General features: G+C 71.4%; 111 protein-coding genes and 2 pseudogenes (1 of these 113 cut by a window edge). 43 read left to right on the top strand and 70 right to left on the bottom strand.

What is annotated here, in order from left to right:
• A protein-coding gene (locus QSK31_RS09640) for a glutamine synthetase family protein (protein ID WP_285682910.1) crosses the window boundary here: on the bottom strand, positions 1 to 536 show its beginning. The gene continues 811 nt to the left of window position 1, outside the view; the window shows 536 of its 1,347 coding nt (coding positions 1-536); it begins with the start codon at positions 534 to 536; its stop codon lies off the left edge, out of view.
• Positions 537 to 546: 10 nt separating this feature from the next.
• Positions 547 to 2,082, bottom strand: coding sequence for an amino acid permease (locus tag QSK31_RS09635; protein WP_285682909.1), 1,536 nt, complete (start codon positions 2,080 to 2,082; stop codon positions 547 to 549).
• A gap of 623 nt (positions 2,083 to 2,705) precedes the next feature.
• Between QSK31_RS09635 and QSK31_RS09630 the strand changes: the two genes are divergently transcribed.
• The 6 genes from QSK31_RS09630 to QSK31_RS09605 all read left to right on the top strand — a co-directional run bounded on the left by QSK31_RS09630 (position 2,706) and on the right by QSK31_RS09605 (position 8,260).
• Entirely contained in the window at positions 2,706 to 3,077 is a 372-nt protein-coding gene (locus QSK31_RS09630) for a helix-turn-helix domain-containing protein (protein WP_285682908.1), read from the top strand.
• Positions 3,078 to 3,087: 10 nt separating this feature from the next.
• Positions 3,088 to 4,380, top strand: coding sequence for a sensor histidine kinase (locus QSK31_RS09625; RefSeq protein WP_285682906.1), 1,293 nt, complete (start codon positions 3,088 to 3,090; stop codon positions 4,378 to 4,380).
• A complete protein-coding gene (locus QSK31_RS09620) occupies positions 4,329 to 5,060 on the top strand; it encodes a response regulator transcription factor (protein WP_502872933.1) in 732 nt (243 codons plus the stop codon). Before QSK31_RS09625 ends, QSK31_RS09620 begins: the two co-directional genes overlap by 52 nt.
• A gap of 60 nt (positions 5,061 to 5,120) precedes the next feature.
• Positions 5,121 to 6,017, top strand: coding sequence for an ABC transporter ATP-binding protein (locus tag QSK31_RS09615; protein ID WP_285682902.1), 897 nt, complete (start codon positions 5,121 to 5,123; stop codon positions 6,015 to 6,017).
• Positions 6,014 to 7,087: an ABC transporter permease gene (locus QSK31_RS09610; RefSeq protein ID WP_285682901.1), complete on the top strand. Its 1,074-nt coding sequence runs from the start codon at positions 6,014 to 6,016 to the stop codon at positions 7,085 to 7,087. The genes QSK31_RS09615 and QSK31_RS09610 overlap by 4 nt, the downstream gene beginning before the upstream one ends.
• A 405-nt stretch (positions 7,088 to 7,492) precedes the next feature.
• The gene (locus tag QSK31_RS09605; protein WP_285682900.1) at positions 7,493 to 8,260 is read left to right on the top strand and encodes a phosphotransferase; all 768 of its coding nucleotides are present in this window, start codon (positions 7,493 to 7,495) and stop codon (positions 8,258 to 8,260) included.
• Between the two features lie 304 nt (positions 8,261 to 8,564).
• Here the strand turns inward: QSK31_RS09605 and QSK31_RS09600 are convergent, their stop codons facing one another.
• The 3 genes from QSK31_RS09600 to QSK31_RS09590 form a co-directional block, all read right to left on the bottom strand.
• Positions 8,565 to 9,092 carry a TetR/AcrR family transcriptional regulator gene (locus QSK31_RS09600; protein ID WP_285682898.1) on the bottom strand — a complete coding sequence of 176 codons (528 nt, stop codon included), beginning with the start codon at positions 9,090 to 9,092 and terminating at the stop codon, positions 8,565 to 8,567.
• A 73-nt stretch (positions 9,093 to 9,165) separates the two neighbouring features.
• Positions 9,166 to 11,304: a YhgE/Pip domain-containing protein gene (locus tag QSK31_RS09595; protein WP_285682896.1), complete on the bottom strand. Its 2,139-nt coding sequence runs from the start codon at positions 11,302 to 11,304 to the stop codon at positions 9,166 to 9,168.
• Positions 11,301 to 11,879, bottom strand: a complete 579-nt coding sequence (locus QSK31_RS09590) for an ATP-binding cassette domain-containing protein (RefSeq protein WP_285682894.1) — start codon at positions 11,877 to 11,879, stop codon at positions 11,301 to 11,303. Before QSK31_RS09590 ends, QSK31_RS09595 begins: the two co-directional genes overlap by 4 nt.
• Positions 11,880 to 11,984: 105 nt before the next feature.
• Between QSK31_RS09590 and QSK31_RS09585 the strand changes: the two genes are divergently transcribed.
• Together QSK31_RS09585 and QSK31_RS09580 are read left to right on the top strand one after the other, a co-directional pair.
• Positions 11,985 to 12,968, top strand: coding sequence for an LLM class F420-dependent oxidoreductase (locus QSK31_RS09585; RefSeq protein WP_285682892.1), 984 nt, complete (start codon positions 11,985 to 11,987; stop codon positions 12,966 to 12,968).
• 78 nt (positions 12,969 to 13,046) lie between these two features.
• Positions 13,047 to 13,955, top strand: a complete 909-nt coding sequence (locus QSK31_RS09580) for an NAD(P)-dependent oxidoreductase (RefSeq protein WP_285682891.1) — start codon at positions 13,047 to 13,049, stop codon at positions 13,953 to 13,955.
• Between the two features lie 106 nt (positions 13,956 to 14,061).
• Here QSK31_RS09580 and QSK31_RS09575 read toward each other — a convergent pair whose 3' ends face one another.
• From QSK31_RS09575 to QSK31_RS09565, 3 genes are all read right to left on the bottom strand, one after another.
• The gene (locus tag QSK31_RS09575; protein WP_285682889.1) at positions 14,062 to 14,580 is read right to left on the bottom strand and encodes an ArsR/SmtB family transcription factor; all 519 of its coding nucleotides are present in this window, start codon (positions 14,578 to 14,580) and stop codon (positions 14,062 to 14,064) included.
• Between the two features lie 18 nt (positions 14,581 to 14,598).
• A complete protein-coding gene (locus QSK31_RS09570; protein WP_285682888.1) occupies positions 14,599 to 15,180 on the bottom strand; it encodes a DUF998 domain-containing protein in 582 nt (193 codons plus the stop codon).
• Between the two features lie 217 nt (positions 15,181 to 15,397).
• Positions 15,398 to 15,982 (bottom strand): PadR family transcriptional regulator, encoded by a 585-nt coding sequence (locus tag QSK31_RS09565; protein WP_502872922.1) that lies wholly within the window; start codon positions 15,980 to 15,982, stop codon positions 15,398 to 15,400.
• Positions 15,983 to 16,106: 124 nt separating this feature from the next.
• On the opposite strand from QSK31_RS09565, the gene QSK31_RS09560 reads away from it, so the two are divergent.
• Positions 16,107 to 16,949, top strand: coding sequence for a GNAT family N-acetyltransferase (locus QSK31_RS09560; protein ID WP_285682885.1), 843 nt, complete (start codon positions 16,107 to 16,109; stop codon positions 16,947 to 16,949).
• 22 nt (positions 16,950 to 16,971) lie between these two features.
• On the opposite strand, the gene ispG is transcribed toward QSK31_RS09560, so the two are convergent.
• From ispG to dxr, 3 genes are read right to left on the bottom strand one after another with little or no spacing between them, the layout of a single operon-like run.
• Positions 16,972 to 18,144, bottom strand: a complete 1,173-nt coding sequence (gene ispG / locus QSK31_RS09555; RefSeq protein ID WP_285682884.1) for a flavodoxin-dependent (E)-4-hydroxy-3-methylbut-2-enyl-diphosphate synthase — start codon at positions 18,142 to 18,144, stop codon at positions 16,972 to 16,974.
• Between the two features lie 7 nt (positions 18,145 to 18,151).
• Complete coding sequence (locus QSK31_RS09550) at positions 18,152 to 19,408, bottom strand: M50 family metallopeptidase (protein ID WP_285682882.1); 1,257 nt, start codon at positions 19,406 to 19,408, stop codon at positions 18,152 to 18,154.
• Positions 19,408 to 20,616, bottom strand: coding sequence for a 1-deoxy-D-xylulose-5-phosphate reductoisomerase (gene dxr, locus QSK31_RS09545; protein ID WP_285682880.1), 1,209 nt, complete (start codon positions 20,614 to 20,616; stop codon positions 19,408 to 19,410). The genes QSK31_RS09550 and dxr overlap by 1 nt, the downstream gene beginning before the upstream one ends.
• Between dxr and QSK31_RS09540 the strand changes: the two genes are divergently transcribed.
• Positions 20,606 to 21,571 (top strand): YhjD/YihY/BrkB family envelope integrity protein, encoded by a 966-nt coding sequence (locus QSK31_RS09540; RefSeq protein ID WP_285682878.1) that lies wholly within the window; start codon positions 20,606 to 20,608, stop codon positions 21,569 to 21,571. The two genes, dxr and QSK31_RS09540, sit on opposite strands and share 11 nt — an antisense overlap.
• A gap of 9 nt (positions 21,572 to 21,580) precedes the next feature.
• Here the strand turns inward: QSK31_RS09540 and QSK31_RS09535 are convergent.
• Positions 21,581 to 23,548, bottom strand: a pseudogene (locus QSK31_RS09535) (MMPL family transporter); the annotation flags it as partial.
• Positions 23,549 to 23,620: 72 nt separating this feature from the next.
• On the opposite strand from QSK31_RS09535, the gene QSK31_RS09530 reads away from it, so the two are divergent.
• Positions 23,621 to 25,213, top strand: coding sequence for a phytoene desaturase family protein (locus QSK31_RS09530; RefSeq protein WP_285682877.1), 1,593 nt, complete (start codon positions 23,621 to 23,623; stop codon positions 25,211 to 25,213).
• 7 nt (positions 25,214 to 25,220) lie between these two features.
• Here QSK31_RS09530 and QSK31_RS09525 read toward each other — a convergent pair whose 3' ends face one another.
• Positions 25,221 to 26,774, bottom strand: coding sequence for a Rieske 2Fe-2S domain-containing protein (locus tag QSK31_RS09525; protein WP_285682875.1), 1,554 nt, complete (start codon positions 26,772 to 26,774; stop codon positions 25,221 to 25,223).
• A gap of 130 nt (positions 26,775 to 26,904) precedes the next feature.
• Here QSK31_RS09525 and QSK31_RS09520 point away from each other — a divergent pair, with 130 nt between their 5' ends.
• Positions 26,905 to 27,132, top strand: coding sequence for a DUF2631 domain-containing protein (locus QSK31_RS09520; protein WP_285682874.1), 228 nt, complete (start codon positions 26,905 to 26,907; stop codon positions 27,130 to 27,132).
• Positions 27,133 to 27,198: 66 nt separating this feature from the next.
• Here the strand turns inward: QSK31_RS09520 and QSK31_RS09515 are convergent, their stop codons facing one another.
• From QSK31_RS09515 to QSK31_RS09480, 8 genes are all read right to left on the bottom strand, one after another.
• Positions 27,199 to 28,212, bottom strand: a complete 1,014-nt coding sequence (locus QSK31_RS09515) for a DivIVA domain-containing protein (protein ID WP_285682872.1) — start codon at positions 28,210 to 28,212, stop codon at positions 27,199 to 27,201.
• A 37-nt stretch (positions 28,213 to 28,249) separates the two neighbouring features.
• The gene (gene rlmN / locus QSK31_RS09510; protein WP_285682871.1) at positions 28,250 to 29,428 is read right to left on the bottom strand and encodes a dual-specificity RNA methyltransferase RlmN; all 1,179 of its coding nucleotides are present in this window, start codon (positions 29,426 to 29,428) and stop codon (positions 28,250 to 28,252) included.
• A gap of 44 nt (positions 29,429 to 29,472) precedes the next feature.
• On the bottom strand, positions 29,473 to 30,534 hold the full coding sequence (locus tag QSK31_RS09505; RefSeq protein WP_285682870.1) for a phosphatidate cytidylyltransferase: 1,062 nt from the start codon (positions 30,532 to 30,534) through the stop codon (positions 29,473 to 29,475).
• A complete protein-coding gene (frr, locus tag QSK31_RS09500) occupies positions 30,534 to 31,091 on the bottom strand; it encodes a ribosome recycling factor (protein ID WP_285682869.1) in 558 nt (185 codons plus the stop codon). The genes QSK31_RS09505 and frr overlap by 1 nt, the downstream gene beginning before the upstream one ends.
• A gap of 36 nt (positions 31,092 to 31,127) precedes the next feature.
• Positions 31,128 to 31,895: a UMP kinase gene (gene pyrH / locus QSK31_RS09495; protein WP_285683311.1), complete on the bottom strand. Its 768-nt coding sequence runs from the start codon at positions 31,893 to 31,895 to the stop codon at positions 31,128 to 31,130.
• 114 nt (positions 31,896 to 32,009) lie between these two features.
• Complete coding sequence (gene tsf / locus QSK31_RS09490; protein ID WP_285682867.1) at positions 32,010 to 32,840, bottom strand: translation elongation factor Ts; 831 nt, start codon at positions 32,838 to 32,840, stop codon at positions 32,010 to 32,012.
• Positions 32,841 to 32,870: 30 nt separating this feature from the next.
• Positions 32,871 to 33,839, bottom strand: a complete 969-nt coding sequence (gene rpsB, locus QSK31_RS09485) for a 30S ribosomal protein S2 (RefSeq protein ID WP_285682866.1) — start codon at positions 33,837 to 33,839, stop codon at positions 32,871 to 32,873.
• 224 nt (positions 33,840 to 34,063) lie between these two features.
• Entirely contained in the window at positions 34,064 to 34,759 is a 696-nt protein-coding gene (locus QSK31_RS09480; protein ID WP_285682865.1) for a hypothetical protein, read from the bottom strand.
• Between the two features lie 144 nt (positions 34,760 to 34,903).
• Between QSK31_RS09480 and QSK31_RS09475 the strand changes: the two genes are divergently transcribed.
• From QSK31_RS09475 to dprA, 3 genes are read left to right on the top strand one after another with little or no spacing between them, the layout of a single operon-like run.
• A complete protein-coding gene (locus QSK31_RS09475; protein ID WP_285682864.1) occupies positions 34,904 to 35,263 on the top strand; it encodes a YraN family protein in 360 nt (119 codons plus the stop codon).
• Between the two features lies 1 nt (position 35,264).
• Complete coding sequence (locus QSK31_RS09470; protein ID WP_285682863.1) at positions 35,265 to 36,845, top strand: YifB family Mg chelatase-like AAA ATPase; 1,581 nt, start codon at positions 35,265 to 35,267, stop codon at positions 36,843 to 36,845.
• A 2-nt stretch (positions 36,846 to 36,847) separates the two neighbouring features.
• On the top strand, positions 36,848 to 38,110 hold the full coding sequence (gene dprA, locus QSK31_RS09465; protein ID WP_502872932.1) for a DNA-processing protein DprA: 1,263 nt from the start codon (positions 36,848 to 36,850) through the stop codon (positions 38,108 to 38,110).
• A gap of 16 nt (positions 38,111 to 38,126) precedes the next feature.
• Here dprA and QSK31_RS09460 read toward each other — a convergent pair whose 3' ends face one another.
• Complete coding sequence (locus tag QSK31_RS09460) at positions 38,127 to 38,312, bottom strand: AlpA family phage regulatory protein (protein WP_285683309.1); 186 nt, start codon at positions 38,310 to 38,312, stop codon at positions 38,127 to 38,129.
• A gap of 1,360 nt (positions 38,313 to 39,672) precedes the next feature.
• Between QSK31_RS09460 and QSK31_RS09455 the strand changes: the two genes are divergently transcribed.
• A complete protein-coding gene (locus QSK31_RS09455; RefSeq protein WP_285682861.1) occupies positions 39,673 to 40,077 on the top strand; it encodes a winged helix-turn-helix domain-containing protein in 405 nt (134 codons plus the stop codon).
• Positions 40,078 to 40,317: 240 nt separating this feature from the next.
• On the opposite strand, the gene QSK31_RS09450 is transcribed toward QSK31_RS09455, so the two are convergent.
• Positions 40,318 to 40,755 carry a DUF6636 domain-containing protein gene (locus QSK31_RS09450; RefSeq protein WP_285682860.1) on the bottom strand — a complete coding sequence of 146 codons (438 nt, stop codon included), beginning with the start codon at positions 40,753 to 40,755 and terminating at the stop codon, positions 40,318 to 40,320.
• 54 nt (positions 40,756 to 40,809) lie between these two features.
• Here QSK31_RS09450 and QSK31_RS09445 point away from each other — a divergent pair, with 54 nt between their 5' ends.
• The gene (locus QSK31_RS09445; protein WP_285682859.1) at positions 40,810 to 41,739 is read left to right on the top strand and encodes a tyrosine recombinase XerC; all 930 of its coding nucleotides are present in this window, start codon (positions 40,810 to 40,812) and stop codon (positions 41,737 to 41,739) included.
• Positions 41,740 to 41,760: 21 nt separating this feature from the next.
• Positions 41,761 to 42,942 carry an aminotransferase class V-fold PLP-dependent enzyme gene (locus QSK31_RS09440; RefSeq protein ID WP_285682858.1) on the top strand — a complete coding sequence of 394 codons (1,182 nt, stop codon included), beginning with the start codon at positions 41,761 to 41,763 and terminating at the stop codon, positions 42,940 to 42,942.
• A gap of 224 nt (positions 42,943 to 43,166) precedes the next feature.
• Here QSK31_RS09440 and QSK31_RS09435 read toward each other — a convergent pair whose 3' ends face one another.
• From QSK31_RS09435 to QSK31_RS09370, 14 genes and pseudogenes are all read right to left on the bottom strand, one after another.
• Positions 43,167 to 43,607 carry a M23 family metallopeptidase gene (locus QSK31_RS09435; RefSeq protein ID WP_502872921.1) on the bottom strand — a complete coding sequence of 147 codons (441 nt, stop codon included), beginning with the start codon at positions 43,605 to 43,607 and terminating at the stop codon, positions 43,167 to 43,169.
• Between the two features lie 161 nt (positions 43,608 to 43,768).
• A complete protein-coding gene (locus tag QSK31_RS09430; RefSeq protein WP_285682857.1) occupies positions 43,769 to 44,092 on the bottom strand; it encodes a DUF2469 domain-containing protein in 324 nt (107 codons plus the stop codon).
• On the bottom strand, positions 44,089 to 44,904 hold the full coding sequence (locus QSK31_RS09425) for a ribonuclease HII (protein WP_285682856.1): 816 nt from the start codon (positions 44,902 to 44,904) through the stop codon (positions 44,089 to 44,091). Before QSK31_RS09425 ends, QSK31_RS09430 begins: the two co-directional genes overlap by 4 nt.
• The gene (locus tag QSK31_RS09420; protein ID WP_285682855.1) at positions 44,904 to 45,362 is read right to left on the bottom strand and encodes an NUDIX hydrolase; all 459 of its coding nucleotides are present in this window, start codon (positions 45,360 to 45,362) and stop codon (positions 44,904 to 44,906) included. The genes QSK31_RS09425 and QSK31_RS09420 overlap by 1 nt, the downstream gene beginning before the upstream one ends.
• A 45-nt stretch (positions 45,363 to 45,407) precedes the next feature.
• Positions 45,408 to 46,055: a signal peptidase I gene (gene lepB, locus QSK31_RS09415; protein ID WP_285682854.1), complete on the bottom strand. Its 648-nt coding sequence runs from the start codon at positions 46,053 to 46,055 to the stop codon at positions 45,408 to 45,410.
• The gene (lepB, locus tag QSK31_RS09410; RefSeq protein WP_502872920.1) at positions 46,052 to 46,954 is read right to left on the bottom strand and encodes a signal peptidase I; all 903 of its coding nucleotides are present in this window, start codon (positions 46,952 to 46,954) and stop codon (positions 46,052 to 46,054) included. Before lepB (QSK31_RS09410) ends, lepB (QSK31_RS09415) begins: the two co-directional genes overlap by 4 nt.
• Before the next feature lie 172 nt (positions 46,955 to 47,126).
• Positions 47,127 to 47,486, bottom strand: a complete 360-nt coding sequence (gene rplS / locus QSK31_RS09405; RefSeq protein WP_285682853.1) for a 50S ribosomal protein L19 — start codon at positions 47,484 to 47,486, stop codon at positions 47,127 to 47,129.
• 121 nt (positions 47,487 to 47,607) lie between these two features.
• On the bottom strand, positions 47,608 to 48,366 hold the full coding sequence (gene trmD / locus QSK31_RS09400) for a tRNA (guanosine(37)-N1)-methyltransferase TrmD (protein ID WP_285682852.1): 759 nt from the start codon (positions 48,364 to 48,366) through the stop codon (positions 47,608 to 47,610).
• Positions 48,366 to 48,863, bottom strand: coding sequence for a ribosome maturation factor RimM (rimM, locus tag QSK31_RS09395; RefSeq protein WP_285683307.1), 498 nt, complete (start codon positions 48,861 to 48,863; stop codon positions 48,366 to 48,368). The genes trmD and rimM overlap by 1 nt, the downstream gene beginning before the upstream one ends.
• A 17-nt stretch (positions 48,864 to 48,880) precedes the next feature.
• Entirely contained in the window at positions 48,881 to 49,138 is a 258-nt protein-coding gene (locus QSK31_RS09390) for an RNA-binding protein (RefSeq protein WP_014447131.1), read from the bottom strand.
• Positions 49,139 to 49,259: 121 nt separating this feature from the next.
• Positions 49,260 to 49,715, bottom strand: a pseudogene (gene rpsP, locus QSK31_RS09385) (30S ribosomal protein S16); the annotation flags it as partial.
• 182 nt (positions 49,716 to 49,897) lie between these two features.
• Positions 49,898 to 50,542, bottom strand: a complete 645-nt coding sequence (locus QSK31_RS09380; protein ID WP_285682851.1) for a ribonuclease FAU-1 family protein — start codon at positions 50,540 to 50,542, stop codon at positions 49,898 to 49,900.
• Entirely contained in the window at positions 50,542 to 51,948 is a 1,407-nt protein-coding gene (gene proS, locus QSK31_RS09375; RefSeq protein ID WP_285682850.1) for a proline--tRNA ligase, read from the bottom strand. Before proS ends, QSK31_RS09380 begins: the two co-directional genes overlap by 1 nt.
• 21 nt (positions 51,949 to 51,969) lie before the next feature.
• A complete protein-coding gene (locus QSK31_RS09370; protein WP_285682849.1) occupies positions 51,970 to 53,046 on the bottom strand; it encodes an amidohydrolase family protein in 1,077 nt (358 codons plus the stop codon).
• A gap of 122 nt (positions 53,047 to 53,168) precedes the next feature.
• Here QSK31_RS09370 and QSK31_RS09365 point away from each other — a divergent pair, with 122 nt between their 5' ends.
• The gene (locus tag QSK31_RS09365; protein WP_285682848.1) at positions 53,169 to 53,579 is read left to right on the top strand and encodes a BP74-related protein; all 411 of its coding nucleotides are present in this window, start codon (positions 53,169 to 53,171) and stop codon (positions 53,577 to 53,579) included.
• Between the two features lie 29 nt (positions 53,580 to 53,608).
• Here QSK31_RS09365 and QSK31_RS09360 read toward each other — a convergent pair whose 3' ends face one another.
• The 3 genes from QSK31_RS09360 to QSK31_RS09350 all read right to left on the bottom strand — a co-directional run bounded on the left by QSK31_RS09360 (position 53,609) and on the right by QSK31_RS09350 (position 56,099).
• Positions 53,609 to 54,199 (bottom strand): Uma2 family endonuclease, encoded by a 591-nt coding sequence (locus tag QSK31_RS09360; RefSeq protein WP_285682847.1) that lies wholly within the window; start codon positions 54,197 to 54,199, stop codon positions 53,609 to 53,611.
• Between the two features lie 61 nt (positions 54,200 to 54,260).
• On the bottom strand, positions 54,261 to 55,829 hold the full coding sequence (ffh, locus tag QSK31_RS09355; RefSeq protein ID WP_285682846.1) for a signal recognition particle protein: 1,569 nt from the start codon (positions 55,827 to 55,829) through the stop codon (positions 54,261 to 54,263).
• A gap of 30 nt (positions 55,830 to 55,859) precedes the next feature.
• Entirely contained in the window at positions 55,860 to 56,099 is a 240-nt protein-coding gene (locus QSK31_RS09350) for a hypothetical protein (protein WP_285682845.1), read from the bottom strand.
• A 206-nt stretch (positions 56,100 to 56,305) separates the two neighbouring features.
• Here QSK31_RS09350 and QSK31_RS09345 point away from each other — a divergent pair, with 206 nt between their 5' ends.
• Both QSK31_RS09345 and QSK31_RS09340 read left to right on the top strand, forming a co-directional pair.
• Positions 56,306 to 58,027, top strand: a complete 1,722-nt coding sequence (locus QSK31_RS09345) for a stealth family protein (RefSeq protein WP_285682844.1) — start codon at positions 56,306 to 56,308, stop codon at positions 58,025 to 58,027.
• Positions 58,024 to 60,084, top strand: coding sequence for an acyltransferase family protein (locus QSK31_RS09340; protein ID WP_285682843.1), 2,061 nt, complete (start codon positions 58,024 to 58,026; stop codon positions 60,082 to 60,084). Before QSK31_RS09345 ends, QSK31_RS09340 begins: the two co-directional genes overlap by 4 nt.
• A gap of 1,213 nt (positions 60,085 to 61,297) precedes the next feature.
• Here the strand turns inward: QSK31_RS09340 and QSK31_RS09335 are convergent.
• From QSK31_RS09335 to QSK31_RS09320, 4 genes are read right to left on the bottom strand one after another with little or no spacing between them, the layout of a single operon-like run.
• A complete protein-coding gene (locus tag QSK31_RS09335) occupies positions 61,298 to 62,395 on the bottom strand; it encodes a glycosyltransferase family 2 protein (protein WP_285682842.1) in 1,098 nt (365 codons plus the stop codon).
• A complete protein-coding gene (locus QSK31_RS09330; protein WP_285682841.1) occupies positions 62,392 to 63,861 on the bottom strand; it encodes a hypothetical protein in 1,470 nt (489 codons plus the stop codon). The genes QSK31_RS09335 and QSK31_RS09330 overlap by 4 nt, the downstream gene beginning before the upstream one ends.
• 18 nt (positions 63,862 to 63,879) lie before the next feature.
• On the bottom strand, positions 63,880 to 64,266 hold the full coding sequence (locus tag QSK31_RS09325) for a hypothetical protein (protein ID WP_285682840.1): 387 nt from the start codon (positions 64,264 to 64,266) through the stop codon (positions 63,880 to 63,882).
• Positions 64,263 to 65,150 (bottom strand): glycosyltransferase, encoded by an 888-nt coding sequence (locus tag QSK31_RS09320; protein WP_285682839.1) that lies wholly within the window; start codon positions 65,148 to 65,150, stop codon positions 64,263 to 64,265. Before QSK31_RS09320 ends, QSK31_RS09325 begins: the two co-directional genes overlap by 4 nt.
• 71 nt (positions 65,151 to 65,221) lie before the next feature.
• Between QSK31_RS09320 and QSK31_RS09315 the strand changes: the two genes are divergently transcribed.
• The 4 genes from QSK31_RS09315 to QSK31_RS09300 all read left to right on the top strand — a co-directional run bounded on the left by QSK31_RS09315 (position 65,222) and on the right by QSK31_RS09300 (position 69,188).
• Positions 65,222 to 66,910, top strand: a complete 1,689-nt coding sequence (locus tag QSK31_RS09315; protein WP_285682838.1) for a glycosyltransferase family A protein — start codon at positions 65,222 to 65,224, stop codon at positions 66,908 to 66,910.
• 189 nt (positions 66,911 to 67,099) lie between these two features.
• Positions 67,100 to 67,585 (top strand): CAP domain-containing protein, encoded by a 486-nt coding sequence (locus QSK31_RS09310; RefSeq protein WP_285682837.1) that lies wholly within the window; start codon positions 67,100 to 67,102, stop codon positions 67,583 to 67,585.
• Positions 67,586 to 67,744: 159 nt separating this feature from the next.
• Entirely contained in the window at positions 67,745 to 68,674 is a 930-nt protein-coding gene (locus tag QSK31_RS09305; protein ID WP_285682836.1) for a phosphotransferase family protein, read from the top strand.
• A gap of 46 nt (positions 68,675 to 68,720) precedes the next feature.
• Positions 68,721 to 69,188, top strand: coding sequence for a hypothetical protein (locus QSK31_RS09300; RefSeq protein WP_285682835.1), 468 nt, complete (start codon positions 68,721 to 68,723; stop codon positions 69,186 to 69,188).
• Here the strand turns inward: QSK31_RS09300 and QSK31_RS09295 are convergent.
• From QSK31_RS09295 to QSK31_RS09260, 8 genes are all read right to left on the bottom strand, one after another.
• The gene (locus QSK31_RS09295; protein WP_285682834.1) at positions 69,185 to 70,132 is read right to left on the bottom strand and encodes a class I SAM-dependent methyltransferase; all 948 of its coding nucleotides are present in this window, start codon (positions 70,130 to 70,132) and stop codon (positions 69,185 to 69,187) included. The genes QSK31_RS09300 and QSK31_RS09295 overlap by 4 nt on opposite strands.
• Entirely contained in the window at positions 70,129 to 72,519 is a 2,391-nt protein-coding gene (locus QSK31_RS09290) for a glycosyltransferase (protein WP_285682832.1), read from the bottom strand. The genes QSK31_RS09295 and QSK31_RS09290 overlap by 4 nt, the downstream gene beginning before the upstream one ends.
• Before the next feature lie 29 nt (positions 72,520 to 72,548).
• Positions 72,549 to 74,759 carry a [protein-PII] uridylyltransferase gene (locus tag QSK31_RS09285; RefSeq protein ID WP_352244402.1) on the bottom strand — a complete coding sequence of 737 codons (2,211 nt, stop codon included), beginning with the start codon at positions 74,757 to 74,759 and terminating at the stop codon, positions 72,549 to 72,551.
• Positions 74,756 to 75,094 (bottom strand): P-II family nitrogen regulator, encoded by a 339-nt coding sequence (locus QSK31_RS09280; protein ID WP_285682829.1) that lies wholly within the window; start codon positions 75,092 to 75,094, stop codon positions 74,756 to 74,758. The genes QSK31_RS09285 and QSK31_RS09280 overlap by 4 nt, the downstream gene beginning before the upstream one ends.
• A 29-nt stretch (positions 75,095 to 75,123) precedes the next feature.
• Positions 75,124 to 76,491, bottom strand: a complete 1,368-nt coding sequence (locus QSK31_RS09275) for an ammonium transporter (RefSeq protein ID WP_285682827.1) — start codon at positions 76,489 to 76,491, stop codon at positions 75,124 to 75,126.
• A 211-nt stretch (positions 76,492 to 76,702) separates the two neighbouring features.
• Positions 76,703 to 77,500 (bottom strand): phosphotransferase, encoded by a 798-nt coding sequence (locus QSK31_RS09270; RefSeq protein WP_285682825.1) that lies wholly within the window; start codon positions 77,498 to 77,500, stop codon positions 76,703 to 76,705.
• Between the two features lie 46 nt (positions 77,501 to 77,546).
• Positions 77,547 to 78,695: a signal recognition particle-docking protein FtsY gene (ftsY, locus tag QSK31_RS09265; protein ID WP_285682823.1), complete on the bottom strand. Its 1,149-nt coding sequence runs from the start codon at positions 78,693 to 78,695 to the stop codon at positions 77,547 to 77,549.
• 73 nt (positions 78,696 to 78,768) lie between these two features.
• A complete protein-coding gene (locus QSK31_RS09260; protein ID WP_285682821.1) occupies positions 78,769 to 78,978 on the bottom strand; it encodes a hypothetical protein in 210 nt (69 codons plus the stop codon).
• A gap of 494 nt (positions 78,979 to 79,472) precedes the next feature.
• Between QSK31_RS09260 and QSK31_RS09255 the strand changes: the two genes are divergently transcribed.
• Positions 79,473 to 80,669 (top strand): helix-turn-helix transcriptional regulator, encoded by a 1,197-nt coding sequence (locus tag QSK31_RS09255; protein WP_285682818.1) that lies wholly within the window; start codon positions 79,473 to 79,475, stop codon positions 80,667 to 80,669.
• Positions 80,656 to 81,369, top strand: coding sequence for a 5-formyltetrahydrofolate cyclo-ligase (locus QSK31_RS09250; RefSeq protein WP_285682817.1), 714 nt, complete (start codon positions 80,656 to 80,658; stop codon positions 81,367 to 81,369). Before QSK31_RS09255 ends, QSK31_RS09250 begins: the two co-directional genes overlap by 14 nt.
• On the opposite strand, the gene QSK31_RS09245 is transcribed toward QSK31_RS09250, so the two are convergent.
• Positions 81,366 to 82,574, bottom strand: a complete 1,209-nt coding sequence (locus QSK31_RS09245; RefSeq protein WP_285682815.1) for an FAD-dependent monooxygenase — start codon at positions 82,572 to 82,574, stop codon at positions 81,366 to 81,368. The two genes, QSK31_RS09250 and QSK31_RS09245, sit on opposite strands and share 4 nt — an antisense overlap.
• 64 nt (positions 82,575 to 82,638) lie before the next feature.
• Here QSK31_RS09245 and QSK31_RS09240 point away from each other — a divergent pair, with 64 nt between their 5' ends.
• Genes QSK31_RS09240 through QSK31_RS09225 form a run of 4 tightly spaced genes read left to right on the top strand, consistent with a single transcriptional unit; the run spans position 82,639 to position 85,914 of the window.
• Positions 82,639 to 83,106 carry a MarR family winged helix-turn-helix transcriptional regulator gene (locus tag QSK31_RS09240; RefSeq protein WP_285682813.1) on the top strand — a complete coding sequence of 156 codons (468 nt, stop codon included), beginning with the start codon at positions 82,639 to 82,641 and terminating at the stop codon, positions 83,104 to 83,106.
• 13 nt (positions 83,107 to 83,119) lie between these two features.
• On the top strand, positions 83,120 to 84,808 hold the full coding sequence (locus QSK31_RS09235; protein ID WP_502872919.1) for an alkaline phosphatase D family protein: 1,689 nt from the start codon (positions 83,120 to 83,122) through the stop codon (positions 84,806 to 84,808).
• A 44-nt stretch (positions 84,809 to 84,852) separates the two neighbouring features.
• Entirely contained in the window at positions 84,853 to 85,374 is a 522-nt protein-coding gene (locus tag QSK31_RS09230; RefSeq protein WP_285682809.1) for a DinB family protein, read from the top strand.
• 21 nt (positions 85,375 to 85,395) lie between these two features.
• Positions 85,396 to 85,914, top strand: a complete 519-nt coding sequence (locus tag QSK31_RS09225) for a DinB family protein (protein ID WP_285682808.1) — start codon at positions 85,396 to 85,398, stop codon at positions 85,912 to 85,914.
• A 187-nt stretch (positions 85,915 to 86,101) separates the two neighbouring features.
• Here QSK31_RS09225 and QSK31_RS09220 read toward each other — a convergent pair whose 3' ends face one another.
• The 3 genes from QSK31_RS09220 to QSK31_RS09210 form a co-directional block, all read right to left on the bottom strand.
• Positions 86,102 to 86,713 carry an HAD family hydrolase gene (locus QSK31_RS09220; RefSeq protein ID WP_285682806.1) on the bottom strand — a complete coding sequence of 204 codons (612 nt, stop codon included), beginning with the start codon at positions 86,711 to 86,713 and terminating at the stop codon, positions 86,102 to 86,104.
• Between the two features lie 5 nt (positions 86,714 to 86,718).
• Positions 86,719 to 90,300, bottom strand: coding sequence for a chromosome segregation protein SMC (smc, locus tag QSK31_RS09215; RefSeq protein ID WP_285682805.1), 3,582 nt, complete (start codon positions 90,298 to 90,300; stop codon positions 86,719 to 86,721).
• 199 nt (positions 90,301 to 90,499) lie between these two features.
• Positions 90,500 to 90,694: a hypothetical protein gene (locus QSK31_RS09210; protein ID WP_285682804.1), complete on the bottom strand. Its 195-nt coding sequence runs from the start codon at positions 90,692 to 90,694 to the stop codon at positions 90,500 to 90,502.
• A gap of 421 nt (positions 90,695 to 91,115) precedes the next feature.
• On the opposite strand from QSK31_RS09210, the gene QSK31_RS09205 reads away from it, so the two are divergent.
• From QSK31_RS09205 to QSK31_RS09190, 4 genes are all read left to right on the top strand, one after another.
• Positions 91,116 to 91,901, top strand: coding sequence for a CAP domain-containing protein (locus QSK31_RS09205; RefSeq protein ID WP_285682803.1), 786 nt, complete (start codon positions 91,116 to 91,118; stop codon positions 91,899 to 91,901).
• A 127-nt stretch (positions 91,902 to 92,028) separates the two neighbouring features.
• Positions 92,029 to 93,534: a DUF3492 domain-containing protein gene (locus QSK31_RS09200; protein WP_285682802.1), complete on the top strand. Its 1,506-nt coding sequence runs from the start codon at positions 92,029 to 92,031 to the stop codon at positions 93,532 to 93,534.
• Positions 93,531 to 95,507 (top strand): hypothetical protein, encoded by a 1,977-nt coding sequence (locus QSK31_RS09195; RefSeq protein WP_285682800.1) that lies wholly within the window; start codon positions 93,531 to 93,533, stop codon positions 95,505 to 95,507. Before QSK31_RS09200 ends, QSK31_RS09195 begins: the two co-directional genes overlap by 4 nt.
• On the top strand, positions 95,504 to 96,046 hold the full coding sequence (locus tag QSK31_RS09190) for a putative glycoside hydrolase (protein ID WP_285682796.1): 543 nt from the start codon (positions 95,504 to 95,506) through the stop codon (positions 96,044 to 96,046). Before QSK31_RS09195 ends, QSK31_RS09190 begins: the two co-directional genes overlap by 4 nt.
• Here the strand turns inward: QSK31_RS09190 and QSK31_RS09185 are convergent.
• Positions 96,034 to 96,654 carry a TetR/AcrR family transcriptional regulator gene (locus QSK31_RS09185; RefSeq protein WP_285682794.1) on the bottom strand — a complete coding sequence of 207 codons (621 nt, stop codon included), beginning with the start codon at positions 96,652 to 96,654 and terminating at the stop codon, positions 96,034 to 96,036. The two genes, QSK31_RS09190 and QSK31_RS09185, sit on opposite strands and share 13 nt — an antisense overlap.
• A gap of 46 nt (positions 96,655 to 96,700) precedes the next feature.
• On the opposite strand from QSK31_RS09185, the gene QSK31_RS09180 reads away from it, so the two are divergent.
• Both QSK31_RS09180 and QSK31_RS09175 read left to right on the top strand, forming a co-directional pair.
• Complete coding sequence (locus QSK31_RS09180; protein ID WP_285682792.1) at positions 96,701 to 97,927, top strand: FAD-dependent monooxygenase; 1,227 nt, start codon at positions 96,701 to 96,703, stop codon at positions 97,925 to 97,927.
• A gap of 10 nt (positions 97,928 to 97,937) precedes the next feature.
• Complete coding sequence (locus tag QSK31_RS09175) at positions 97,938 to 98,096, top strand: type II toxin-antitoxin system YoeB family toxin (protein WP_285683306.1); 159 nt, start codon at positions 97,938 to 97,940, stop codon at positions 98,094 to 98,096.
• A gap of 7 nt (positions 98,097 to 98,103) precedes the next feature.
• On the opposite strand, the gene mutM is transcribed toward QSK31_RS09175, so the two are convergent.
• The 9 genes from mutM to rsmD form a co-directional block, all read right to left on the bottom strand.
• A complete protein-coding gene (mutM, locus tag QSK31_RS09170; protein WP_285682790.1) occupies positions 98,104 to 98,958 on the bottom strand; it encodes a bifunctional DNA-formamidopyrimidine glycosylase/DNA-(apurinic or apyrimidinic site) lyase in 855 nt (284 codons plus the stop codon).
• 28 nt (positions 98,959 to 98,986) lie between these two features.
• Positions 98,987 to 100,144, bottom strand: a complete 1,158-nt coding sequence (locus QSK31_RS09165; RefSeq protein WP_285682788.1) for a mannosyltransferase family protein — start codon at positions 100,142 to 100,144, stop codon at positions 98,987 to 98,989.
• The gene (gene rnc, locus QSK31_RS09160; protein WP_285682786.1) at positions 100,141 to 100,902 is read right to left on the bottom strand and encodes a ribonuclease III; all 762 of its coding nucleotides are present in this window, start codon (positions 100,900 to 100,902) and stop codon (positions 100,141 to 100,143) included. The genes QSK31_RS09165 and rnc overlap by 4 nt, the downstream gene beginning before the upstream one ends.
• Positions 100,892 to 101,998 (bottom strand): phosphate acyltransferase PlsX, encoded by a 1,107-nt coding sequence (locus QSK31_RS09155; protein ID WP_502872931.1) that lies wholly within the window; start codon positions 101,996 to 101,998, stop codon positions 100,892 to 100,894. The genes rnc and QSK31_RS09155 overlap by 11 nt, the downstream gene beginning before the upstream one ends.
• 24 nt (positions 101,999 to 102,022) lie before the next feature.
• A complete protein-coding gene (gene rpmF / locus QSK31_RS09150; RefSeq protein ID WP_285682784.1) occupies positions 102,023 to 102,196 on the bottom strand; it encodes a 50S ribosomal protein L32 in 174 nt (57 codons plus the stop codon).
• A 5-nt stretch (positions 102,197 to 102,201) separates the two neighbouring features.
• Positions 102,202 to 102,765, bottom strand: coding sequence for a YceD family protein (locus QSK31_RS09145; protein ID WP_285682782.1), 564 nt, complete (start codon positions 102,763 to 102,765; stop codon positions 102,202 to 102,204).
• 71 nt (positions 102,766 to 102,836) lie between these two features.
• The gene (locus tag QSK31_RS09140) at positions 102,837 to 103,331 is read right to left on the bottom strand and encodes an ATP synthase subunit B family protein (protein ID WP_285682780.1); all 495 of its coding nucleotides are present in this window, start codon (positions 103,329 to 103,331) and stop codon (positions 102,837 to 102,839) included.
• A 107-nt stretch (positions 103,332 to 103,438) separates the two neighbouring features.
• Complete coding sequence (gene coaD, locus QSK31_RS09135) at positions 103,439 to 103,918, bottom strand: pantetheine-phosphate adenylyltransferase (RefSeq protein ID WP_285682778.1); 480 nt, start codon at positions 103,916 to 103,918, stop codon at positions 103,439 to 103,441.
• Positions 103,915 to 104,490, bottom strand: coding sequence for a 16S rRNA (guanine(966)-N(2))-methyltransferase RsmD (gene rsmD / locus QSK31_RS09130; RefSeq protein ID WP_285682777.1), 576 nt, complete (start codon positions 104,488 to 104,490; stop codon positions 103,915 to 103,917). The genes coaD and rsmD overlap by 4 nt, the downstream gene beginning before the upstream one ends.
• 340 nt (positions 104,491 to 104,830) lie before the next feature.
• On the opposite strand from rsmD, the gene QSK31_RS09125 reads away from it, so the two are divergent.
• Positions 104,831 to 105,736: an LPXTG cell wall anchor domain-containing protein gene (locus QSK31_RS09125; protein ID WP_285682776.1), complete on the top strand. Its 906-nt coding sequence runs from the start codon at positions 104,831 to 104,833 to the stop codon at positions 105,734 to 105,736.
• Between the two features lie 64 nt (positions 105,737 to 105,800).
• Here the strand turns inward: QSK31_RS09125 and QSK31_RS09120 are convergent, their stop codons facing one another.
• A complete protein-coding gene (locus QSK31_RS09120; RefSeq protein ID WP_285682775.1) occupies positions 105,801 to 106,040 on the bottom strand; it encodes a hypothetical protein in 240 nt (79 codons plus the stop codon).
• Between the two features lie 62 nt (positions 106,041 to 106,102).
• On the opposite strand from QSK31_RS09120, the gene QSK31_RS09115 reads away from it, so the two are divergent.
• On the top strand, positions 106,103 to 106,471 hold the full coding sequence (locus QSK31_RS09115) for a hypothetical protein (RefSeq protein WP_285682773.1): 369 nt from the start codon (positions 106,103 to 106,105) through the stop codon (positions 106,469 to 106,471).
• 125 nt (positions 106,472 to 106,596) lie between these two features.
• On the top strand, positions 106,597 to 107,691 hold the full coding sequence (locus tag QSK31_RS09110; protein ID WP_285682771.1) for a D-alanine--D-alanine ligase family protein: 1,095 nt from the start codon (positions 106,597 to 106,599) through the stop codon (positions 107,689 to 107,691).
• A 45-nt stretch (positions 107,692 to 107,736) separates the two neighbouring features.
• On the opposite strand, the gene QSK31_RS09105 is transcribed toward QSK31_RS09110, so the two are convergent.
• Positions 107,737 to 108,366 (bottom strand): DUF3515 family protein, encoded by a 630-nt coding sequence (locus QSK31_RS09105; protein WP_285682769.1) that lies wholly within the window; start codon positions 108,364 to 108,366, stop codon positions 107,737 to 107,739.
• 2 nt (positions 108,367 to 108,368) lie between these two features.
• Positions 108,369 to 108,602, bottom strand: a complete 234-nt coding sequence (locus QSK31_RS09100) for an Lrp/AsnC ligand binding domain-containing protein (RefSeq protein ID WP_285682767.1) — start codon at positions 108,600 to 108,602, stop codon at positions 108,369 to 108,371.
• Between the two features lie 110 nt (positions 108,603 to 108,712).
• On the opposite strand from QSK31_RS09100, the gene QSK31_RS09095 reads away from it, so the two are divergent.
• Entirely contained in the window at positions 108,713 to 109,648 is a 936-nt protein-coding gene (locus tag QSK31_RS09095) for a thiamine-phosphate kinase (RefSeq protein WP_285682765.1), read from the top strand.
• Positions 109,649 to 109,713: 65 nt separating this feature from the next.
• Positions 109,714 to 110,172 carry a GNAT family N-acetyltransferase gene (locus QSK31_RS09090; protein ID WP_285682763.1) on the top strand — a complete coding sequence of 153 codons (459 nt, stop codon included), beginning with the start codon at positions 109,714 to 109,716 and terminating at the stop codon, positions 110,170 to 110,172.
• A 190-nt stretch (positions 110,173 to 110,362) separates the two neighbouring features.
• On the opposite strand, the gene rpmB is transcribed toward QSK31_RS09090, so the two are convergent.
• A complete protein-coding gene (rpmB, locus tag QSK31_RS09085) occupies positions 110,363 to 110,554 on the bottom strand; it encodes a 50S ribosomal protein L28 (protein ID WP_030436140.1) in 192 nt (63 codons plus the stop codon).
• 166 nt (positions 110,555 to 110,720) lie between these two features.
• Here rpmB and QSK31_RS09080 point away from each other — a divergent pair.
• A partial coding sequence (locus QSK31_RS09080; protein WP_502872930.1) for a DAK2 domain-containing protein occupies positions 110,721 to 112,162 on the top strand: 1,442 nt, incomplete at its 3' end.

Here is a 112,162-nt window from a genome sequence, read left to right as displayed (position 1 = left end):
TCCACCCGGGCGGTCCCGAGCAGCGAATAGTCGACGTTGTACTGGTTCGCCGGGATCAGGTCCCGGTAGTTCTTGTCGGACGCCTGCTCGTACGAGTCCTTGTAGAGCACGAACTCCAGCTCGGTGCCCGCGTACGCGGTGAGGCCGTGCGCCGCCAGCCGGTCGAGCTGGCGGCGCAGGATCTGCCGCGGCGAGGCGTAGACCGCCTCGCCGCCGGTGGTCTCCAGATCGGCGAGGACCATCGCGGTGCCGGGCTGCCACGGGACCGGACGCAAGGTGCTGAAGTCCGGCTTCATCACGAAGTCGCCGTATCCGCTGTTCCACGACGACATCGCGTACCCGTCGACGGTGTTCATGTCGACGTCCACCGCGAGCAGGTAGTTGCAGCCCTCACTGCCGCCCTGCACCACCTCGTCCATGAAGTAGCGGCCGTGCAGGCGCTTGCCCTGCAGCCGGCCCTGCATGTCGGTGAGGGCGAGCAGCACCGTGTCGACGCTGCCGTTGTCGACGGCGACGTCCAGGTCCTCGAGGTTCATGAGCGGCCTTTCAGGCAGTGGGGTCGGTCGGCATGGTCTGTTCCCCGTGCGCGGCCTTCTCGATCACGTTCTGCTTCGGGCCGGTGAACCACTTGCGGGCGCTCGCGAACCACCAGATCGTGGCGAAGGCCAGCACCACCACCACCGCGAAGATCGTGTAGTTGAAGTTACTCGCGGTGATCGGCCCGGCCACCGGCAGGACGAAGAGAACGCAGATGATCCCCACCCACACGATGGCGATCCAGCCGATCGGCGCGCTCCACTTCCCGAGGTTCCAGGGCCCGACCCGGAACTCGGCGCCGAGCATGCGGCGCAGGAACACCGGTCCCACGTACGCGACGTAGAGGCCGATCACCGCGATCGAGGTGGCCGCCGCGTACGCCGTGGTGTTCACCAGCGACGGCACCACCAGGAGCGTCGACAGCGTGACACACAGCCAGATCGAGTTGGTCGGCGTGCCGGTGCGCGGGTTGACCTGCTTCCACAGCCGCGAGCCGGGCAGCGCGCCGTCGCGGGCGAACGCGTACGACATCCGCGAGTTCGCCGTCACCGAGGCCATGCCGCAGAACCACTGCGCCACCATGCAGATGAAGAGCAGGAACGTCCCGAGGTTGTGACCGGCGGCGTCGATGAAGATCTGCGCGGGCGGCAGGGCGAGCTCGGTGGTCCGCTCCGCGTCGTAGTCCTGGATGGCCCAGGTGATCGCGGTGAGCAGGAAGAAGCCGGCGATCACCGAGACCACCACGGACATCACGATGCCGCGCGGCGCCGCCCGGGCCGCGTCGTGGGTCTCCTCGGCCACGTGGGCCGAGGCGTCGTAGCCGGTGTACGTGTACTGCGCCATCAGCAGACCGACCAGCACCGCATAGAACGCGGCGCCGCCGAAGGTGAACCCTGTTTCGTTCCTGACCTCGAAGAACACCTCGGAGATCGGCTTGTGCTGGTCCGGCACCACGGCCAGCACGATGACGATGATCGCCACGCCGACCAGGTGCCACCAGGCGCTGACGTCGGACAGCAGCCGCACCAGGTTGACGCCGAACGTGTTCAGCAGCCCGTGCACGATGATGATGACCAGGAAGATCAGGAAGGTCCGGAGCTTGGTGACCTCCATGTCGAAGGTCAGGCTCAGGAACGCCGACGTGGTGATCGCGGCGCCGAAGTCGATGGCCGCGGTGACCGCCACCTCGCCGAGGAAGTTGAACCAGCCGACGAACCAGGCCCAGGCGGCCTTGTTCTTCTTGGCCAGCGCGGCCGCCCACCAGTAGAGCGCGCCGGCGGTCGGGTAGGCGGAGCAGACCTCGGCCATGGCCAGGGCCACGAAGGTCACCATGATGCCGACGAAGAGCCAGCCGAGCGTGATCGCGAGCGGACCGCCGGCGTTCATGGCGATGCCGTACGACGTGATCGCGCCGGCCAGGATCGAGATGATCGAGAAGGAGACGGCGAAGTTGGAGAAGCCGGACAGCCGCCGATGAAGTTCCTGCTGGTAGCCGAGCTGGGCCAGCCGTTCCTCATCGGTGCTGGGGACTTGGGATGTGCTCATGTTGCTCCCTCAGCCAGGGGGTCGGCTGTGACGCAGGCCACCGCCGTGACGTGATGATCTCGCTGAGGTGTTACACGCGTCAATGAGCCACGTAAATTGCGTTGCCGGGCCGCTCAGCGGACGGCAGACTTCGAGTCATGTCAGGGCTTATGGACGACGCGATCCTTACGCGCGCGGCCCTGCCGGTGTTCTGACGCCGACTTCGGCGCGGGCCCTCGGCAGGCCTGCGAACACCTTCCCGCGGCGGCGCGGGAGCGCGGTCACCTCTCTCTCGACGGCATCGCCGTTATCGGTCACGCCCGCTCTCGCGCCGCTATAAAAAATCTGTCGTGGCGGTACTAGAAATCTGTCTGTGACCGGCCTAACATTCAGGGGGCAAGGAGCTGTCGCTGGTAGAGGAGGACGAGATACCGCAGCAACGCGCAAGCGAAGTCGCAACGTCCCCGAACCGACAAGAGGTGATCGCAGCCGATGCCCTTCACTCCGGCCGACCGCTAGCGGCACGCACGCGGTGATACGGCCACAGAATTGAACAGCCAGGGCCCCGGTTACCCGCCGGGGCCCTGACACGTGCCCGCATACCTTCACACCCCCCGACAGCACTTACTTAACAGAAGGGTTTCATGAGCACGTCCTTCGACGACGCGGACTATCCCGCGTACACGATGGGCCGCGCGGCGGAGATGATCGGAGTGACCCCCGCCTTCCTGCGCAGCCTCGGTGCGGCCGGGCTGATCGAGCCCGAACGCTCGGACGGCGGCCACCGCCGCTACTCCCGGCACCAGCTGCAGCTGGCCGCACGCGTACGGCAACTTCTCGACCAGGGCATGCTGCTGACCGCGGCCTGCCGCATCGTCACCCTCGAGGACCGGCTCGCCGCCGCGCACCGGCGGATCATCGAGCTCGGTGGCACCCTCACGGCCGACGACGACGCCGACGTGCCCACGCACACCCACCAGCCCGACCCGCCCCACGAGTACGACAAGGCCGGGTAGTTTCTCGGCCATGCCCGAGGAATGGCAGCGCCCCGGCCCCACCCCGCGGCAGCGCCGCATCGACCTGTGGATCGCGCTGGGCGTCACCGCCACCGCGGTCCTCAACGTGGTCATGACCCGCAGCACGGGCCAGTTCATCTGGCACTTCCGGCCCAGCGCCGCCGAGCACTACGCCTGGGCGGTGGCCATCTCGATCCCGCTGATCTGGCGGCGATCGCACCCGGCGACCGTGTTCGTCGTGGTGTCCGCGCTCTTCCTCGCCGGCCAGATCCGCGGCACACAGGAGGTCCAGTTCGCCGGCGGCGTCCTGTTCGCGACGATGTACGCGCTCGGCGCCTGGGGCCGCGACCGTGCGCGGGCCAAGTGGGTCCGGACCGCGGTCATCATCGTGATGCTCCTCTGGATCCTCGTCTCCTGGCTGCTCTCGCTGGACGAGCTCGGCAAGATCTCGGACGGCCGCGGCCCGTTCTCTCCGGCGCTCGCCGCGCTGGTCAGCACCCTGCTGGTGAACGTCGGGATCTTCGCCGGCGCGTACCTGGCCGGGGAGGGCACCTGGCTGGCCGCGCGACGGCAGCACCAGCTCGAGGCGCAGGCCGAGGAACTGCGCGCGGCCCAGGTGCAGGCCGAGGACCGGGCGGTCGTCGGCGAGCGGGTGCGGATCGCGCGGGAGTTGCACGACGTCGTCGCGCATCACGTGTCGGTGATGGGCATTCAGGCGTCCGCCGCGCGCAAGGCTCTCGACCGGGACGCCGGGAAGACGCGGGCGGCGCTGTCGGCGGTGGAGGAGAGCGCCCGGACCGCGGTCACCGAGCTGCGGCGGATGCTCGGCGCGCTGCGCGCGTCCGACGATGCCCGGTCGTCGGAGACGCCGTTCGTCGCCGCCGGGCTGGACCGGGTCGAGGAGCTCCTGGTCCGGGTACGCGAGGCGGGACTGGCCGCCGAGCTGACCACGTACGGTGATCCGGTGCCGTTGCCCGATTCGGTGTCGCAGGCGGCGTACCGGATCGTGCAGGAGGCCCTGACCAACGTGCTCAAGCACGCCCATGCGTCCACGGTGGACGTCCGGATCCGCTACCTCGCACGGGAGCTGGAGGTCGACGTGGCCGACGACGGGCGGGGCGCGCCGGTGCCGTCCGCCGGTGGGGTGGGCCTGATCGGCATGCGCGAACGGGTCGCCGTGCACGACGGGTCGATCGAGACCGGCCCTCGGGCGGACGGCGGCTTCCGGGTTCGCGTACGCCTGCCTTGGGAATTGCCCGAGATCCCGGCGCAGCGTCCCGCCGAGCCGGCGGCCCACGCGTGATCCGGGTCCTCCTCGCGGACGACCACCAGATGGTCCGCACCGGGTTCCGCGTGATCCTCGAACTGGAGGACGACATCGAGGTGGTCGGCGAGGCCGCCGACGGCGCCCGGGCGATCGACCTGGCCGGCACGCTGCTGCCCGACGTGGTGCTGATGGACGTCGAGATGCCCGGCACCGACGGGCTGACCGCCACCCGCCGGATCACCGCGCAGGACGGGCCGCGCGTGCTGATCCTGACCACCTTCAGCCGGGACGAATACCTCTTCGAGGCGCTGCAGGCCGGCGCGTCCGGCTTCCTGCTCAAGAACGGCACACCCGAGGCGCTGATCGAGGCGGTGCGGGTGGTGGCCCGCGGCGACGCGCTGCTCGCCCCCGAGATCACCCGCCGGGTCATCGCCGCGTTCGCCCGGCCCGCCGGTCCGGCCGGCGCCGGAGGTCCGGCCGGACCCGCACCCGGCCGGCGCCTCGCCGATCTGACGCCGCGCGAGCACGAGGTGCTGGTGCTGCTGGCCGGCGGTGCGACCAACGCGGAGATCGCCACCGCCCTGCATCTCGGCGAGACCACGGTGAAGACGCACGTCAGCCGGGTGCTGATGAAGCTCGGCGCGCGGGACCGGACGCAGGCGGTGGTGTTCGCGTACGAGCTGGGCGTCGTCCATCCGGGTCCTTCGCGAGGATGACCCGGCCCGTCGTCCCCGCGCCTGACGACGGGGCGGCGTCACTTCTCTAGCGTTCGAGGTATGACCGATGTTCTGACCGTCGACGCCGTGAGCCGCAACTTCGGCGATCGTCAGGTGCTCAAGGACGTCACTTTCGGGGTGACCGCGGGCCGGCTGACCGGTTTCGTCGGCGCCAACGGGGCCGGCAAGACCACCACGATGCGCATCATCCTGGGTGTGCTCGCCGCCGACCAGGGCGTCGTCTCGTGGCGCGGCGCACCACTGGACCGGCCCACCCGGCGCCGATTCGGCTACATGCCCGAGGAACGCGGCCTCTACCCGAAGATGACCGTCACCGACCAGATCGTCTACCTCGGACGGTTGCACGGCCTCGGCCGCGACGACGCCCGCCGGCGCACCGCGGCGCTGCTCGAGCGGCTCCAGCTCACCGAACGCGCCGGCGACCACGTGGAGAAGCTGTCACTGGGCAACCAGCAGCGGGTGCAGATCGCCGCCGCGCTCATCCACGACCCCGAGGTGCTGGTGCTCGACGAGCCGTTCAGCGGCCTCGACCCGATCGCGGTGGAGACCGTCGTCGGCGTCCTGCGCGAGCGGGCCGCCCGAGGCGTGCCGGTGCTCTTCTCCAGTCACCAGCTGGAACTGGTCGAGCGCCTCTGCGACGACCTGGTGATCATCGCCGACGGCACGATCCGGGCCGCCGGCGGCCGCGCCGAACTGCGCGCCTCGTACGCCCTCCCCCGCTACGCCATCGAGGTCGCCGCCGACGCCGGCTGGCTGCGCGACCAGCCCGGCGTGACCCTGGTCAGCCTGGACGGCCCGCGCGCCGTGCTCGACCTGGACGCCGGCCACGACGACCAGGAGGTGCTGCGGTCCGCGCTGGCCCGCGGCCCGGTCCGGTCGTTCGGCCCGGTGCAGCCCTCGCTGGCCGAGATCTTCCGAGAGGTGGTGTCCGCATGACGACGTTCGACGCAGCGCGCCTGGTGGCCGCGCGTGAGATCAAGGTCAAACTCCGGGACAAGACCTTCCTCTTCAGTACGGTGTTCTTCCTGCTGATCGCGGTGGCGTCCACCGTGCTGCCGGCGTGGCTCAACGGCGGCCCCGACACCGTGGCGGTCTCTCCCGCGGCGGCCGCCTCCGCCGACGCCCTGCGCCAGTCCGGCGTGACCGTGCGGACGGTGGCGTCGGACGCCGAGGCCGAGAAGCTGGTCCGCGACGGCGACGCCGACGCGGCCGTGGTCGGCGGCCCCCGGGTGCTCGCCCTGGAGGAGGCACCCGGTGACGTGGTCGACGCGCTCAGCCGGCAGCCCGAGGTCCGGCTGCTGGAACCCAACGAGCGCGACTCCTACCTCCAGTTCATCGTGCCCTTCGCGCTGGCCTTCATCTTCTTCACCACCTCGTTCACGTTCGGCCTGCAGATCTCGCAGAGCGTGACCGAGGAGAAGGCGACCCGCATCGTCGAGATCCTGGTGGCCAGCATCCCCGTCCGGGCCATGCTGGCCGGCAAGGTGGCGGCGATGACCCTGCTGGCGTTCGCCCAGATCGCGGTGATAACCCTGGTCACCTTCGCCGGCATGCGGATCGGCGGCGTGGACACCGGCGTCATCACCCTGATCGCCCCCGCGATCGGCTGGTTCCTGCCGTTCTTCATCGTCGGCTTCATCATGCTGGCCACCCTCTGGGCGGGCGCGGGAGCGCTGGCCGCCCGCCAGGAGGACCTCGGCGCCGTCTCGGCACCCGTCCAGATGGCGGTGATGATCCCGTTCCTGCTGACCCTGATCCTGGTGGAGAACCCGACGGCGATGACGATCCTGTCGTACATCCCGTTGAGCGCCCCCCTGGCGATGCCGGTCCGGGCCTTTACCGGCGAGCTCGCACCGTGGGAACCGTTCCTGTCGCTGGCCGTCCTGGCCGCGACGGCGGCCGGGCTGCTCGCGCTGGGCGCCCGGGTCTACGAGGGCTCCCTGCTCCGCACCAACGGCAGAACCTCCTTCCGTACGGCCTTGCGCAGCCGTTCCCTGATCAGCTGACGCGAGGCCGCACCGCTCCACGGGTGCGGCGTCACGCCCGGGGAGCAGCGCGGCCTCGCGCCCGGGGAGCAGCGCGGCCTCGCGCCCGGGGAGCAGCGCGGCGTCACGCCCCGCCCGTCCCCTGTGCGGCGTGGCGCCCCGCCCGTCCCCGGCCGGGCGCCACGCTGCCTGTCGCCGGCGTTGCCCTCGCTCATACTCGGCAGGTGAGTGAGACTCCTCTCCCCGCGGGACGGATGACTCGGGGCATCGTCCGTCGTGGCGCTCAGCTCCTGAGACCGATGGGCTCGTGGTCCGGCGCCGTCCACGAATACCTACGACACCTGGAGTCCGCCGGATTCACCGGCGCGCCGCGTTACCTCGGCACCGACGGGGAGGCGCGAGATCCTCACCTTCATCGACGGCGAGGTGCCGGCAGATCCACAGTGGCAGCCCGGGCGAGGACACCGCCTGCCACCCGAAGCCCGTTCCGAGGAGGCCCTGGTCGCCGCCGCCGAGCTACTGCGGCAACTCCACGAGGCCGCGCGCACCTACCGCCCCACCAACACCGAATACCGATTCCACCCGCATCCGCCGCGCAAGGGCGAGGTCGTCTCGCACGGCGATCTAGGCCCGTGGAACACCGCCTATCGAGATGGCAGGCCGGTGGCCTTCATCGACTGGGATGCGGCCGGCCCGATCGACCCGCTGGTAGACCTGGCAGCAGCAGCATGGGAATTCGTGCCGCTCGGTCCACCCGAACAACTACGCCAGGCAGGTTTCGACCCGCTGCCAGACATCGCCGACCGGCTCCGGCTGTTCGTGGACGCCTACGGTCTCAGCGATCGCCTCGCGGACACCCACGACCCCGGTGGTCAACCCGCGAACACCCACCACCCGAGCCGCCAACCCGCAGACACCCACCACCCGAGCCGCCAACCCGCAGACACCCACCACCCGAGCCGCCAACCCGCAGACACCCACGACCACAGCTGCCAACCGGCGGCCACTCATACCCTCAGTAGCCGACGGGCCGTCCTGCCGGCCCTGCAGCGTTGCCGCCTGCTTGCGGCCGAACGCGTGAAGTTCGCACCGGTATCCGCGGCGGAAGCCGCCGAAGCACTCGAACATCACGCGCGCGAGCTGCGATGGCTGCAGTCCGTCCTCCCGGATCTCGCCCGCGCATTGCCTTCCTGAACGCCCTCGCCCAGCGACCGCCACGATTGCCAGCTCAGCATCACCCGAGAGCAGGTGGCGAGTGATGGCGCACCAGCCAGCGAGCGGCCGAGCGAGCAGCTCCGTGCGGCCGAGCGGCCGAGCGAGCGAACGGCTCCGTGCGGGCCGGCCGAGCGAGCGGCTCCGTGCGGGCCGGCCCACAGCCCCGGATCCAGATTTGATCTTGGATCCCTCGCCGCACCGCCACCTCCCCCACCCCGGCACTGGGTGGGTCTGAAGGTAGGGCGGGGGTACGACAATTTTGAGGCGCTGTCCACAGGGGCGGTCAGCCGACGCGGCGGACGATGGCCAGCAGGGACGCCTCCACGTCCTCGATGGGGCGTTCGGGGGAGAAGACCAGCCAGTCGACGGCCACGACCAGGCCCACGCCGAACAGGGCCGAGGACGCCACGCGGACGTCCAGGTCGGCGGGCAGGTCGCCGGAGTCGACGCCGGCCTGGACGGTTTCGGCGATCACGCCGATCGCCTGTTCGCGGAGCAGGATCAGGGTCTGCTGCCACTCACGGTTGGTGCGCCACATCTCGGAGAGCAGCAGCTGGGCGAAGGCCCGGTAGCGGCGGATGTACTCCAGCTGCGCCCGGACCAGCGCGGCCACCGCCTCGCGGGGCGGGAGTCCGGCCACGGCGGTGCGGAACTCGGTGGTGAGCAGTTCGACGCCGTGGCGCAGCAGTTCCTCGAAGAGGGCTGTCTTGGAGGCGAAGTTGTAGTAGACCGTGCCCTTGGCGACCTTGGCCCGCAGCGCGATGTCGTCCACCGTGGTGGCCGAGAAGCCCCGCTCGGCGATCAGCTCCACGGCCGCCTCGTAGAGCTTCTGCCGGGTGTCGGTGCGTCTGCGGGTGCGCCCGTCGGTCGTCAGGGGGAATCCCTCAAATCACGAGTGAAGGGTGCAGCGCGGACGGGGTCAGCCGCCGGCTGCGATGAGCCACCAGCACGGTCAGGAGCAGGGCGCCCGCGCCGTAGCCCAGCAACGCCAGCGCGCCCGTCATCACGGTACCGGTCGCGCCGCCGTCGACAGCGTGGCGCAGGGCGCTCACCGCGTACGTCATGGGAAGCAGCGGGTGGATCGCCTGGAAGAACCACGGCGTGGTCTGCACCGGATAGGTGCCGCCGGAGGACGTGAGCTGCAGCATCAGCAGCACCAGGGCGGCGATCCGACCGGCCGGGCCGAGCGCGGCGCCGAGCAGCTGCATGATCGCGGCGAACGCCGTGGCGGCCAGCGCGAGCAGCGCCCACATGGCGAACGGGTGTACCGGGGCCAGGCCCAGCCCGAGGCACACCACCGCGAACAGCAGCGTCGCCTGGGCCAGCCCGACCGCCGCCGCGGGCAGCAGGCCGGCCAGCACAACACGCGGGGTGGGCGCGCCGGAGACGAGGTGGCGGCGGTTCAGCGGGCGCAGCACCATGAATGTGATCATCGCGCCGACCCAGAGGGCCAGGGCCAGGAAGTACGGGGCGAAGCCGACGCCGTAGGTGGCCGCCGGATGCCGGGTGGCGCGATCCAGGCCGACCGGGTCGCCGAGCACGTCGGAGCGTGCGGCGGCGTCGTCGTAGCCGGGGATCTTCCGCGCGCCGTCGGACAGGCCGGTGGCCAGCTTGCCCGCGCCGTCCTCCAGGTCGCCCAGCCCGGTGGCGAGTTTGCGTCCGCCCTGGTCGAGGGTGGTGAGGCCGTCGTCGAGCTCGCGTGCGCCACTGGCCAGGCGGTAGATCCCGCCGCTCAGGTCGTGTGCGCCCGCGGCGGCGCTTTTCGCGCCGGCATCGACCCGTTCGGCCCCGGCGGCGAGGTCCGACAGGCCGTCGGCGAGGGCGTCCACCTGGGTACGCGCGGCAGCAACGTCGTCGGCCAGATGCGGGGCGGCCTTGGCCACCCGGTCGGCGGTGGTGGCGAGTGTCCGCAACTGCTTCCGCAACGCGACCAGGTCGGCCCGGCGGATCGTCGACCGGACGTCCTCGGCGGTCGCGACGAGCTGCTTGGCGGTGGCCCGGGCCTGGTCGACGCCCGGGGTCTCGTCGGGCAGGCCGTTCAGGTAGTCGCTGAGTTCCTCGGCGTCGTGCACCGCATCGTCCGCCGCGTCGTCGAGCGCACCGATGTTGTCGGCCAGGGCATCCGCGCCGGTGGACACCTGGCGGGCGGCGGCACCGAGGGCGGCGGCGTTGTCACGGAGCAGCGGCTCGACCCGGTCGGCGGCGGTGTCCACGGCCGACCTGAGCTGCTTGCCGCCGGTCGCGGCCCGGGCGGTGCCGTCGGCCAGTTGCTGGGTGCCGGCCTTGAGCTGGTCCAGGCCGGCGGCCAGGTCGCCGGCGCCGGTCGCGGCTTTGCCGAGGCCGCGATCGAGCCGGCCGGCGCCGTTCTCGGCGGTGTCGAGGCCGTCGGAGAGGCGGTCCGCGCCGGTGGCGGCGTCCTGTGCGCCGTCGCGGAGCTTCCCTGCGCCGTCGGCGGCCTCCTGGGTCTGCTGCTTGAGGTCGGTGAAGCCCACCAGCATCCGGTCGAAGTAGCCGGCCGCGGCCGAGGCTGACGCGGCGGCCCGGACCTCGCTGAACGCCGTCCGGGAGAAGACCCCGGACAGGTAGTTGGTGGCGTCGTCGGTCACCACGTGCAGCTGAGCGGTCGTGGCTTCGGCGTCCTGGTCGGGGCCGGTCACCAGGTCGGCCGAGAAGTCCGCCGGGATCCGCAGCACGATGTGGAACCGGCCGTCCTCGAGCCCGCGCTCGGCGCCCCGCTCATCGGTCACGTGCCAGTCGAAGACCTGCCGCTCCTCCAGTTTGTCGGCGAGGTCCTGGCCGGCGTGCAGCACGGTGCCGTCGGTCGCGGTCGCCGGCCGGTCCTCCACCACGAGCGCCGCCGGGATGTGGTTGAGGCGGCCGTAGGGATCCCAGAACGCGTAGAGGTAGAGCGCGCCGTAGAGCAGGGGGATGACTGCGAGTACGACCAGGGCCGCGGCCGTGAGCCGTCCGCGGAAGAACCGTCGCAACTCCATCCCGGCGAGCCGGAACGCGCCGCCGCTCATGCCGCCACCCCCAGGCTGATCTCCTGGGTGACGGATCCGGTGGGTACGGAACGGGCGGTGAACAGCACGGCGAGGCCTTCGCTGGTGAGGTCGGTCAGGGCCTGGTGGAGGTGCTCGCGTTCGGCGTCGTCGAGGCCGGTGTCCGCGTCGTCCAGGGCGATGGCCGCCGGGTGTTCCATCCGCGCCAGGACCAGGCCGAGCAGGTGGCGCTGATAGGGGCTGAGCAGGTAGCCGCGCAGCGTCGGGTCGAGGCCGAGCAGGGGGACGGTGTCCAGCTCCCGGCGGCGGCGTCCGAGGAGGGCCAGGCGTTCGCGGACGTGCTCGGCCACGGTGGCGGTGGGCTCGGGATCTGTCACGCCGGCGACGTAGCCCAGCGGCGTACCCATCGCATTTTTGATCTTGCCCTCGGTGAGCTTGAAGCGACCGGCCAGGGCGAGCAACGCGGTGGTGCGGCCGCTGCCCGGAGGGCCGGTGAGCGCGACCAGATCGCCCGGCTCGACCACCGCGTCGAGGCCGCGGACGATCCACTGACGATGATGACGGACGCCCACACCCTCGGCGCGTAGCACAGACATTGACGACTCCTGATTGCACTGACTGGTCAGTATGAAAACATACTCCGGGTGAGGCGTGACGAATCAGCAGGAGACCAGGATCACCGCGCGTGGCAGGATCGGGCCATGGCGAAGCGTTGGGGCATGACCGTTCCGCTCGGCGGGATCCCGCTGTCCGACCACGCCGAGGTGTTCAAGACCCTCGTCGACGCCGGGTTCACCGACGCCTGGACGTCCGAGGTGGCGGGCGCCGACGCGTTCACCCCGCTCACCCTCGCCGCTGCCTGGGCGCCGACGCTGCGGCTCGGCACCGCCATCGCGCCCGTCTACACCCGCGGGCCCGGGCTGCTCGCGATGACCGCCGCCGCGCTCGCCGACACCGCGCCCGGCCGGTTCCAGCTCGGCATCGGCGCGTCCTCCCCGGTGGTGGTCGGCGACTGGAACTCGGTGCCGTTCACCAAGCCGGTCGCCCGCAGCCGGGACATGCTGGGTTTTCTGCGTCCGGCGCTGGCCGGGGAGATGGTCGACCAGGAGTTCGAGACCTTTTCGGTACGCCGGTTCCGGCTCGAACGTCCCCCGGCGACCCCACCCGCGGTCCTGCTGGCGGCGCTGCGCCCCGGCATGCTGCGCCTGGCCGCGGCCGAGGCCGACGGGGTGATCATGAACTGGCTGGCGGCCACCGACGTCCCCGCCACCCTGGCCGAGACCAAGGGCGCCGCCGACGACTTCGACGTGGTGGCGCGGATCTTCGTCTGCCCGACCGCCGACACCGCGTACGCCCGCAACGTGGGCCGGCGCATGATCACGTCCTACCTGAACGTGCCCGCCTACGCGGAGTTCCAGAAGTGGCTCGGCCGCGGGCCGGCGCTGGAGGGCATGTGGTCGGCGTGGGCGGCCGGCGACCGCAAGGGCGCGCTGGCGGCGATCCCCGACCAGGTGGTCGACGACCTCATCGTGCACGGCTCGCCGGCCGACTGCCGGGCCAAGGTCCAGGCGTACGCCGACCACGGCATCCGCGTGCCGGTGCAGGCCCTGATCGCGACGCCGGAGTGGGACGCCGGCCGCACCGCGGACAAACTCGCCCTGGTCGCGGCCCTCGGCCCTTCCTGATGAACCGCGAGCTCGCCGAGGCCGCGATCACGGAATTGGCTGGCGACCGCGACCGGCCCGCCGCCTAGCGTTTCGGCCATGATCGTCGCATTTCTGGGGCTCGGCGTCATGGGCGAGCCGATGGCACTCAACCTCGCCCGCGCCGGCACGCCGCTGATCGCGTGGAGCCGCCGCCCGCCGGCGAGTGCCGAGCTGCGCGCCCTGATGGCGCCCACCGCCGCCGATGCGATCGCCCGCGCCGACGTCGTACTCCTCATGCTGGCCAACGGCGACGCGATCGACGCGGTGCTCGGCCGCGGCGGCGCGGCCTTCGGGCTGGTGCGCGACAAGATCATCGTGCACATGGGTACGACCGCACCGGAGTATTCGCAAGGCCTGGCCGAGGCGGTGACCGCCGCCGGTGGCCGCTACGTGGAGGCGCCGGTCTCCGGCTCCCGCGTTCCGGCCGAGGCCGGGCAGCTGGTCGCGATGCTGGCCGGCGACCCTGCCGACGTGGCGGTGGTCCGCCCGCTGCTGGCGCCGATGGCGCGCGAGGCGGTGGAGTGCGGCCCGGTCCCGCAGGCGCTGCTCATGAAGCTGTCGGTCAACCTCTACCTGATCACCCTGGTGACCGGCCTGGCCGAGGCGTACCACTTCGCGGACCGGCACGACCTCGACCTGGACCGGCTGACCTCGGTGCTGAACGCGGGCCAGATGGCCAGCGACATCTCCCGGATCAAGACGGTGAAGCTGCGCGACCGGGAGTTCGGGGTGCAGGCCGCCGCCCGGGACGTGCACTACAACAGCGAGCTGGTCGCGGCGGCCGCCCGCCGGGCCGGGATCGCGGCGCCGCTGCTCGACGAGTGCGAGCGACTCTTCGCCGAGGCGGTCGCCCTGGGCCGGGGCGCGGAGGACATGACCGCGGTGGTGGCGGCGATAGAGGCGCGTACCGATCAGAGCAGCAACCCGAACAGGCCGACGCTGATCGCGCCCGACAGCCCGAACTGAACCCAGCGCGCCCGCCGCCCGCCGGAAGCGATCGCCGGCAGCGACTTCCAGCGCCGGATCAGGACGGTCAGCCCTGCGGCGGCGCATCCGGCCGCCGCGATCCGCCTCATCGCCGCGTGCCCATCACGAGGGCCAGCAGCGGGATCACCCGCTCGCCGGGAACCTCGTAGAGCCCGCGCGACGACGACCGCAGCCAGCCGGCGCTGACCAGCTGACGCAGGTGGTGGTAGATCTGCCCGGTCGTGCCCAGCCCTTCCTGCTCGGCCAGCTCGGCGACATTCCGGGTGCCTTCGAGTACGCGTCGCAGCAGGGTCAGCCGCACCGGATGCCCGAGCGCGGCGAGCGTGTTCGCCGGCCCTGCCCAGTCGTCGGCCAGCAGCGTCTCCACCGGCAGGGCCTGCTGCCACTCGTAGTGCTCGGACGTCGACAGGTCGACGATGCCGGTGAAGAGCACCGCCCCGCCCTCGAGGCCCGCGATCTGGGAGCGGAGCCCCTCCAGCGCCCAGAAGGTCTGCTCCTGCCGGGGAGGCGTTGCCGAGGCCGGCTCGCTCACCAGCCGCGCGGTCAGGTCGGCGACCTGCTGCTCCAAGGCCACGACGCGCTCTTCGATATTCTTATCATCCATAATTCCATTCTTACGCAACTACGAAGAAGCGTCAACTCGCAGTGCGGTCGTGAGCGCGACGCCGATCAGCCACGAGACGGCCAGGACGAGGAGGACCCGCTCGAGAATCGCCCCCAGCGCAACCCGCCCGGCAAACAACATGGTCAGACCCAGTGCCCCACCGAGCGGAACAGTGAACGCAGCGGCGACGCCGGACACCCGCCGCACCACCCGGTCCCCCGTGGTCCACCAACTGGCGACCATCGCACCGGCGAGCGCGACCATCCCCAGGATCGCCGCCGCGGCATGCACCACATCACCGACGCTGGTCACCTCGAACGGCGGCAACGGACACCCGCCCGTGCAGGGCACCGCGCCGGCCGTCCCGCAGAGCAACGCCGCGGCCAGCAGAGTCACGGCCACGACGCGGGTACGCCGGCTCAGCCCCAGGCAGGCGACCCCGATCGCCAGCGCCGCGAAGCCCGCCCGATAGACACCGGCCAGCGGCAGACCGGCGACACCGGCCTCGCTCACATATCCCCGCAACCAGGAACCGGGCGCCGCGACCAGCCCGACCAGGATGGTCAGCGCCCCGCCGAGCACCGCCACGACGGCAGCCACCGCCAAGATCCGAGCCCCGCGACCAGTTGATCGAAAATCTTCGATCGTCGGCACCGCCACCTCCCCCACCCCGTGCACTGGGTGGGCGTCAATCTAACGCGGCGATCTTGCGAATTCGCGGCTGTCCACAGGTTGCCGCCACCATCCACCGGTTAGATGCGCCACAGACAGCGCGACGGCCCGCACCAGGATCGGTGCGGGCCGTCGAACGTGCCGGTCACTCGCCGTCGGCGAGAATCGCGTACAGCCTGCGCTTGGTGTCGTTGAGCACCTCGAGCGCCTTCTGCCGCTGCTCCGGCGTGCCGTTGAAGCCGACCTGGCGCAGCGCGTCGAAGATGCCGACCGCCGCGTCGCGGAAGTCGTGCGCCTGGGACATGGTGTCCTCGCTGAACTGCGCCCACGGCGGGTTCTGCGCGGCGGTCTCGGCCTCGGGCCGGCCGTCGGCGGTGAGCCGGTAGCTCTTTCGACCGGCGGCGGCCTCGGGCTCGATCAGGCCCTCGTCCTCCAGCAGCTGGAGGGTGGGGTAGACCGAGCCGGGGCTCGGGCGCCAGATGCCGCCGGTGCGGCTCTCCAGCTCTTGGATGATCTCGTAGCCGTGCATCGGCCGCTCCAGGAGCAGCGCGAGGACGGCGGGCCGGACGTTGGGCCGGCTGCCACGCCCACCGCGCCGGCCGCCGCGGCCCTCGGGGCCGCCCCAGCCGTGGCCGCCGAACCCGGGGCCACCACCGAACGGGAAACCGGGAGGGAAGCCGAACCCACGCATGCGGGCCTCATGAAGGTGACGGAAAGCTTCGCGCCTCATGATTGTTCTCCAATCTGTCGTCGATAGTTAGACGATATATCGACGAACAGTCGGCTGCAACTGTTTCTTTTCTGGATGGGGTACGGGGCGTGTGAGCCAGGCGTCGTCTGGCAATCTGATAGCTGTGCTGACGGTGCCGATGCGCCAGCTCGGGGAGTCCGAGCGGGCGACGGTCGAGCGGATCCTCGACCGAGACCCCTACGCCGGCGCCCAGATCGCCGAGCGTGTGACGGCTCATGGGCTGAGCTGGTGGCGATCGGACGGCCGGGTCTACGGCTACGGCGGGCCGAGCCGCACCGTGGAGTCCCTGATCTGGTCCGGCGCGCACCTGGTGCCGGTCTGCGCGACCCCGTCCGCCGTGGCCGCCTTCGCCGAGTTGCTGGCCGGCGAGCCACGCATCTGCTCGTCCATCATCGGGCGCGCCGACGCGGTGCTCGACCTGTGGGACAGACTGGCCGCGCACTGGGGTCCGGCCCGCGACGTCCGCCCCAGCCAGCCCCTGCTCGTGGCGGATGCGGAGCCCGAGATCAACCCCGATCCCGATGTACGCCTGGTGCGCCACGACGAGGTCGACCTGCTGTTCCCGGCCGCCGTGGCGATGTACACCGAAGAGGTCGGCGTCTCCCCGATGCAGGACGACGGCGGCCGCGGCTACCGTCGCCGCATCGCCGAGCTGGTCCGGGCGAAACGCGCGTACGCCCGCTTCCACGACGGCCGCGTGATCTTCAAGGCCGAGCTCGCCATCGTCACCCAGCACACCGCCCAGGTGCAGGGCGTCTGGGTGGACCCGGAGTTCCGCGGCCGCGGCATGGCCGCCGCGGCGATGGCGGCGGTGACCCGCGACGCGCTACGCCGCGTGGCCCCGACGGTCAGCCTCTACGTGAACGACTACAACACCCCGGCCCGCAAGGCCTACGCCCGCTGCGGCTTCGCCCCGGCAGGCACCTTCGCCACGGTGCTGTTCTAGCCGGCCCCAGCGCCGGACAGCCTCAGTGCACCGTTACGGTCGGGCCGGGGAGCAGCTCGCGCATCTCGTCGGGGAGGTCGGCGCCCATCTGGTCGGCGAGGCGCAGCGCCTCCTCGACCAGGGTCTCGACGATGATCGACTCCGGCACCGTCTTGATGACCTGGCCCTTGACGAAGATCTGCCCCTTGCCGTTGCCGGACGCCACGCCCAGGTCGGCCTCGCGCGCCTCGCCGGGCCCGTTCACCACGCAGCCCATGACAGCCACGCGCAACGGCACCGGGAAGCCCTCGAGCGCCGCGGTGACCTGCTCGGCCAGCGTGTAGACGTCGACCTGCGCCCGCCCGCACGACGGGCAGGAGACGATCTCCAGGCCACGCTCGCGCAGCCCGAGCGACTCCAGGATCTGGTTGCCGACCTTGATCTCCTCGACCGGCGGCGCGGACAGCGACACCCGGATCGTGTCGCCGATGCCCTCGGCCAGCAGCGCGCCGAATGCCACCGCGCTCTTGATCGTGCCCTGGAACGCCGGCCCGGCCTCGGTCACGCCGAGGTGGAGCGGGTAGTCGCACTGCTCGGCCAGCAGCCGGTAGGCCCGGATCATCACGACCGGGTCATTGTGCTTGACCGAGATCTTGATGTCACGGAAGCCGTGCTCCTCGAACAGCGAGCACTCCCACAACGCCGACTCGACCAGCGCCTCGGCGGTGGCCTTGCCGTACTTCTCCAGCAGCCGCTTGTCCAGGCTGCCCGCGTTGACGCCGATCCGGATCGGGGTGCCGGCGTCGCCCGCCGCCCGCGCGATCTCCTTGACCTGGTCGTCGAACTTGCGGATGTTGCCGGGGTTGACCCGGACCGCCGCGCACCCGGCGTCGATCGCCGCGAACACGTACTTGGGCTGGAAGTGGATGTCCGCGATCACCGGGATCTGGGACTTCTTGGCGATCGCCGGGAGCGCCTCCACGTCGTCCTGGGACGGCACCGCGACCCGGACGATCTGGCAGCCGGACGCCGTGAGCTCGGCGATCTGCTGCAGCGTGGCGTTCACGTCGGAGGTCAGCGTGGTCGTCATCGACTGGACGCTGACCGGCGCTCCACCACCCACGGGCACCGAGCCGACCATGAGCTGACGGCTCTTGCGGCGCGTGGCGAGCGGCGGCGGCGGAACGGCCGGCATACCGAGACTGACTGCGGTCACTGTCACATCACCTGGAGAAGATCGAGATCGGATTGATGACGTCCGCCGTGATGGTGAGCAGGGTGAACGCCCCACCGACCAGGATGACGGCGTAGGTCAACGGCATCAACTTGAAGTAGTCGACACGCCCAGGATCGGGCTTCTTCAGCTTCGAGTAGAGCCACGAACGTGCGCGTTCGAACCATGCGATGGCGATGTGGCCGCCGTCCAGAGGCAGCAGCGGCAGCAGGTTGAAGATGCCGATGAAGATGTTCAGCGAGATGAAGATCATCAGGAACACCTGCGGCAGACCGGCGGCGATCGCCTCGCCGCCCAGGCGGCTGGCGCCGACGACGCTGATCGGGGTGTCCGGGTCGCGGGTGTCGCCGGTGATCGAGTTCCACAGGGCCGGAACCTTCTCCGGGATCCGCTTCATCGCCTCGAACGTGCCCTTGAGGATCGTCAAGCCGTACTCGCCGGTGGCCCCGAACGCGCCGGCCGGGCCGTAGGTGACCAGGCCGGGCTCGGTCGTGGTCCAGCTGATGCCGGCCACCGCGACCTGGCTGACCGTGCCGCTCGGGTCGTCCAGCGGCGGACGCTGCGCGGAGACCAGGTTGACCGTGGTGGTGGCGGCCTGCCCGTTCCGGGTGTAGCCGAACTCGACCGGGCCGGCCGGCTGCGACCGGATCGTGTCGGTCAGCTGGCCGTAGTTGGCGATCGGGGTGGTGCCGATCCGGGTGATGACGTCGTCGGTCTTGAGCCCGGCGGCGGCCGCGGGGCCCTGGAGGTCACCGTTCGTCCCCACGGCGCACGGCGTCTCGCGGAGGTTGATCTGCACGCAGTCGCCGACCTGGATCTGCGCCGGCGCCTCGCGCTGCTCGGCGGCGTCGGTCGGCAGGGCGGGGTTGGGCAGGCCGACGAAGACCGCCGCGAACCACATCGCCACCAGTGCCAGCAGGAAGTGGGTGATCGAGCCGGACGCCATCACGATCGTCCGTTTCCACACCGGGAACCGCCACATCGCGCGCGGCTGGTCGGCCGGGTCGACGTCGTCGTCCTGCGGCGTCATCCCGACGATCTTGCAGAAGCCGCCGAGCGGGATCCACTTCAACCCGTACTCGGTCTCGCCGCGCTTGAAGGAGAACACCGTCGGGCCGAACCCGACGAAGTACTTGCTGACCTTCATCCCGAACCGCTTGGCCGTGATCATGTGGCCCGCCTCGTGCAGACTCACCGAGATCAGGATGGCGAGCGCGAACGCCACCACACCCACCCAATACAGCATCAGGCTCCTTCTGCCGCAGTCGCGATCATCCGCTGCGCCTGGGCGCGCGCCCAGGCCTCCGCGGTCAGCACGTCGTCGACGGTACTCGGATCGGCAAACCCGGGCGCCGCCGCGAGCACCCGTTCCAAGGTGTCGACGATGCCCAGAAAAGGTAGCCGACCGGACACGAACGCGGCCACACACTCTTCGTTGGCCGCGTTGTAGACGGCGGGTAGCAGGTGGCCGGCCTCGCCCGCCCGCTTCGCCAGCCGGACGGCCGGGAAAGCGTCGTCGTCGAGCGGTCGGAGCTCCCAGTTGTGCGCCTCGGTCCAGTCCACCGCCGGGGCGGCCGACGGCACCCGATCGGGCCAGGCCAGCGCCAGCGCGATCGGCAGGCGCATGTCCGGCGGGCTGGCCTGGGCGAGCGTGGAGCCGTCGGTGAACTCGACCAGCGAGTGCAGCACCGACTGCGGGTGCACCATCACCTCGATGTCCGCGTACGGCACGTCGAACAGCTCGTGCGCCTCGATCACCTCGAGCCCCTTGTTCACCATGGTGGCCGAGTTGATCGTGACGACCGGGCCCATGTCCCACGTCGGGTGCTTGAGCGCGTCCTCCGGTGTGACATGCGTCAAATCGTCCCGCGTACGCCCGCGGAACGCTCCCCCGCTCGCGGTCAGCACCAGCCGGCGCACCTCGTCGCGGCGCCCGCCGCGCAGGCACTGCGCGAGCGCCGAGTGCTCGGAGTCGACCGGGACGATCTGCCCGGGCGCCGCCGCGGCCCGGACCAGCGGCCCACCGGCGACCAGCGACTCCTTGTTGGCCAGCGCGAGCGTGCGCCCGGCGCGCAGCGTGGCCAGCGTGGGCGCGAGCCCGAGGCTGCCCACCACGCCGTTGAGCACCACGTCGCAGGGCCACTCGGCCAGCTCGGTCATCGCCGTCGGCCCGGCCACGATCTTGGGCAGCCGGAAGTCGCCGCTGGCCCACCCCCGCCGCTGCGCCTCGGCGTAGAAGGCGAGCTGGAGGTCCTGCACGACCGACGAGCGCGCCACACCGACCACCTCGACGGCCAGCTCCAGGGCCTGCTGGGCGAGCATCTCCACGTTGCCGCCGCCGGCGCCGAGCGCGACCACGCGGAACCTGTCCGGGTTGCGCCGGACGATGTCGATGGCCTGAGTCCCGATCGAACCGGTCGACCCGAGCAGCACTAACTCCCGCATGGGCACCATCTTCCCGGATGACGTCGAATCGCCGAGTCACCCTGTGGACAACTGGGTATCAGGCCAGCGTGCTAACGACCTGGAAAGCGCCGGCGTGCTGACGACCCTGAAAGCAGTGTTCCGTCCGCTCCGGGGCCGGGACGTGTCGTTGCACGCCGCCGCGGTCACCTTTTTCGCCGGCGTCGCGGTGGTGCCGGCGTGCCTGCTGGCGATCTGGGTGACCGGCCTGGTGACCGGCGCCGACCGGGTGCGGCGGCTGACCGGGCACACCATCGCCGCGCTGCCCGACGCGATCGGCGCACCCCGGGCGCTGTCCGCGCTGATCGAGGCCGGCCTGCACCTGACGCCCTGGCTCGCGCTGGTCAGCCTGCTCCCGGCCACCCTGTACGGCGAGGGCCTGCGCCGCGCCTTCGTCTCGATCCGGGAGAAGGACGAGTCCCTGATCGGCTGGCGTGGCCGGATCCTCTGGCTGCCGCTGCTCGCCGCCGCGCCGGCCCTGCTCCTGGCCGCCTTCATCGCCCTGCCGGTGACCAGCGGGCTGTGGGTGCGCGGCGGCTGGTACGCGGTCGGCGGCGTGGTCCTGTCGTTCCTGGCGTGCTGGCTGGTGCTGACCCCGGTGGTGATCTGGGTCTACCGCTACCTCGCCCCCGGCCGCCCGGAGTGGCTGGCCACCGTCCTGGTCGGCTCATTCACCGCGGCCAACCTCAGCGGTTTCCTGCACGGCTTCGTGCTGTTCTGCTCGCTACCGCTGGATCTGGGAGTTCCCTTCGGTGGCTTCACCGAGATCGGTGGCATGGTCGCCGTCGGCCTCTGGCTCTACCTGTTCCACATCATCGTGCTGGTCGGGTACGGCGCCACGATCAGTGCCAGCGCTTTCCAGAAGCGGCGAGCGGAACCGGCCGAGCGGCCCGGGCGCCCACCAGTTCATGCGGCCCAGCAGGCGCATGGTGGCCGGCACGAGTAGTGCCCGGACCAGCGTCGCGTCCACCACGATCGCCACGATCATGCCCACGCCGATGATCTTGACGATCGAGACGCCGCCGGTGGCGAAGCCGCTCACCACCACGATGAGCAGCAGCGCCGCTGCGGTGATGATCGGCCCGGTGTGCTGCAGGCCGGTCGCGACCGCGGTGGTGTTGTCGCCGGTCCGGTCCCACTCCTCGCGCACCCGGGAGAGCAGGAACACCTCGTAGTCGGTGGCCAGGCCGAACAGCACGGCCAGCACCAGGATCATGTTGCTCGGCTCGATGAAACCGGTGGACTCGAAGCGCAGCAGGCCCTCCAGCCGGCCGTCCTGGAAGATCCACACCACCACGCCGAAGGACGCGCCGATCGAGACCAGGTTCATCAGCACCGCCTTGATCGGCAGCAGCACCGACCCGAAGGCGAGGAACAGCAGCACGATGGTGGCCACCGCCATGATCAGCGCCATGTACGGCAGCCGCTCGGCGAGACTCTCCAGCAGGTCCTGGTCGATCGCCGCGCGCCCGCCGACGAGCGCGTCCGGTGCCAGGCCGCGGATCTCGCGAACCACCTCACGAGCCGCGTCCGAGCTCGGGTCGTCGGAGGTCGTGACGGTGACCAGGGACTTGTCGGTGGCCTGGGCGTCGGTCACGCCGCGCAGGCCGGCGATGCGCCCGGCCAGTGCCTCGGCGTTGCCCGCCGGGGCGTACACATCGATGGGGGTGATGTCACCGCCCGGGAAGTCGTCGCGCAGCGTGTCGACCACGATCCGCGCGGGGGTGTCGACCGGCATCACGCGAGCGTCGAAACCGCCGAACTCCACCCTGGTGAACGGCAGCGCGAACACCACCAGCAGGGCGAGCACGCCGAGTAGGTATGGCACCGGCCGGCGCATCACGCTGCGTGCCAGGCGGGCCCATCCGGCGCCGGGCGGACCGGCGTTGCGGCGGCGCGGCAGTGGGATGCGCAGCCGGTCGATGCGGTGCCCGAGCATGGCCAGCGCCGCGGGCAGCACGGTGAGCGCGGCCAGCATGGCGATCAGCACGGCGGCCATGCCGCCGATCGCCATGCCGCCCAGGAAGGGCTGGGGGAAGATCAGCAGCGACGACAGCGCCAGCACGATGGTCAGACCCGAGACCAGGACGGTACGCCCTGCCGTGGCGACCGTGATCCGGATCGCCTCCGGCACGTCCCGCCCGCTCGCCAGTTCCTCACGGAAGCGGCTGACCACGAACAGCGAGTAGTCCACCGCCATGCCCAGCCCGAGCAGCGTGATGATGTTGATCGCGAAGACGCTGATGTCGGTCAGATAGGTGAGCCCGCGGACGGCCACGAACGCGCCGAGGATCGCGAGCCCGCCGATGATCAGCGGGGACAGGGCCGCCACCACGCCCCGGAAGATCAGAATGAGCAGCAGGAGCAGCACCGGCAGCGAGAACAGCTCGGCCCGGGTGATGTCCTTCTCGCTCTGCTCGTTGGCCTGCTGGTTGAACGCCACCTCGCCGCCCACGTCGGTGCGCAGTCCGGCCGCCTCCAGATGCGGCTCGATCGCCTCGTACCCGGCCAGTTTGGCGTCGGCGTCGTCACCGGCCAGCCAGATCGGTGCGTAGGTCGCCCGGCCGTCGTTGCTGATCAGGCCCGGTGCCCGCCCGTCGAGGTAGCTCGAGACGTTCGCCACCTCGGGCCGCTCCCGGATGCCGGCGACCGCGGCGCTGATCGCCGCGCGTACCGAAGCGTCTTGAACTGTCTTGTTCTGGCTGGACCAGAGCACGATCAGGTCCGGGTCGGGCCGGTGCAGGCGCTCGGCGATCGCCTCGGCGGCCTGGTTGGACTCCGAGTCCGGGTCGTCGTAGCCTCCGCCGGTGAGCGCGTCGAAGACACCGAAACCCCAGGTGGCGCCGACGGCGATGAGGGCGAGAGCGGCGAGGATCACCCATTTCCGTACGCGGACGACGGTGCGTCCCCACCACCCGAACATGCCGTCAACCTACTGGACGTCCGTTATCCACAGCCTCGAACGTGAGCCGGATTTCAGCGCTAGGGTCCAGCCATGACGTCTCTTCCACAGCGTGCCGACGTGGTCATCATCGGGTCGGGCCACAACGGTCTGGTGTCGGCGATCCTGCTCGCCCGCGCCGGTTTGGACGTGGTGGTGCTGGAGGCAGCCGACGTGCTGGGCGGCGCCACCCGCACCGAGCACCCGTTCCCCCGGGTGCCCGGCCTGGGCCAGTCCACCGGGTCCTATCTGCTCGGCCTGATGCCGCCGGAGCTGCTGCGGATCCTCGACGTGGACATCCCGGTGCTGCGCCGCGACCCGCACTACTTCCTGCCGACGCCCGGCCCGGCCGGTTCGCCCTACCTGCTGTTCGGCAGCGACCGTGCGGCCACCCGCGCGCAGATGGAGCGGTTCTTCTCGCCGCGCGACGTGGCCGCCGACGAGGCGATGGCGGTCGAGGTGGCGGCGCTGCGCGCCGACCTGGCTCCGGCCTGGCTGCGGGAGCCGGGCTCGGTCGAGCAGATCGCCGACCGGTACATCCGCCCGTCGCTGCAGAGCACGTTCATCGACCTGGTGCGTGGGTCGGTCGCCGACTACCTCGCACGCTTCGGTTTCAAGTCCGAGCTTCTGATGAGCATGTACGCGGTGACCGACGGCATCTCCGGCCTGAACGCGGGACCGGACGACCCCGGCACCGGCCACAACTTCCTGGCGCACAACATGTGCCGGCTGCCCGGTGCGGACGGCACCTGGATGATCGCGGCCGGCGGCATGGGCACGGTGTCACGCACCTTCGCCGACGCGGCACGGGCATCAGGAGCCAAGATCTTCACCGGTACGCCGGTGAGCGCGGTGACCGTGGACGGCGGCGCGGCGAGCGGCGTGGTCCTGGCCGACGGCTCGTCCGTGGCAGCGACCGTCGTGCTGGGCGCCTGTGACCCGTTCCGGCTGCTGTCTCTCGTGCCCGAGGGCGCGCTGCCGGCATCGCTGACCGAGCACATGGCGGCCGTGCGGAAGCCGGGCACCACCATGAAGGTCAACCTGGCTCTGCGCGACCTGCCGGTCTTCTCCTGCCTCCCGGCGGACGCGCCGTCGCCGTTCGGCTCGACCATCCACCTGCTGCCCGGCTCGGCCGCGCTCTCCGGCCAGGACGCGGAGTCCCCGATGGCCGCGCTGCGGGCGATGTGGGCCGACGTGCAGGCCGGGCGGCTGCCCGAGGAGCCGACCATCGAGTGGTACCTGCACACCACGGTCGACCCGAGCCTGCGGGACGCCGACGGCCACCACTCGTCGGCGCTGTTCGTGCAGTCGGTGCCCTACGAGCTCGCGGGCACCACGTGGGACGAGGCGTTGCCCGGCTACGTCGAGAAACTGCTGGCCGTCTGCGACAAGTACGCGCCCGGCACCAGCGACCTGGTCGCCGACACGATGCCGCTCACCCCGCCCGGCATCGAGCGGCACTTCGGCATCACCGGCGGCCACATCCACCACGTCGACAACACGGTCGCCTTCGACCAGCGAATGCCTTACGCGACCGGCCTCGACGGCCTCTACGCGGGCTCGGCCGGCACCCATCCGGCAGGCAGCGTCATCGGCGCCGGCGGCCACAACGCCGCCATGCGCATCCTCAAGGACCTGGGGCGCTAGGTCGTGTCTAGTCCCGCTTCTCGGCGCGGATCTTGTGGCCGACGCTCGTGAGGCAGCGGCCGCTGGGCAGGTCGAATTTCCAGCCGTGGAGCTGGCAGGTCAGGGTGTTGCCGTCGAGGACGCCGAAGCGCGACAGATCCGCCTTCAGGTGAGGGCAGCGGCGTTGCACGTTCCAGTCGCCGATCTCGGTGTCCTCGGCGTCGACCGAGCGCTCGTGCTCGTCGTACCAGCCCTCGGCGTACTGCAGGCGCTCCTCGGACAGGCACTTGAAGAACGAGTAGACGAACTCGTTGTACTGCCCGATCCGGGCCGCGGAGAAGCGGCAGGACAGGAAGAGTGAGTTGACCCAGTCACCCTCGTCGATGTGGATCAGGTGCTCGATCAGGGCGCGGCCGGTCTTGAAGCGGTAGCGGACCTTCTCGTCCGCGTACGGCCTGACCTGCTTGCCGGGGAAGTCCACGACGATCGACTCGAGGACCTCGCCGCCGGGGCCGAACGAGTCGGTCAGGTCGAAGCGGACCGGGCCGCCGACGCCGTTGGCCATGAACAGCGACTCCTCGAGCAGCGGCTCGATGCGCTTCTTCAGCTCGCCCAGCACGTCGATCTCGGGGTGCCGCCAGGACGCCTTCTCCGCCTCGATGACCGGCCGCTTGCGTTCGCGCATCTCCTCGAGGTGCACGGCCTTGTTCGCGAAGAACTCGTCGACGTCGGTCGGGTGCGTGGTCTCGCAGGTGTCCTGCGTGAGCGAGGAGACGCTGCCGGGCAGGAGGACGACGCCGTTGGTGCCGCCGACCTTCGCGTACTCCGACATGAACACCGACTGGTCCGGGAAGATGTTGCCCTCGTCGCCGTGGATGTCGTTGAACTGCCACAGGTCGTCGTCGAGGAAGCACGGCGGGCCGGCGATCGGGAAGACGTACGACGCCTTGAGGTCGTCGATGTAGCGCCAGGTCCGGTCGAACTGCCGGTCGCGTTTCTGCTTGCCGAACGCCGTCTTCGCGTTCTGCGGCAGCTCGTAGACCATCGGGTACCAGATCGCGCCGGAGAACTGCAGCAGGTGCGCGTGCACGTGGCCCAGCTCGGCGAACGTGGTCAGGTCGGCCGGGCGGGCGTCGTTCTGGTTGAGCACCCGGATGCCGTCGTGCTCCACCCACAGCGCCGAGTCGCCGATCGGGCCGTCGGTCGGGCTGATCAGCGCCTGGATCATCACCTTCAGTCCACCGTCGAGCTCGTGCACCTGGTTCGACTTCGTCTTCAGGAAGCTGGTGAAGCCCAGGTCACGCAGCTCGTCCTCGAGCTGGCTGGTCGGGTACTCCGGCAGCAGCACCGTCGCCTTCTTGCTGATGTGCCGCTTCAGGTTCTGCGCGTCGAAGTGGTCCCGGTGCAGGTGCGACACGTACAGGTAGTCGACGTCACCCAGCGTGTCCCAGTCGAGCAGGGAGTTGTCCGGAAAGGGGAACCACGAGGCGAAGAACGCCGGGTTGACCCACGGATCGCACAGAATGCTGCCCGCGGCCGTGTCGATCCGCATGCTCGCGTGCCCAGTGCCCGTGATCCGCACCGTTGCTCTCCCTCGCTCCGGGTGTCCCAACGGCATCGAAGGTACCGGGTCCGGGTTGGTGGGCTGCGCGCGGAGCCGCCGTGCGAAAATGACCGGGAGAAACGCTTCCCCGCCGCAGGAGGACCGAGTCGTGGCAGAAGAGCCGGTTTACGCTCCCGATCAGCTCAAGCCGGGCAACCGCAAATGGGCTCGGCGCGGCGCGCTGGGCTCGGCCGTGATCATCCTGATGTATTTCTGGGGCAACCACGAGGGCAACACCGAGAACATCTTCCTCGTCCTCACCGCGCTGGCCCTGGTCGGCGCGGTGATCGCCGACGCCGTTCTGCGCCGTAACGGCCTCAAGGCCAACGACCAGTAAGACGAAGAAGGGGCCCTTGAGGGGCCCCTTCTTACGCAGTCACATCACCGGCCTTACGCGGTCACATCACCGGCGCCGGAGCAGGATGTCTTTCACCTCGCGCAGCGCGGCGTCGACCTCGGCCTCGAAGTAGCCGCCCGGAACCAGCCCGAACTGCAGCGTGTCGAGCTCGTTCTCGGGGACCGGCATCGGGCCGCGCCCGGACATCGCCTGCAGGATGCTCTCGAAAAGCCGATCCACCTGCATGGGGTCGTACCCGCTGCCGAACCGCCGCGGCTGGAACGTCCGCCGCAACTGGTCCACCCGGTAGAGCTCGCCGTTCGGGCCACCGCCACCCATGCCGGGGCCGCCACCCATCGGGGGGCCGCTCATCGGGGAGGGCGGGCCGCTCATCGGCGCCGGCGGGCCACTCATCGGGGCCGGGCCGCCGTAGCCGCCACGGTCGCGCTCCGGCATCCGGATCTCGGCGGTCATGTCCGCCTTGCCGTGCCGGCCCGGCTCGAACGCCTCGTACTGGCCGGTGTCGTAGCCGCCCGGTGCGGGGCCGGGGCCGGGACCGCCGGGGCCCATCTGGCCGCGCTGGCCGCCGTACGAAGGCTCGTCGTAGCCGCCACGGCCGTAGGCCGGGTCGTAGCTCGGATCCGGCGCCGGGGGCGGCGGCAACTGCTGCTGCTGGCGCTGCGGCATCTGCGGGGGCATCTGGATGCGCTCGGTGGGCGGGGCGCCTCGGCTCATCCCGGCGCCCATCGACGGGCCCATCCGGTCGACCGGCATGCCACCGCCACCGCCACGCATCGGCTCGGGCGCCATGCGCGGGTCGGGTGAGCGCCCGCCGCCGCGCTCCTCGAACTCGGCGAGCTGCCGCTCCACCCGGTCCAGGTGCAGGTCGACCTGCCACTCGTCGTATCCGCCGAAGCGCACCCGGAAGACGACGTCGTGCACCTCCTGAGCGCCGACCGGCGGTCCGACCTGCTCGCCGGCCAGGGTCGCCTCCACCCGGTCGAGGAAGCTGTCGACCTCATCCACCTTGTAGCCGCGCCGCAGCGCGCGCCGACGGAAACGCTGCCCCTGACTCGTCACAACGTCTCCCAATCCTGCTGCTGGGTACTCGGCCCAGTCACTGTGCCACCTCCGCGTCGGCGGTGAGGCCCCCAGCGCCCTCCGCCGTCACCTCGCCCGCGGCCAGCTGGCCGCAGGCGCCGTCGATCTCGCGGCCCCGGGTGTCCCGGACCGTCGTCGCCACACCGGCCGCCCGGAGCCGGGCGACGAACTCCCGTTCGACCGGCTTCGGGCTGGCATCCCACTTGCTGCCCGGAGTCGGGTTCAGCGGGATGAGATTCACATGGGCCAGCTTGCCGCGCAGCAGCCTGCCAAGCAGGTCGGCGCGCCAGGGCTGATCGTTTACGTCCCTGATCAGGGCGTACTCGATGGAGATCCGGCGTCCCGTCTGCGCCGCGTAGTCGAACGCGGCTCCGAGCACCTCGGCCACCTTCCAACGCTGGTTGACGGGCACTAGCTCATCGCGCAGATCATCATCGGGGGCGTGCAGTGAGAGTGCAAGGGTCACCTGAAGCTCTTCCGCAATCAACCGGCGCATTGCGGGCACCAGCCCCACGGTCGACACGGTGATGTGCCGCTGCGACAGCCCGAGGCCCTCCGGCGCCGGCGCGGTGAGCCGGCGAACCGCCTCGAGCACCCGCGGATAGTTGGCCAGCGGCTCGCCCATGCCCATGAAGACGACCCGGGACAACCGCGGCGGTGAGCCGGTGACCGCACCCGACGCGGCCACCCCGGCGAGATAGACGACCTGGTCGACGATCTCGGCGATGGAGAGGTTGCGGGTCAGGCCGGCCTGGCCGGTGGCACAGAACGGGCACGCCATGCCGCAGCCGGCCTGGCTGGAGACACAGGCGGTGATCCTGTCGGGGTAGCCCATCAGCACGCTCTCCACGAGCGCGTTGTCGTGCAGCCGCCACAGGGTCTTGCGGGTGGCGCCGTCGTCGCAGGCCAGCTCGCGCACCGGGGTGAGCAGGGTGGGCAGCAGGTCGCTGGTCAGCCGTTCCCGCGAGGCGGCGGGCAGGTCGGTCATCGCGCCGGCGTCACGGACCAGCCGGCCGAAGTAGTGGGTGGAGATCTGCTTGGCACGGAAGGCCGGCTCGCCGAGACCTTTGACGGCGGCCTGACGGCCGGCCAGATCGAGATCGGCCAGGTGGCGTGGGGGCATGCTGGCTCGACGGCGCGTACGCACAGCGTCCGGCGAGTCGGGACTGGTCGGGATGACCGGAAGAGTCGTCATGGCGCTTCCAGTCTCCCACGCTCGGGCATGTCGTCACTCATCGCTTACCCCGGCGGCGCGATCAGCGTCAGCAGCACATACGCCGTGGGCACCGCGAACAGGATCGAGTCCAGCCGATCCATCAGGCCGCCGTGGCCGGGCAGGAGCTGGCTCATGTCCTTGATACCGAGGTCCCGCTTGAGCATCGACTCGGCCAGATCGCCGACCACCGCGACGACCGCGATCACCGCGCCGAACAGCAGGCCCCACCAGACTTCCGCGTCGAGCAGGAAGTAGAGCAGCAGGCCGCTGCCCAGCGCCGCCGCGGTCACCGAGCCGCCGAAGCCCTCCCAGGACTTCTTCGGGCTGATCGCCGGGGCCATCGGGTGCTTGCCGAGGAAGACGCCGGCCGCGTACCCGCCGGTGTCGGAGAGGATCACCGCGATCAGCACGCACAGCACCCGCCACGGCCCGTCGTCCTCGGGCTGCACCAGCAGCACGGCGAAGCTGATCAGGAACGGCACGTACACCGCGATCAGCAGGCTGGCGCGGAAGTCGACGCGGAACTGTCTCGGCCGGTCGGCCAGCCGCCACACGATCGCGGCGAGCACGGTGATCACCAGGCCGAAGACGACCGCGTCCTCACCGGCGAACCAGGCCAGGCCGGTCATCAGCAGGCCGCCGCCGATCAGCGGGACCATCGGCGGCTCGGCACCGGTGACCCGCAGGGCGCGGACCATCTCCCAGATGCCGACGGTGGCCGCCGCGGCGATCACGGCGAGGAACGCGGGCCGCCAGATCACCAGCGAAGCCAGCACGGTGAGGCCGAGACCGGTGCCGACGGCGAGGGCGGCGGGCAGGTTGCGCCCGGCCCGGCCGGAGGTCTTGGGGTTGGCCCGGCGCTTGCCCTTGCCGCCACGCGGTCCGGCGGTCAACTCGTACTCGGCCTCCGAGGTCGAGGTCGCGGCGGTCGGCGCGTCCCAGGCCGGGGCGACAGGTGCCGGCCCGACCGGTGCCGGCTCCTCCGCGGCGGGCGCCCAGTAGGCGGCGTAAGCCCCCGGCCCGTCCGGGGAGGACGGGCCATCGCCTGGGTTGGGCGTTCCGCCACGGGGATCGAGGTACGACATCAGACCTCGAGCAGTTCTGATTCCTTGTGCTTCACCAGATCGTCGACGACGGCCACGTACTTGTGGGTGACGTCGTCGAGCTCCTTCTCCGCGCGGCGGCCGTCGTCCTCGCCGGCCTCGCCGTCCTTGACCAGACGGTCCAGCTGCTCCTTGGCCTTGCGGCGGACGTTACGGATGGCGACCCGGCCTTCCTCCGCCTTGCCGCGGGCGACCTTGATCATCTCGCGGCGGCGTTCCTCGGTCATCTGCGGCAGGTGGATGCGCAGCTGGGTGCCCTCGTTGTTGGGGTTCACCCCGAGGTCGGAATCGCGGATGGCGCGCTCGATCGGGCCGAGCTGCGACTGGTCGTACGGCTTGACGATGACCATGCGCGGCTCCGGCACACCGACCGACGCCATCTGGGTGACCGGGGTCGGAGCGCCGTAGTAGTCGACGACGATCTTCGAGAACATCGCCGGTGTGGCGCGTCCCGTCCGGATCGCGGCGAACTCCTCCTTGGCGTGCTCGACCGCGCTCTCCATCTTCTCCTCGGCCTCGAAGAGGGTCTCCTCGATCACCGCCGTCGCCTCCTTGGCTCGTTGCTGCTCAGTTGCTCAGTGGTCCTGCTGCTCGGCGGTGATCAAGGTACCGATCTTCTCGCCGCTGACCGCGCGGACGATCGTGTCGTCGCCCTGGGCGCCGAAGACGAGCATCGGCAGGTCGTTCTCCTGGCACAGGCTGAAGGCGGCCTGGTCGGCCACCCGGAGACCCTGCTGGATGACCCCGGCGAAGGTGATCGTCTCGATCTTGCGCGCGGTCGGGTCGGTACGCGGGTCGGCGGTGTACACGCCGTCGACGCCGTTCTTGCTCATCAGCACCAGATCGGCGTGGATCTCCAGCGCGCGCTGCGCGGTGACCGTGTCGGTGGAGAAGTACGGCATGCCGGCGCCCGCACCGAAGATGACCACGCGGCCCTTCTCCAGGTGCCGGATGGCGCGCAACGGAATGTACGGCTCGGCGACCTGGGCCATCGTGATCGCGGTCTGCACCCGCGTCTCGATGCCTTCCTTCTCCAGGAAGTCCTGCAGCGCGAGACAGTTCATCACCGTGCCGAGCATGCCCATGTAGTCGGCCCGGGACCTGTCCATGCCGCGTTTCTGCAGCTCGGCGCCCCGGAAGAAGTTGCCACCACCCATCACGACCGCGACCTGAACGCCGCGCCTGATCACGGTGGCGATCTGCCGGGCGATGCCCTGCACGACGTCCGGATCGACGCCGACCTGGCCGCCGCCGAAGACCTCGCCGGACATCTTCAGCACGACCCGGCGCGGGCGCACGGGCGGCGCTGGATCGTCGATCCGAACGGCCTGCTCGGTCACCATCGTCATCAGATCCGCCTTCCCCAACCGGCTACTGCAGAGACCCTATGTGACGAGGAGGCCGGGCGCAGAATCGCGTGCCCGACCTCCCTGTCCGTTCGGAGCTTTGTGGTGCTCTTACTCCTGGCCGACCTCGAAGCGGACGAACCGGGTGATCTCGATCCCGGCCTCCTTGGCGACCGCGGCCACCGTCTTCTTGTTGTCCGTCACCGACGGCTGCTCGAGCAGGACGAAGTCCTTGAAGAAGGAGTTCACCCGGCCCTCGATGATCTTGGGCAGTGCCTGCTCGGGCTTGCCTTCCTCGCGAGCGGTCTGCTCGGCGATCCGGCGCTCCGACTCCACCGTCTCGGCGGGGACCGCGTCGCGGTTCAGGAACTTCGGCCGCATCGCGGCGATCTGCATCCCGATGCCGCGAGCGTCCGCGTCGGCGGCCTCGTCGTCCTTGCCCGAGTACTCGACCAGGACGCCCACCTGCGGCGGCAGGTCCTGCGCCTTGCGGTGCAGGTAGACGGCGGCGTTGCCCTCCACCTCGGCGAACCGGTTGAGCACGATCTTCTCGCCGATCTTGGCCGAGAAGTCCTGGATCGCGTCGGCGACCGTACGGCCGTCCGGCAGCGTCGTGGTGCTCAGCGCGGCCGCGTCGGCGACCTTGTTCGCCGCGCCCAGCTCGACGAGCTGCTGACCCAGGGCGACGAAGTCCTCGGTCTTGGCGACGAAGTCGGTCTCGCAGTTGAGCTCGAGAAGCGCCTTGCCGGAGTGCGCCACGATGCCGTTCGCGGCGGTCCGGCCGGCCCGCTTGCCGACGTCCTTGGCGCCCTTGACGCGCAGGAACTCGACGGCCGCGTCGAAGTCACCGTCCGACTCGACGAGCGCCTTCTTGCAGTCCATCATCCCGGCGCCGGTGAGGTCGCGGAGCTTCTTCACATCCGCGGCGGTGTAGTTAGCCATGACTCGCTCTCTAGATTGTCGGCTCTGGGATTACTCGGCGGCCTTCGCGGCGGCGACCGGCTCGGCCTCGGCGGCGGGGGCGGCAGCCTCCGCGACAGGGGCGGCCTCCGCGGCCGGAGCAGCCTCAGCAGCCTCGGCAGCCGGAGCGGCCTCAGCGGCCGGAGCGGCCTCGGCAGCCGGAGCGGCCTCGGTGTCGGCGGCCTTCTTCTCAGCGCCCTCGTAGAGGTCGCGCTCCCACTCCGGCAGCGGCTCGCCGGCGGCGACGGCGCCCGGCTCGGGCTTGACGTCGGCGTCACCGCGGTTGCGGCCGGAGCGGGCGATCAGACCGTCCGCGACGGCGGTGGCGATCACCCGGGTGAGCAGCTCGGCCGAACGGATCGCGTCGTCGTTGCCCGGGATCGGGAAGTCGACCTCGTCCGGGTCGCAGTTGGTGTCGAGCACGGCGATCACCGGGATGCCCAGCTTGCGGGCCTCGTCGACGGCGATGTGCTCCTTCTTGGTGTCGACCACCCAGATCGCGGACGGCACCTTGGTCATGTCCCGCAGGCCACCCAGCGTCTTGGTGAGCTTGGTCTTCTCACGGAAGAGCTGCAGGGTCTCCTTCTTGGTGTACCCGGGGGCGGTGCCGGTCAGGTCACCCAGGCCCTCGAGCTCCTTCATCCGCTGCAGGCGCTTGTAGACCGTCTGGAAGTTGGTCAGCATGCCGCCCAGCCAGCGGTGGTTCACGTACGGCTGGCCCACGCGCGTCGCCTGCTCGGCGATGGCCTCCTGGGCCTGCTTCTTGGTGCCGACGAAGAGGATGTGGCCACCCTCGGCGACGGTGCCCCGCACGTACGCGTACGCCTTCTCGATGTAGTCGAGGGTCTGGCGCAGGTCGATGATGTAGATACCGTTGCGCTCGGTGAAGATGAAGCGCTTCATCTTCGGGTTCCAGCGCCGGGTCTGGTGCCCGAAGTGGACACCGCTTTCCAGCAGCTGACGCATGGACACGACGGCCATGGTGGATTGCTCCCTATATTTCCCTGGTTGTCACGCTCACCGGCGGTGGGCGTCCTGGCGCCCGGTCGTCGGCCGCAGGAGGACCCGATGAACTCGAGACCAGGGAGGGCCGCCGCTGCGTCACATCACCGGCGGGAAGTCGGTGAGTGGCGTGCAGAGGGCGCGCGAGGTCGACCGCACGAGGCGGTCGCCGAAACCCAGCATACGCCCTCGGAGCCGGCCGCCTATGCCGCCCCTAGTCCGGCGGCGATCAGCACCAGCAGGCCGATCGGGAGATACACGTGCGGCGGGCGCAACCAGGTCTCACGGGTGGGCGGGGCGCCGCCGGCCAGCGCGTACAGGCCGCCGCCGGTGAGCGGAAGACCCAGGGTGAGCAGCACCGCCGGGATCACACCCCGGGCCAGCATCGGACCGTCGCCGAAGGTGGCATTGATCAGCAGCATGATCGTCGGGATCATCAGGACGGCGGTGACGGCCACCACCAGGATGGCGGAAACCGGACGACGGGTACGGAACATCCGGGTGCCGGGGCGCGACTCCGTCTGGTACCGGTTCATCGGCGGCACCACGCTGGTCGCCTCTTCGTAGGGCGCCATGCCCCGCTGCGGGCTGCCGTAGGCGCCCGCGGGCGGTGCGTCGGCCAGGGACGTGCCACCCGGCGGCCGGACGGCGGGATACTCGGGACCGCGTACCGGAGCACGGGTCTGCCCCTGACCTGACCCCTCGGGCACGGGCAGCGCGTGGCTCCCGGTCGACGCCGGATCGGCGACCGGGTAGGGCGAGGGCGGGCCGTCCAGCCGGAAAGCGCCGCTCGGCCGGTCGTGCACGCCCGAGTCGTACGGATTGCCGGAAGGGACCGAACTCTGCCCCGTGTACCAACTGGGCGCCGGCTCATCGGCGTAGCGGCGGTTTCCGTCCACGAGATGGGAACATAGGGGACCGCGCCCGGCGACGCCACAGCTGACCGGTTATCACATCGGGCCGATCACTGAGCGGTTGTCCACAGTAGCTCTCTGTCCACAGCCCTCGCCCGATCCGAGTCCCGCCACACCACCGTTGCCGCCATGACAAAGGTGCGAAAAGCGGTCGGAGAGTACGGCGAACGCGTCGCGGAGCGGTATCTGACCGCCGCCGGGCTGGTCGTCCTCGACCGCAACTGGCGATGCTCCGACGGCGAGGTCGACCTCATCCTGCAGGACGGCCCCGACGTCGTGTTCTGCGAGGTCAAGACCCGGCGCGGCGACGCCTTCGGCAGCCCGGCCGAGGCCATCCGGACGGCGAAGGTGCGCCGGCTGCGCAAACTGGCCGTCCGGTGGCTCGTCGAAACCGGGCAGCACCCGCGCGAACTGCGCTTCGACGTCGTCGAGGTGCTCATGCACCACCGCGACGGGGTCCTCGTCGAGCACATCCGGGCGGCGTTCTGACATGGGGTACGCACGCGTGCTCTGCGCCGGCCTGGTCGGTATGCGGGGCCGGATCGTCGAGGTCGAGGCCGACCTGGCGTCCGGGCTGCCCGCCGTGGTGCTGACCGGGCTGCCGGACAAAGGGCTGAACGAGGCCCGCGAGCGGGTCCGGGCCGCCGTGGTCAACTCCGGGCATACGTGGCCGCAGCGGCGGATCACGGTCAACCTTCAGCCGGCCACGATGCCCAAGCACGGGTCCGGCTTCGATCTGGCCATCGCCTGCGCCCTGCTCACCGCCGCGGGTGATCTGCCGGCCGCTCCGCTCGACGGGGTGGTGCTACTCGGTGAACTCGGCCTGGACGGCGGCGCCCGCTCCGTACGCGGCGTCCTGCCGATGGTCGCCGCGGCCGTCGGACACGGGCTGGCCCGCGTCGTCGTCCCGATGGCCAACGCGCGCGAAGCCATGGCGGTGCCCGGCGTGGACGTGCGCGCGGTCGACACCCTCGCGCGACTGATCTCGTTCCTGCGCGGCGAGACACAGCTGCTCGACCTGCCGGATCTTCCCGAACCGCCACCCTCCGCCCCCGGACCGGACCTCGCGGACATCACCGGACAGCAGCTCGGCAAGTACGCGATCGAGGTGGCGGCGGCCGGCGGGCACCATGTCGCGTTCTTCGGTCCACCCGGGGCGGGCAAGACGATGCTCGCCGAAAGGCTGCCGTGGATCCTGCCGGAGCTGGACGACGAGGCAGCGCTGGAGGTGACCGCGATCCAGTCGGTCGCCGGGGTGCTGCCGGCGAACTCGCCACTGACCAGACGCGCGCCGTACCAGTCGCCGCACCACACCGCGAGCACGCCATCCCTGGTCGGAGGCGGCGTAGGCGTCGCCAAGCCGGGGGCGCTGTCCTTGGCGCATCGCGGCGTGCTCTTCCTGGACGAAGCCGGCGAGATCGCCACCACGACGCTTCAAGCGCTGCGGCAGCCGCTGGAGAGCGGGCGGGTGGTGATCGCCCGGGCCAAGGAGACGACCGAGTTCCCGGCGCGCGTCCAACTGGTCATCGCGGCCAATCCCTGCCCGTGCGCCCAGCCCGCCGGTGACCAGGCCTGCATCTGCCCGCCCGCGGTCCGCCGGCGATACCTGGCCCGCCTCTCCGGTCCGCTGCTGGATCGCATCGACATCCAGATCAGCCTGCCCGCACTGAGCGCGGCTCAGCTGATGACCGCCGAGGAGCCGACCGAGTCATCGGTGATCGTCGCCGAACGGGTCGTCAAGGCCCGCGCCGCGGCGGCCGCTCGATGGTCGGCGGACGGCTGGCGGACCAACTCGGAGGTGCCGGGACCGCAGCTGCGCCGCAAGCCGTGGCGCCTGCCGAACACCGACACCAGAGCTCTGCGCGTCGGCCTCGACCAGGGCCGGCTCTCGGTCCGCGGCGTGGACCGCGTGCTGCGCCTGGCATGGACCATCGCCGACCTGGACGGCGGGCAGCGCCCCGACCGGGGACACGTGGACGAGGCGGCGCAGCTGCGGATGGGCGACCAGGCGGCGTCCGCGGCAGTCCGGTCGAAGCCGGCCGCCAAGGCTTCGACGCGGGAGGGGCTGTGATCGTGGCGGCGGCGGACCGGGCTGCGGACGTGGCGGCGCGGGTGGCGCTGACCTGGCTCGCCGAGCCTGGCAACCGGGCGATCTGGACGATGGTTCAGCAGATCGGGGCACCCGCCACGATGGACGTGCTGCTCGCCGGCCAGGCTCAGGAACCCGGCCTGCGCCGGGGTGTCGCGTCCCGGACGGCGAAAGGCGACGCGCGCCGGCTGGCCGAGGCGGCGCTGCGCCATGCGGATCGGCTCGGGGCGCGCATCGTGATCCCGTCCGACGACGAGTGGCCGGGGCGGGTGGATGCGCTCGCCACGCTGGAACTGAACAAGGCCGGGCGGGTGCATCGCGACATCCGGCCGCCGCTGTGCCTGTGGGTGCGCGGCGCGCTGCCGTTGGGCGAGACCTTGGAGCGGTCGGTCGCGGTGGTCGGCGCGAGGGCGGCCACCGGGTACGGCACCCACGTCGCGACCGATCTCGCGTACGGGCTGGCCGAGCATGACTGGACGGTGGTGTCGGGCGGGGCGTTCGGCATCGACGCGGCGGCGCATCGGGCCGCCCTGGCGGCCGGCGGCCGTACGGTGGCGGTCCTGGCCTGTGGGGTTGATCGGCCTTATCCGTCGGGGAACGCGTCCCTGTTCGAACGGATCGCCGAGACCGGGCTGCTGATCAGCGAATGGCCGCCGGGCTCGGAGCCGCTGCGCCACCGTTTCCTGATCCGCAACCGGGTGATCGCCGCCGCCACGCAGGGCACGGTCATGGTCGAGGCGGCCGCCCGCAGCGGCGCCGTGCAGACCATGGGACGGGTGCTGGAACTGCACCGCAAGGCGATGGTGGTGCCCGGCCCCACGACGTCGGCAATGTCGGTCGGCTGCCACGAGCTGATCCGCGTGAACCCGGCGGTCCGGCTCGTCGCGGGTCTCCCCCACGTCCTGGAGGAGATCGGGAAGATCGGCGACTACGAGGCCGACCGGCCACGCGGCCCGGAACACCAGCGCGACCAGCTCGACGAGGAAGCGGCCATCCTGCTGGAGGCGATCCCGCGGCGCGGGCGTGCCGACCCGGCCGAGCTGGCCGCCAAGGCGGGACTGGGCCTGCGCACGGTTCTGCGCCGGCTCAGCCTGCTGGAAACCCTCGGCCTGGTGAACCGCCACTCAGACGGCGCTGTCGGACTGCGCCTCTCGGCCATCCGCACGCCGTCAACGCACATCAACCGCGACCGTCCGACGTCGACAGAGGCGGGCGCGTCAGAGGGACAGGAGGATGTCCATGACTGAGTCGCCCGCGCACCGGTCAGTCGTCCGGATCGTCGATGTCGCGGCGATGGACCTTCATCCACGCCTCGACATCCTCGGTCAGCCAGACCTTGCCCTGGGCGAGATCGGCGACGGGCTTGGGGAAGTCGGCGCGGCTCGTGATCTGGTAAGCCCGCTGGCGACTGACCCCACCCAGGCGGATGCGGATCTCGTGCGCACCCATCAGTCGGATCTGCTTCGCTGCCACGAGATCACCGTAGGCGCGAGACTATTAGTCCTTTGCCAACTTCACAGGAGACAGCTAGTCGCCCGTCAACTAGGGTAGTCTCATGAACACCAGGCGCGAGACCATCTCGCCGGTGCCCTGGGCACCACTGCACCGCCGCAGCTGGCGCACTCTATGGCGTCGCTGTTCCTGCGGCCTGCCCGAGCCATGCGTGGATCGGGCCCTCACAGCACCGACGGCGGCCTTCGAGGTGATCACGCCGGGCGATGCCCCGGTGGCGGTCCCTCACCACCCACCCCGAGAACGGCCGGCCACCCAACCCTGTCCACATCCCAACCTCACCCGACCACTCCGACCCCCGGCCCCGGCCCCGGCCCCGGCTCCGGCTCCGGCTCCGGACGACCGGACCACCCGGCTCCAGGCAGACCCCCGCGACCGTACGGCCCGGCTTCGCGCGGAACCATCACCCGGTGAACCCTTTGCCCGCACGCGCGATCGCCCCACCGGCCACAGTCGACCAAGGCCGCGAGACACACGCCCCGACGAGGACGGGCATCGAGCAGGCCGTGCCGGCAACCTGACACCGGCGCAGGCCAACAGGTCACACCAGACACGCCAAGCCCACCAGACACACCAGGCCCGCCGAGCACATCCCCCGGCCAGCAACTGGTGAGGGAACCGCAGCGGATCGAACACCTGTGGGCGCGTCCCGCCTGGGACTGCCGCACCTGCGAACGGCCCTGGCCGTGCCCACAAGCGAAGGAGGCCCTCCTCGAGGAGTTCAGATATTTCCCGTCGGTCCTCAGCATCTACCTGTTCGGCCAGCTGACGGACGCTGTCGACGACATGACGGCTCACGGCCAGACACTCCCGCCCGACCTCTTCGAGCGGTTTCTCGCATGGGCTGTTCCTCGAACGAACATCTGATCGCACCACCGATCTGACAACGGCGCAGTCGATAGATCCGGCCCCAGACCCTTCATCGCAGTAACCACCGGGGACCGCCGCAGGCGAGAGTCCACGAGGTGGCGAACACTTGGAGGCCATAGCCGGCATGCCGTCACGACCCCCGCTCCGCCATGACGGCTGCTTCGCCGTCCACAGTCGCCAGTCGTCATGTCGACTCGGGAATCCACCGGCGTTGCCACCGATCGGGTCGTCCATCCACATAGTCTTGGCTTTGGTGGGCGACGGCCGGAGACGCTCGCTCAGAGCGGGTCTGAACGAGGCGACTAACCGGCCGTCGCCACCCGCCGCCCGATCAAGCTCGGCCTTCTCAGTGCGGCAGAATTATCATACCTACATGGGACTGTACGTACAACGTGATGGAGCATCGTGGCCACGTAAGCTGGGTTACATGATCGACCCCTCGGCCGACCGTGCGGTTTTCCGGCAACTCGCCGACATCCTGCGGAGCCAGATCGAGTCCGGTGAGCTCGGTCCGGGCGATCCACTACCGAGCGAGTTACGGCTCGCGCAGGAGTTCACCATCAGCCGCACCACGGTCCGGCAGGCGATCGCGCAGCTGCGCACCGAGGGTCTGGTCAGTGTCGAGCGGCCGCGGGGCACGTTCGTCCGCGTCCCCGAGCAGATCGAGCTGATCACGCTCGCACGCGGCGACCGGGTCGCGGCCCGCATGCCCACCGACGCCGAGCGCCGCTCCTACCGCCTCGGCGAGGGCGTCCCGGTCCTCGTGGTCACCTCCAACGACGGCACCGTCAAGGTCCACCCGGCCGACCGCGTCCAACTCGCCCGCCCCTGACACACCCGCGAGCCGCGCGAGGGTGCGGTGGATGGGTTGCATGATCGGGAGCTTCGGCGATCCTCGCGGACGGTTTTCGCAACCGTACGGACGGTTGCCGAAGCTTCGCGATCACCCATAGCGTCGAGAACCGAGGCACCGTCCACCTGCGACGGTGAACCGGCCCCTGTGGTGCGGTCGCCCGTTTCTGCCCCGGGGCGTCCGCACCACAGGTCATGCAGAGAAACGCACGAAGATCAGTCAGAACGTCGTGTACGCGCCCCGGGCCAGCGTGAACCCGCGCCCGGACGGCGCGTGGCTGCAGCGGGCGCCCGCTCTCGCGCTGATGCAGACGAACTCGCCGACCTGCACGGCCTTGTCGTACTCGAGGATCTCGGCCGCGCCCATCACCGTGTCGCCGACACAGCTCAGGCTCGCACCCTCCGCCGTCACCGTGAGCGCGTTGCCCCACTCCTGCTCGCAGTCGGCGGGCTTGGCCGGCGGCTTCCAATCCTTGACCTTGATGTCGCAGCGAGCCGACTCCGCCGACACCAGGCAGCCGATGTTCTTCGACGGCAGGGTGAACTGGCGGGTCGCCGTGCTGCGGTCGCCGAGGCCGGTCTTCGCTTCGGGTTCCTCAGCGGGCGTGCATCCGGCCAGGCAGAGGACCGTGCAGAAGATCACCAAGGCGCGGCGCATCACGGCAGGATAGGGGCTTGACGGGCTACCGGTCGAGGGCGGACGGTCGAGACGATGAGCACGCGGGAGATTCACGAGTCGCTGCCGGCGGCGATGCGCGACGCGGTGGACGAGTTCGGTCTGCACCTCGCGCGGGCCGAGAACCGGTCGGCGCACACCATCCGGGCGTACGTCGGGGATGTGGTCTCGCTCCTTGATCATGCCGCGCGGGACGGTTGTGCGCGGCCGGGCGACCTCGACATCGCCGTGTTGCGGGGCTGGCTGGCGGCTCGGATGCGTGAGGGGTCGGCGCGGACCTCACAGGCGAGGCGGGCCGCCGCGGCGCGGGCCTTCACCGGGTGGGCGCTTCGGCAGGGGCTGGCCGACGCCGACCCCGGTGCGCAGCTGGCGAGCCCGCGGGCGCACCGGGACCTGCCGAACGTGCTGAGCAGCGACCAGGCGGCGGAGCTTGTGGAGGCGCCGAGCGCGGAGCAGGCCGACGATCCGATCGAGTTGCGGGACCGGGCCGTGCTGGAGGTGCTCTACGCGACCGGGATCCGGGTCAGCGAGTTGTGCGGACTCGACCCGGCCGACATCGATGACGGGCGCCGGGTGCTGCGGGTCTTCGGCAAGGGCGCCAAGGAGAGGACCGTTCCGTACGGCCTGCCCGCCCAGCGCGCGCTCGACGCCTGGCGGGACCGCGGGCGGCCGCGGCTGAGCAGCAACCGGAGCGAGGCGCTGTTCGTCGGGGTGAAGGGCGGCCGGCTCCAGCAGACCGTCGTACGCCGCATCGTCGCGGCCGCCGCCCAGGCCCGTGGGCTCCCGCACACCAGCCCGCACGACCTCCGCCACTCGGCGGCCACGCATCTGCTGGACGGCGGCGCCGACCTGCGCGCCGTACAGGACCTGCTGGGGCACGCGTCGCTGTCGAGCACGCAGATCTACACGCACATCTCGACCGAACGGCTGCGTGCCGCCTTCCGTCAGGCCCACCCCCGGGCCTGAAACATCACCTACGATCACGGCATGCGCCCCGAAGATCCGCCCGACCCCATCCCGGGAGCGCGTCTTCTCTTCTCGCTCGACCCGTCCGTGTCCTATCTCAACCACGGGTCGTTCGGCGCGGTGCCGATCAGCGTGCAGCGCACCCAGCAGCGGCTGCGTGACGAGGCCGAGTCGAACCCGATGAAGTTCTTCCACCTGGGCCTCGACGACCGGATCGCCCACACACGCCGGCACGTCGCCGGCTTCCTCGGCGCCGACCCGGACGGCAGCGCGCTGGTCGGCAACACCACGATCGCCGTCTCGCTGGTGCTCCAGTCGGTGCGGATCGGCGCGGGCGACGAGGTGCTGATGACCGATCACGCGTACGGCGCGGTGTCGATGGCCGTCCGCCGCCAGTGCCGGCGCGCAGGCGCCACCGCCCGGACCGTCGCGCTGCCGCTGACCGCCACCGACGCCGAGGTGGTCTCGCGGATCCGCTCCGCGCTCCGCCCGGGCCGCACCAAGCTGCTGGTGGTCGATCAGATCACGTCGCCCACGGCCAAGGCCTTTCCGGTACGCGACCTGGCCGCCGCCGCGCGTGAACATGACATCCCGGTGCTCGTCGACGCGGCACACGTGCCCGGGATGCTGCCGGTGGACGTCTCCGCGATCGGCGCCGACTTCTGGGTCGGCAACCTGCACAAGTGGGCGTTCGCCCCGCGCGGCACCGCCCTGCTGGCGGTGGCCGCCCCGTGGCGCCGCCGGATCGACCCGCTGGTCGTCTCCTGGGCGCAGGAGAAGGGCTTCCCGCACAGCGTCGAGTTCCAGGGCACGCTCGACCCGACCGCGTGGATGTCCGCACCGGCCGGCCTCTACGTGATGCGCTCACTCGGCGCCGACACCGTCCGCCGGCACAACGCGGCCCTCGCCGCCTACGGTCAGCGGGTGGTCGGCGAGGCGCTCGGCTACGCGCCCGAGGAACTGCCCGACCCCGGCGACCCGCTCGTCTCGATGCGTGTCATCCCGCTGCCGGCCGGCCTGGCGACGACCGCCCCGGAGGCGCACGGCCTGCGTGATCAGCTCGCCGACCAGCTGTCCATCGAGACCGCGATCAACGCCTGGGGCGGCCGTGGCCACCTGCGGCTGAGCGCCCAGATCTACAACGACGCCGACGACTACGACAACCTCGCCGACAAGCTTCCCGGTTTCCTCCGCTCGCTCTGATTCAAGATCAAGAACCAGAAGATCCGGAGCAGGTCGTAGGTGGGTGGGTGGTGCGGACCGCTGCTCACGCCGAGGGTCGCTTCGCTCCACGTGCGTGAGCGGTTGCGCCGCCGCTCACGCGGCTTCCGCCGAAGATCGCATCGCTCCACGTGCGTGAGCGGTTGCGCCGCCGCTCACGCGGCTTCCGCCGAAGATCGCATCGCTCCACGGGTGGCCCTGGCCGTTTACTCGGCTTCGCGCAGCGGCAGCAGGCGGACCCGGCCGCGGCCCAGCAAGGTCATCGGGTCGAGGTAGGTGCCGGCGCGGCGCAGGCCCCAGTGGAGGCACGCGTCGACCGGGCAGCCGGGGTGGCCCGCGTCCAGGGCGCCGAGCGTCTCGCCGGCCCGGACCGCGTCACCCACCGCCACCGAGGCGGTGACCGGCTCGTAGGTGGTCCGCAGCCCGTCCGGGTGAGCCACGGTGATCACGCCACGGCCGGCGACCAGCCGCGCGAACACGACCGTGCCGTCGCGGGGCGCCCGCACCGGCGCACCGGCGGTCGCGGTCAGGTCGACGCCACGGTGGCCGGCCAGCCACGGTTGAGGCGGCGGATCGAAGGGACGGGCCACCAGCCCTGGTGAGACCGGGGTCAGGGCCAGGACGAGAAGGAGAAGGACCAGCGGCATGTGCGCAAGCTTGCCCGGACCCAGGGCGCCCGAAGGAGCCCTGTGGACAACCGCAGGGCCTCCCGGAGGAGGCCCTGTGGATAACGCGCCGGCCGCCGGGCCGACGATGCGAAAATCCCCCGGGGGCACCGTGTGGAGATGACGGGCCGCGGAGGGAACCCTCAGCCGCCGAAGCCGGCGTTGTCCGGCAGGGAGATGTCCGGTTTCTCGAGTTCCTCCACGTTGACGTCCTTGAAGGTCATCACGCGGACGTTCTTGACGAAGCGGGCCGGCCGGTACATATCCCAGACCCAGGCGTCATGCATCTCGACCTCGAAGTAGACCTCGCCGTCGGAGTTGCGGACGTGCAGGTCGACCTGGTTGGCGAGGTAGAAGCGGCGCTCGGTCTCCACCACGTAGGAGAACTGACGGACGATGTCGCGATACTCCCGGTAGAGCTGCAGCTCCATCTCGGTCTCGTACTTCTCGAGATCCTCTGCGCTCATCGCTTCTCGCCCTCCATTGCCTCATCTTCCCCCACCGTTGGCGCTCGCCCCGGCGGCTCGCCCGACGCCACGCCGACGGTACCCCCCTCCGCAGGCCAGAGCGTAAGCGGCTCAGGCGATGCGGCGGTCACCGCGGGACGGCGCGCGCGGGGCGGCCGGTTGCTGCGGCCGGAGGCGGCCGCCACGTTCACGTACGAGAAACGGTGCTCCGCGCACGGGCCATGCCGGGTGAGGGCGGCGCTGTGCTCGTCGGTGATGTAGCCCTTGTGCACCGCGAACCCGTAGTCGGGGTACTGCCCGTCCAGCTCGACCATCATCCGGTCCCTGGTCACCTTGGCCAGCACGCTGGCCGCGGCCACGCAGGCGGCGACCCGGTCGCCTTTCCACACCGCGAGGCCGGGCACGCCCGCGCCCTCGACCGGGAAGCCGTCGGTGAGCACGTAGTCGGGCCGGGTGCTGAGCGAGGCCAGCGCCCGGCGCATCGCGGCCAGGTTGCACACGTGCAGGCCACGCTGGTCCACCTCGGCCGGCGGGATGATCACCACCGACCAGGCGAGGGCGCGCTTGACCACCTCGTCGTAGACCCTGTCCCGGGCGAGCGGGGTGAGCAGTTTGGAGTCGGCGAGCTCGGCGATCTCGCCGCGCTTGCCCTCGGGCAGCATGGCCGCGGCGGCGACCAGAGGGCCCGCACAGGCGCCACGACCCGCCTCGTCGGCCCCGGCGACGTTCTGGAAGCCGCGGCGCTGCAGGGCCCGTTCCAGGGCGTAGAGCCCGCCCTCGCGCCTGATGACCGTTCTCCCCGGGGCCAGCATCAGGACTCGCCCCCCACCAGTCGGCGGAGCAGGGAAGCCAGCTCCGCGGGATAGATCAGCTCGTCGGTGGCGTCGATCTCGTCCGCCGACCACCAGCGGTGCGCGTCGATGGTGTCACGTTCGGCCTGGTCGAAACCGGTGGTATCGACTTCCCACTCGATCACGCGTACCAGAAAGAAGTCTTGATCCTGGCGGTAGGTGCGGCCGTCGTAGCTGAACTCGGTCACCTGGTGCCACACCGGCTCACCGAGATCGTCCTCCGAGACCTGCAGCCCGGTCTCCTCGAAGAGCTCGCGGACGGCGCCCTGGGCGGAGGTCTCGCCCGGCTCGAGCCCGCCGCCGGGGGTGAACCACCAGCGCAGACCGGGACGGGCCGGATCACCGCCGCGCATCAGCAGGGTGCGGTCGGCCCGATCGACGAGCACGACACGTGCGGCACGGCGGTCGAGGACGGTCACGGCTCCCAGCTTATTGCGCCTCCGGTCGATGTCGACCGCGGGCGGTCACTTGGCGGGTGCGGGCTCCGGCACACCGTTGAAGGTGCTCGGCACGGACAGCCAGGTCGCCCTGTTCACCGGCCAGAAGATCGTGAACGCACGACCCACGATGGAGTCGGACCTGATCGTGGCCTCCTCGATGTTCTGGCTGGTCTCCCAATGCTCCAGAGAGTCGGCCGAGGCCTCCCGGTGGTCACCCATGACCCAGATGCGACCGGCCGGCACGGTGATGTCGAACGGCTCGTCGGCCACCGCGTTGCGGGTGCCGTCGGCGTCGGTGTAGACGTATGGCTCGTCGATGGCGTGACCGTTGATCATCAGGCGCTGCTGGTCGTCGCAGCACATCACGTGGTCGCCGGGGAGACCGATGATGCGCTTGATGAAGTCCTCACCCTCGGTGCCGCTCTGCCACGTCTTCGGCGCCTCGAAGACGATGATCTCGCCGCGGCGAGGGTCGCGGAAGTCGTAGACGAGCTTGTTGACGAGCACCCGGTCGAGCACGTTGAGGGTGTGCTCCATCGACGGCGACGGGATGTAGAAGGTCTGCAGCACGAACGCCCGGACCAGGACGGCGACCAGGATCGCCACCCCCACGAGAATCGGCAGCTCACGCCAGAAGGATCCGGAGCGCTTCTCGGTCTGCTCGTCAATCACGATCGGAGCCTACGTCGTCGAGATGTGAACGGCAGTCCGGAACGCGCGGACAGTCCCGCACTTAACAGGAATGGGAGCAATAGTGCCCCACTCTCCGGATCGGGGCTCTCCGGATCGGGGTCCGGCTCCTTCGCCGGCAGGGCCACCGGGCCGCTCGCGAACGTCTTCCAGTTGTCCGGCACTTCGAGGCTGGTGAAGCGCTTGGTGGGCCAGACGATCACGAAGGCCCGGCCGATCACGTTCTCCACCGGCACCGGGCCCTGGCAGCGGGCGTCCTGGGAGACGCCGCGGTGGTCGCCCATCACGAAGAGCTGGTCCGCCGGGACGGTGACCTCGGCGAAGACCCGGCTGGTGCACTGCCGCGGGTTGGGCGGGGCATCCAGCGAGGAGTTCTCGAAGATGTACGGCTCGTCGATCGACTTGCCGTTGACGGTGATCCGGCCCTGCTGGTCGCAGCACGCCACCTTGTCGCCCGCGACGCCGATCACCCGTTTGATGAAGTCGCGTTCCCCCGGGCGGCTGACGCCGACCAGGTCGCCGATGGTGCGCCCGAGCTTGGCGGAGAACGCCTGACTGACCGGCTCCGAGGGCTGTTCGCTGGCCCAGTTCTCCGGGCCGCGGAACACCACGATCTCGCCGCGTTCCGGGTTGCGCACGTCGTAGATGACCTTGTTGACCAGGACCCTGTCCTTGATCTCCAACGTCTGCTGCATCGACCCGGAGGGGATGAAGAACGCCTGGACCAGGAACGTGCGGATGAGCACGGCGAGGCAGAAGGCCACGATCAGCAGCAGCGGCAGCTCCTGCCACAGCGGCATCTCCTTGCGCCGGATGATCCGGCCGCGGCGGGGCCGCCTGTCCGGCGACATGCCACCCGGATAGCCGCCTGAATAGCCCATCTGTCCCACGCTACGCATCTCCCGCCGACGTTCGGACGATCAGGCCCCGGATACAGCACTACCGCCCGAAGACGTCCTCAACAGACGAGTACGGGCGGCAGTGCGAACGAAGTTCATCCGTCACTGGCGCAAGAGTAGTTCGCTCCCGCCGGATGTGACGGATCGACGGGGATCAGCTGGTGTGCTGCTTCTCCCGCAGCTCCTTGATCTTGGCCTTCTTGCCACGGAGCTCGCGCAGGTAGTAGAGCTTGGCCCGGCGCACGTCACCGCGGGTCACGACCTCGATCTTGTCGATCTGAGGGCTGTTCAGCGGGTAGGTGCGCTCGACGCCGACGCCGAAGCTGATCTTCCGGATCTTGAAGGTCTCGCGGAGGCCACCGCCCTGGCGGCTGATCACGACGCCCTGGAAGACCTGGACCCGGGAACGGTTGCCCTCGACGACCCGGGCGTGCACCTTGACGGTGTCACCGGCGCGGAAGTCGGGGATGTCGGTGCGCTGCGACTGCGCGTCGAGAGCGTCCAGCGTGTTCATTCGCTGCATCCTTGCTTACTCACAGCGCACCGGGAGTTCGATGCGCAGATGGGATCACACTGACCCCTGCGAGAGGGGTCCTCGCTCGCCGCCCACGGCGTGGGGGCAAACGGCAACCTCACTACTTTGCCACATCGGGAGGCGGGATCTGAAATCCGTCCTCATCGAGCGCGACCCTGTCCTTTTTATCCAAATTCGCAGGCGGATAAACCGCCATCAGGTCAGGTCGGCGCGAGGCCGTGCGCAGGAGTGATTGCGTACGCCGCCAGCGCGCGATCCGCCCGTGGTCGCCCGAGCGGAGCACCTCCGGGACGTCCCGGTCCCGCCACGAGGCCGGCTTGGTGTAGACCGGCGCCTCGAGCAGCCCGGCCGCATGCGACTCCTCGGTCAGCGAGTCCGCGTTGCCCAGCACCCCGGGCAGCAGCCGGGTGATCGCCTCCAGGATGACGATGACCGCCACCTCGCCGCCGAACAGCACGTAGTCGCCGAGCGAGACCTCACGCACCGGCATCCGGGCGGCCGCGTCGTCGATCACCCGCTGGTCGATGCCCTCGTACCGCCCGCAGGCGAAGATCAGATGGTCCAGCCCGGCCAGCTCGTGCGCGTCCGCCTGGGTGAACGGCTTGCCGACCGGAGACGGCACGATCAGTGTCCCCGGCCCGACGGCGTCCAGCGCCTGACCCCACGGCTCCGGGCGCATCACCATGCCCGGCCCGCCGCCGTACGGGGTGTCGTCCACCGTCCGGTGCACGTCCGACGTCCAGGTCCGCAGGTCGTGCACGGTGACGTCGAGCAGCCCGGTGCCGCGGGCCTTGCCGACCAGCGACAGCTCCAGCGGCGCGAAGTACTCCGGGAAGATGGAGACGATGTCGACGCGCATCACAGATCGAGCAGGCCCTCGGGCAGGTCGACGACCACCCGGCCGCCCGCCAGGTCGACGGTCGGCACCATCTGGGCCACGAACGGGATCAGCGCGGTCCCGCCGGCCGGCTTGGTCACGACCAGCAGGTCGGACGACGGCGCGTGATCGATCCGGGCGACCGTGCCCAGCTCCTCACCGGCGACGGAGACGACCCGCAGCCCGACGAGCTGGTGGTCGTGGAACTCGTCCGGGTCGTCCGGCGCCGTCAGCTCGGCGGAATCCACCTGCAGCTCGGTGCCGCGCAGTTCCTCGGCGAGGTTGCGGTCGTGGACGCCCTCGAACTGGGCGATCACCCGACCCTGATGCCAGCGGAGGTCCTCGAGCGTGAGCGTGCCGGAGGCGGTCGTGAAGACCGCTCCCGGCACGAAACGTTGCTCGGGCTCATCCGTGCGCACGGTGACCAGGACTTCGCCCTTGATCCCGTGCGCCTTACCGATGTGTCCGACGACGAGCAGCATCTGACCGGCGCTGATCAGTACGCGTCGACGATGTCGACGCGGATGCCGCGCCCACCGATCGACCCGATGACCTGTCGCAGCGCCTTGGCCGTCCGACCGCCACGCCCGATGACCGTTCCCAGGTCCTCGGGGTGCACACGGACCTCGAGCCGCTTGCCGCGACGCGAGTCGACCAGGCGAACCCGGACGTCGTCCGGGTTGTCGACGATGCCCTTGACGAGGTGCTCCAGCGCGGGCCGGAGCGCCCCGTCAGCTCTTGTCGGCGCCGGCACCGGCCGGGTCCTCCGCCGTCTCGGCAACCGCCTCGCGGTTGGGCTCGGCCGGGTCGGCGGCCTTGGTCTGCTCCGGCTTGGCCTCGGCGGCCTCCGGCGCGGCGGCGGGCTTGGCCTCGTCGGCCTTGGCGTCAGCCTTGGGCTCGGCGGCCTTGGCGTCAGCCTTGGCCTCCGGCGCGGCGGCAGCCTTGGTGGCCTTCTTCGCCGGCTTGGTGGACTTGGCCGGCGTCTCGACGCCGGCGGCAGCCTTGGCCTCGGCCTCGTACGTCGCCTGGCGGTCCTCCTTGGGAGCCTTCACCAGCAGCGGCGGCGGGGCCGGCAGGCCCTTGAACAGCTGCCAGTCGCCGGTCTTCTCCAGGATTCGCTGCACGGCCTCGCTGGGCTGCGCGCCGACGGAGAGCCAGTGCTGAACCCGGTCGGACTTGACCTGGATCAGCGAAGGGTCCTCCTTCGGGTGGTAGATGCCGACGTACTCGATGGCACGGCCGTCGCGCTTGGTGCGCGCGTCGGCGACGACGATGCGGTACTGCGGGTTGCGGATCTTGCCCATCCGCAGGAGCCGGATCTTTACGGCCACGGTCTTTTACGCTCCCGAATGATTTGCTTGGGTTGAGGCGACGGAGACCCGCGTGGGGATGCGGGACCGATGCCTCATCTGGACCTGATCCGCACCGAGGGGTTAGAGGGCGCCTCGAGCGGACCGATACCAGCTGTCCATTCTGCCAGACGCGGCCGTGCCCCCACCAACCGCCCTGAAAATCACCGCGTAGCGGGGCGATCCCACCCATCGGGCAGCTCGGGCAACTCCCAGGACGGGTCCGGGACGAAATCGGTCCAGGTGCCGTCGAACGGGAACTCCCCCGCCTCGACGATCTTGATCACCCGCCGCCCCTCGGCGCGGATGGCCTGCTCGTCGGTGGCCCAGTAGTGGTCCGGGAAGGCGAGCCGCTCGGCGAACTCGTCCTCGTCCTTCCACTCCCAGGTCCGGTCCGGCCGGACCACCACGTCCAGATCCTGGTCGATGACGTCCACCCCGGCCAGGTCGCCGTCGGCCCAGCGGACGACGCGCTCCTCGAGGTTCACGTACCAGCCGTCGAACACGCCCTCGTCGGTCCAGAACCACCAGACCGAGTGGTCCGCCTCCGGCGGGAAGAGCATCAGGATGCCGGCACCCTGCCACTCCCCCGGACGGTGCTCGTAGGGCAGCGTGACCCACTCGGCGAACGGGCGGCCGCGGGCGCCACGGCCGTCGGCCGCCACCTCGTACATCACCGGAGTGTGCCGGGCCATCCAGACCAGCAGGCCGAGGGAGGTGTCGGAGACCACCCGGACCGGGCGGGCGAAGGCGATGCGACCCCGGCGGGTGTTGCGGTGCAGGATGACCTGCCCGGGAGCGAAGGCCATCAGTACGAGCGCGCCAGGATCGCCACGAGCCCGTCCTCGGTGTCCGAGTCGGGCATCGAGCCGTCCTCCCGGAACAGGCAGCGGACCGTGACGGCCTTGCCGTTCGCCTCGCGCTCGCCCTCCTCGCCGACCGCCGACCAGGGCACCTGGGCCCAGCCGGTCTGGGCCACCTCGATCGCGTCGGCCAGGCTCTTCACGTCGACCGTGCGCTCCTGGCGGAAGGCCAGCGCGTCGTCGTAGAGGCGCTGCTGGTCGGCGACGAGCGCGGCGGCCACCTCGGCGGCCACCCCGGCCAGCGGGACCGGCGTCTTGCTGCCGTCGATCCGGCGGGCCAGCACCACGTTGCCACTGGCCAGGTCGCGCGGCCCGACCTCCAGGCGGATCGGGACGCCCTGCAGTTCGGCGTCCACGGCGCGCCGGCCGAAGGGGATGTCGGCACGGTCGTCCAGCTTCACGCGTACGCCGGAAGCCTTGAGCTCGTCCCGCAGCGCGGCCGCCGCCTCCGTGACGCCCTCGCCCGCCTTGACCACCATGACCTGCACCTGGATCGGCGCCAGCCGCGGCGGAAGCCGCAGTCCGTTGTCGTCGCCGTGGCTCATGATCAGGCCGCCCATCATCCGGGTGGACGTGCCCCAGGACGTGGTCCAGGCGTGCTCGACGGTGCTCGACGACGAGGTGAACGAGATGTCGAAGGCCTTGGCGAAGTTCTGGCCCAGCTCGTGCGACGTGCCCATCTGCAGGGCCTTGGTGTCGCCCATCATGCCCTCGAGGGTCATCGTGTTGGTGGCGCCGGCGAAGCGCTCACCCTTGGTCTTGCGGCCCGGCACGACCGGCATGGCCAGCACCTGGACCATGAAGTCCTCGTAGACGTCGGAGTGAATCTGCCGGGCGTAGGCCCGCGCGTCCGCCTCGGTGGCGTGCGCGGTGTGGCCCTCCTGCCAGAGGAACTCGGTGGTGCGCAGGAACGTCCGCGGGCGCAGTTCCCAGCGCACCACGTTGGCCCATTGGTTGAGCAGCAGCGGCAGGTCACGGTAGGAGTCGACCCACTTGGCCATGAACTCGCCGATCACGGTCTCGCTGGTCGGGCGCACCACCAGCGGCTCGGCGAGCTGCTTGCCACCGGCGTGGGTGACCACGGCCAGCTCCGGCGAGAAGCCCTCCACGTGATCGGCCTCACGGCGCAGGTACGACTCCGGGATGAAGAGCGGGAAGTACGCGTTCTGCCCGCCCGCCCCCTTGATCCGGTCGTCCATCTCGGACTGCATGCGCTCCCAGATGGCGTAACCGGCCGGCCGGATCACCATCGTCCCGCGCACCGGGCCGTTGTCGGCCAGTTGCGCCTTGGCGATGAGATCCTGGTACCAGCGGGGGAAGTCCTCCGCACGGGGAGTGAGCACGCGAGCCATGGTGCAGCATCCTAATGCGGCCTACCTGATCACGTTCCCGCGGAGCACGATGCGGCTCGGCGCGGTGACCACGCGCAGGTCGGCGCGGGGGTCCTCGGGGTAGACGACGAGGTCGGCCAGGCCGCCCTCGACCAGGCCCGGGAAGCCCAGCCACTCCCTCGCACCCCAGCTCGCGGCGGCCAGCACGGTCTCGGCCGGCAGCCCCGCCTGCCGCAGGAGCAGCATTTCCTCGGCGGCCAGCCCGTGCTCGATGCCGCCGCCCGCGTCGGTGCCGACATAGATCGGCACGCCCGCCTCGTAAGCCGCGCCGACGACCGCCGGGAACCGGTCACGCAACGCGAGCATGTGGTCGGCGTACCCGCCGAATTTGGCTCTTGCCTGCTCGGCGATCCCGCCGAACGTCAGGATGTTGATCATGGTGGGCACCAGCGCCGTCCCGCGCCGCGCCATCTCGTCCACCAGGTCCAGCGAGATGCCGGTGCCGTGCTCCACCGAGTCGACGCCGGCCCGCACCATCATCGCCACGCCCTCCTCGGAGAACGTGTGCACCGCCGCCCGCGCGCCGTTGGCATGGGCGGCCTCGACCGCGGCGGTCATCGTCGCCTGATCCCAGGACGGCGCCAGGTCGCCCGCGTCCCGGTCCAGCCAGTCCCCCACGATCTTCACCCAGCCGGTGCCGGCCTTGGCCTGCTCGGCCACGGCCGCGGCGACGTCCGGGCCGTCGACCTCGATGCCGATGTCCCGCAGATACCTTTTCGGGGCGGCCACGTGCTTACCCGCGCGGGCGAGACGCGGGATGTCCGGTTCGTCGTCCAATTCCGGGTACGGGTACGGCGAGCCGGCGTCCCGCAGCGCGAGCACCCCGGCGTCCCGGTCGATGTAGGCGAGCGCCCGAGCCTCGTCGAGTCCGGTGATCGGCCGCGGCCCGCGCGCGATGCCCAGGTGGCAGTGCGCGTCGACCAGACCCGGCAGGATCCAGCCCTCACTCGCGACGGTCTCGGCACCGCGTACCGGCTCGTAGGTGACCCGGTCCCCTACCAGCCACAGATCGCGGACTTCCCCCTCGGGCAGAACAACCCCACGCACATGCAACGCCACGGGGTCGTTCCTATCATGACCAGCGCTTCTTCGATGTCCGTAAAATATGATTCGCGTTACTTCGCCCGAACCCCTCCCGGCCCGGTCCGTTGTGGACAGTGTTCCCTAGCGAAGGAGACGCAATGAAGAAGCGCACAGCCGTCCCGCTGCTGATCGCGGCCACCCTGGCCGCAGGCGCCGCCGCGGCGGTTCCCGCGATGGCCGCCGAGACGAACGCCGCCGGCGTGGTTGTCACCTACGAACACCCGAACAGCTCCACCTTCAAGGCCGTCCTCACCGACCCGGCGTCCATCGCCTCGGCCCGGGCCCAGCTCGCCGGCACCGAGGGCGACGCGACCCACCCGCACGGCACCATCGTCTACGGCGCCGCGAACGAGAACACCGGCTGGACCTGGCACCTGGACAACACCCGCCAGGTCGAGCAGTCCATCGAGATCTGCGACGGCACACCTGAGGATGTCGAGAGCCACTCCATCACGTCCGACTCCTACTGCCCGTGGAACGCCCGGGTGATCGCCCTCCAGGACGCCTGACCCAACCTGGCGGGCGGGTGGCGAAGCGGTCAGACCGCGGAGCGACCCGTCCGCCGGTAGAGGTCGTCCCGCTCACGCGTCAGCGCCGGGAGATCGATCGTGACCTCCCAGGGAACATCGACCGTGACCACATCGTCGGCGTGCAGGTGACGGTGGTAGACGCCACCTTCACCGAGCAAGAACTGAGTGAAGGTGACCCGCACGCCGAGCGGGTCGAGCAGCCAGTAGGACGGGATCCCGCCGTAGGCGTAGAGCTTCTGCTTGTCCCGCAGGTCGCGAGTGACCGAATCCCGAGAGACCACCTCGACGGCCAGCAGGACGTCGGCCGCGAGGACAGGTGATCCACCGGCGCCGCTCTTCTCGATCACGACAAGATCGGGACGCGGCTCGTTCTGACCGTCCACCATCACCGACTGATCGAAGGTCACCATCAGATCCCGCGGGCAGCCCTGCCGGAGAGCCACGAGCAACTCGGCCGAGGCGTACTGATGAAAGGGCGTTGCCGAGGGGGACAAGACAAGCCTTCCGTTGATCAACTCATAGTGAAGATCCTCGGGAAGGTTCGCCACGTCGGCGACCGTCAGATTCCGACCGTCCAGCAGTTCAGGGGCGACAAGCATCGGCAGCTCCTCACGAGGGGTGCCGCCGATGCTACTAGACATGAGACTAGTTGTCTCCCGCCTATTTCTTGTCGTCGTCGTCGCGGTTGGGCGGGCGCGTCAGCTTGTTGAAGTCCAGGTTGGGCAGCCGGAAGCCCGGCGGCAGACCCTGGGCGCCATCCCCGCCGGCCAGGGCGCTCGGGTCGAAGCCCGGCGGCAGCTGCGGCATGCCGCCACCGCGGGGCAGACCGCCCGGACGCGGGCCGCGACCGCCGCCCTTCGTACCCTTGCGCTTGTTCTTCGGGCTCTTGGTCGCCTTACGACGGCCACCGGCGCCGGGCAGGCCCATCATGCCGCCCATCTGCTTCATCATCTTCTGCGCGTCGGTGAAGCGGTTGAGCAGCTGGTTGACGTCCATGACGGTGACGCCGGAGCCGTTGGCGATGCGGGCCCGGCGGGAGCCGTTGATGATCTTCGGGTTGGTGCGCTCGCCGGGGGTCATCGAGCGGATGATCGCGGTGACCCGGTCGAAGTGCTTGTCGTCCAGCTCGGCCAGCTGGTCTTTCATCTGGCCCATGCCGGGCATCATGCCGAGGATGTTGGCGATCGGGCCCATCCGGCGGACCGCCATCAACTGCTCGAGGAAGTCCTCCAGCGTGAACTGCTCGCCCCCGAGCAGTTTCGCCGTCATCTTCTCCTTCTGATCCTCGTCGAAGGCCGTCTCGGCCTGCTCGATGAGGGTCAGAACGTCGCCCATGCCGAGGATCCGGCTGGCCATCCGGTCGGGGTGGAAGACGTCGAAGTCCTCGAGTTTCTCACCCGTGGACGCGAAGAGGATCGGCTCGCCGGTGACGTGCCGGACGGAGAGCGCCGCGCCACCGCGGGCGTCACCGTCGAGCTTGGAGAGCACCACGCCGGTGATGCCGACGCCGTCGCGGAAGGCCTCCGCGGTGGTCACCGCGTCCTGGCCGACCATGGCGTCGATGACGAAGATGACCTCGTCGGGGTTGACCGCGTCGCGGATGTCGCGGGCCTGCTGCATCATCTCGGCGTCGATACCGAGGCGGCCGGCGGTGTCGACGATGACGATGTCTTTCGCCTGGCGGCGGGCGACGTCGATGGCGTCGCGGGCGACCTGCACCGGGTCGCCCACGCCGTTGCCGGGCGAGGGGGCGTAGATCTCCACCCCGGCCCGGCCGGCCAGCACCTGGAGCTGGTTGACCGCGTTGGGGCGCTGGAGGTCACAGGCGACCAGCAACGGCTGGTGGCCCTGGCCCTTGAGCCAGCGGGACAGCTTGCCGGCCAGCGTGGTCTTGCCGGAGCCCTGGAGGCCGGCCAGCATGATCACGGTCGGTGGCTGCTTGGCGAACTGCAGCCGCCGGCCCTCGCCGCCGAGGATCTCGATGAGCTCCTCGTGGACGATCTTGATGAACTGCTGCGCCGGGTTGAGCGCCTGGGAGACGTCGGCGCCGCGCGCCTTCTCCTTCAGCGAGGTGATGAACGACCTGACCACCGGCAGGGCGACATCCGCCTCCAGCAGCGCAAGGCGGATCTCGCGCGAGGTGGCGTCGATGTCGGCGTCGGTCAGCTTCCCCTTGCCGCGGAGCTTGGTGAAGATGCCGTTGAGGCGGTCACTGAGGTTGTCGAACACGACCGCAAGCCTAGCCTGGCGACGCCGGGGCTACCGGTTCCGCATCCGATAGGTCTTCGCGGCCGCCTCGATGCGCCGCTGGGTGCGGGTGCCGGGGGCGATCTCCTTCTTGACCTTGCCGTAGACCCACACGCCGCCGCCGACCACCAGCGCGCCGACGATCAGGTAGCCGATCCAGCCGAGCAGGAAGTGCAGCACGTTGACCGCGACCCACCCCACCACGATCACACCGGCGATCATGGCCACCAGATATGCGATGCCCTTGCCCATGACTTGCCCTCCGAAGCCAGGCCCGCTCGAAAAGCGGGCACCGGACTCCACCATGCGCCCCGGGCGCAAGGGCGCGCATCGGTCTTTCGCCGGACCGTACCCGTAGGGGTCTCCGGTGCAGATGGGTCGATATCGACCGCAACCTCGCCCCCCGCGCGCCCGTTGAGGCGTCTGAGACCGGACACCGGGGGCGGAGGAGGCGACACGTGCGGCTGCGGCGGATCCTGCGACGCGCGCCGTGGCCGCTGCGCCGCCGGTTGCTCCGGGTGGTCGAGCGGCACGTTCTTCCGCGATCGGCGCCGGGCGGGCGGCTGCGGCTGGCCCGGCGGGTGGTTCCGCCGATCGGCCCGCTTCCGCGCGCGGCCGGTCCGGGGCTTTTCCGGGTACGCACGGCGAACGGCCCCGTCACCGCCCGGTCGGTCGCGGCAGCCAGCCCCGCACAGGTGCGCCGGGACAACGTCGACCGGGTGACCGAGCTGCTCTCCGCGGCGGGCGTGGACTGGTTCCGGGTGCCGAACGCGTCCTTCACGCACACCGCGGTGGCCGTACCGGAACCGGACCGGGAACGGGTGCTGCCACTGCTGCGGGACGTCACGCTGCCGGGCGCCGGGCGGTTGCGCCGCCTCGGCCGGTCCGGCCTGGTGTGGCGGGTGTGCTGGCCGGTCACCGACCCGGGCGGCGGCCTGGTGCTCGGCGACGAGTTCGGCTGCGACGTCGAGTTCTGGCTGGAGCGGGACGGGACGTTGACCGCGCCGCGGAGCAACCCGGTGGCCGACGTGGTGGCCAAGGACGACCGGGCGGTGACGGCGTTCGAATCGGCCTTCGGCGACTTCTGCGCGCCGTTCGACAGCGCGCCGTTCGACAGCGCCCCGCACCGCACCCCGTACCGCACCCGGCGGGTGTTCACGATGGCCGCGCCGGAGCGCATCCGCTTCCCGGTGGACGCCGTGTTCACCTGGGTGGACGGCGCCGACCCGGACTGGCGGCGGCGCAAGGACCGGGCGCTCGCCGCGAACCCGTGGGCCGCCGCGCATCCGCAGGCCGCGAGCGCGTCCCGGTACACCTCCCGGGACGAGCTGCGTTTCGCGCTGCGGTCGGTGCACTGCTTCGCGCCGTGGATCCGGCGGATCTTCCTGGTCACCGACGATCAGGTGCCGTCCTGGCTGGACTCCGCCCACCCGGACGTGACCGTGGTCGCGCACCGGGAGATCTTCGGTACGACCGGCGCACTGCCCACGTTCAACTCGCAGGCCATCGAGACCCGCCTGCACCACATCCCGGGCCTGGCCGAGCATTTCCTCTACCTCAACGACGACGTGCTGCTGGGCCGCCCGGTGGCGCCGGACATGTTCTTCACGCCGGGCGGGCTGACCCGGTTCTTCCCGTCGACGGCGCGGATCGGCTCGCTGCCGCGGGAGGTCGCGGACGCCCCGACGGCCAGTTCCGGGAAGAACAACCGGCGGCTGATCGAGGAGGCGTTCGGCCGGGTGCTGTCCCACCGGATGATGCACACCCCGCACCCGTCGCGGCGGAGCGTGCTGACCGAGATCGCCGACCGGTTCGCCGAGCAGGTGGCGGCAACCGCCGGGCACCGGTTCCGGCACCCCGACGACGTGGCGATGCTGTCCTCGCTGCAGCAGTACTACGCGTACCTGACCGGGCGGGCGGCGCCGGGCGCGATCGCGTACGCCTATCTGGACCTCGCCTCGCCGCACACACCGTTCCGGCTGGCCCGGCTGATGCGCGACCGCCACCTGGACACGTTCTGCCTGAACGACGTGGACGCCGACGCGGACGTCGCCGCCGAGCAGGCCGCCCTGGTGGCCGACTTCCTCCCGGCCTTCCTGCCCTTCGCCGCGCCGTGGGAACGCCGGGCCGCCCCGCTCCCGCGCCCCCGACCGATCGAGCTGACCTGGGAGTACGTGTGACGGTCACCCGGGTCGTCCCGCGGCAGCCCGCCGCCGCGCCGCCCACCGGTAGCCCGCCTCGCGCCACCGGCCACCGCCGCGACATCGAGGGCCTGCGCGCGGTCGCCGTGCTGCTGGTGGTGCTCTACCACGCGGGCGTCCCGTTGCTGGGCGGCGGTTTCGTCGGCGTGGACGTGTTCTTCGTGATCTCCGGATATCTGATCACCGGCCTGCTGGCGCGCGAGGTGACCGGGTCGGGCCGGCTGTCGGTTGCCGGGTTCTACGCCCGCCGTTTCCTCCGGCTGCTGCCCGCCGCGGTGCTGGTGACCGCGGCGACCGTGGTCGCGGCGGCGCACTGGCTGCCGCCGCTGCGCACGCCGCAGATCGCCGGCGACGGCCTGTTCGCCACGCTGTACAGCGTCAACTACCGGCTGGCCGCGACCGGTGCCGACTATCTGAACGCGGAGACCGCGCCGTCCCCGCTGCAACATTTCTGGTCGCTGGCCGTGGAGGAGCAGTTCTACCTGGTCTGGCCGCTGCTCCTGCTGGCCGCGTGGGCGGCGGGCCGGCGGCGCGGTGTGGCGATCGCGCTGGGCGTGGTGGTCGCCGGTTCGTTCGCGGTGTCGCTGTGGCAGACCGGCGCCAACCCGACATGGGCCTACTTCGGACTGCACACGCGCGCCTGGGAGCTCGGGGCGGGCGCGCTGGTGGCGGTGCTGGCGCCCCGGTTCCCCCGCCGGTTCGCCTCGGCGCTGAGCGCGGCCGGCCTGGCCGCCATCGCGCTCGCGGCGGTCCTTCTCAACGCACGAACCCCATTCCCGGGGTACGCGGCCGCGCTGCCCGTGGCCGGCGCCGTGGCCGTGCTGGCCGGTGGCATCACCGCGCCGTCCGGTCTGCTGCGCGAACCGGTGCTGCAGGCCGTCGGCCGCCTCTCCTACTCCTGGTACCTCTGGCACTGGCCGTTCCTGGTCATCGGCCCGGCCGCGCTGGGCGTGCCCGCGACGCTGCCGGTGAAGCTGGCTCTCGCCGCGGCGTCCCTGGTCGCCGCGTCCCTCACGTACGCCTTGGTGGAGAACCCGATCCGCCGCCTGCCCGCGCTGCGCCGCCGGCCGTGGCCGACCCTGGCCGCGGGTCTGGCCGTCACCGTGCTGGCCGCCGCCGGCTACCTGGCCGCGACCCGCGTCGAAGCCGAGCCGGCCACCGCCTACCGCGCCCCCGTCCTGACCGCGTGGGCACCCGACCGGCTGGCCGAAGGCGTCCGCACGCCGGCCGTCCCCGCCAACCTGACGCCGCCGCTGCGCACCGCCGGCAAGGACCTGCCGCGCCTCTACCCGGACGGCTGCTCGTCGGAGCTCACCGACGACACGGTCCGCAAACCCTGCGCGTACGGCGACGTGGCGTCCTCGGAGACCGTGGTGCTGTACGGCGACTCGCACGCCGCGCACTGGTTTCCGGCCCTCGAGGTGATCGCCCGCGACCGGAACTGGCGGCTCGTCGTGGTGACCAAGAACGCCTGCTCGGCGGCCGCCACCCGGATCTTCCAGGTGAAGCTGAACCGCCCGTTCAACGAGTGCATGACGTGGCGCCGCAAGGCGTGGTCGGCCATCGCCGATCTGCGGCCGTCGCGGGTCTTCATGGCCTCGGCGGCGGCCGGCGGCACCGTGGTCGACGGTTCCGGTGTGCCGCTCACCGATCCGACGTGGACGGACCGGGCGTGGCTGGCCGGCTGGGCGGAGACCACGGACCGGCTGAGCTCGAGCGGCGCCCGGCTGTTCCTGCTGGAGGACACTCCGTACCAGAGCAGTCAGCCGCTGGAATGTCTGTCCCTGCACCCGAAGAACCCGCACGCCTGCGTGGTCGCCGCCGACGTGGCGCTGCTCTCCCCCGACCGCCGCCGGGCGATCGCGTTGAAGCTCCGCGCCAAGGGCGTCACGGTGATCGACCCGACACCGTGGTTCTGCACGGCGAAGGCGTGCCCGGTCATCGTCGGCAACGTCCTGGTCTTCCGAGACCCGAGCCACATGACGGCGACCTGGTCCCGCCTGCTGGCCCCGCAGCTGGCCCCCCGCCTCGACTGATGTCTACGGCCGGCCGCCGGTCGGTGCGAGCGGCGGTGTCGGCGCCGGGCGGGGGTTGCCGCGGGCGCGCAGGGAACGCCACACCACGTCGGGGCGGGCCAGGACGGTCGGGTGGGTCTCCATCTGCATCACCGACTGGAAGGCCTTGTTGACCTCGATGTCGGTGACGGTGGCCTCGACGACCTGCCGCACCAGCCAGCGTCGCAGCCGGTCGGGCAGCGACACCTCGGCCTTGTCGCCGGAGGTGGAGATGCCCCACGCCGCGTCCACGACGACCTTCTGCAGGTCGAAGAAGCTGGTCGCCGGCGCGTCCGGGTCGGCGCCGGAGTGCAGGTACCTGGACAGGCAGGAGGCGTGCAGGGTGGCCGACGACATGCCCTGGCCGTAGATCGGGTTGAACGAGGCCACCGCGTCGCCGACCGCGATCAGCCGGGCCGGCAGGCGGGTGCAGGCCGCGTAGTCCCGCCGCCGGCTGTCCGCCTGGCGGTAGGTGGTGACGTCGCTGACCACCTCGCCGGAGACCACGGTCCCGAACGGCGCCGGCAGCTCGGTGAGGCAGCGCCGGATCATGTCCTCGGTGGTGCTGCCGGGGCGGTCGTCCCCGGCCCCGGCGACCATCATGATGTACCGGTCGCCCTCGACCGGGGTGAAGTTGGCGCCGCGCAGGTACGCGTCCGGCGCCTGGATGGCCAGCGACGCGTCGATCTCGTATCCGCCGGGCGGCCGGCGGAAGAACGCGGTCGCGTAGTTGACGCCGGTGACCACCCGGGTCATCGGCGGCTTGTCCCAGCCCGCGGCCTCCAGCCAGGAGCTGAGGCTGCTGGCCCGGCCCATCGCGTCGACGACCAGGTCGGCGGGCACCCGCTCGTCGGAGAGCCGCACGGCCGTCACCGCGGTGGCGCTGAACTCCAGCCCGGTGACGCGACCGGCGACAATCTTGACGTTCGGCAGCTCCATCAGCTCGGCGCGGACCCGGCTCTCCAGGAACGGCCGGGTCGAGCACAGCAGGTCGAGCTCGGTGCCGGGCACCTTGCGGACCCCGGCCGTGTACGACGCGAACCTCGCCGTCGGCACCGCCACCCCACCGGCCGCGGCGGCCCGCGACGTGAAGCCCGGGAACCAGCGTTCCAGCTGCTGCTTGCCGCCCTCGAGCAGCGCGTGCACCTGGCTGCCCTGGGGCACGCCGTGCCGGGGAGCGGCCCCGGACAGGGCGTCACGTTCGACGATCACCACGGTGTCGGCGTGGTCGGCCAAGACCCGCGCGGCCAGCATCCCGGCCATGCTGCCGCCCAGCACGACCGCCGTGCCCAGACGTGCCGGTGTACCCGTCGGTGGCGTCACCGCGCCGATCTCGGCGAAGGTGGCGGTGGCCGATGAGCCCATGAAAGTTCTCCCCCGGGACGGACGTACGTTGCTGGACCAGGTATCGCGGCCGGCCGCGGACCTCGTCGTGGATACGCGCCAGGTACTCGCCGATGATGCCGAGACCGAGCAGGATGAACGTACCCATTACCAGCAATACCAGGATGACCGTGGGGAAACCTTCCAGCGATCCGCCACGCAGCCAGCGGATCACCGTCTGCACGCCGAGCACCAGTGCGAAGGCGGCGAAGGCGAGGCCGCCGAGGGTGACCAGGTGCAGCGGCGCGGTGGTGAACGAGGTGAGGCCGTTCACGGCGAGGCGGAACAGCGACCGGGCCGTCCACCGGGATCCGCCGGTCGCCCGTTCCGCGACGTCGATCTCGACGGTGGCCCGGTCGAATCCGATCCAGCTGCTGGTGCCGCGGAAGAACGAGGCGTGCTCGGGCAGCCGCAGCAGCGCGTCCACGGCTCGGCGGGAGAGCAGCCGGAAGTCGGTCGCGCCGATCAGGTCGACCTCGGTGAGCCGGGTGAACGACGCGGTGAACAGTCGCGCCGCCAGCCGGGTGAACGGGCCCTGACCGGCACGGTTGCGTTTCACCGCGGACACCACGTCGGCGCCGTCCCGCCATCGGCGCAGCATCTCCGGGATGGCTTCGGGCGGGTGCTGCAGGTCGGCGTCGATCACCACGACCGCGTCGCCGTCGGCGTGCTCCAGCCCGGCCAGCACCGCCTGCTCCTTGCCGAAGTTGCGGGACAGCCGCACGCCGCGCACCCGGTCGTCGCGCCGGCCGAGTGCCGCGATCCGGTCCCAGGAGTCGTCCGTGGAGCCGTCGTCGACCAGCACGATCTCGTACCGCATCGCGCCCAGCAGCGAGCTGAGCCGGCACACGAAGCGGTCCACCCCCGCGCCTTCGTCGTGCACCGGCGCGACCACCGACAGCAGGCTCACCGGGCCGCCCCTCGGCAGAACGGCACGCGTTGGAGTTCCCGCGCCGCGACGTCCAGCGACTCGTCGAAGCGGGCCAGCGAGAACGACGCGTCGGCGTGCTCGGCGCGGAACTCGGCGCGCAGGGCGCAGCGGCGGGCGTCGCCGGCGGGCGAGGCGTCGAAGGCGGCCATCTCCTGCGCGATCCGGTCGGCCAGGATCGCCCGCGGCGCGGCGGAGAAACGGTCGGCGAAGCGTTTGTTCGCCGCCGCGCCGACCGTCGCGCTCAGGGCGAAGACCACGATCAAAACCCACGCGGGGGTACGCCGGGAAGCGGCGTGACCGGCGGCCACGAGCAGGATCGCCCCGGCCGCCGCGGTCACGGCCGTGTCCCGCCAGCCCAGTCCCCACGGCCCGCGGTAGTTCTGGATCTCGGCGTTCAGGGCGGCGAGCGTGGCCCCGAGCAGGATCAGCGACGTCGCCACCGCGGCCAGGGCCAGCGCGTCCCGCCGGTCCACCCTGGACAGCCGGGGCAGCTCCCGGATCGCCAGCCAGGCCAGCGCGCCCAGGGCGAGCACGGCGACGACCGGCACCACGCCGAACCAGGAGCCGCGGGTGCCACGGATCGCCGCCTCCCACATCAGCGGCGGCGCCCAGGCGGTGGCGCGTACCGGAATCGTGGTGAGGACCGCCGGGCCGAGCGTGATGTCGGAGAGCCGGTAGCAGCCGCCGTCCGCACAGAACCCGTGGATCACCACCCGCACCGCGACGAAGACCGGCAGGAATCCGGCCCACAGCGCGGCCAGGACGACCACCGTGCGGCGCCCGGCCGGCCGGATCCGCGACCGGATGAGGGCGGCCGCGGTGGCGAACGGCAGCGCCAGGCAGGCGATCTCGTTGACGCAGGCCAGCGACGCCCCGCCGAGCACCAGCAGGACGATCCGCCACCGGTGGGGCACGCCGTCCGGGCGTACCCGGCACACCGCCGCCGCGACCAGCAGCACGAGCGTCGCCGATCCGAAGTACAGGCCGCCGAACAGCACCGCCGGGCTGGACGCGGTGGCCGCCACGAATCCACCGCTCACCGCGAACGGCACGATGACCAGGAGCTGGGACGGTGGCCCGCCGGACGAGGCCACGACCGACTCGGCCAGCAGCGTCGCGGCGAGGGTCAGCGCGATCGCGGTGGCGAACGAGACCAGGCGCAGGCCCACGTTCGCGGGCAGGCCGAACACGTCGCTGATCAGGTAGACGAGCAGGTCGAGCGTCTTCTCGAGGATGCGCCCGAGCGGGCGGAAGTTACCGAGCCGCAGGTAGGTGTCCGCGGTGCCGAGGGTGTGCGTGACGATCGCCCACGGCCGGTCCCGGAACATGCCGCCGTGCCAGTAGATGTTGAACCGGTGGTCGGCGGTGGGCGCCAGCGCGATCAGCGGCGCCAGTACCACGACGGGCGCGGCGACCGCGATTCGCCACTTCGCCCATCCGGTCACGCTTGGGCAACGACCCGTTCAGTCCGCAAGTGACGGATCCGGATCGACGACCACCGTGTGACCCGGCCCGTGGTCGAAGAAGATCCGGGTCAGCCGGCGGGTCAGCAACTCGTCCCAGGGTATGCCCGGCCGGTGTCGCCGCCAGGTGGTCGCGTCCGGCAGATACTCCAGAACCACGCCGGCGGCGCGCGCGTGGCGGAACTCCGGGCAGTCGGTGACCACCACGGTGGCCGGGCCGGTGTTCCGGGTCAGCCGCGCGGTCAGCCCGCGCAGCTGCTCGGCGTCCAGACCGGTCGCGACCACCACCTCCACCGCGTCCGGCCGCGGCTCGGCGGCACGGGCGCGCCACCAGTCCCGCTCGGCGCGCGCACCGGCCAGTTCCCGGCGCAGCCGCTCCTCGGTCATCTCGCGGCTCCTACCCAGGCGGCCGCCGCGGCGGCGCCGTTCTCGAAGGCCACCTCGGCGCAGCGGGCGGCGAGCGCGGCACGCACCTCCGGCCGGACCGCCAGCGCCAGCACGTGATCCAGGTCGGCGGTCCGTTCGGCGCAGAGCGCGGCGCCGGCCGCGGCGGCGAAACGGGCCCGCGCGAGCTGATCGTCCGGTCCGGCGCCCGGATCCGGTACGAACACCGTCGGCACCCCCGCCGCCAGCAGCTCGTGGTACGCGGTGTAGCTCGCCGTGGCGACGGCCAGGTCGGCGGCTCGCAGCGCCACGGCGTCCGGCTCGATCGGCGTGAAGCCCGGTACGTCGGTGGTGATCCCGCGGAACACCACGGCCGGCTGCTCGCCCAGCCCCAGTCGTGCCCGGGCGGCCTCGCGGCCGAGCAGGTCGGCGCGGTCCAGCGCGGTGATCGGCGCGACCGTGGTGACGCCGTCCCGGTCGTACACGGTCCAGCCCTCGTCGCCCGCCGCGGCGAACTCGCCCGGCTCCAGCACCGCGTCGAACGCTGCCGACCGCCCGCGCCACCGCAAACCCTGCCCGCGCCGCCACATCGAGGAGCGCAGCCACCGCCAGGACACGTCCGGGTGATCCGCGGTGGCGGCCAGCAGCCCGTCCTCGGGTTCACCGTCGAGCACCACGGTTCCGATCCCGTGCAGCTCGATCAGGTGACGGAGACGGTCGCGCAGCAGCGTCGCGCGACACGGCCGGGTGGTCTCCGGCAGATGTTCGACCAGCAGCGGCGCCCGCGGCAGCACGGCCGAGCCGGTGAGCAGCACCGGATCCAGCCCGGCGGGCAGCCGCGCGGCCACCGCGAGCAGGCGGTCGGTCACGTCCCCGAACAGGAGCACCCGGTTCACACCTGGTTGAACGACACGCGAGTCTCGGACGAAACTCTCCGCCGGTAGTTGATCATTGGGTGATGGAAGCGCGGCAGGTACTGGAGGCCGTTCGGACCACGCCGGTCCTTCGTCGGGTCGGCGACGCCGAACGCGTCTCCAGCATCGTCACCGCGTACGCCCCCGGGCCGGAGCTGATCGCCTCGGTGCGCTCGCTGGCCGTGCAGACCTGGACCAACCAGGAGATCCTGGTGGTCGACGACGGCTCGCCGCACGGACACGACCACCTCTTCCGCGAGGCCACCGAGCTCGACCCGCGGGTCCGGCTGATCCGGCTGCCCGCCAACACCGGGGTGTACGCCGCCCGCAACGTCGCCCTCGGCCAGGCCACCGGCGACTACCTGACCTTCCAGGAAGCGGACGCCTGGTCCCACCCGTCCCGCCTGGAACTCCAGGTGGCCGCCCTGCGCGCCGAACCGGACCGGGCCGGGGTGAGCTGCCGGGCTCTGCTCGTGACGGCCGACCTGACCGTGACCCGGGCGACCCGCGGCCCGCTGCTGGTCCGGCGCGGCGCCGGGCTGTTCGACGAGGTTCGGCACGGCGGCGACGACGAGTACGCCGACCGCCTCGACGTGCTGCCCCTCGCCGACGTGCTCACCCTGCTGCGCTCCGAGACGCCCCGGCGCCTCGCCGCCGCGCTGCGGTCCTACCGGTCGGCGTACCGGGCGTGGCACCGGCGGCCCGCGGCGGCGGCGTGCCGCCCGTGGCCGCTGCTGGAACGACGCGGCCGCCGCGCCTACGACGTGGTGCTCGTGGCCGACTGGACCCGCCCCGACGCCGGCCTCGGCCAGCTGCACGCCCTCAAGTCCCGCGGCCTGCGCGTCGCCCTGCTCCACCTGGACGACCCGGCCCGGGCCCGGACCGGTCCCACCGACCTCGACAGCACCACCCAGCACGCCATCAACGACGGCCTCGCCGAGCAGGTGGACCTCACCGACGACGTGCGTGCCCGGCTGGTCGTGGTCCGCGACCCGACCGTGCTGCGGCACCCGCCCGAGCTGCCCAGCGGGATCCGCGCCACCCGGGTCGTCCTGGAGATCAGCGCCGCCGCGGCCGTGGCACCCCGCCGCTGCGTCGCGGCCGCCCGCCGCCTCTTCACCGCCGACCCGCAGTGGGCGCCACCCGGCCCGCACACCCGCCAGGCGCTCGCCGCCCGGCCGGACGGGCTCGCCCTCACCCCGGTGGACCTGCCCGGCACGGTCGTCGCGGACGACTGGCGGCTGGACCGGCGACCGGCGCCGGGCGGTCGTCCGGTGGCCGGGCGGCGCTGCGAGCCCGGCGAGTGGGCACGGCTGCGGCTCGAGCTGCCCGCCGACCCCGCCATCGACCTTCGGTTGCTGGACGGTGGCAGCGGCGTACCCGACGGGTTGCGGTCCTGGTTGGTCTATCGCCCCGGCGACCTGGACCTGCGCTGTTTCCTCGGCCAGCTCGACTTCTACCTGCCCCTGCCCGGCGAGGACACGCCCGCCGACGCCGATCCCACGGTGCTCGCCGCGCTGGCCGCCGGCTGTGTGGTGGTGCTGCCGCCGCGGTACCGGGCGACGTTCGGCGACGCCGCCGTCTACGCCGAGACGCGGGAGCTGGCTGACACCGTACGCAAGCTGCACTCACGAAGCGCGGCCCTGACCGCCCAGCGCGACCGGGGCCGGGCTTTCGTCCTCGCCCACCACAGTCACGCCCTCTACGCGGACCGGATCCTGGCCCTTTCCTGACGATTCACAACCGGACCGCAACCGGCTGATCCCCGTTCTCGGCAACGGTTCGAGCTACTCACCCGTCCCGCAACCCAGAGGTCACGGCAAGGCACCTGTAGCGGCCTTCAGACGCCCCGCGGCGGGCCGAACGGAGATGGCGAACCTGGCGAACGCAAGCCAGGCGCCGTACTCCGAAAGGCAGCTCACATGCGCTCGATCGTCCGCCGCCTGGCCCTGATCGCCCTCGTCCCCGCTGCCCTGATCGGCGTCGTCGCGGTGGCGAGCCCGGCACAGGCCGCCGCGCCGACGGTCGCGCAGCTGCAGAACGACATCGTCGCCGCCACCAACGTGCAGCGCGTCAAGCTCGGCTGCGCCCGGCTGCGCGTCGACGCCAAGCTGGCCTACGCCGCCCGCGGCCACAGCGCCTTCCAGGCTCGCACCAACACGATGAGCCACACCGGCTCGAGCAGGTCGACGTTCGCCGTCCGCGCCTCCCGCGCCGGCTACGTGGGCGCCCTGGCCGAGAACGTGGCCTACGGCTACCGCAGTGGCGGTCAGGTTGTCGCGGCGTGGATGAAGAGCCCGGGTCACCGCGCCAACATCGCCAACTGCAAGGCGAAGGCCGTCGGCGTCGGCGCCTACTACTCGGCCAACGGCACGCCTTACTACACCCAGGACTTCGGCACCCGCTGACCGTTCGCTCCACAACTTCGGCTCTGCACCGGGCCGAGCGAGTTCCGGGACCGCCCCCGCGGGCCCGACGTGGGGTAACGCCCCACGAGCGCGCCCTCGCCGTCCCCCGCGGTGAGGGCGCGTTTGTCTGTGCCGCAGGGCGAACCCTAGGTTCGTGGGGTGACCGCGGACCTTTCCCATCTCGGCGCGCCGATCGGGCCGATGAACCGCGTCCACGGCGGGTACGCCAACCGGATGTACCGGCTCGACACCGACCAGGGTTCGTTCGCGGTCAAGGAGATGAACTCCGCCGACCGCCGCTGGGCCTACCACGTCGAGGACGTGTTCCGGTTCGAGCGGGCGGCCTTCGCGGCAGGCATCCCGATGCCGGAGCCGATCTCGGCCGACGACCACACGCTCGTCCACCGGTGGGTCGACGGGGAGACGGTTCCCGAGGAGCCGGTGCCGGCGGCGTACGCGTTCGAGATCGGGGAGATCCTCGCGCGTATCCACGCGCTCGACGTCGAATGGACCCACGCGCCGGTCGAGGAACCGGCGTCCCGGGACTGGCCCGAGCTCGCCGAGCGGGCGGTGGCGACCGGACAGCCGTGGGCCGGCGAACTCGCCTCGCATGCCGGGACGTTCCTCGCGATCGCCCACTTCGTCGACACCTGCGAACGGCCGGGCCCTGTCGTGCTGACCCACCGGGACATCCAGCCGTGGAACCTGCTCGCCCGCGACGGCCGGCCGGTGGTGCTCGACTGGGAGCTCTCCGGGATGCTCGACCTGGCCGGTGAGCTCGGCTCGACCGCGCTGAGCCTCGCCAAGGGTCGCGGCTTCGACGACATCGAGCCCGCGGTCTTCCGCTCGGTCCTCGACGGTTACATCGCCGGCGGCGGGGCGTTGCCGCCGTCGGGTCCGAGCTGGTTCGTGTTCATGGTCGGCGGCTGGCTGGGGTTCACCAGGTGGAACATCCTCCGGTGCCTCGCCGGAGCCGAGGCGGGCACCGGCCCCGGCCTCGCGCTGTCGCACGAGTCGGTGCGCAACGGACTGCGCGGCCTGCCCGACATGTACGGCCGGCTCCCGGAACTCGAGGCGCTGCTCGCGTGACAGCGAGGCCACCGGCCGCGCGGATCGTGCCGCACAATACGTCGGTATGAAGGGCCGCCTGATCCTCGCCGCTGCCATCGTGGCCGTGCTGGGCGGTGTGGTGGCGATCGCCGGGTTCCGGCCGCGCGGCAGCATGCCGGAGGTGGTCGCGGTCCGGGCTCGATGCTCGCTCCCGTCGCCACCCACATCGGACGGCGGAAGTCCGCTGGTGCCGGATCGACGCTACGACCAGGTGCAGCTCTGTGATCCGGCCGGCGGCCTGGTGCCGGTGCGCACGCTCGACGACGAGGAGTCGGCCGAGCTGGTGCGCCGGTTGAACGCGTTGCCGCCCGGCCGGACCTGCGCCGGCCCCACCACCGACCTGCACCTGAGGTACACCCTGGAGACCGTCGTCGTGAGCCTGCACCTCGGACCGTGCGACGCGGTCAGCCGGGGCGGCGTGGTCCGCTCGGGCGCCGCCGACCTGCACCGCTGGGCCACCGAGATGATCGGCGACGGGGTGCCGGACCGCTAGGTTCTCGCCGGTGTGGTGACGCGCGCGAGGACCGTCCAGCGGCCGGCCGGCGGGTGCTCGGCGCGGAAACCGTCGATGCTGCCCTGCCGCGGGACGCCGGGGCGGGACGCCGCCACGACCAGGCCGTCGGCGGTGAGACGGCGGCCCAGGACGTGCAAGGCGGGCGGCAGCGGCTCGGTGGCGGGCCCGTCGACCAGGAGCAGGCCGATGTCGGTCAGGGTGGTCAGGGCCTCCACGTCGTACCAGTCGGCGGCGCGGCCGTCGAGGGTCAGCTCGGCCAGCGGCGCCCGCAGCACCTCGACGCCGGTCAGGTCGTGGGCTCGCAGGTCGGCGCGGAGGCGGTCGGCTCGGGCGGCGTCGTGTTCCACCACGACGAGGCGGCCGGCCTGCTCCGCCGCGTACCCGAGCCAGATCGTGGCCGGACCCGCGCCCAGCGCGACCGTCAGACCGGGTCTGCGGCTGCGCATCAGGTGCAGCAGGCCGAGGACGCAGGAGGGGCTCGGCTCGGCGGCGGGCATCGGGGCGCGCGGCGCGATCGTGCGGGAGAGCTGGATCAACGCGTCGGTCTCACGGTTCTGGGCGCGCAGCAGAGTTTCGGCGTCGTCGGGGGTGAGGCGGTCGGCGCGGGCGATCGCGTCGGTGAGTTCCAGGTGGCGGTCGCCGGCCTCGAGGCGTTCCTTCTCGACGGTGGCGATCACCCGGCGCTGCACCTGTTCCAGGATCTGCCGCACCTCGCCGATCGACGCTTGCTGCGCCTCGTGCAGTGCGAGCATCCGCCGGTGCACCCGGATCGCGACGACGAGCGCGGCCGTCACCAGGACGGCGACGAGGAACGGGGGTCCGGCGACGGCAGCGGCCCCGGCGAGGAGCGCGGCGGCGATCAGAAGTGTGTGCGGCTCGAGCCGGAGCAACCGCCGCGCGACGCGTCGGGCCAGGTCCTTCATCGGATTCCTCCCACGGTGAGCTCTACCGCCTCGGCGAACTGCTCCGGCCGGTGCGCCTTGGCGACCACCTCGCGCGCCCGCCGGCTCTGCTCGGCGAACAGGGCACGGTCGGCGGCATATCGGTGAATCAGGTCGGGCACGGCGTCCGGCTCGGCGTAGACGGCCGCGTCGCCGTACAGCGCGGCCGACCGTTCGGGGAGCACCACGACGCACCCGGCGGCCGCGGCTTCCAGGGCGGGGCGGGAGAACGTTCCGGCCGCCGCCGGGTCCGGCACGTGCAGGTAGAAGTCGAGCTGGTGCAGGAAGGCCCTGGGTGCGACGGCGCCGGCCGGAAAGACCAACCACGAGTGGGGTACGCCCGGAGCAGTCGCGTCGGAGGGCTCGTCGGCGAGGCGCAGCCGTACGTCCACACCGGACAGTCCCGCCAGGGCGCCGAGCGGGCCGCCCGCCTCGGTGTCGCACAGGTCCGCCCCGGCGATCGGCAGCTCCGCGGTGGCGCCCGCGCGGGTGGCGACCCAGCCGGTGGCGTCCACGACGGCGGGCAGGTCCCGCTCGGCGATCGGCAGGTCGGGATCGGCGGAGCGCAGGGCTTCGCGTACGCCGGGATCGCGCGGCCACCACACGGCCGTCAAGTCGAACACCTGGCGTACGCGTGCTGTGCAGGTCCTGGTGTCGTAGTGGCCGGCCGGCGCGCGATCGGCCACCACCAGCACCCGCCCGGCCCGCAGCATGGCCGGCTCGTCCGCGGCGAACTGCAGCACCGCCGCCTGCCGGACCAGCAACAGCTCGGCCGTGCAGGGGTCGGTGAGGTGCGCGTGGTCGGCGAGGCCGGAGTTGACCAGGTCCTGGATCGCCCCGCACAGCGGCTGGCGGCGCCGGTGCGCGGCCCGGAACGCGTCCAGCTGCACGATCCCGACCCGCATCCCGGCCGCCACCAACGCCCGGATCTCGTCGACGGCCGAGCGGACCGGGCCGGTCGCGTACCGCCAGTCCCCGGCCAGCACGACGTCGTACGAGGTCTCGTTGCACGCCCCGGCCAGGTGGGCCGGCGCCGCGAACGGCCGGTCGCGCCCGTCCGCCGGCCGGTGCGGGTTCGCCGCCCCGGCCGCGATCGCCTCGTGCCACCGCTGGTACGCCGACCGGTATGCGGCCCGCGCCGGATGCATCCAGTGCGGCCGGATCTCCGCGCGGGACAACGAGTTCGCGGACAGCCGGATCAGCGCCAGCGGCTCGGCGACGTGGTGCACCGCGCTCGCACCGAACGCCGCCTCGATCCGTCCCAGGTACTCCGAGTCCGCCGCCTTCCGCAGCCGGTCGAACCAGCCGATCCGCTCGACCACGGCCACCCGCCGGAGCATCATCGACGACGGGTTGAACCGTCCGGTGCGCACGCCGGCCCGGGTGAGCAGCAGGTCGTCGGTCACCGACAGCCCGTCCGAGGTGCTCGCCACCCGGTCGTCGTCGGCGATCAGCGGCGCGATCTGCCGTTCCAGGCGGCGCGGGTGGGACCAGTCGTCGGAGTCCTGGAACGTGACGAACTCGCCGCCCGCCGCCGCCAGCCCGGCGTTACGGGCGGCGTAGGTGCCCGCGTTGGACGGCTGCCGGATCAGCCGGACCCGGTCGCCCATCGCCGCCGCCCGCCGCAGCACCGCGTCGTGTTCCCGGGGTGACCCGTCGTCCACGATGACCACGTCGACGTCGCGCCAGGTCTGGGCGAGGATCGAGCGTACGGCGGTGATCAGCCCGTCGCCCGGACGGTAGGCGGTGACCACCACGGTGATCCGCCGCGACCCGTCCACAGATGGGGTCGGCGGTGCGCCCAGACGGTCGAAGGGCGACAGCGTGGTGCTGCTCGTCAGTGTCGGCCCCGGTTCCGGCAGCAGAGCCTGGAACGCGGCCAGCCACGGCTCGACCGGCCGCTCGGCCACGAACGGGTTCCGCAGGTCCGCCTCGAGCGCCGCGCGTACGTCGGGCCGCATCCTCCGGTAGGACGCCAGCAGCCCCGGCACCGCCGCGGGCCCGGCCCAGGCCAGGGTGAGCTGGGCGTGCAGTCCCTGATGCGCGGCGGAGAGGGCCTCCGCCCCGACCAGCGTGTAGAGGGCCAGCGCGTCGGCCCGATCGGACGGCAGCCGGTCCTGCAACGCGATCGTCTGGGCGAGGGCGGCGAGCATGGCCCGCTGCGGCCGCTGCGCGCGCAGCCAGCGGCGATCCTTGCAGCGAGCCGCCGCGAGCAGGTCGTCGAGGCCGGCGCCGGACCCGAGGGCGGCCCGGACGAGCAGATGCCGGGCGTCCACCGAGCCGGTACGCACGGCGGTGGCGCTCACCGCGAGCCGCAGCGACGCACCGATCGCCGCGACGTGGTCGTCGAGCACCTCGGCCGCCTGCACACCTGCCCAACGCCGACGGGTGGAGAAAGTTACACGGCGTCCAGCACGGCGGCGCCCACGCGTTCCCGGGCGGCCTCGTCGGACCAGTCGCCGACCAGGTAGAACGCGTCCACCACGTCGCCGCCCAGGGTGGAGATGCGGGCGGCGCGCATTTCGGCGCCGGTGTCGTCGAGGGCCGTCGCCACCCGGTAGAGCAGGCCCGGCGAGTCGGCCGCGCGCAGCTCCAGCACCGTGGCGTCGGTGGCGATCTCGCGGTGCCACACCACCCGGGGCGAGGCCGCGTTGCCGCGGGCGCTCATCGCGCGGGCGCGGACCCGCTGGGTCACCGACACGTCGCCGGCGGCCACCCGGCGCAGGTCGGCGGCGAGCGCCACCGGGTCGTACGGCGAACCGAACCGGGGCTGGGTGAGGAACTCGACGATGGCGCGGCCGTCCACACTGGACGCGTCGGCGCCCAGCACGTCCAGTCGATGCATGGTCAGGCAGGCGGTCACCGCGGCGAGCAGGCCACGGCGGTCGGCGGCGGCCACCGCCACCCGGTCGCCGTCCAGGTGCACGGCCGGCAGGTCGCCGGTCAGCAGTTCCGGGTCGGGTTGCGGCGGGGCGGGCAGCACGCCGGTGTCCATCGCGGTGTGCACCTTGCCCACCAGCTCGGCGATCAGCCGGCCCTTCCAGTCCGACCAGGCAGCCGGGCCGGTGGCGTGCGAGTCGGCGCGGGCCAGCGCGTGCAGCAGGTCCAGGGTGGTGACGTCGCCGACCGCCTTGGCGACCGCGGAGATGGTCACCGGGTCGGAGAGGTCGCGGCGGGTCGCCACGTCCGGCAGGAGCAGGTGCAGCCGGACCAGTTTCTCGATGGTGGCCACGTCGGCGGGCGGCAGGCCGATGCGGGCGGCGATGGCGCCGGCGATCGGCGCGCCGACGACACTGTGGTCACCCTCCAGGCCCTTGCCGACGTCGTGCAGGAAGGCGCCGATCAGCAGCAGGTCGGGCCGGTCCACCTCGCGCGTGTAGGCGGTCGCCTCGTACGCGGCCTGGACCAGGTGCCGGTCCAGGGTGAAACGGTGCACCGGGTGGTGCTGCGGGAGGCTGCGCATCCGGGCCCACTCGGGCAGCCACGCGTCGATCAGGCCGTACCGGTCGCAGGTCTCCCAGGCGGGCAGCAGACCGGCGCCGGAACCGAGCAGCGAGACCAGTGCGGCCAGGGCGGACGGCGGCCACGGAGTCGGCAGCGGCGGGCTGAAGGCGGAGAGCCATTCGCTGGTCGCGCGGGCGATCGGCAGGCGCACGGTGGCTGCCGCGGCGGCCACCCGCAGGGAGAGGCTGGGGTCCGGGACAGGGCCGATCGCGGTACGCGCGAGCACCAGCTCACCGTCCTGCTCGACCACGTCGCGGGCGACCGGGCGGCGGTTCGGCACACCCGGCGGCATGCCCCGGCGGCGTCCGCTCCGCAACCGGTCGGCGGCTCGCCAGGCGTCCTCCAGCGCGTACGCGACGGTCCGGGCGTCCCCCGCGACCCGCCGCAGCAGGGTGTCGCCGTCGTCCAGGTCGAGAAGCTCGGCGACCGACGCGCGTTCCTGCGCGACCAGCCGATCCACCCGCCGCCCGACCGCGATGTGCAGCGCGTCCCGGGTGTCCAGCAGGCGCAGGTTGGCGGCCCGGACGGCCGGTCGCATCGTGTCGGCGACCCCGGCCCGGCCGATGCCGCGCAGGATGGTCACGTCGCGCAGGCCGCCGGCCGCCTCCTTGAGGTCACCCTCGAGCAGGAAGGCGAGTTCGCCGTGCTGCGCCCAGCGCGCCTGAGTGAGGTCCTTGAGCTGGGACATCAGGCGGACGGCGGTACGCCGCCACTGGTCGCCGGCGGCGCCGATCAGTTCGGCGGACAGTCGGGTGTCGCCGGCGATGTGCCGGGCGTCGAGCAGGCCCAGCGCCACCTTCACGTCGTCGTGCGCGACGGAGAGCGCCTCGGGCAGGGTGCGGACCGAGTGGTCGAGGCCGAGCTTGGCATCCCAGATCGGGTACCACAGCCCGGAGGCGATCCGGTCTATCCCGGCCTGCCCGTCGTGCAGCAGCACCAGGTCCAGGTCGCTGAACGGCGCGCAGTCGCGCCGGCCGAGGCCGCCCACGGCGAGCAGGCTGACCCCCGGCAGGTGGCTGGGGAAGAGGTCCTGCAGCCAGGTGTCGAGCGCCGCCGCCCGCTGATCGCGAGCGGCGGCGCCGATGTTGTCACCCAAAACAATCAGAGCGCGTCGAGGCCGCGTTCGCCGGTACGGACCCGGATCACGTCTTCGACGCCCGTGACCCAGACCTTCCCGTCACCGATCTTGCCGGTCTTGGCGGCGGTCACCACCGCGTCCACCACCTTGTCGACGTCGATCTCGTCGGTCAGCACCTCGACCTTGATCTTCGGCAGGAACTCCACCGTGTACTCGGCGCCCCGGTACACCTCGGTGTGGCCCTTCTGACGGCCGTACCCCTGAACCTCGCTCACGGTGAGGCCGGCGACGCCCAACGCGTGCAGAGCCTCTTTCACCGCGTCGAGCTGGTACGGCTTGATGACCGCGGTCACCAGCTTCATGCTCAATCCCTCCGTCGCCATAAGAGAAGTTAACCGGCAACCTTCTGGCTGACATCGGCCTTGCCGTCAGCGTCGATCGCCTCGCCCTTCTTGAGTCCGGCCATGGCGAACGCGCCGCCGCCACCGGAACCGCCGGAGGGGGTGAAGTCGTACCCGGTCTCGCCGTGGTCGGCGATGTCGATGCCGCCGATCTCGGCCTCCTCGCTGACCCGGAAGACCTTGATGGCCTTGAGGACCAGGGCGATGATCGCCGCGACCGCGAAGGAGTAGACGGTCACCGCGAGGCTGCCGACGAACTGCTTCCACAGCTGCGTGACACCGCCGCCGTAGAACAGGCTCTCGTTCGCGGCCAGGGCGTTGACCTGGGTGGTGGCGAAGAAGCCGATGCCCAGCGAGCCGATCCATCCGCCGACGAAGTGCACGCCGACCACGTCGAGCGAGTCGTCGTAGCCGAGCTTGTACTTCAGGCCCACGGCCAGCGCGCAGACGACGCCGGCGATGAGGCCCAGCAGGGCGGCCGGCAGCGGGGCGATGAAGCCACACGCCGGGGTGATGGCGACCAGGCCGGCGACCGCGCCGGAGGACGCGCCGACCAGGGTCGGCTTGCCGTCCCGCAGCCACTCCACGACGATCCAGCCGAGCAGAGCGGCGGCCGTGGCGACCTGGGTGTTCACGAAGGCGACGGCGGTGATGCTGTCGACGGTCAGCTCGGAGCCGGCGTTGAAGCCGAACCAGCCGAACCACAGCAGGCCGGCGCCCAGGGCGACGAACGGCACGTTGTGCGGCCGCATGTTCTCCCGTGGCCAGCCGATCCGCTTACCCAGCACCAGCGCGACGCCGAGAGCCGCCGCACCGGCGTTGATGTGCACCGCGGTGCCACCGGCGAAGTCGAGCGCGCCGAGCTTGGCGCCGATCCAGCCGCCACCCCAGACCCAGTGCGCGACCGGGACGTAGACCAGGGTGAACCAGCCGAGCGCGAACAGGATCCAGCCACCGAACTTGAGGCGGTCGGAGAGCGAGCCGCTGATCAGGGCGACCGTGATGATGGCGAACATCATCTGGAAGACCATGAACGCGTACGTCGGAATGCCGGTGCCGGTGTCGCCGAGCATCCACTCGTCGCCGATCCAGCTGGTGCCGGTGCCGAAGTACTGGCTGAAGCTGCCGATGATGTTGTTGGCGCCCTCGGAGTCGTTGGACCCGAAGGCGAGGGTGAAGCCGTAAAGAACCCACAGCACACTGATGAGCCCGATGGACGAGAAGCTCATAATCATCATGTTGAGCGTGCCCTTGGACCGGTTGAGGCCACCGTAGAACAGCGCCAAACCAGGTGTCATGAGCAAAACGAGCGCAGACGACAGGAGCAACCATGCGGTATTACCGGTGTTGACCTCCACGCTGCCTCCTCTCGGATAGGTGTCCTCCCGCACGGCCCACCTGGCGACATCGCCCTGTGTGCCGGTTCGGCGGAAGCCTTCCGGTCGGCTGTTTCGAGCAGCGTCAACCTGCGATTTCCGACACGTGACGGGTTGTTTCCGACGTGTGAAGAAACCCTCACAGGCAGTGCGGCAAATGCCACGTTACTGGCATAATCCGCCCGGCCGCGCGTTAACGAAGCGCGTACTCCAGGGTGTGTCGCTCGTAATCCAGCAGACGCAGATCGCGCATCGGCCGGCGCAGGTGGCCCTTGTGCACGATGCGGACGAAAGCCGGGTCGCCGGCCGCCGCCATCCGCCGGATGCCCTCGACGTGGTCCACGATCCGCTTCCGGATGGTGCGGACCAGGCGGTGCCGGTCGCGCGGGATCAGACCGTACGCGTCCGCGAAGAGCCGCAGCCGGTGCGGCCGGTTGGGCCGCTTCCAGCCCAGCGTGTACGAGTCCCGGTCGGTGAACAGCGGCACCCAGGTCCACGCCGCGTACGCCACGTCGTAGATCCGCGCGCCCGGCGACGCCAGGTCGAAGTCGATCAGCGCGAGCGTGCCGTCCGGCCGCCAGACCACATTGTGCGGCGCGGCGTCGTGGTGGCAGACCACCTCGGCATCCGGTGGTGGGGGCCCGAACGAGCGCCACACCGACCCCGGCGGCGGCTGGAAGCCGTACTGCGCGTCGTGGAACATCCGCAGCATGGTCGCCACGGTGACCAGCGCCTCGTCGGTGACCCAGTGCGGGGCGAGAGGGTATTCGCCGCACTCGCCGTCGAGGTACGACAACACCTCGCGGCCGCGGTCGTCCATGCCGAGGGCGTGCGGCGAACCGGTGAAGCCGACCCGCTGCAGGTGGTTGAGCAGGGAGTGCACGGCCGGGGTCCACGGACCGGCGTTGCGGCGGACGGTGTCGCCCGCCTTTGACACCGTGCTGACGTTCCCACCGTGGAGTGGGATCTCACGCACGGGCTCCTGCGTCACCCACGTCCTCCCGCCATGTTCAGCATGCGCACCTGAAGATTCGAGACTACCCGTCGGTACCAAGAAGAGCCTCGACGAACGCTGCCGGCTCGAACGGCGCCAGGTCGTCCGGACCCTCGCCGAGACCGATCAGCTTGACCGGGATGCCCAGTTTGCGCTGCACGGCGATGACGATGCCGCCCTTGGCCGTACCGTCCAGCTTCGTCAGGACCACTCCGGTGACGTCCACCACCTCGGTGAAGACCCGGGCCTGCTCCAGCCCGTTCTGCCCGGTGGTCGCGTCCAGGATGAGCAGCGTCTCGTCGACCGGCCCGTGCTTCTCCACGACCCGCTTGACCTTGCCGAGCTCGTCCATCAGGCCGACCTTGTTCTGCAGCCGCCCCGCGGTGTCGATCAGCACCGTGTCCACACCGGTGTCGATGCCCCGCTTGACCGCGTCGAAGGCCACGCTCGCCGGGTCGCCGCCCTCCGGCCCGCGGACCGTCTCGGCGCCGACCCGCTCGCCCCAGGTGGCGAGCTGCTCGCTGGCGGCGGCGCGGAAGGTGTCCGCCGCGCCGAACAGCACGGTCCGGCCGTCGGCGATCAGCACCCGGCCGATCTTGCCGCAGGTGGTGGTCTTGCCGGCGCCGTTGACCCCGACCACGAGCACGACGGCCGGCCGGCCGTCGTGCGGGGTGGTGCGCAGACTCCGGTCCAGGTCCGGCTCCAGGGCGGCGGTGAGCTCCTCGGCGAGCTGGGCGCGGACCTCGCCGACCGTACGGGTGCCGAGCACCCGGACCCGCTCCCGCAGCCGTTCCACCAGCGCCTGGGTGGCCTCGACGCCGACGTCCGCGGTGATCAGGCTGTCCTCGATCTCCTCCCAGGCGTCCTCGTCCAGGTGGTCCCGGGACAGCACGGCCAGCAGCCCGCGCCCGAACGCGTTCTGCGACCGGCTCAGCCGGGCCCGCAGCCGCACCAGCCGGCCGGCGGTCGGCTCCGGCGTCTCGACGACCGGCGCCTCCGGTTCGGCCACCTCGACGGGCGCCGTCTCCACCGGCGGCGCCCCGATCAGCGGCGGCTCCTCGCCGGGCTCCGTGATCGTCGGCGCCTGCGGCGGCGGGGGCACCTGCTTGCGGCGCATCCGGGGCACGACCAGCCCCACGGCGCCGACGACGAGCACCACCAGCAAGATCACCGCAACGATCACGTATTCCATGCCTCAAAGCCTGACAGATCGCGGGACGCCGCGTGCCCACGCCCCCAACAGGCGCCCCCACAGTCCTCGATCCTCACCGAGGCCGCTGTTCGCCGGCGATCGGCAGCCCCCACTCGAACAGCACATCGCGGAGATCAACGGAATGACAGCGCAAGGCTCCGAAGCCGCCCCCGCCCCACGGGATGACGTCCGCAATGTCGAGATGTTCCTCGCCGAGTTGAATCCCGATGTCCGCATCCGCGGGAAGGGCGGCAATCTGCTGCAGCAGCTCGTCTCGCATCATCGCCAAGTGACTCCTTGTCTCAACACTGTTCCCACAGGCTCCGGCCTGGTCGCTACCCATCCGATGAATCTGTCGTAGAGGTCCGGCGGCAACCCAGAAGGTGAAAGGTCGGCTGACGCATCGGCCTGACAGCCGCTCAGATAAACCAGCACCGCCGTCCGGTGCGTGATGAACTCTGAGCCCAGAGCGACTCTCGCATCGACGCACGGCCACTCGAGACCACACTCCCGGCAGTGCCAGGCCGGCCGACCCGGGGTGTGTTCCGCCGCGAGTTCCCGCGCAGGTCCTGCTGCGGTAGCCCCGCCATGTCGATCCTCCGTCAATGCTTTGAGCAACTGCCACCTCCGTCGCCGCGTAGTCAGGTATTCACTCCATCGGACGGAATGGTCATGGGACACGGCGAGAAAGGCGCAGAAATGACGCATCGACGTTGCGCCACAGCAACTGGCCTGGATGAATAGATATCCATAGGCAGCCGTAACGGCGGAGGGACGATGATGGCTCCCAAGCGGTATCGCCTGGCACAGCGCCGCAAGGGGATCGGACTGACTCAGGAGCAGCTCGCCGAGGCCGTACATGTCGACCGCTCCACCGTGGTTCGCTGGGAACGCGCTGACACGGAGCCGCAGCCCTGGCATCGCCGGAAACTTGCCGCCGCGCTGAAGGTCTCTGTCGAGGATCTAGCCGCTCTGCTGGCCGACATCGGTGAGGCGCCGTCCCGGCCGAACGAACGTCTCGACTACGTGCTCAGAAACCCGGGCAGCGTCGACCTCATCGCCGTCGCCTATCTCCGCGAGCGGGTACGCCGACTCGACGAACGGTATGAGCACGAGCCATCCACCCTCCTGCTCGCCGAAGCAGGACAGCTTCACGGCCAGACGACGTTCCTTCTGCAGCACGCGCCCGCCGGACGGCTACGACGCGAACTCTGGGCTACCGACGTCGAATCGTCCACCCTCATGGGCCAGCTGGTCTGGGACGCATCTCAGCGACGCGACCACGCTGCCGCCAACGGCTACTTCGACCAGGCGATCAGGGCTGCGCACCACACACGGGACGGCGTCGCCGAGGGCAACGCCGAGCTGCGTAAGAGCTTCATCGCCTTGTATGGGGAGGGCCGCCCAGAGGTCGGTTTGGCGCTTGCCCATCGGGCGGCCCTGGCCAGCCGGCACGACAGCCATGTCGTCGCCGGACTCGCCCTCCTTCACGTCGATGAGGCCCACGCCATGCTCGGCGACGCGCGGAGCTGCGACGAGTCCCTGGGCGCGGCGGAGGTGCACTTCGCCGCCGTCACGCCGGACGACCCGGCGGCATTGCTCTTCTGCCCCAGCCAGCACGGCCGATTGGCAGGCTCCTGCTGGCTGCATCTCGATAAGCCGGACAGGGCCGAGGCGATCCTCGAACGGACCTGCGAGATGCTCCACGAACGCAAGAAGGCGACTGCCATCCTGCTGGGCAATTTGGCGATCGCGAGCATCCGCCGCCGCAACATCGACACCGCTGCCGGCCGCCTGCACGCAGCGATCGGCGTACTGGAACAGAACCGAGGCGGGGGCGGCCTCAATGTGGTCTTCACCGCCGCTCGCGAACTACGGCCGTGGCGTAACGAGCCAGCCGTCCAGGATGTCAACGACCGGCTGCTCGCCCTGATGACCGCGGCCTGGAAGGCGGGAGACAATGCCGGCTTCTGACATCGCTCGCGCCAAGCGGGCCGCCCGGGAGAAGGTATGGACGATCCTGGAGCGGGAAAACGCCGCACCGCTCGGCGTTCACGGCCACATCCCCGCCTTCGAAGGAGCCGAGCAAACGTCTGCACGGCTCGGCGAACTGGACGTGTGGCGGCACGCTCGGGTTGTCAAAGCCAATCCCGATCGGGCTCAGTTTCCGGTGCGCCTTCGTGCGCTGCGGGACGGCAAGCTCCTTTACATGGCCGTACCCAGGTTGGCTTCCCTCAAGCCGTTCTTCATGGTCGACCCGACAGTCTCGAACCTGAGTTTTGATGACGCGGCCACGAGCGACGGGGCGGCCACAGACTCACCGAAGGTCGGGCCCGACGAGATGCGGCCGGTCGATCTGGTCGTGTGCGGCAGCGTGGCGGTCAACCGGCGAGGAGTCAGGGTGGGCAAGGGCGCGGGCTACTCGGACATCGAGGTGGCGTTGCTGACGGAGGCCGGGCTCGTCGGGCCGCAGACAACGATCGTCACGACCGTCCATCAGCTTCAGGTCGTGGATGCCGAGCTGCCCGAGGCGGAGCACGACTTCAGCGTCGACGTGATCGTCACACCGACCGAGACGATCACGTGCGGGCCGCCCCGGCGACCGAGGGGCATCCTGAGTGAGGCCCTCGGTGCCGCGATGATCCGGGAGATCCCCGTGCTCCGGAACCGCTAAGCGCGTTCCGGAACCGCGTAGGCGGGCAGGGCGATCTCGTCGGCCGGTGGGGTGAAGAGCCGGCCGCCCAGTACACGCCCCGGCCGGGACGCGGCGAGGCGCAGGCCGGTGGTGAACGCGGCCACGCCGTGCCGGCTGAACGGGTTGGCGATGCGGGGCGCGCCCGGCGGTAGTTGCTGCGCCTTGCGGACGTACGGCCGCATCAGGGCTTCGTACGAGCTCAGCGCCGCGCCGTGCTCCGGCCGGGCGGAGAGTTCCCCGGCGAGGACGTACGCGCCGGTCAGCGCGAGGCTCGTACCCATGCCGCTGATCGGCGAGGCGCAGTAGGCCGCGTCGCCGACCAGCGCGATCCGGCCGCGCGACCAGGCGGGCGCGTACATCTGCGCGACCCGGTCCAGGTAGAAGTCGCCGTGGTCGGCCGCGAGCGAATCCAGGATGCGCGGCGCCTGCCAGACGATGTCGGCGAAGACCTCACGGAGGCGTTCGATCTGGCGTGCCGGTTCGAGCCGCTCCAGCCCCTCGAGCGGTCCGAGGAAGGCCAGCGACGCCCGGGTGGTGCCGACGTTGTCGGGGCGCAGCATCACCGCCCGGCCCCGGCCGGCCACCATCCAGCGCCACCAGTCGTCGTCGTCCGCGGTCCGCGGGATGGCGCCGTAGGCGACGTACTGACCGAGGTCCCGGATCCGCGCCTCGGCGCCGAAGATCAGCTCGCGTGTGCGGGACCGGATGCCTTCGGCGACGACGAGCAGGTCGAAGTGCCGCGGCGACGCGTGCTCGAAGGTGACGTCGACGCCGGCGTCGTCCTGGGTGACCTCGGTGATGCTGTCGCCGTAGACGTGCTCGACCCGGCCCTCGACGAGCTCGTCCAGGGTGGCGACCAGCTGGCCGCGGAGGATCTCCACCTCGGCCGTGGCGCCGGCGGTGTCCCCCGACCCGGCCGGGAACTCGGCGACCGCACGGCCCGACCGGTCGACGAACCGGGTGCCGACCTCGCCCGTCCCGGACCGGGCGATGCGTTCCTCCAGGCCCATCCGCCGGATCACCTCGCGTCCGGCTCCCCGGACGTCGATGTTCTGGCCGGTGGCGCGCAGCGACGGGGCCCGCTCGACCACCGTCACGTCCCAGCCGTGGTGGTGCAGCCAGTGGGCGACGGTGGTGCCGGCGACACCCGCGCCGGAGACCAGGACTGCTCCGCGTGTTTGCATGACGGCTGTTCCTTCCATGAAGTAATATCGCTAATCAGCTTAGCAACTAAGTAGGTGAAAGGTTATGGACGAGTTCACCGACCCGCCGCCTGCCATGAGCGCCGTCCGGCAACTGGTCGACGAGGCGGTGCGGCTGCGCCGGACCCTCACCCGGCGTACCGGCCTCAGCGAGACCGAGCTGGACACGCTGGAGCACCTGATCGACGGCGTGTCGACACCCAGCGAGCTGGCCCGGCGGCTCGAGGTGAGCACCGCCGCCTCCACCGGCATCGTCGACCGGCTCGAACGCCGCGGCCACGTCGAACGCCGGCCGCACCCGACCGACCGGCGCCGGCTGGAGGTGCACGTCACGGCCGGGGGACGCGCCGAGCTGCTCCGGCAGCTGAGTCCGGGCCTGCGTTCCCTGGCCGATCTCGAGGCGGACCTGACCGCGCCGGAACTCGCCGTGGTCGTCCGGTACCTGGAGGGTGTCCGCGACGTGTTCGCCCGGGAAGCGACCCGATCGCCCGCTGGCGGAAATCAAGATCCGTAGGGAGACTGTGCCCGTGACGGCGCACCTCCTCATCGGGCCTGTCCTCCGACGCGTCGTGGGTGCCCGCGCGACCGTCTGGGTGGAGACCACAGAGCCCACGTTCGTGCGGGTCGAGGCCGAGGGCGGGGCCGCCGGCTCCGCGCAGACCTTTTCCGCGTACGGCCACCACTACGCGATCGTGGTGGTCGAGGACCTGCTCCCGGACGCCGACCACCCCTACCGGGTGACGCTCGACGGGCGCGAGGTGTGGCCGCTGGCCGACTCGCCGTACCCGCCGTCCTTCATCCGCACCCGGCCGGCCGACGACGCCGAGCACCCGGTGCGGCTGATCTTCGGGTCGTGCCGCGAGGCCACCCCGCACGCCACCGCCCGCAAGCTGCCACCGGACGCGCTGGACGCGTACGCCCGCCGCCTGATGACCGATCCACAGGACCCGGACCTGCGCCCGGACCTGATCGTGCTGCTCGGCGACCAGGTGTACGCGGACAAGCCCACCGCCAAGATCAGGAAGTTCCTGAAGCGCCGCCGCGCGGCCGGCTACCACGGCCCGGACGACGAGGTGGTCTCCTTCGACGAGTACACGAAGCTCTACCTGGAGTCGTGGCGCGACCCCGAGGTGCGCTGGCTCTTCGCCACCGTGCCCAGCGTGATGATCTTCGACGACCACGAGATCATCGACGACTGGAACACGTCGTCGTCGTGGCGCGAGGAGATGAACGAGCAGGGCTGGTGGCGGGAGCGGATCTCGGCCGGCCTGGCGTCGTACTGGGTCTACCAGCACCTGGGCAACCTCAGCCCCGACCAGCTCGCCGCCGACCCGCTGCTGCACAAGGTGACGACCGTCGACGACGCCACCGACCTGCTGCACGACTTCGGGCTGGCGGTGGACCGGCCGGAGTCGGCGGACAACACCGACCGGCCGTACCAATGGAGTTTTGCCCTTGATCTGGGTCGCACCCGCCTGGTGATGCTGGACAACCGCTGCAACCGCGTCCTGGTCCGGGGCGGGCGCGAGATGCTGCCGGCGCAGGAGTGGAACTGGTTCGTCGACCAGGCGCACGGCGACTACGACCACCTGGTCGTCGGCTCGTCGCTGCCGTGGCTGATGCCGCCGGCGATCCACAATGTCGAGGCGTGGAACGAACAGAGTGCCGACGCGCCCAGCCGCCGCCGCGCCGGGAACGCCGAGCGCCTGCGCCGGATGGTCGACCTGGAGCACTGGGCGGCGTTCCGGAAGTCCTTCGAGGCGCTGACCGAGCTGTTCCGGCGGCTGGGCGAGGGTGGCGACGGTTCGCCGACGCACCGGGTCGGGCTCAGCGGCGCCTACCGCGCGCCCGAGACGATCAGCGTGCTCTCCGGTGACGTGCACCACTCATACGTGGCGAAAGCCGACCTGGGCCCGGGCGTGACCACTCCCGTCCACCAGCTCACCTGCTCGCCCATCCACAACCAGGTGCCGGCCTTCATGCGCCCGCTGATGCGTTTCAGCTGGTCGCGCGCCGCGGCGAGGGTCACCCGCACGATGGCGGAAAAGGCCGGCGTGCCCGAGGCGCCGCTGCGCTGGCAGCGCCTGGCCGGGCCCTACTTCGGCAACGCGGTGAGCACGCTGCGGCATCGCGGTGCGCACGCCGAGATGACGATCGAGGGTACGAGTCCGGACGGCGAACTCTTCGAGGTGGCGACGGTCGAACTGCGGCCGTGAATATCGGTCGCCGCCGCCTGTGTCACCCGGCAGGATGGGTCTCGATGACTACCTGGACCGCACCTGCCGTGGATCGACAGTCCGAACCGATGACCGGTGACGAGCGCGCGATGCTCGAGGGCTGGCTCGACTGGCATCGGCTCACCCTGCTGAGCAAATGCGCCGGCCTGACCGCCGGCCAGCTCAAGAAGGCGGCCGTCGAGCCGTCCAACCTGACCCTGCTGGGCCTCGTCCGGCACATGGCCGAGGTGGAGCGCAGCTGGTTCCGCACCCGCTCCGCCGGCCAGGACGTGGGCATGCTGTTCTGCTCCGAGGCCAATCCGGACGGCGACTTCGACGACGTGGAGGACGCCGATGCCGAGTCCGACTTCGGCACCTTCCGTGCGGAGGTCGGCCTTGCCCGGCAGGCGGCTGCCGGGCTGCCGCTGGAACACGAGTTCGCCACGAGCCGGGTGCCGGCGATCAGCCTCCGCTGGGTCTACCTCCACATGATCGAGGAGTACGCCCGCCACAACGGCCATGCGGATTTCCTCCGCGAACGCCTCGACGGAGTGACCGGCGACTGAGGTCGGCTTAGGCTTCAGGTCATGACCAACTGGACGGCACCGGCCGTGGACCGGCAGCACAAGGCCAAGGCCGGCGACGAGCGCACGATGCTCGAAAGCATGCTCGAGTTCCACCGCGCCACCCTGCTGACCAAGTGCGCCGGCCTGACCGCCGAGCAGCTCAAGCAACACGCGACCGATCCGTCCAGCATGTCCCTGCTGGGCCTGATCCGGCACCTGACCGAGGTCGAGCGAGGCTGGTTCCGCAACAGCGCGGCCGGCGAGAAACTCGACCCGTTCTACTGCTCGGAGGCCAACCCCGACGGCGACTTCGACGACGTCGGCGACGCGGACGCCGAGGCCGACTTCGCGACCTACCTGGCCGAACTCGACAGCGTCCGCGCCACGGCGGCCGGCCTCCCCTTGGACCAGACCTTCACCCGCAACGACACCACCTTCAACGTCCGCTGGGTCTACCTGCACCTGATCGAGGAGTACGCCCGCCACAACGGCCACGCCGACCTCCTCCGCGAACGCATCGACGGCACCACCGGCGAGTAGCCGCCCACCGCGCCCGCACGAGTAACCGGCCGCCGCGCCCGCACGAGTAACCGGCAACACCACCAAGCGGGCACCCCGAGCGCCCGGCAACCAGCCCAACCCCACAACCAACGCAAGCGACGACAACACCACCACCAAGCGGGCACCCCGGGGGCCTGGGCGAGAAGGCCATCACCCCGGAAGGCGACTAGAGGCCGAGGGCAGGGCGCAGGTAGGCGAAGTCGCGGCGCTCGGTCCAGCGGAAGGCGATCATCTTGGCGGCCCGGGCGGCGCGGATCGTGCGGTCGTCGTCGTCCACGACCATCACCCACGGGGGCTCGGTCGCCAGGGCCTCGGCGGCCTTGGCGAAGAACTCGGGGACCGGCTTGTGGATCTTCAGCTCCCAGGAGCTGAGGATCACGTCGAACTCGTCGGTCAGGCCGAGTGACTCCAGGTCGGCACGGAGCCGGTCGGTGGCGTTGGTGGCCAGGCCGACCGGACGGCCGGCGGCTCGCACCTCGCGTACGAAATCGAGAAGCTCCTGATCCACCGAACCGCGGTGGGACTGCCACTGCGCCACAGCCTCGGCCGCGTCGGCGGGCGGGAGCGGGAGCCGGGACGCGACCAGTTCCATCCACTGTGCGTCGGTGATCTCGCCTGCCACGGCGGGCCGGTAGAGCTCCCACACCATCGCCGTGCTGAGCAGCGCGCCGGGCTCGAGGCCGTAACGCGACTCGACCGCCGCGGGGACGGCGGGATCCCAGTGGCGCAGCACGCCGTCCAGGTCGATGAGCAAGGCCCGGGCCGGCTGGCGATGCACTGTGCTTATTCCTCCGCGTCTCGATTCAGGCGCTGGCTGATCACCTGGGTCACACCGGCGCGCATGGTGACGCCGTACAGGGCGTCGGCGACCTCCATGGTGCGCTTCTGGTGCGTGATGATCAGCAGCTGGCTCTTCTCCCGCAACTGCTGGAAGAGCGTAATCAGGCGGCCGAGGTTGACGTCGTCCAGGGCGGCCTCGACCTCGTCCATGATGTAGAACGGCGAGGGGCGGGCCCGGAAGATCGCGACCAGCATGGCCACCGCGGTCAGCGAGCGTTCGCCGCCGGAGAGCAGCGACAGGCGCTTGATCTTCTTGCCCGGCGGACGCGCCTCGACCTCGACGCCGGTGGTCAGCATGTCCTCGGGGTCGGTCAGCACGAGGCGGCCCTCACCGCCGGGGAAGAGCACCTGGAAGACGGACTCGAACTCGCGGGCGGTGTCCTCGAAGGCCGACGTGAAGACCTCGAGGATCCGGTCGTCCACGTCCTTGACCACGGTGAGCAGGTCCTTGCGGGTGGCCCGCAGGTCCTCGAGCTGGTCGGAGAGGAACTTGAAGCGCTCCTCCAGCGCGGCGAACTCCTCCAGCGCCAGCGGGTTGACCTTGCCCAGCAGGGCGAGCTCGCGTTCCGCCTTGTTGGCCCGCTTCTCCTGGGTCGGCCGGTGGTAGGGCACCGGCTCGGGGGCGGGCTCGCCGGCGCTCTCCGCGGCGTTCACCTCCACCTGTGTCGGCGGCACCCACTGGTCCGGGCCGTACTCGCCGACCAGGGTGTCCACGTCGAGCGAGAAGTCCTCGGCGGCCTTGGCCTCCAGCTGCTCGATGCGCATCCGCTGCTCGGCCCGGGCCACCTCGTCGCGGTGCACCTCGTTGGTGAGCCGTTCCAGCTCGGACACCAGGCGCTTCGCGCTGGCGCGGACCTCCTGCAGCTCGGCCTCGCGGGCGGTGCGCGCCCGGGCCAGTTCGTCTCTCGCCTCGACCGCGGCCTCCAGGGAGACCGCGACCCGGCGCATCGCCTGGGCGGCGCCGATCGCGACGGCCTTGGCGATCTCGGCGCCGCGGGCCCGTGCGGCCCGACGGGCGGCGGCCCGCTCCCGGGCCTGCTTCTCCTGGTTGGCCTGCCGGAGCAGGGAGTCGGCGCGGCCGGAGATCGACGCGACCCGCTCCTCGGCGGTACGGACGGCCAGCCGCACCTCCATCTCGTTCTGCCGGGCCTGCGGAACCATGCCGGCCAGCATGTCGCGGTCCTCGGTGGACGGCTCCTCGTCGATCGGCGAGTCCTCGGCCAGGCGCAGGCGCTCCTCGAGCTCGTCCAGCCCGGCCAGGTCCCGGTCGCGGGCGGCCTCGGCCTTCTGCCGCGCGGCGCCCAGCCGCTCGGTCTCCGCCTTCGCCGAGCGTGCCGCCGCGCCGAGCTCGGCCAGGCGGCGGGCGGCGGCGTTGCGCTCGCCTTCCGCGGCACGCTTCGCCGCGGCCGCCACGTTGACGCGCTCCTTGTGGTCGGCCACCACGCCGCGGGCCTCGGCCAGCTGGTCCTTCAGGACGCCGATGCTCTCCTCGGCGTCCGCCCGGTTGGCCTTGGCCTCGTCGACCGCGGCCTGCACCTCGATGTAGCTGGTCTGCTTACCGGAGCCGCCGGCCGCCGAGTACGCCCCGAGCACGTCGCCGTCCGGGGTGACCGCGCGCAGCTCGGGGTTGCTCGCCACCAGCGCGGTCGCCGCGGCCAGGTCGGGCACCAGCACCACGTCGCGCAGGGTGCGGTTGAGCGCGGGGCGGATCGAGTCGGGGCATCCGATGACGTCGGGCGCCCAGACGGCGCCGTCCGGCAGGGCGGGCCGCAGCGAGTCGAGTGACCCCTGCATGCCGGGCGCGGCGGGACCGCCGACCACCAGCGCGGCCCGGCCGGCGTCGGCGATCTTGAGCGTACGCATCGCCTCGACGGCCTCGTCGACACCGGCCAGCGCGACCGCGTCGGCCAGGCTGCCCAGCGCCGCGGCCAGCGCCGCCTCGTGCCCGGGCCGGACGGTCAGCATCGAGGCGAGGCTGCCCAGCAGGCCCGGCACCTGGTCGGCCTTGCCGAGCAACGCCCCGGCGCCGTCCTTGCGCTTGAGTCCGAGCGCGAGCGCTTCCTCGCGCGCCTTCCAGCTGGCCGCGTCCTTCTCGGCGGCGCGCTCGGCGTCGGAGAGCTCCTTGACCACCGCGGCGGCCCGGTCGTGCGCGGCCACCGCCTCGTCGTGCCGGGCGTCCAGGTCGGCGTTGTCCCGGTCGGCCTCGGTCGACTCGGCGGACACCTCGTCGACGGCGGCCTGGGCGGCGTCCGCCCGCTGGAGCGCGTCGGTGTGGGCGGCGGCGAGCCTCTCGATCTCCTCGCCGGCACTGCTCGCCCGGGCGCGGGACGCGTTCACCTGCCCGGTCAGCTTGGCGAGGCCCTCACGCCGGTCGGCGATCGCTTTCGCGGCCGTACGCAGGGCGTTCTCCGCCGCGGCCAGCTGTCGTTCCAGCTCCTGCCGATGTTCGACGGCCTCGGCCAGGCGCATCTGGTCCTCGGTCAGCGCCTCGCGCAGCTCCTCCTCCTGCTCGCGGACCCGCTCGGCCTCGGCGACGAGCTGCTCGGGGTCGCGGCCGGGGCGTTCGTCCTCGGGCGCCGCGGACAGGTGCCGCAGACGCTCGCCGGCCAGCTGCTCGGTGGACCGGAAGCGTTCCTGCAGGGCGGACAGTTTGTACCAGGTGTCCTGCGCGGCCTGGAGCAGCGGCGCGTCCTCGGCGTGCGCGGACTCCAGGTCGGCCAGCCAGCGCTGCACCTCGCGGTTCTCCGCCTCGACCTGCTGGCGGCGCTCGCGCATCGACGACTCGTCGGCGATCTCTTTGTCCAGCGTGGTGCGCAGCGTGTGCAGGTCGTCGGCGAGCAGCCGGAGCCGGGCGTCGCGCAGGTCGGCCTGGATGCCGGCCGCGCGCCGGGCCACCTCGGCCTGCTTGCCCAGCGGCTTGAGCTGGCGGCGCAGCTCGGCGGTGAGGTCGTTGAGGCGGTTGAGGTTGGTCTGCATCGCGTCGAGCTTGCGGACGGCCTTTTCTTTCCGCTTGCGATGCTTGAGGACGCCGGCCGCCTCCTCGATGAACGAGCGCCGGTCCTCCGGCTTGGCGTGCAGCATGGCGTCCAGCCGGCCCTGGCCGACGATGATGTGCATCTCACGGCCGATGCCGGAGTCGCTGAGCAGCTCCTGGATGTCCAGCAGACGGCAGGAGTTGCCGTTGATCTCGTACTCGCTCTCGCCGGAGCGGAACATCCGGCGGGTGATCGACACCTCGGTGTAGTCGATGGGCAGAGCGCCGTCGTTGTTGTCGATCGTGAGCGTCACCTCGGCGCGCCCGAGCGGCGCCCGGCCGGACGTGCCGGCGAAGATCACGTCCTCCATCTTGCCGCCGCGCAGGGCCTTGGCCCCCTGCTCACCGAGAACCCAGGCGATGGCGTCGACGACGTTGGACTTGCCGGAGCCGTTGGGGCCCACCACGCAGGTGATGCCCGGCTCCAGCCGCAACGTCGTGGCGGAGGCGAAGGACTTGAAGCCCTTGACCGTCAGGCTCTTGAGGTGCACGGATCTCCGAGGGTCGGTTGTCGTCTGCTTGGGGTGCAGGCTACCCGCCCGTGGCTGCGACCTCCGGCTTCGGCGCGTCGAGGGCCGATTTTGACAAGCGGGCGGGGCAAAAGAATGCGCGCCGCCACTTCAGTGGAGGCGCGCTGTTCGGGGGGTGGTGCGGGTGGGGCCGGTGCGGCCCCACTTACTCAAGGACTACTCAGGTCAGCGCGGGCTCGGTGAGCCGCGCGAAATCGTCTGCCTCCGCGGCCGCCGCCGCGAGACGATCGTTTTCCGCCCGGAGGCGGGTGACCTCGAACTCCAGAGCCTGCACCCGGGAACGCAGTCGGGTGACCTCGTCGATCAGGCGCCGATCGGGCGCCGCACCTACGTGGCCGAAGAGGGCCTTCGCCATCATGAACTCCTAGTGAGACTTCGTGTCTCTATGTGAAAGTGATGCCGGGAACGGCCGGCCGCCCGGCGCCCAGCACGGGGCCGACCCGAGCTCACGGGCACGCGTGAGCACAGAATCCCGCACCTGGAAACGTGAGCTTTAGGTGCGGATCCCGCATGTCCAGGGGTTACCCGGACACGGATGGGCGCGACTGGCGACTCCTCCATAGTCCGCGCAGACGCACGCTGCGTCAAGCCGAGAGCACGGGGTCGGCCTGCGGTTCGGCAGTGAATCTCGCCACCCCGGGAGCCTTTCGACAGACTTATCTTTGCCTTAGCTGCCTGGCCTCCCTGGTTTTTCGCGCCCTACGGTCTCCGAGGTCGAGTCCTCTCGATCTCTCAGCTCGCCCGTCGCTCGCGGGCAGTCAACCGGAGGAAACGCGTTGTACCAGCCGATCGCCGTCAGCGAAGGCACCGGACGGCATCGCGGACGGCGCACGCCACCGCCCGCCCCCGTCGCCCTCGGCATCACCGTGATCGCGCTCGTGGCCGCCTTCGGTGGCGGCGCCGCGCTTCTTCCGCAGAGCGTCACCGGCAAGGGCATGCCTCTCGAGGCGGCCGGACCCGGTGCCGACGCCTTGGCGCCGGGTGCCGGTGGCGGGGCACCCGGCGTCCGGGCGGTTCCGGCGCCGGTGACGTCGTCCGCGGCACCGGCAACCACGGGCAAGACAGCCCCCAAGGTCAAGACGCCGGCCAGTCCCAAGGTCACCAGGAAGCCCACGATCCAGCCGACCACCAGGAAGCCCGCGGTGACCACCAAGGTCAAGGTCGCGCCCGGGCTCACCGGCCAGGAGAACGAGGTCATCCGGCTCACCAACGTCGAGCGGGACAAGGCCGGCTGCGGCGCGGTCGAGCTCAACACCCGGTTGCGGACGGCGATGCGCCTGCACGTCACCGAACTGGGCACGCACGGTGATCTCTACATCAGCCACGTCAGCGACGACGGGCGGTCGTTCGTCGACCGGGCCAAGGCGCAGGGGTACGACGACCCGGGCGGTGAGAACGTGGCGCGGGGACAGCGGGACGCGGCCGACGTCATGAACTCGTGGATGAACTCCGAGGGGCACCGGGCCAACATCCTCAACTGCTCGTTCAAGGCGATCGGGGTCGGTGCGGTCAAGGCCGGCGACGGATCGATCGTGTGGGGCCAGATCTTCGGCCGCAGCTGAATCGGCATTAATCGGACAAACAGTCCGAATTGTGTCGCCTAACCGACACGTTCCCGTAACTTTTCGCCGCTGCGTCGTTGCGCCCTGCGTGATATTGCCGACCCCCGCATCGACCTGAGTGCCGCGCATGCGCATCTGTCTGCTCACCGGTGGTGGGTATCCGTTTCGCCGTGACGCGCTCGGCGGCTGGTGCCGGACGATCGTCGAAGGGCTGCCCGAGGTCACCTTCGACCTGCTCACCGTCGTGGACCGGGAACCGGCGGGCGGTCCCGCGTACCCGTTGCCCCGGAACGTGCGAACGGCGCGCGCGGTCGTCCCGCAGACGCCGGAGCGACGCCGGGCCGGTCCGGCCGACGACGGAGCGACCACCGCCGCCGTCCTGCTCTGCCGCGGCCTGCTCGGCGAGCAGGAGAACGCCGACCAGATGTTCGCCGACGGGCTGCGCCGGCTCGCCGTCATGATCGACGAGCTTCCCGAGGACACCGGGTCGCCGCTTGCCGGGGTCGCGCTCGCCGACGTGCTGCTGGACGCCTGGCGCACCGGGCAGCGGATGACCGCGAACGATCGGCTGCCGCTGCCCCGCCTCAGCGTCCGCGACGCGCGCACCGCCGCCACCCTGCTGCGGCACGCGGCCCGGACGCTGGCCGTCCAGCCATCGGTCGCCGACCTGGTGCACTGCGTCGGCGGAACCACGCCGCTGCTGGCCGCGCTGTCCGGGCGCTGGCGCACCGGCACGCCGCTGCTGCTCACCGAGGCTCGGGCGCCGGTGGCCCGGGCGCGGCCGGCCGAGGAACGGCTGTCGCCGGCGGTACGCACGGTGCTGCGGCGGTTCCGGCGGTCGGTCGCTCGCACCGGATACGCCGAGGCGGAACTGATCGCGCCGCTGAGCGCGTACCACCACGGCTGGGCGCTCAAGCACGGCGCCCGCCCGTCCCGCCTGGTGTCGGTGCCGGCCGGCGTGGACCCCGGCGGCTTCGGCGCCGCGTACGAGACGGCCGCCGCCGACCATGCCGTGGTCTGGGCCGGAAGCGGCGGGCCGGACAGCGGGCTGGGCCACCTGCTGGAGGCGTTCGGCGTCGTGGTCGCCCAGGTACCCGGCACCGTGCTGCACCTGGTCGGGGTCACCGCGGCGCACGAGGACCACGCCGCCGAGGCGGTCGAGCGCAGCGGGCTGGGCCGGGCGGTCCGGCTCCACCCGCTGCCGGCCGATCCGAGCGACCGGTACGCGGCCGGCCAGATCGCCGTGCACCTGCCCGGGCCGGCCGACCCGCCGTACCGGCTGATCGAGGCCATGATGTCCGGCCGGGCCGTGGTCGGCGTGGACCTCGGACCGGCCGCCGAGACGCTCGGCGACACCGGCGTGCTGGTCCGGCCCGATGACCCGGCGGACCTGGCCCGCTCCGTGATCGAGCTGCTGCGGGCGCCGGCCCGGCGACGGTCGCTGGGCGAGGCCGCCCGGCGGCGCGCGCTGACCCACTTCACCACCGACCGGGTGGTCCGGGCCTACCGCGCCCTCTACACCGACCTGTCCGCGCCACCGCCCGCACCGGCCTTCGAGCTGGCGCTGTCGGTGCCGGCCCCGCGAGCCGAACCGCCGGCCACCCTGCGCTGGCTGGTCCGGGAGGATTCATGACTCTCTCACCACCCCACCCTGATCAGGCGTTCCCGACCTCCGGCGTCCCGTCGGAGGAGCGCCGCGACGGTCGCAGCCTGGGCAGCCTCCTGGCCGAGCACCTGGCCGCCGTGGAGGCCGAACGTGCCATCGAGCGGGTGCCGCCCCCGGCGCCGGTTGCTCCCGCCGTGGCGCTGCCGGCATCAGCCGCTCCCGCGGTGGCGCCGGACGGATGGATGGAGTCGGCCTGGGACGACGACCATCGGGTGGCCCTGGCCGGCGGGGTCCGGCAGGGCGAGAAGGACTTCGGCAGCCTGTCCCGGGACGACGACCGGATCGGCCTCGACGACGACGGGATGCCGGCGTTGTGGCCGCGCCCAGGCACCTCTTCAGCCGCCACCCCGTCAGTGGCAACCCCGTCAGTGGCCACCCCACCGGCTGCCGTCCCCGCGGTGGCCGGCCCCGTCGAACTGCACGATCCGGAGGCGGTCACCGTGTTGCCGGTGGCCGATGCCGGCAGGATGGCGGCGGCCGAGCCCGCACCCGACGGCAGATGGTCCTGGCCCCCGTCCGTGGCCGACGCGGCGACGCCCGAGCCGAAGGAACCCGGCGAGGCGGTGTCCGACGAGGAGCCCGAACCCGAACCCGAGTCGGTGGTCGGCCTGGCCGAGCGGCTGGGCGACGACATCGTGGACGCCTCCGACGTCGTCGCGGAGATCGGACAGCACGGTCTCGACGACGACGAGGAGGCGCGGCGGCGATACGGGATGTCGCTGCACGGGGTCGGGGTCTCCGTCCTCACGCATCTGGAGCAGCGGCGGATCCAGCGCGGGGCGCGCCGGGCCCCGGCCAAACGGCCGTACTTCGGGGCGGCGTTCGTCCGCTGCGCGCTCTACCTCGGGCCGCTCAGCGTCGCGGTCGCCGGTGTTCCGGTCTTCGCCCGGCTCGGATGGCTGGTCCCGGCCGTCCTGGCGCTGCTCGGCTGGAGCGCGGCGCAGGCGCTGACCAGTGTGGGCGCCGAGGTGGCGCGGAACGCGGGCGCGGCGCCGGCCGCCCGGCTGGTCGGTGGCGGGTTCCTCACGGTGGCCGGGATCTGGGGCGCGCTCGTGTGGGTGGCGCCCGACGCGCTGCTCGGCGGGTCGAGGGGGCTCGCGCTCACCGTCGGGCTGGGCGGGCTGGCCACCCTGGCGACGGTCACGGCGGCGCTTGTCACGCGTACCGAAGCCGATGTTGTGCGTTGGTCCTTGCCCTGCTGGTTGCTGGGGGCGCTCAGCGTGGCCGCGGTGCTGGGCGACGGCTGGGCGGCCGACCTGCCACTGGGGACGCTGCTGCCGGCCGCGATCGTGGTGGCGGCGGTGCGCGCCTACCGGCCGGTGATCATGCGACGGGTGCCGGGGCGGCCGCGGCTGCGGCGGGGCGCGATCTGGCGTGGCGCAGGACATCTGGTCCTCGGCGCGGGCCAGGCCGGTACGGCGGTGCTGATGTGGCATGCCGGACCGACCGTGGCGCTGGCGCTGGCGGTGCTGCCGCTGCTGCTCGCGGTGCCGGCGCTGGAGACGCTGATCGGCTGGCATCTGCACGAGATGGAGGCCGGGCTGGACCTGGCGGAGAGCGAACGGGACTACCGCCGGCACGTCCGCAGTGTGGCGGTGACCACGGTGTCCGCGCTGCTGCCACCGCTGGCCGCCGGGATCGCGCTGACCGCCGCCGCGTACCGCGTGCCTGCTCAGGCTCGGATCGGCGTGCTGGCGCTGGCGGCCGGGACGCTGCTCGGCGGCCTCCTCGCGATCACCTTCCTGCTGGCCGCGCGCCGCCGTACCGCGACCGCCGCGTCCCTGGCGGCCGCTGTGCCGTTGGCCATCCTGACACTGCCGCTCCTGCCCGCCCCGTCCCTCGCGCCGCTGCCGGCCGTCGTCGCCGTGCTCGCCGCGACCCACCTTCTCGGGTTGCTGCTGGTGGCGCACACCTCAGCCGATCAACGGAGGCCTTCGTGAAAACCCTCTTCCCCCCGTACGCCCACCCGTCCGCCGACCTCGCCCTGGACACCGACACCTGGATCGTCCAGGCCCGTCCCGGCCGCCGCTCGATGCACCAGATGCTCGGGCGCGTCGATCTGGACTGGGGCGGACGCTCCCTGGCGGACGTGCTGGCCGATGTGGACGCCTGGCGCGAGGACGGCGCCGAGGGCCTGTTCCTGGACCGGGCGCCGGCCGGGGAGGGCGGCGTGGGCCCGGTGGCGCTGATGGTGCGCCTGGCGGCCCGGCGCGGCCTGCACCGCGTGGTGCTCAATCCGGGCGTGCCGACGCACCCGCTCTACCGGGACCTGGGCGTCCGGATCTGCACCTTCGACGGACCGTGGGACGCGTACCAGGGCTGGGACGGCGACGGCGTGCTGCCCGGCGACGGGCATCTGGTGCACGGTGTGCCGACGGCTCTGCTGACCGCGGCCCGCCGCCTGATGGGCCGCCGGGGCGCCGGTTTCGGCCTCGCCACCGACGCGGCGCCGGTCCCGGCCCCGGCCTACGCCGAGTAGGCGCGGAGGAACGCCCGCACGCCTTCGACGACGAGCGGGCGGACCCGGTCGTCGCCGGCGACCGGCATGGCGCCCTGCCGGTTCAGCACCACGCCGAAGGTCAGCGCGATCAGATGGTCGGCGGCCAGCCGCGGGTCGGGCGTGGCGAGCAGCCCGGCCTGTGTCAGGGCGGCCAGTTGCTCGCCGAGCGCGTCCTCGGGCGCGTCGGCGAACGGCGCTTCCGCCAGGTGCCGCTCGCCGCCGAGCAGCTTGATCAGCGTGGTGTAGTCCGCGGAGCCGAGCATGTCGGTGACGATCCGCATGGAGAAGCCGACGAACGCGTCCTCCAGTTGCCCCGGGTCGGTGATGCCGCTCAGCGACCCGGCGATGGTCCGGCGAACCATGCCGACCAGCGAGTCCGAGATGTCCGCGACCACGGCCTGCAGCAGCGTCTGCTTGTCGCCGAAGTAGTCGTACACGGTCCGCTTGGACACACCCGCGCGCGCGGACACGGCGTCCACGCTGGTCCGGTCGAAGCCGTCGGACAGGAAGAGCTCGCGCGCCGCCGTCAGGATGGCCGCCCGCTTGACGGCCGACCCCTCGCGCAGCGCCTTGGAAGGGCTTGGCACACGACCAGCTTACCGGAACTACACTGCACGGTGTAGTGTAGGAGCCATGAAGGCACTCATCTCCGGCGCGAGCATCGCCGGCCCCACACTGGCCTACTGGTTGCACCGCTACGGCTGGGACGTGACCGTCGTCGAGAAGGCGCCGGCCGTCCGCGGCGGCGGCTACCCGATCGACGTCCGCGGCACCGCCCTCGGCGTCCTCGACCGGATGGGCGTCCTGCCCCAGGTGCGCGCCGCGCACATCAACACGCGGCGGCTCACCTTCCTCGCCCCCGACGGCAAGGTCGCCGGCGGCATCAAGCCCGAGGAGATCACCGGCGGCGTCGAGGGCCGCGACATCGAGCTCCCCCGCGGCGCCCTCACCACGGTCCTCTACGACGCCGTCCGCGACGACGTCGAGTGGATCTTCAACGACTCCATCGCCACACTCGAGGACCACGGCGACGGCGTCGCGGTCACCTTCCGCTCCGGCGCCGCCCGCGACTTCGACGTGGTGATCGGCGCCGACGGCCTGCACTCCAACACCCGCCGGCTGATCATGGGCCCCGAGGAGCCGTTCAACCGCTACCTCGGCTACTGCTTCGCCGGTTTCACCATCCCCAACGACCTCGGCCTCGCCCACGAGGGGCTGACCTGGTCGGCGCCCGGCCGGATGGCCACGGTCTACGCCGCCGGCTGCACCGACACCCTGCACGGCTTCCTGATGGCCCGGCGACCCCAGCCGCCCCTGGCCGAACTCGGCGACGCCGCCGCGCAGCGGGCGCTGATGGCCGAGGTCTTCGCCGGCGACGGCTCGATCGTGCCGCGGCTGCTCGACGGCATGCACACCGCCGACGACGTCTTCTTCGACGTGGTCAGCCAGATCCACCTGCCGGCGTGGTCACGCGGCCGGGTGGCACTGGCCGGCGACGCGGCCCACGCGCCGTCGTTCTTCTCCGGGCAGGGCTCCAGCATCGCCCTGGTCGGCGCCTATGTCCTGGCCGGCGAGCTGGCCACGGCGACCGACCCCGCCGCGGCGTTCGCCGCCTACGAGCGTCAGACCCGTGCTTTCGTACGCCAGAATCAAGCCCTCGCCGACGGCGGCGGCGCCACCCTCGCCCCGGCGACCGACCGGGCGCTGTGGTTCCGCAACCGCGTGCTGCTCAAGCTGGCGCCGCTGCTGACCGCCACCGGCCTCCTGGGCCGCGACGCCCGCCGCGCGACGACGGCCCTGACCCTCCCCGACTACCCGGCATCGAGGTCGCTGGCGTCGATCGCGCCTCGGCCAGCTTAAGAAGCACACCATCCAACGCGACGCCGCAGGTGACGGCATCGGCAAGCCCGAGCTGCTCAGCGGTGGCTCGAGCGGCTGGTCGTCACGCCGGATCGACGAGGAACACCGGCTGGTCTACCGCCTCCGCAATGAGACGGTGGAGACTGCCCAGTGCCGATACCACTGTTGAGCCCCGGTCAGGGGCGGCGGGCGCGGGGCCTCGGCTGGCAGCGCGGGCAGCTGAACGACGAGCGGTTCATGAACTGTTCGCGGCGGATCGGGGTGCCGCAGCGGTCGCAGGGCTCGCCCTCCCGGCCGTACGCGTGCAGGGCCCTGTCGAAGTAACCGCTCTGGCCGTTGACGTCGACGTAAAGCGCGTCGAAGGAGGTGCCGCCGGCCACGATCGCCTCGCCGAGGACGTCGCGGACGTGGGACAGCAGGCGGCGGACGGCGGGGCGGGTCAGGGCGTCGGTGGGGCGGGCGCCGTGCAGCTGGGCCCGCCACAGGGCCTCGTCGGCGTAGATGTTGCCGACGCCGGAGATCAGGGTCTGGTCGAGCAGGGCGCGTTTGATCTCGGTGTGCTTGGCGCGCAGGCGGGCGACGAACACCTCGTCGTCGAAGAGCGGGTCGATCGGGTCGCGGGCGATGTGCGCGATCTCGTCCGGCAGTTCGGCGCCGCTCTCCGAGACGGACAGGCCGCCGAACGTGCGCTGGTCGATGAAGCGCAGCTCGCGTCCGCCGTCGGTGAAGCTGAAGCGGACCCGCAGGTGCGGGCCGTCCTCCTTCTCGGACGGTTCGACCAGGAGCTGGCCGCTCATCCCGAGGTGGCCGATGATCGCGTCGCCGGAGTCCAGCGGCAGCCACAGGTATTTGCCGCGGCGGGCCACGTCGAGGATGGTGCGGCCGGTCAGCATCGCGATGAAGTGTGCGTCGCCGGGCAGGTGGCGGCGGATCGCGCGGGGGTGGTGCACCTCGACCCCGGCGATCGTGCGGCCCGCCACCCACTTGGCCAGGCCCTGCCGGACGGTCTCCACCTCGGGAAGTTCGGGCACAACAATCCTTAGAGCGTGTAGGGAATCCTTAGAGCGTGTAGGGCCAGACGACGACCAGGTACGCGCCGTACCAGAGGCCGAAGAGCGCCCACGCGACGATCGACAGCACCGCGACCCGGGGGCGGGCGCGGGCCGCGGCCATCACGGCGGGCAGCAGCGTCAACAGTACGGGCAGCAGCAGGCGCGGCTTGGAGTGGTAGAAGCCGGCCTGGCCGTACACCAGGATCATCGCCAGCACCCCGTAGACGACCAGCGGCGGCCACGGCCGGGTCGCCAGCGCCACACCGGCCGCGGCCAGGGCGGCCAGCAGGATCAGTGCGACGCTCATCGGCACCCAGCCGTCGCCGCTGCTCAAGGTCGTACCCAGAAAGCTCACCGTGCTGGCGCCGAAGTCGAAGGACGTGCCCCACCCGGCGGTCTGGATCTTGAACCAGGCGTCGAGCTCGCCCACGCGCAGGCCGACCCACGCCAGGTAGGCGGGCACCCCGGCCAGCGCGACGGCGGCCGCGGCGATCGGCTGCCAGGACCTTTCCCTCCGGTACGCACACACGGCGGCCACCGCGAGGGCGACTGCCGCGGCGGCACCGGTCGGGCGGGTCAGCGACGCGGCCAGCCCGAGCAGTCCGGCCGCCCACCACACCCGGCGATGCGCGGCGGCCAGCATCCCGGCCACAAAAGCCAGGAACAGACCTTCCGAGTACGCCATGCTGAGCACCACCGAGACCGGCGCCGAGCAGCAGATCGCCACCAGCGCCCAGCCCGCCCGGCGGTCGTGCAGCGTCGTACCCAGCAGGTGCAGCGCGACCGCCGCGCCGGCCGAGGCCAGCCAGGCCACCGCGATCGCCGCCGTGCCGGAGTCCACGCCGAGCACCGTGATCAGCCGGATCAGCATCGGAAAGACCGGGAAGAAGGCCAGGCCGTTGCCCTCCAGCGCGCCGGTCTCCGCGTACGTGTAGCCGTGCGGGTAGCCGTCCGTGGCGACGCGCTGGAACCAGCCGCCGTCCCACTCCAGCAGGTGCTGGCGCATCGACTGGCCGTCGTCGGCGACCGCGGACAGCCACGCCAGCATGATCAGCTGGACGGCGCGGGTGGCGAGCAGGATGCCCGCCGCGATCGCCAGGCCCCGCAGGCCACCGGCCTTGTCGAGCAGGGAACCGCGGCTCTCCGGATGGTTCTCCGAGGTCACGCCGTGTGGCCGCCACCGGCGACGGCCGGGGGCGGCGTCGCCTGTTCGGCACGCTCGGTGAGGGTGCGCCACGCGGCCGCGGCGGCACGCTGCTCGGCCTGCTTCTTGCTGCGCCCGTCCGAGCCGCCGTAGCGCTCGCCGGCCACCACCACCCAGGCGGTGAACGTCTTCGCGTGGTCCGGCCCGGCGTCGTCGATCACGTAGTCCGGCACGCCCAGCCCGAGCGCCGCGGTCAGCTCCTGGAGGCTGGTCTTCCAGTCCAGGGCGGCGCCACGGCCGGCCGACTCGGCCATCAACGGGTCGAACAGTTTGTGGATCACCGTGCCGGCCTTGTCCAGGCCGTGCTCCAGGTAGATCGCGCCGAGCAGAGCCTCCAGCGTGTCCGCCAGGATGCTCGCCTTGTCCCGGCCGCCGGTGGTCTCCTCGCCCTTACCCAGCAGCAGGTGCGGTCCGAGGCCCTCGGGGCCCAGCGTGCGTGCCACGTCGGCCAGCGCGTGCATGTTCACCACACTCGCCCGGAGCTTGGCCAGCTGGCCCTCCGGAAGATCGGGGTGGTTGTGGAACAACGCCGACGTGATCACCACGCCGAGCACCGAGTCACCCAGGAACTCCAGGCGCTCGTTGGTCGGCAGACCACCGTTCTCATATGCGTACGACCGATGCGTCAGGGCGCGTTCGAGCAGGCCGGGCTCGAGTGGCACACCGAAGGCCTCCTCGAGCGTCTTGGTCGACGGCCGTCGTCTCTTGTCACTGCTCATCAATCACCTCGGGTTCGCTCATGAGTGCGGCGATCGCTGGCACCGCGCCACGGCGGTGCAGATCGGCGGCCAGCGCGATGCCGGCCGCGAGGTCTGGGCCTGAGGCCGCGCCGTGACAGACGACGACCGTGCCGGAGACGCCCAGAAGGGTGGCCGCGCGGGGCGGGACGTCGCCCTCGCGCGGCGGGGCCGTCCGGGCGTACGCCGTCTCCAGGCCCTTGAGAAGGATGTTGCCGGTGAAACCGTCGGTCACCACGACGTCGGCGCCGCCCCCGATCACCACGTCGCCGCCCTCGACCAAGCCGGTGTAGCGGGCGCCCGCCGGCAGTCTCGCGTCGCCGAGCAGGGCCGGCATCGCACGTCGGAGGCGGTCGCCCTTGCCGCGTTCGGTGCCGATGGTGAGCAGGCCGACCCGGGGTGCGGTCAGCTCGTGCACCACCGAGGCGTACGCGACGCCCAGCCTCGCCTGAGTGAGGAGGGCCCGCTCGTCGGGGTCGACGGTGGCGCCGACGTCGAGCAGCACCAGCCGCCCGGTGGCGGTGGGCAGCACCGCGGCCAGCGCCGGGCGGCGTACTCCCGGCCAGCGCCCGAGACCGAGTGCGGCCGAGGTGACCGTGGCGCCGGTGGACCCGGCGGAGACGACGGCGTCCGCCTCGCCCTCGGCGACCGCCAGGACCGCGGCGCGCACGCCGGACTCGATCCAGCCGGCGTTGCCGGGCCTTCCCACCGCGCCGGTGCTGCCGGCTCTTCCGACCGCGCCGGTGCTGCCGGGCCTTTCGGCCTCGGTGCTGCCGGGCGTCTCGGCCGTGCCGGTGCTGCCGGGCCGGCGGCCCAGACTGCCGATCACGCGCACGCGGCCACGATCGTCCGGGCTCAGGGCAGCCAGAACCTCGCCGGCCGCCTCCACGGGGCCGACGAGAAGAAGGTGAACGGCCGGATCGGCCTGAACGGCACGCAGAGCGCCGTCAACCACGACGGCGGGAGACTCGTCCCCGCCGAGGAGGTCGACGGCGATCCGCGCGATGCCCGGCCGCGGGGTTCGCCCGCCGTCCGGAACACCGGCTCGTCGCCGCTGGTCAGACTCGACCCGCCCGATGCTCGGGCGCGTCACCAAGGAGGCTCAGACCTCGATGACCTGGCGCCCGTTGTAGGTGCCGCAGACCGAGCAAGCCGCGTGCGGCAGCTTCGGCGACTTGCACTGGGGGCAGGCCACGGTCGAGACCGCGGTCGCCTTCCAGTTGGCCCGGCGCGACCGGGTGTTGCTGCGCGACATCTTGCGCTTGGGGACGGCCACGGTTCCTACTCCTCGTTACTCGACAGGTTGCGCAAAGCGGCCCACCTGGGGTCGACGTCCTCATGGCTGTGGTCAGCCGGCAGGTCGGCGAGACGTGCGCCGCACTCGGTGCACAACCCTGGGCAGTCCGGCCGGCAGATCGGGTTCGCCGGCAGCGTGAGCACCACCGCGTCCCGGACCACCGGTTCCAGGTCCAGCAGGTCGCCCTGCATCCGGCCCACCTCGTCCTCGTCGGTGGTCTCCTCGGTGGTGCTGTCCTCGTAGGCGAACAGCTCCGCGACGGACACGTCGAAGGGCTCGGTGATCTCGTCCAGGCAACGACCGCACTCGCCGGTGAGCGAGCCGCGGACATTGCCGCTGACGTAGACACCCTCGGACACCGACGTGAGCGTCAGATCGAGCTCGAGGTCGGAGCCCACGGGCACCGAGATCAGTTCCAGGCCGAGATCCGCCGGTGCCGGCACCACCCGTTGAAGGGCACGCGTCGCACCAGGCTGCCGGGGAAGCTTCGTCGTGTCGACGACCAGCGGCTGCCTGGTATCCAGGTGTTTCTTGGGTGACTTAGGCATAGTTGTCTCTCAGCCTTTGAAGGCCGACAGGAAAGGTTACCTGAGCAGCCGGTGAAGCGTCGAATCGCCCCTCAGAAGGGCAGCGGGCGCTCTTCCTCGCCCTGGAAGGTGCCGATCTCGCGGAGCGCGTGCATCTTGTCGCGGCCCCTCTCGATCGACGACAACGCCCTGGTCAGGAACTGCTCGAAGTTCGCCAGGGCGGTGTCGACGTAGTCGTCGACCTCCTCGCGCAGGCGCTGCGCCTCGGCCCGGGACTCGGCGATGATCCGGGCGCCCTCGTGCTCGGCGGAGACCGTGATCTCGTTCACCGACACCAGGCGGGCGTGTTCCGCCTCACCCTCGCTGATGATCCGGTCGGCCTCGCGCTTGCCGGCATCGATGATCTTGTCGCGTTCCTCCAGCAGCGCGGCCGCCCGACGAAGGTCGCCGGGCAGCTCGGCGCGCAGCTCGTCGAGGATGGCGACCATCTCACCCCGGTCGAACATGTAGTTCGTCCGAGACATCGGCACCGAGCGTGCCGATTCCACCATGGCGATGATCTCGTCGATGCGGTCGAGCGGATCCACCGGCGTCTCACTCCTGTCATCACGCGCCCCACGGAGCGTGGTGCGATCACGTTACTGCGTAATCGGCCACTGCCCATGATGGGGTGCGCCCGGCGAGTCGGCCCGACTCAGCTCTGCTCGAGGCGCGTCCCCAGCCGTTCGCCGACCATGTCCGGTACGTACGTGGAAATGTCGCCGCCCCACTTGGCCACCTCTTTGACCAGGCTGGACGAGAGAAAGGAATGCTGCGGGTTGGTCGGCATGAACAACGTCTCGACCCCGGAGAGCCCGATGTTCATCTGCGCCATCTGCAACTCGTAGTCGAAGTCACTGACCGCGCGAAGGCCTTTCACCACGACCGCCGCCTCCTGCGCCCGGCAGAAATCGACCAGCAGGCCGCGGAACGACTCGACCCGCACATTCCCGTAAGAGGCGGTCACCTCGCGAAGCATCTCGATGCGCTCCTCGATGGTGAACAGCCCGGTCTTGTGCTGGTTGATCAGCACCCCGATGATCACCTCGTCGAAGAGCCGGCTGGCCCGGCCGACGATGTCCAGGTGGCCGTTCGTCACGGGATCGAAGGAACCCGGGCACACCGCACGTCTCATGATCGGCGACCGTACCAAAGGGTGGTCTCCCCGTAGCGCCTGCTGCGCTCGGATGTGATGCCGTCCACCCAGCTCAGATCCTCTCCTCTGGGCACCGCACGGGTGCTGCGCTCGATCGCCACCACGGCGTCCGGCGCCAGCCAGCCGTTGGCCACCAGCAACGTCTCCACCTCGGTCAACTCGTCGTCGGCCAGGGCGTACGGCGGATCGGCGAACACCACGTCGAACGGCCCGCCCTCGGGCGGGGTGGCGAGCACCGACGCCACCCTGCCGGTGATCAGCCGGGCGGACGAACCAGCACGCAGCGCGACGATGTTGTCGCGGATGACCCGCGCGGCCTTGGCATCCGATTCAACGAGAAGCGTGAATGTAGCTCCGCGTGACAATGCCTCCAGGCCGACCGCCCCGGAACCGGCATAGAGATCAACGAACCGGGCACCGTCCAGATCGGTCAGCGACTCGAGGGCGCTGAAGAGCGCCTCCCGCACCCGGTCGGAGGTGGGACGGGTCTGTGAACCGGCCGGGGCGGCCAGCCGCCGGCCGCCGTGCGCACCGGCGATGATCCTGGTCATTGGGCTCCCATTAGCACGGCATGAAGGTACTGCACCACCCTCTGGTGACCGCCGCGCAGGTGAATTCTGCAATGCCCGAACCCTACCCAGCGAATCGATGAAATGCCTCTCGGTACAACGAAGGTCTCGGATTCGCATCGACACCATTAAGCGGTGCTCATCGGTTTCCCAAATTCACCGCAGTCGCTATGGTCACTGCCTGTTGCAGCTGACTTCGGTCGGCTGCCCGACGACGTTGGGGAGGCGTCGTCGCAAGGCTCGCTCTCGTTCTCGCGCTTGCGCCATGCCTCCTCGTGACCTCGTAAACCCCTGAACCCACCACAGGAGCACAGGAGTACGCGTGAACCTGCTGAAGTCCCCCCTGCGCCGCACCCTCGCGGTCGCCGCCGGCGCCGTCATCGGCATGACCGGTGTCGTGGCGCTGCAAAGCCCGGCGAGCGCTCACCACCCGGGCATCGAGGTCTCGACCGACTGCCCGACCGGTGACAACTGGAAGATCACCTGGAACGTCTCGGCCTACGCGCCGGGCGACCGTGAGGCCACCATCACCGCGGTCGAGCAGACCAACGGCGAGGGCGCGGCGTTGCAGCTCAACGCCGACAGCCAGCTCAAGACGATCGTCAAGGACGGCACCATCGGGGCCAACAAGACGATCACCGAGGTCCAGACGCTGCCCAAGAAGGTCACCAAGGTTTCGCTCAAGGTCTTCCTCTCCTGGAACAACGGGGAGATCAAGGGCGACACCGAGAAGACCATCGACATCAAGCCGGACTGCAAGCCGGACGAGCCGCAGACCCCGGACACTCCGGACACCCCCGATACCCCGGACACCCCCGACACCCCGGCCACGCCGGCCGAGCCGACCCCGATCGTCGAGATGGACTGCGACACGATCGTCATCGGCCTGGACAACCCGAAGGACGGCGTGGAGATCACGCTGACCCTCGAGACCAGCAAGGGCGAGAAGCGGACCCTGACCGTCAAGCCGGGTCAGAAGAAGACCGAGAAGTTCTCCGCCACTCCGGGCTTCACCGTCAAGGTGGGTGCCAAGGAGATCGAGGAGACCACCACGATCGCCTACGAGAAGCCGGATGACTGCTCGGCGACCGGCGCGGGTGGCGGCGACGAGCTCGCCCACACCGGTGCCAACGCCAGCACCGTCGCCGGTGCCGCGGGTGCCGTGCTCCTGATCGGCGCCGCGCTGTTCTTCGTGGCTCGCCGCCGGAAGATCAAGTTCACCGCCTGATCGCGTAACACCAGCTAGCTCCTGCTGAGGGCGCGCCGACCATCTGGTCGGCGCGCCCTTCGCGTCATTCCACGTCGGCAACGCCCGGTCCATCACCGAGTTCCGCGCCGAGCCCGGCGCCCGCGCCGTGGTCACCTTCGACGACCCGGCGTTCGGCTCGGTCCTCATCGAGGACGTGCCACAGAACCACTGTGGCCCCCGGCAGGACGAGCAGGACGACGGGTTCGACTGGAACCGGCCCTGGGTCGGCCGGTGTCATCGGCATCATCGCGTTGCTGGGGATCGCCGCGCGCGTGCTGCTCACCGTTCGCCGCCGGCGGCGGGGCGAGGACCAGACCTGATCGGGTACGGGCATACGGTGTCGCCATGGAGTGGAACAGCTTCGACGGCGCCGAGGTCGCCGCACTCACCGAGGGGACGGCCTTCGTGGCCGAGCCGGGCGAGCGTGACTGCCCGTCCTGCGGGGCGCGGGCGCTCCGGGCGTACCTGACAAAGCCTGAAACCGCGCGCCGGCCCACCCTGGTCTCCTACGTCTGGTGCACCGCTTGCCGCAAGTTCGTCGGCAGCCGCTCCGCGCTGCCCGCCGGGCTGGTCTTCACCGACCCCCTGGCAACCCTGCCGGTCGCCGAGCGCAGGGACGTCGAGCGCAGCCTCACCGGCTTCCTGGCGCATCTGGACGGTCTCTGGGAGACCGGGGTGCTCCCCCAGTCCTTCGGAGTGCGAAGCGCATCCTGATCGTCACCCGCAGTACTGGGTGGAGCCACTTTGCCCGTCCACTGCCTACGGAGAGTAGGGTGCCCGAAGTGCTGTAGGTCATATCCGCGCCAGGCCGTAGCCCGCCCACCGAGAGGCCCCTCCCTGTGACGACCCCTCCCAAGACCCGTGTCGCCGTCGTCTTCGGCGGACGCAGCCACGAGCACGCCATCTCCTGCGTCACCGCGGGCAGCATCATGAACGCGCTGGACTCCGACGTCTACGAGGTGGTGCCGGTCGGCATCACCCGGGAGGGCGCGTGGGTGCTCACCGCCGGCGACCCGGAGCAGCTGGCCATCAACGACCGGCGCCTGCCGGAGATCACCGCCGCGTCCGGTAACGCGCTCGTGCTGCCCGCCGACCCCACCGCCGACGGCCTGACGGTCGTCGACCCCACCGAGGGCGTACGCTCGCTCGCCGGGGTGGACGTGGTGTTCCCGGCGCTGCACGGCGCGTACGGCGAGGACGGCACCATCCAGGGCATGCTCGAGATGGCCGGCATCCCCTACGTGGGCGCCAACGTCTTCGCGTCGGCGGCCGCCATGGACAAGGAGTTCACCAAGAAGCTCGCGGTGGCCGAGGGCATCCCGACCGGACCGTACGCGGTGCTCCGCGCCGGCGCCTCACTGTCCGAGGCGGACAAGGAGCGGCTGGGTCTGCCGGTGTTCGTGAAGCCCGCCCGGGCCGGCTCGTCGTACGGCGTGAGCAAGGTCTCCGACTGGTCCGAGCTGGACGACGCCGTGGCCGAGGCGCGCGACGTCGACCCCAAGGTGCTCGTCGAGTCCGCGATCGTCGGCCGTGAGGTGGAGTGCGGCGTGCTGGAGGGCGAGGCCGGCGGCGTGCCCGAAACCTCGCTGGTGGCCGAGATCCACCTGTCCGGGCACGAGTTCTACGACTTCGAGGCGAAATACCTGGAGGGCTCGGCGTACGACCTGCCGGCCAAGCTCTCCGACGAGGTGACCGCGAAGGTCCGGGAGTACGCCCAGCGCACCTTCACCGCGCTGGACTGCGCCGGCCTGGCCCGCGCCGACTTCTTCGTCACCGAGGACGACCGGGTGCTGCTCAACGAGATCAACACGATGCCCGGCTTCACGCCGACGTCGATGTTCCCGCTGATGTGGGCGGCCACCGGCCTGGAGTACCCCAAGCTGATCGACCGCCTCATCAAGTCGGCACTACGCCGCGGAACGGGCCTGCACTAGCCATCCGCAGCCCCGCCGCCGCCCCTGACCGGACTCAAGGCTGACTTATCTGCAGCCGCTCGGCACTCCCGCGGTCTTGGACTTGACCGTCTTGATCACGACGTCGGAGAACTCGTTCGCCCACTGGGCCGGGTTCTCGTACGTGGCCGGGATGGTCACCCGGACGGCGACCTCACGGTCCATCGTGGTGAAGACGGCGCCGGACGCGCCGGTCGTGCCGTACCAGCAGACCCGGTTCATGATCAGCAGGTCGGCGGTCAGCGGCACACAGCCCGCCGGCCCAGTGCCCTCCAGGGGGCACATCTGCGGCGCCGGCGTCCCGCAGGACACGGTCAGGGGCGGCTCGCCGTACGCCGCGTTCTGCTCCGGGCCCGCGCTCACCTTGCGCGCGGGCAGGTTTCGCACCGTGTCCGGCAGCTGGGAGGTCACCGCCAGGCACACCAGCGCGGCGCGCTCGGTCAGCTTGGGCGCAGCGATCTCCACCGGCGTCGACGGGACGGCCACCGGGGCCGATGCTGAGGCCTTCGGCGCGGCGGCCGGCTCCGGCTTGATCGCGAGGAAGAACACCACCCCGACGATCAACGCCACCGGGAGAGCGACCACGGCGGCCCAGAGCGCGGCGCGGCGGTTGCCCGGGTCCGGCTTCACAGGGGTACGGGTCTTCAGGTCGACCATGCTCAGAGGTTTACCACGCTGCAGGTAAGGGTCCTCGTGATGCCCGGCACGTACTGGACCTTGCTCACAATCAGCCGGCCGAGCTCGTCGACCGTGTGCGCCTCGGTCAGCACCACGACGTCGTACGGCCCGGTGACCGCGTCGACGCGCACCACTCCGGCGATTTTGTCGATCGCGGCGGCCACGTCACGAGCCTTTCCGACCTCCGTCTGGATGAGGATGTATGCCTGGACCACGACTGACTCCTTTCCGACGGCACGGGAGAACCCGAACGTGAAACTACCGTACGGATCGGCTCGGCAGCGGGCCGCCACCTCAGGCGGCCACCAATGAGGGGGAAAGCTACGTGAGCATCGCCGAGGCCGGCGAGTTCGGGCTGATCGCGCGTATTGTCGCGCGCCTCGACGACGGCCCCGCCACCCTGCTCGGCCCCGGCGACGACGCCGCACTCGTCGCGGCGCCGGACGGCCGGGTGGTGGCGAGCACCGACGTGCTCGTCGAGGGCAGGCACTTCCGCCGGGACTGGTGCACCGCCACCGACGTCGGGCACCGTGCGGCCGCCGCGAACCTGGCCGACATCGCGGCCATGGGCGCCGCCCCGACCGCGCTGCTGATGGCTCTCGTGGCGCCCACCGACCTGGAGATGTCCTGGCCCGAGGAGCTGGCCGGCGGGCTCGCCGCGGAGGCCGCCAAGGTGGGCGCGAGCGTCGTCGGCGGCGACGTCTCGGCGGGGCCGCTGACCGTGGCGGTGACCGCGCTCGGCGACCTGGGCGGCCGCCCGCCGGTGACCCGGACCGGCGCCCAGCCCGGCGACGTGCTCGCGCTGGCCGGGCGGACCGGGTTCGCCGCCGCCGGATACGCGATCCTGTCCCGCGGCTTCCGCACCCCGAAGGTCTTCGTCGAGGCGTACCGGCGGCCCGAGGTTCCGTACGCGGCGGGCACGGCGGCCGCTCAGGCGGGCGCCACCGCGATGATCGACGTGTCCGACGGCCTGCTCCAGGACCTCGGGCACATCGCCACCGGGAGCGTGGTCGGCATCGACGTGCGGCGGGAAGCCTTCGGGATCCCCGACCAGATGCGCGACGCGGCCAGCGCGCTCGGCGTGGACCCGTACCTCTGGATCCTGACCGGCGGGGACGACCACGCCCTCGCCGCGACCTTCCCGCCGGAGGCCGCGGTGCCGCCCGGCTTCCGGGTGATCGGCACCGTGCACGAGGGCACCGGGGTGACCGTCGACCGCACGCCGTGGACCGGGGGGAGCGGCTGGGACCACTTCCGCTGAGCGTTGTCCCACACTCGCCCTCCCGGGCGAGGCCGGGACCGCGCTCAGACGTTTAGGGTCGCCTCGTGGATGAGATCGAGGTGCGTGAGATCGGCTTCGCCGACCCGCGCGTGCAGGCGCTGGTCACCGAGGCTCTGACCGAACTCGGCGGACGGTACGGAGGCAGCGGCGACGACACACCGGTGACGCTCACCGACTTCGACCCGCCGGTCGGCGCCTTCTTCGCCGCCGTCGACGGCGACGCGCTGGTGGGGTGCGGCGGCTGGCGACGCCACGGTACGGACGCCGAACTCAAGCGCATGTTCACCACGCCGGCGGCACGCGGGCGGGGCGTGGCACGGCGCCTGCTGGCGACGATCGAGGAGTCCGCCCGGGCGGCCGGCATGAAGCGGGTCATCCTGGAGACCGGCGACAAGCAGCCCGAGGCGATCGGGCTCTACGAGTCGGCCGGATATGTCCGGATCCCTGACTTCGGCTACTACAAGGGTGCGCCCGGGGTGCTGTCCTTCGCCCTGGACCTCTGACCACCAGGGGCCTTTTCCCGGCCCGCCTGCTCCCCGGAGCCCTGCCACACGCAGACGACCCGGAGGCTGACGTCGAGCACTTGGACTATCCCTCGTGTTTCGTTCAACTACACGCAGACGACCCGGAGGCTCAGGCACACGCAAACGACCCCCGGAGGCTCAGCCTCCAGGGGTCGCCGACACAGCGAGATTAGGCGCGAACGACCTTGCCGGCCTTGATGCACGAGGTGCAGACCTGCAGCTTCTTGGTCGTGCCGCCACCGGCCGGGGTACGCACCGACTGGATGTTCGGGTTCCAGCGGCGGTTGGTCCGCCGGTGCGAGTGGGACACGTTGTGGCCGAAGCCCGGTCCCTTGCCACAGACGTCACACACGCTAGCCACGGGAACACTCCTGAGATCTGAAATCTGAGAACTGAAGCGCCCAGGACTGAACCGCCCACAGGCAACCCGACCACGGTACCCGATGCCCCGGGGCGGGGGCCAATCGGCCTCACGTACGCGGGGAAATGTCGGTCGTCCCCAGTAAGGTCGGAGCGTGCTGGAAACGCTGGACGACGCGGCCGTCCACCGCTGGTGCGGTGGCGGGCTCGCCGCGCTCCGGGCCCACCAGCACGAGATCGACGAGCTCAACGTCTACCCGGTGCCCGACGGCGACACCGGCACCAACCTGGTGCTCACCCTGACCTCGGCGGCCGAGGCGTTGTCGTCCGCGGACAACTCTCCAGGCGACGCGGCAGGCTCGCCTCCGGCTGACGCCGCCGACACCCCTCCCGGAAGCGCCGCCGGCACGCCTCCCGGTGACGGCGTCAGCACGCCTCCGGTGCGGGCGATGCGCCGGATGGCGCGTGGGGCGCTGCTGGGCGCCCGCGGCAACTCCGGGGTGATCGTGTCGCAGATCTTCCGCGGCATGGCCGACAGCTTCGCCACAACGGTCACGGTCCGGGGCGGCGAACTGGCGTCGGCCCTGCGCACAGCCAGCGAGGCCGCCTACGCGGCGGTGGCCCGGCCGGTCGAGGGCACCGTCCTGTCGGTGGTGGCCGCGGCGGCGGAGGCGGCGGGCCGGCTCAAGTCCGACGACCTCCGGGCGACAGCGCGGGCCGCGGCGCGAGCGGCCGCCGAGGCCTTGGCCCGGACGCCGCAGCAGCTTCCCGTGCTGGCCCGAGCCGGCGTCGTGGACGCGGGCGGGCGCGGGCTCGTCCTTCTTCTCGAGGCCCTCGTCGAAGCGTTGGGGCCGGCCGGTGGCGAGGAGAAGCCGAACCTCCTCCCCTCTTCGGCCCCCGAAGTGGGATCAACCTCCGAGACGGGCCCGAGCCCCGCGGTGGGCCCGAGCCCCGCAGTCGGCCCGAGCCCCGCAGTCGGCCCGAGCCCCGCAGTCGGACCGAGCCCCGCAGCGGGACCCAGCCCCGCAGCGGGTGGGGAAAGGCCCTTCGCGGTGCGCAGCGAGATCGAGGAGGCGGGCGGCGCTGCGGCGGATCGTCAGGACGCCACGGCCCCACGAGGTGACGTCGCGTCGGCGGCGGGCTTCGGGTTCGGGTATGAGGTTCAGTACCTGCTGGACGCTTCCGCCGAGGCAATCGGTGTGCTGCGCGCGCGGTTGAGCCTGCTCGGGGACTCGCTCGTGGTGGTGGGCACCGGTGACGGCGAGCCGCCCACCTGGAACGTGCACGTCCATGTCGAGGTCACTGCCGTCGGGGCCGCCATCGAGGCGGGCCTCGAGGCGGGGCGGCCGCATCGGATCAGCGTGACCCGGCTGGAGGATCGGCTGGGCGGCGATCACACGCACGGGCAAGGCGATCAGGGCGGCGAACGCAGCCGAGACGGGCTGACCGGCGAACGCGGGCAGGGCGGCGAACGCGAGCAAGGCGGCGAACGCGAGCAAGGCGGCGAACGCGAGCAAGGCGGCGAACGCGAGCAAGGCGGCGAACGCGAGCAAGGCGGCGAACGCGAGCAAGGCGGCGAACGCGAGCAAGGCGGCGAACGCGAGCAAGG

It is taken from the genome of Actinoplanes sp. NBRC 103695, from assembly GCF_030269485.1.
Taxonomy (GTDB): Bacteria; Actinomycetota; Actinomycetes; order Mycobacteriales; family Micromonosporaceae; genus Actinoplanes.
This window is presented reverse-complemented; position numbering and strand designations above follow the sequence as displayed.

Coding starts and splice junctions, on each gene's coding strand:
- QSK31_RS09635 (WP_285682909.1), bottom strand. CDS start 2,082: ATGAGCACATCCCAAGTCCCCAGCACCGATGAGGAACGGCTGGCCCAG.
- QSK31_RS09630 (WP_285682908.1), top strand. CDS start 2,706: ATGAGCACGTCCTTCGACGACGCGGACTATCCCGCGTACACGATGGGC.
- QSK31_RS09625 (WP_285682906.1), top strand. CDS start 3,088: ATGCCCGAGGAATGGCAGCGCCCCGGCCCCACCCCGCGGCAGCGCCGC.
- QSK31_RS09615 (WP_285682902.1), top strand. CDS start 5,121: ATGACCGATGTTCTGACCGTCGACGCCGTGAGCCGCAACTTCGGCGAT.
- QSK31_RS09610 (WP_285682901.1), top strand. CDS start 6,014: ATGACGACGTTCGACGCAGCGCGCCTGGTGGCCGCGCGTGAGATCAAG.
- QSK31_RS09595 (WP_285682896.1), bottom strand. CDS start 11,304: ATGAGCGGCGGCGCGTTCCGGCTCGCCGGGATGGAGTTGCGACGGTTC.
- QSK31_RS09590 (WP_285682894.1), bottom strand. CDS start 11,879: ATGTCTGTGCTACGCGCCGAGGGTGTGGGCGTCCGTCATCATCGTCAG.
- QSK31_RS09585 (WP_285682892.1), top strand. CDS start 11,985: ATGGCGAAGCGTTGGGGCATGACCGTTCCGCTCGGCGGGATCCCGCTG.
- QSK31_RS09580 (WP_285682891.1), top strand. CDS start 13,047: ATGATCGTCGCATTTCTGGGGCTCGGCGTCATGGGCGAGCCGATGGCA.
- QSK31_RS09575 (WP_285682889.1), bottom strand. CDS start 14,580: ATGGATGATAAGAATATCGAAGAGCGCGTCGTGGCCTTGGAGCAGCAG.
- QSK31_RS09565 (WP_502872922.1), bottom strand. CDS start 15,982: ATGAGGCGCGAAGCTTTCCGTCACCTTCATGAGGCCCGCATGCGTGGG.
- QSK31_RS09550 (WP_285682882.1), bottom strand. CDS start 19,408: ATGCTGTATTGGGTGGGTGTGGTGGCGTTCGCGCTCGCCATCCTGATC.
- QSK31_RS09540 (WP_285682878.1), top strand. CDS start 20,606: ATGGGCACCATCTTCCCGGATGACGTCGAATCGCCGAGTCACCCTGTG.
- dxr (WP_285682880.1), bottom strand. CDS start 20,616: ATGGTGCCCATGCGGGAGTTAGTGCTGCTCGGGTCGACCGGTTCGATC.
- QSK31_RS09530 (WP_285682877.1), top strand. CDS start 23,621: ATGACGTCTCTTCCACAGCGTGCCGACGTGGTCATCATCGGGTCGGGC.
- rlmN (WP_285682871.1), bottom strand. CDS start 29,428: ATGACGACTCTTCCGGTCATCCCGACCAGTCCCGACTCGCCGGACGCT.
- QSK31_RS09505 (WP_285682870.1), bottom strand. CDS start 30,534: ATGTCGTACCTCGATCCCCGTGGCGGAACGCCCAACCCAGGCGATGGC.
- pyrH (WP_285683311.1), bottom strand. CDS start 31,895: ATGGTGACCGAGCAGGCCGTTCGGATCGACGATCCAGCGCCGCCCGTG.
- tsf (WP_285682867.1), bottom strand. CDS start 32,840: ATGGCTAACTACACCGCCGCGGATGTGAAGAAGCTCCGCGACCTCACC.
- rpsB (WP_285682866.1), bottom strand. CDS start 33,839: ATGGCCGTCGTGTCCATGCGTCAGCTGCTGGAAAGCGGTGTCCACTTC.
- QSK31_RS09475 (WP_285682864.1), top strand. CDS start 34,904: ATGACAAAGGTGCGAAAAGCGGTCGGAGAGTACGGCGAACGCGTCGCG.
- QSK31_RS09470 (WP_285682863.1), top strand. CDS start 35,265: ATGGGGTACGCACGCGTGCTCTGCGCCGGCCTGGTCGGTATGCGGGGC.
- QSK31_RS09460 (WP_285683309.1), bottom strand. CDS start 38,312: ATGGGTGCGCACGAGATCCGCATCCGCCTGGGTGGGGTCAGTCGCCAG.
- QSK31_RS09455 (WP_285682861.1), top strand. CDS start 39,673: ATGATCGACCCCTCGGCCGACCGTGCGGTTTTCCGGCAACTCGCCGAC.
- QSK31_RS09450 (WP_285682860.1), bottom strand. CDS start 40,755: ATGCGCCGCGCCTTGGTGATCTTCTGCACGGTCCTCTGCCTGGCCGGA.
- QSK31_RS09445 (WP_285682859.1), top strand. CDS start 40,810: ATGAGCACGCGGGAGATTCACGAGTCGCTGCCGGCGGCGATGCGCGAC.
- QSK31_RS09440 (WP_285682858.1), top strand. CDS start 41,761: ATGCGCCCCGAAGATCCGCCCGACCCCATCCCGGGAGCGCGTCTTCTC.
- QSK31_RS09435 (WP_502872921.1), bottom strand. CDS start 43,607: ATGCCGCTGGTCCTTCTCCTTCTCGTCCTGGCCCTGACCCCGGTCTCA.
- QSK31_RS09430 (WP_285682857.1), bottom strand. CDS start 44,092: ATGAGCGCAGAGGATCTCGAGAAGTACGAGACCGAGATGGAGCTGCAG.
- QSK31_RS09425 (WP_285682856.1), bottom strand. CDS start 44,904: ATGCTGGCCCCGGGGAGAACGGTCATCAGGCGCGAGGGCGGGCTCTAC.
- lepB (WP_502872920.1), bottom strand. CDS start 46,954: ATGGGCTATTCAGGCGGCTATCCGGGTGGCATGTCGCCGGACAGGCGG.
- rplS (WP_285682853.1), bottom strand. CDS start 47,486: ATGAACACGCTGGACGCTCTCGACGCGCAGTCGCAGCGCACCGACATC.
- trmD (WP_285682852.1), bottom strand. CDS start 48,366: ATGCGCGTCGACATCGTCTCCATCTTCCCGGAGTACTTCGCGCCGCTG.
- QSK31_RS09380 (WP_285682851.1), bottom strand. CDS start 50,542: ATGGCCTTCGCTCCCGGGCAGGTCATCCTGCACCGCAACACCCGCCGG.
- proS (WP_285682850.1), bottom strand. CDS start 51,948: ATGGCTCGCGTGCTCACTCCCCGTGCGGAGGACTTCCCCCGCTGGTAC.
- QSK31_RS09365 (WP_285682848.1), top strand. CDS start 53,169: ATGAAGAAGCGCACAGCCGTCCCGCTGCTGATCGCGGCCACCCTGGCC.
- QSK31_RS09360 (WP_285682847.1), bottom strand. CDS start 54,199: ATGCTTGTCGCCCCTGAACTGCTGGACGGTCGGAATCTGACGGTCGCC.
- QSK31_RS09350 (WP_285682845.1), bottom strand. CDS start 56,099: ATGGGCAAGGGCATCGCATATCTGGTGGCCATGATCGCCGGTGTGATC.
- QSK31_RS09325 (WP_285682840.1), bottom strand. CDS start 64,266: ATGACCGAGGAGCGGCTGCGCCGGGAACTGGCCGGTGCGCGCGCCGAG.
- QSK31_RS09315 (WP_285682838.1), top strand. CDS start 65,222: ATGGAAGCGCGGCAGGTACTGGAGGCCGTTCGGACCACGCCGGTCCTT.
- QSK31_RS09310 (WP_285682837.1), top strand. CDS start 67,100: ATGCGCTCGATCGTCCGCCGCCTGGCCCTGATCGCCCTCGTCCCCGCT.
- QSK31_RS09300 (WP_285682835.1), top strand. CDS start 68,721: ATGAAGGGCCGCCTGATCCTCGCCGCTGCCATCGTGGCCGTGCTGGGC.
- QSK31_RS09295 (WP_285682834.1), bottom strand. CDS start 70,132: ATGAAGGACCTGGCCCGACGCGTCGCGCGGCGGTTGCTCCGGCTCGAG.
- QSK31_RS09280 (WP_285682829.1), bottom strand. CDS start 75,094: ATGAAGCTGGTGACCGCGGTCATCAAGCCGTACCAGCTCGACGCGGTG.
- ftsY (WP_285682823.1), bottom strand. CDS start 78,695: ATGGAATACGTGATCGTTGCGGTGATCTTGCTGGTGGTGCTCGTCGTC.
- QSK31_RS09260 (WP_285682821.1), bottom strand. CDS start 78,978: ATGATGCGAGACGAGCTGCTGCAGCAGATTGCCGCCCTTCCCGCGGAT.
- QSK31_RS09255 (WP_285682818.1), top strand. CDS start 79,473: ATGATGGCTCCCAAGCGGTATCGCCTGGCACAGCGCCGCAAGGGGATC.
- QSK31_RS09250 (WP_285682817.1), top strand. CDS start 80,656: ATGCCGGCTTCTGACATCGCTCGCGCCAAGCGGGCCGCCCGGGAGAAG.
- QSK31_RS09245 (WP_285682815.1), bottom strand. CDS start 82,574: ATGCAAACACGCGGAGCAGTCCTGGTCTCCGGCGCGGGTGTCGCCGGC.
- QSK31_RS09240 (WP_285682813.1), top strand. CDS start 82,639: ATGGACGAGTTCACCGACCCGCCGCCTGCCATGAGCGCCGTCCGGCAA.
- QSK31_RS09230 (WP_285682809.1), top strand. CDS start 84,853: ATGACTACCTGGACCGCACCTGCCGTGGATCGACAGTCCGAACCGATG.
- QSK31_RS09225 (WP_285682808.1), top strand. CDS start 85,396: ATGACCAACTGGACGGCACCGGCCGTGGACCGGCAGCACAAGGCCAAG.
- QSK31_RS09210 (WP_285682804.1), bottom strand. CDS start 90,694: ATGGCGAAGGCCCTCTTCGGCCACGTAGGTGCGGCGCCCGATCGGCGC.
- QSK31_RS09200 (WP_285682802.1), top strand. CDS start 92,029: ATGCGCATCTGTCTGCTCACCGGTGGTGGGTATCCGTTTCGCCGTGAC.
- QSK31_RS09195 (WP_285682800.1), top strand. CDS start 93,531: ATGACTCTCTCACCACCCCACCCTGATCAGGCGTTCCCGACCTCCGGC.
- QSK31_RS09180 (WP_285682792.1), top strand. CDS start 96,701: ATGAAGGCACTCATCTCCGGCGCGAGCATCGCCGGCCCCACACTGGCC.
- rnc (WP_285682786.1), bottom strand. CDS start 100,902: ATGAGCAGTGACAAGAGACGACGGCCGTCGACCAAGACGCTCGAGGAG.
- QSK31_RS09145 (WP_285682782.1), bottom strand. CDS start 102,765: ATGCCTAAGTCACCCAAGAAACACCTGGATACCAGGCAGCCGCTGGTC.
- coaD (WP_285682778.1), bottom strand. CDS start 103,918: ATGAGACGTGCGGTGTGCCCGGGTTCCTTCGATCCCGTGACGAACGGC.
- rsmD (WP_285682777.1), bottom strand. CDS start 104,490: ATGACCAGGATCATCGCCGGTGCGCACGGCGGCCGGCGGCTGGCCGCC.
- QSK31_RS09115 (WP_285682773.1), top strand. CDS start 106,103: ATGGAGTGGAACAGCTTCGACGGCGCCGAGGTCGCCGCACTCACCGAG.
- QSK31_RS09105 (WP_285682769.1), bottom strand. CDS start 108,366: ATGGTCGACCTGAAGACCCGTACCCCTGTGAAGCCGGACCCGGGCAAC.